This window comes from Rhodococcus koreensis (genome assembly GCF_900105905.1).
GTDB lineage: Bacteria > Actinomycetota > Actinomycetes > Mycobacteriales > Mycobacteriaceae > Rhodococcus_F > Rhodococcus_F koreensis.
Genome location: NZ_FNSV01000005.1, coordinates 8,614,930 through 8,730,272, shown reverse-complemented (window position 1 = coordinate 8,730,272; position 115,343 = coordinate 8,614,930). Strand labels below are relative to the sequence as shown.

The 115,343-nt window shown below is 66.4% G+C and carries 95 protein-coding genes, 2 pseudogenes and 1 riboswitch (2 of these 98 only partly in view); of the genes and pseudogenes, 49 read left to right on the top strand and 48 right to left on the bottom strand.

Annotated elements, in window-relative coordinates; all coding sequences use genetic code 11:
* The 13 genes from iolD to BLV94_RS44350 all read left to right on the top strand — a co-directional run.
* Positions 1–1,370, top strand: partial view of a 3D-(3,5/4)-trihydroxycyclohexane-1,2-dione acylhydrolase (decyclizing) gene (iolD, locus tag BLV94_RS44410; protein ID WP_244163798.1) — the 3' portion only. 607 nt of this gene lie to the left of the window's left edge; 1,370 of the gene's 1,977 nt are visible here — the last part of the coding sequence; the start codon falls outside the window, past its left edge; the stop codon is at positions 1,368–1,370.
* A complete protein-coding gene (locus BLV94_RS44405; protein WP_072951167.1) occupies positions 1,367–2,155 on the top strand; it encodes an HpcH/HpaI aldolase family protein in 789 nt (262 codons plus the stop codon). Before iolD ends, BLV94_RS44405 begins: the two co-directional genes overlap by 4 nt.
* A gap of 11 nt (positions 2,156–2,166) precedes the next feature.
* Positions 2,167–3,378 (top strand): Gfo/Idh/MocA family protein, encoded by a 1,212-nt coding sequence (locus tag BLV94_RS44400; protein WP_244163797.1) that lies wholly within the window; start codon positions 2,167–2,169, stop codon positions 3,376–3,378.
* A 30-nt stretch (positions 3,379–3,408) separates the two neighbouring features.
* A complete protein-coding gene (locus tag BLV94_RS44395) occupies positions 3,409–4,338 on the top strand; it encodes an NAD(P)-dependent oxidoreductase (protein ID WP_072951169.1) in 930 nt (309 codons plus the stop codon).
* Complete coding sequence (locus tag BLV94_RS44390) at positions 4,335–5,327, top strand: Gfo/Idh/MocA family protein (RefSeq protein WP_072951172.1); 993 nt, start codon at positions 4,335–4,337, stop codon at positions 5,325–5,327. Before BLV94_RS44395 ends, BLV94_RS44390 begins: the two co-directional genes overlap by 4 nt.
* A gap of 130 nt (positions 5,328–5,457) precedes the next feature.
* A complete protein-coding gene (locus BLV94_RS44385; protein ID WP_244163796.1) occupies positions 5,458–6,297 on the top strand; it encodes a sugar phosphate isomerase/epimerase family protein in 840 nt (279 codons plus the stop codon).
* A 201-nt stretch (positions 6,298–6,498) separates the two neighbouring features.
* Positions 6,499–7,278, top strand: a complete 780-nt coding sequence (locus BLV94_RS44380; RefSeq protein WP_072951176.1) for an SDR family oxidoreductase — start codon at positions 6,499–6,501, stop codon at positions 7,276–7,278.
* Positions 7,278–8,285 (top strand): Gfo/Idh/MocA family protein, encoded by a 1,008-nt coding sequence (locus BLV94_RS44375; RefSeq protein ID WP_072951178.1) that lies wholly within the window; start codon positions 7,278–7,280, stop codon positions 8,283–8,285. Before BLV94_RS44380 ends, BLV94_RS44375 begins: the two co-directional genes overlap by 1 nt.
* Positions 8,282–9,145, top strand: a complete 864-nt coding sequence (locus tag BLV94_RS44370) for a sugar phosphate isomerase/epimerase family protein (protein WP_072951181.1) — start codon at positions 8,282–8,284, stop codon at positions 9,143–9,145. The genes BLV94_RS44375 and BLV94_RS44370 overlap by 4 nt, the downstream gene beginning before the upstream one ends.
* Positions 9,142–10,122: a Gfo/Idh/MocA family protein gene (locus BLV94_RS44365; protein ID WP_072951184.1), complete on the top strand. Its 981-nt coding sequence runs from the start codon at positions 9,142–9,144 to the stop codon at positions 10,120–10,122. Before BLV94_RS44370 ends, BLV94_RS44365 begins: the two co-directional genes overlap by 4 nt.
* Positions 10,123–10,262: 140 nt before the next feature.
* Positions 10,263–11,291 (top strand): substrate-binding domain-containing protein, encoded by a 1,029-nt coding sequence (locus BLV94_RS44360; protein WP_072951186.1) that lies wholly within the window; start codon positions 10,263–10,265, stop codon positions 11,289–11,291.
* Between the two features lie 61 nt (positions 11,292–11,352).
* On the top strand, positions 11,353–12,411 hold the full coding sequence (locus BLV94_RS44355; RefSeq protein WP_072951783.1) for an ABC transporter permease: 1,059 nt from the start codon (positions 11,353–11,355) through the stop codon (positions 12,409–12,411).
* A gap of 5 nt (positions 12,412–12,416) precedes the next feature.
* Positions 12,417–13,232: an ATP-binding cassette domain-containing protein gene (locus tag BLV94_RS44350; RefSeq protein ID WP_072951781.1), complete on the top strand. Its 816-nt coding sequence runs from the start codon at positions 12,417–12,419 to the stop codon at positions 13,230–13,232.
* A gap of 87 nt (positions 13,233–13,319) precedes the next feature.
* On the opposite strand, the gene BLV94_RS44345 is transcribed toward BLV94_RS44350, so the two are convergent.
* Positions 13,320–14,354 (bottom strand): LacI family DNA-binding transcriptional regulator, encoded by a 1,035-nt coding sequence (locus BLV94_RS44345; RefSeq protein WP_072951127.1) that lies wholly within the window; start codon positions 14,352–14,354, stop codon positions 13,320–13,322.
* Between the two features lie 861 nt (positions 14,355–15,215).
* On the bottom strand, positions 15,216–16,445 hold the full coding sequence (locus BLV94_RS44335; RefSeq protein ID WP_074933937.1) for an integrase catalytic domain-containing protein: 1,230 nt from the start codon (positions 16,443–16,445) through the stop codon (positions 15,216–15,218).
* A gap of 153 nt (positions 16,446–16,598) precedes the next feature.
* Here BLV94_RS44335 and BLV94_RS44330 point away from each other — a divergent pair.
* Positions 16,599–17,964, top strand: a pseudogene (locus BLV94_RS44330) (HNH endonuclease signature motif containing protein).
* Between the two features lie 116 nt (positions 17,965–18,080).
* Here the strand turns inward: BLV94_RS44330 and BLV94_RS44325 are convergent.
* Together BLV94_RS44325 and BLV94_RS50080 are read right to left on the bottom strand one after the other, a co-directional pair.
* Positions 18,081–18,380, bottom strand: coding sequence for an MDR/zinc-dependent alcohol dehydrogenase-like family protein (locus BLV94_RS44325; protein WP_072951124.1), 300 nt, complete (start codon positions 18,378–18,380; stop codon positions 18,081–18,083).
* Between the two features lie 269 nt (positions 18,381–18,649).
* Positions 18,650–19,009 carry a dihydrofolate reductase family protein gene (locus BLV94_RS50080; protein ID WP_208613729.1) on the bottom strand — a complete coding sequence of 120 codons (360 nt, stop codon included), beginning with the start codon at positions 19,007–19,009 and terminating at the stop codon, positions 18,650–18,652.
* Positions 19,010–19,303: 294 nt separating this feature from the next.
* On the opposite strand from BLV94_RS50080, the gene BLV94_RS44315 reads away from it, so the two are divergent.
* Positions 19,304–19,588, top strand: a complete 285-nt coding sequence (locus BLV94_RS44315; protein ID WP_072951123.1) for a DUF1905 domain-containing protein — start codon at positions 19,304–19,306, stop codon at positions 19,586–19,588.
* Between the two features lie 194 nt (positions 19,589–19,782).
* On the opposite strand, the gene BLV94_RS44310 is transcribed toward BLV94_RS44315, so the two are convergent.
* On the bottom strand, positions 19,783–20,313 hold the full coding sequence (locus tag BLV94_RS44310; RefSeq protein ID WP_072951118.1) for a DUF1772 domain-containing protein: 531 nt from the start codon (positions 20,311–20,313) through the stop codon (positions 19,783–19,785).
* Positions 20,314–20,705: 392 nt separating this feature from the next.
* On the opposite strand from BLV94_RS44310, the gene BLV94_RS44305 reads away from it, so the two are divergent.
* Complete coding sequence (locus BLV94_RS44305) at positions 20,706–21,212, top strand: cupin domain-containing protein (RefSeq protein WP_072951115.1); 507 nt, start codon at positions 20,706–20,708, stop codon at positions 21,210–21,212.
* 174 nt (positions 21,213–21,386) lie between these two features.
* A complete protein-coding gene (locus BLV94_RS44300) occupies positions 21,387–22,004 on the top strand; it encodes a maleylpyruvate isomerase N-terminal domain-containing protein (protein ID WP_072951125.1) in 618 nt (205 codons plus the stop codon).
* A 4-nt stretch (positions 22,005–22,008) separates the two neighbouring features.
* Here the strand turns inward: BLV94_RS44300 and BLV94_RS44295 are convergent, their stop codons facing one another.
* A complete protein-coding gene (locus BLV94_RS44295; RefSeq protein ID WP_072951114.1) occupies positions 22,009–22,419 on the bottom strand; it encodes a hypothetical protein in 411 nt (136 codons plus the stop codon).
* A 240-nt stretch (positions 22,420–22,659) separates the two neighbouring features.
* On the opposite strand from BLV94_RS44295, the gene BLV94_RS44290 reads away from it, so the two are divergent.
* Entirely contained in the window at positions 22,660–23,067 is a 408-nt protein-coding gene (locus BLV94_RS44290) for a VOC family protein (protein ID WP_072951113.1), read from the top strand.
* A 190-nt stretch (positions 23,068–23,257) separates the two neighbouring features.
* Complete coding sequence (locus BLV94_RS44285) at positions 23,258–23,623, top strand: YtxH domain-containing protein (RefSeq protein ID WP_072951109.1); 366 nt, start codon at positions 23,258–23,260, stop codon at positions 23,621–23,623.
* 139 nt (positions 23,624–23,762) lie between these two features.
* Here BLV94_RS44285 and BLV94_RS44280 read toward each other — a convergent pair whose 3' ends face one another.
* Both BLV94_RS44280 and BLV94_RS44275 read right to left on the bottom strand, forming a co-directional pair.
* A complete protein-coding gene (locus tag BLV94_RS44280; protein WP_072951107.1) occupies positions 23,763–25,055 on the bottom strand; it encodes a wax ester/triacylglycerol synthase domain-containing protein in 1,293 nt (430 codons plus the stop codon).
* A 99-nt stretch (positions 25,056–25,154) separates the two neighbouring features.
* A complete protein-coding gene (locus BLV94_RS44275; protein ID WP_072951106.1) occupies positions 25,155–25,769 on the bottom strand; it encodes a TetR/AcrR family transcriptional regulator in 615 nt (204 codons plus the stop codon).
* Between the two features lie 247 nt (positions 25,770–26,016).
* Here BLV94_RS44275 and BLV94_RS44270 point away from each other — a divergent pair, with 247 nt between their 5' ends.
* The 3 genes from BLV94_RS44270 to BLV94_RS49770 all read left to right on the top strand — a co-directional run bounded on the left by BLV94_RS44270 (position 26,017) and on the right by BLV94_RS49770 (position 28,715).
* Positions 26,017–26,964 (top strand): metal-dependent hydrolase, encoded by a 948-nt coding sequence (locus BLV94_RS44270; RefSeq protein ID WP_072951105.1) that lies wholly within the window; start codon positions 26,017–26,019, stop codon positions 26,962–26,964.
* A complete protein-coding gene (locus tag BLV94_RS44265; protein ID WP_072951104.1) occupies positions 26,964–28,121 on the top strand; it encodes a hypothetical protein in 1,158 nt (385 codons plus the stop codon). Before BLV94_RS44270 ends, BLV94_RS44265 begins: the two co-directional genes overlap by 1 nt.
* Before the next feature lie 435 nt (positions 28,122–28,556).
* On the top strand, positions 28,557–28,715 hold the full coding sequence (locus tag BLV94_RS49770; protein WP_167372224.1) for a hypothetical protein: 159 nt from the start codon (positions 28,557–28,559) through the stop codon (positions 28,713–28,715).
* A 46-nt stretch (positions 28,716–28,761) separates the two neighbouring features.
* Here BLV94_RS49770 and BLV94_RS44260 read toward each other — a convergent pair whose 3' ends face one another.
* From BLV94_RS44260 to BLV94_RS49000, 8 genes are all read right to left on the bottom strand, one after another.
* A complete protein-coding gene (locus BLV94_RS44260; protein ID WP_072951103.1) occupies positions 28,762–29,064 on the bottom strand; it encodes an antibiotic biosynthesis monooxygenase family protein in 303 nt (100 codons plus the stop codon).
* A 79-nt stretch (positions 29,065–29,143) separates the two neighbouring features.
* The gene (locus BLV94_RS44255) at positions 29,144–36,277 is read right to left on the bottom strand and encodes an amino acid adenylation domain-containing protein (protein WP_074933935.1); all 7,134 of its coding nucleotides are present in this window, start codon (positions 36,275–36,277) and stop codon (positions 29,144–29,146) included.
* A 151-nt stretch (positions 36,278–36,428) separates the two neighbouring features.
* Complete coding sequence (locus BLV94_RS44250) at positions 36,429–37,415, bottom strand: glycine betaine ABC transporter substrate-binding protein (RefSeq protein ID WP_072941241.1); 987 nt, start codon at positions 37,413–37,415, stop codon at positions 36,429–36,431.
* Positions 37,412–38,149: an ABC transporter permease gene (locus BLV94_RS44245; protein WP_174705487.1), complete on the bottom strand. Its 738-nt coding sequence runs from the start codon at positions 38,147–38,149 to the stop codon at positions 37,412–37,414. The genes BLV94_RS44250 and BLV94_RS44245 overlap by 4 nt, the downstream gene beginning before the upstream one ends.
* Positions 38,146–39,375: an ABC transporter ATP-binding protein gene (locus BLV94_RS44240; RefSeq protein WP_072941244.1), complete on the bottom strand. Its 1,230-nt coding sequence runs from the start codon at positions 39,373–39,375 to the stop codon at positions 38,146–38,148. Before BLV94_RS44240 ends, BLV94_RS44245 begins: the two co-directional genes overlap by 4 nt.
* Positions 39,372–40,010 carry an ABC transporter permease gene (locus tag BLV94_RS44235; RefSeq protein WP_143051523.1) on the bottom strand — a complete coding sequence of 213 codons (639 nt, stop codon included), beginning with the start codon at positions 40,008–40,010 and terminating at the stop codon, positions 39,372–39,374. The genes BLV94_RS44240 and BLV94_RS44235 overlap by 4 nt, the downstream gene beginning before the upstream one ends.
* 263 nt (positions 40,011–40,273) lie before the next feature.
* Positions 40,274–41,191, bottom strand: coding sequence for a TauD/TfdA dioxygenase family protein (locus tag BLV94_RS44230; RefSeq protein ID WP_072941247.1), 918 nt, complete (start codon positions 41,189–41,191; stop codon positions 40,274–40,276).
* 86 nt (positions 41,192–41,277) lie between these two features.
* Entirely contained in the window at positions 41,278–41,478 is a 201-nt protein-coding gene (locus BLV94_RS49000) for a hypothetical protein (RefSeq protein WP_143051471.1), read from the bottom strand.
* Positions 41,479–41,895: 417 nt separating this feature from the next.
* Between BLV94_RS49000 and BLV94_RS44225 the strand changes: the two genes are divergently transcribed.
* Together BLV94_RS44225 and BLV94_RS44220 are read left to right on the top strand one after the other, a co-directional pair.
* On the top strand, positions 41,896–42,642 hold the full coding sequence (locus tag BLV94_RS44225; RefSeq protein ID WP_072941249.1) for a YcnI family copper-binding membrane protein: 747 nt from the start codon (positions 41,896–41,898) through the stop codon (positions 42,640–42,642).
* A complete protein-coding gene (locus BLV94_RS44220) occupies positions 42,629–44,302 on the top strand; it encodes a copper resistance CopC/CopD family protein (protein ID WP_143051470.1) in 1,674 nt (557 codons plus the stop codon). Before BLV94_RS44225 ends, BLV94_RS44220 begins: the two co-directional genes overlap by 14 nt.
* Positions 44,303–44,338: 36 nt before the next feature.
* Here BLV94_RS44220 and BLV94_RS44215 read toward each other — a convergent pair whose 3' ends face one another.
* The 6 genes from BLV94_RS44215 to BLV94_RS44185 all read right to left on the bottom strand — a co-directional run bounded on the left by BLV94_RS44215 (position 44,339) and on the right by BLV94_RS44185 (position 52,002).
* Positions 44,339–45,304 carry a MetQ/NlpA family ABC transporter substrate-binding protein gene (locus BLV94_RS44215; RefSeq protein WP_083395862.1) on the bottom strand — a complete coding sequence of 322 codons (966 nt, stop codon included), beginning with the start codon at positions 45,302–45,304 and terminating at the stop codon, positions 44,339–44,341.
* Positions 45,305–45,445: 141 nt separating this feature from the next.
* Positions 45,446–46,300 carry an ABC transporter permease gene (locus tag BLV94_RS44210; RefSeq protein WP_244163791.1) on the bottom strand — a complete coding sequence of 285 codons (855 nt, stop codon included), beginning with the start codon at positions 46,298–46,300 and terminating at the stop codon, positions 45,446–45,448.
* Positions 46,281–47,153: an ABC transporter ATP-binding protein gene (locus BLV94_RS44205; protein WP_072941252.1), complete on the bottom strand. Its 873-nt coding sequence runs from the start codon at positions 47,151–47,153 to the stop codon at positions 46,281–46,283. The genes BLV94_RS44210 and BLV94_RS44205 overlap by 20 nt, the downstream gene beginning before the upstream one ends.
* A 37-nt stretch (positions 47,154–47,190) precedes the next feature.
* Entirely contained in the window at positions 47,191–48,306 is a 1,116-nt protein-coding gene (locus tag BLV94_RS44200) for an ABC transporter substrate-binding protein (RefSeq protein ID WP_241031256.1), read from the bottom strand.
* A gap of 884 nt (positions 48,307–49,190) precedes the next feature.
* Positions 49,191–51,098 (bottom strand): family 2A encapsulin nanocompartment cargo protein cysteine desulfurase, encoded by a 1,908-nt coding sequence (locus BLV94_RS44190; protein ID WP_083395861.1) that lies wholly within the window; start codon positions 51,096–51,098, stop codon positions 49,191–49,193.
* Positions 51,070–52,002: a family 2A encapsulin nanocompartment shell protein gene (locus BLV94_RS44185; RefSeq protein ID WP_072941258.1), complete on the bottom strand. Its 933-nt coding sequence runs from the start codon at positions 52,000–52,002 to the stop codon at positions 51,070–51,072. Before BLV94_RS44185 ends, BLV94_RS44190 begins: the two co-directional genes overlap by 29 nt.
* A 473-nt stretch (positions 52,003–52,475) precedes the next feature.
* Between BLV94_RS44185 and BLV94_RS44180 the strand changes: the two genes are divergently transcribed.
* Genes BLV94_RS44180 through BLV94_RS44165 form a run of 4 tightly spaced genes read left to right on the top strand, consistent with a single transcriptional unit; the run spans position 52,476 to position 57,023 of the window.
* Positions 52,476–53,720: an LLM class flavin-dependent oxidoreductase gene (locus BLV94_RS44180; RefSeq protein WP_072941261.1), complete on the top strand. Its 1,245-nt coding sequence runs from the start codon at positions 52,476–52,478 to the stop codon at positions 53,718–53,720.
* A 29-nt stretch (positions 53,721–53,749) separates the two neighbouring features.
* A complete protein-coding gene (locus BLV94_RS44175) occupies positions 53,750–54,721 on the top strand; it encodes an LLM class oxidoreductase (protein WP_072941263.1) in 972 nt (323 codons plus the stop codon).
* On the top strand, positions 54,718–55,944 hold the full coding sequence (locus tag BLV94_RS44170; RefSeq protein ID WP_072941264.1) for an acyl-CoA dehydrogenase family protein: 1,227 nt from the start codon (positions 54,718–54,720) through the stop codon (positions 55,942–55,944). The genes BLV94_RS44175 and BLV94_RS44170 overlap by 4 nt, the downstream gene beginning before the upstream one ends.
* Before the next feature lie 47 nt (positions 55,945–55,991).
* Positions 55,992–57,023 carry an aldo/keto reductase gene (locus tag BLV94_RS44165; protein WP_072941267.1) on the top strand — a complete coding sequence of 344 codons (1,032 nt, stop codon included), beginning with the start codon at positions 55,992–55,994 and terminating at the stop codon, positions 57,021–57,023.
* A gap of 129 nt (positions 57,024–57,152) precedes the next feature.
* Here BLV94_RS44165 and BLV94_RS44160 read toward each other — a convergent pair whose 3' ends face one another.
* Entirely contained in the window at positions 57,153–58,217 is a 1,065-nt protein-coding gene (locus BLV94_RS44160; RefSeq protein WP_072941269.1) for an LLM class flavin-dependent oxidoreductase, read from the bottom strand.
* Positions 58,218–58,247: 30 nt separating this feature from the next.
* Complete coding sequence (locus BLV94_RS44155) at positions 58,248–59,357, bottom strand: acyl-CoA dehydrogenase family protein (RefSeq protein WP_072941271.1); 1,110 nt, start codon at positions 59,355–59,357, stop codon at positions 58,248–58,250.
* Between the two features lie 380 nt (positions 59,358–59,737).
* On the opposite strand from BLV94_RS44155, the gene BLV94_RS44150 reads away from it, so the two are divergent.
* The 3 genes and pseudogenes from BLV94_RS44150 to BLV94_RS44140 all read left to right on the top strand — a co-directional run.
* The gene (locus BLV94_RS44150) at positions 59,738–60,967 is read left to right on the top strand and encodes an LLM class flavin-dependent oxidoreductase (protein ID WP_072941273.1); all 1,230 of its coding nucleotides are present in this window, start codon (positions 59,738–59,740) and stop codon (positions 60,965–60,967) included.
* Between the two features lie 34 nt (positions 60,968–61,001).
* Positions 61,002–62,369 carry an NtaA/DmoA family FMN-dependent monooxygenase gene (locus tag BLV94_RS44145; protein ID WP_072941275.1) on the top strand — a complete coding sequence of 456 codons (1,368 nt, stop codon included), beginning with the start codon at positions 61,002–61,004 and terminating at the stop codon, positions 62,367–62,369.
* Between the two features lie 179 nt (positions 62,370–62,548).
* Positions 62,549–63,112 (top strand): annotated as a pseudogene (locus BLV94_RS44140) (sulfite exporter TauE/SafE family protein); the annotation flags it as partial.
* A 66-nt stretch (positions 63,113–63,178) separates the two neighbouring features.
* Here the strand turns inward: BLV94_RS44140 and BLV94_RS44135 are convergent.
* Positions 63,179–64,465 carry an acyl-CoA dehydrogenase family protein gene (locus tag BLV94_RS44135; RefSeq protein ID WP_072941277.1) on the bottom strand — a complete coding sequence of 429 codons (1,287 nt, stop codon included), beginning with the start codon at positions 64,463–64,465 and terminating at the stop codon, positions 63,179–63,181.
* The gene (locus tag BLV94_RS44130; RefSeq protein WP_083395858.1) at positions 64,462–65,835 is read right to left on the bottom strand and encodes an NtaA/DmoA family FMN-dependent monooxygenase; all 1,374 of its coding nucleotides are present in this window, start codon (positions 65,833–65,835) and stop codon (positions 64,462–64,464) included. Before BLV94_RS44130 ends, BLV94_RS44135 begins: the two co-directional genes overlap by 4 nt.
* A 451-nt stretch (positions 65,836–66,286) precedes the next feature.
* Here BLV94_RS44130 and BLV94_RS44125 point away from each other — a divergent pair, with 451 nt between their 5' ends.
* The 6 genes from BLV94_RS44125 to BLV94_RS44100 all read left to right on the top strand — a co-directional run bounded on the left by BLV94_RS44125 (position 66,287) and on the right by BLV94_RS44100 (position 73,977).
* Positions 66,287–67,399, top strand: a complete 1,113-nt coding sequence (locus BLV94_RS44125; RefSeq protein WP_208613728.1) for a rhodanese-like domain-containing protein — start codon at positions 66,287–66,289, stop codon at positions 67,397–67,399.
* Complete coding sequence (locus tag BLV94_RS44120) at positions 67,396–68,526, top strand: acyl-CoA dehydrogenase family protein (RefSeq protein WP_072941279.1); 1,131 nt, start codon at positions 67,396–67,398, stop codon at positions 68,524–68,526. Before BLV94_RS44125 ends, BLV94_RS44120 begins: the two co-directional genes overlap by 4 nt.
* A 111-nt stretch (positions 68,527–68,637) precedes the next feature.
* Positions 68,638–70,326 carry an ABC transporter substrate-binding protein gene (locus tag BLV94_RS44115; RefSeq protein WP_083395857.1) on the top strand — a complete coding sequence of 563 codons (1,689 nt, stop codon included), beginning with the start codon at positions 68,638–68,640 and terminating at the stop codon, positions 70,324–70,326.
* Between the two features lie 74 nt (positions 70,327–70,400).
* Complete coding sequence (locus BLV94_RS44110) at positions 70,401–71,351, top strand: ABC transporter permease (protein ID WP_072941282.1); 951 nt, start codon at positions 70,401–70,403, stop codon at positions 71,349–71,351.
* Positions 71,348–72,310: an ABC transporter permease gene (locus tag BLV94_RS44105; RefSeq protein ID WP_083395856.1), complete on the top strand. Its 963-nt coding sequence runs from the start codon at positions 71,348–71,350 to the stop codon at positions 72,308–72,310. The genes BLV94_RS44110 and BLV94_RS44105 overlap by 4 nt, the downstream gene beginning before the upstream one ends.
* Positions 72,307–73,977: an ABC transporter ATP-binding protein gene (locus BLV94_RS44100; RefSeq protein WP_072941283.1), complete on the top strand. Its 1,671-nt coding sequence runs from the start codon at positions 72,307–72,309 to the stop codon at positions 73,975–73,977. Before BLV94_RS44105 ends, BLV94_RS44100 begins: the two co-directional genes overlap by 4 nt.
* 197 nt (positions 73,978–74,174) lie before the next feature.
* On the opposite strand, the gene BLV94_RS44095 is transcribed toward BLV94_RS44100, so the two are convergent.
* Both BLV94_RS44095 and BLV94_RS44090 read right to left on the bottom strand, forming a co-directional pair.
* Complete coding sequence (locus BLV94_RS44095; RefSeq protein WP_072941286.1) at positions 74,175–75,545, bottom strand: NtaA/DmoA family FMN-dependent monooxygenase; 1,371 nt, start codon at positions 75,543–75,545, stop codon at positions 74,175–74,177.
* 23 nt (positions 75,546–75,568) lie between these two features.
* The gene (locus BLV94_RS44090) at positions 75,569–76,576 is read right to left on the bottom strand and encodes an LLM class flavin-dependent oxidoreductase (protein ID WP_425272519.1); all 1,008 of its coding nucleotides are present in this window, start codon (positions 76,574–76,576) and stop codon (positions 75,569–75,571) included.
* Positions 76,577–76,710: 134 nt separating this feature from the next.
* A riboswitch (SAM riboswitch) is annotated at positions 76,711–76,824 on the bottom strand.
* A 325-nt stretch (positions 76,825–77,149) separates the two neighbouring features.
* Between BLV94_RS44090 and BLV94_RS44085 the strand changes: the two genes are divergently transcribed.
* Complete coding sequence (locus BLV94_RS44085) at positions 77,150–77,653, top strand: GNAT family N-acetyltransferase (protein ID WP_072941290.1); 504 nt, start codon at positions 77,150–77,152, stop codon at positions 77,651–77,653.
* Between the two features lie 86 nt (positions 77,654–77,739).
* Here the strand turns inward: BLV94_RS44085 and BLV94_RS44080 are convergent, their stop codons facing one another.
* The 6 genes from BLV94_RS44080 to BLV94_RS44055 all read right to left on the bottom strand — a co-directional run bounded on the left by BLV94_RS44080 (position 77,740) and on the right by BLV94_RS44055 (position 86,357).
* Positions 77,740–79,293: a catalase gene (locus BLV94_RS44080; protein ID WP_072941293.1), complete on the bottom strand. Its 1,554-nt coding sequence runs from the start codon at positions 79,291–79,293 to the stop codon at positions 77,740–77,742.
* A gap of 138 nt (positions 79,294–79,431) precedes the next feature.
* Positions 79,432–80,763 (bottom strand): NtaA/DmoA family FMN-dependent monooxygenase, encoded by a 1,332-nt coding sequence (locus BLV94_RS44075; RefSeq protein WP_072941295.1) that lies wholly within the window; start codon positions 80,761–80,763, stop codon positions 79,432–79,434.
* Positions 80,764–80,793: 30 nt separating this feature from the next.
* Complete coding sequence (locus tag BLV94_RS44070; RefSeq protein WP_072941296.1) at positions 80,794–82,023, bottom strand: aminotransferase-like domain-containing protein; 1,230 nt, start codon at positions 82,021–82,023, stop codon at positions 80,794–80,796.
* Between the two features lie 37 nt (positions 82,024–82,060).
* On the bottom strand, positions 82,061–83,344 hold the full coding sequence (locus tag BLV94_RS44065; protein WP_208613727.1) for an NtaA/DmoA family FMN-dependent monooxygenase: 1,284 nt from the start codon (positions 83,342–83,344) through the stop codon (positions 82,061–82,063).
* 150 nt (positions 83,345–83,494) lie between these two features.
* A complete protein-coding gene (locus BLV94_RS44060) occupies positions 83,495–84,856 on the bottom strand; it encodes an MFS transporter (RefSeq protein ID WP_072941299.1) in 1,362 nt (453 codons plus the stop codon).
* An 82-nt stretch (positions 84,857–84,938) separates the two neighbouring features.
* Positions 84,939–86,357, bottom strand: coding sequence for a PLP-dependent cysteine synthase family protein (locus tag BLV94_RS44055; RefSeq protein ID WP_072941301.1), 1,419 nt, complete (start codon positions 86,355–86,357; stop codon positions 84,939–84,941).
* 194 nt (positions 86,358–86,551) lie between these two features.
* Here BLV94_RS44055 and BLV94_RS44050 point away from each other — a divergent pair, with 194 nt between their 5' ends.
* Positions 86,552–86,815: a WhiB family transcriptional regulator gene (locus tag BLV94_RS44050; protein ID WP_244163789.1), complete on the top strand. Its 264-nt coding sequence runs from the start codon at positions 86,552–86,554 to the stop codon at positions 86,813–86,815.
* Positions 86,816–87,030: 215 nt separating this feature from the next.
* Here the strand turns inward: BLV94_RS44050 and BLV94_RS44045 are convergent, their stop codons facing one another.
* The 14 genes from BLV94_RS44045 to BLV94_RS43985 form a co-directional block, all read right to left on the bottom strand.
* A complete protein-coding gene (locus BLV94_RS44045) occupies positions 87,031–88,071 on the bottom strand; it encodes an aldo/keto reductase (RefSeq protein WP_072941302.1) in 1,041 nt (346 codons plus the stop codon).
* Positions 88,071–89,120 carry an aldo/keto reductase gene (locus tag BLV94_RS44040; protein ID WP_072941304.1) on the bottom strand — a complete coding sequence of 350 codons (1,050 nt, stop codon included), beginning with the start codon at positions 89,118–89,120 and terminating at the stop codon, positions 88,071–88,073. The genes BLV94_RS44045 and BLV94_RS44040 overlap by 1 nt, the downstream gene beginning before the upstream one ends.
* Positions 89,121–89,149: 29 nt before the next feature.
* Entirely contained in the window at positions 89,150–89,386 is a 237-nt protein-coding gene (locus tag BLV94_RS51220) for a hypothetical protein (protein WP_244163788.1), read from the bottom strand.
* 60 nt (positions 89,387–89,446) lie between these two features.
* On the bottom strand, positions 89,447–90,484 hold the full coding sequence (locus BLV94_RS44035) for an NtaA/DmoA family FMN-dependent monooxygenase (protein ID WP_244163787.1): 1,038 nt from the start codon (positions 90,482–90,484) through the stop codon (positions 89,447–89,449).
* A complete protein-coding gene (locus BLV94_RS44030) occupies positions 90,484–91,827 on the bottom strand; it encodes an LLM class flavin-dependent oxidoreductase (RefSeq protein ID WP_072941305.1) in 1,344 nt (447 codons plus the stop codon). The genes BLV94_RS44035 and BLV94_RS44030 overlap by 1 nt, the downstream gene beginning before the upstream one ends.
* A complete protein-coding gene (locus tag BLV94_RS44025; protein WP_083395854.1) occupies positions 91,824–93,014 on the bottom strand; it encodes an acyl-CoA dehydrogenase family protein in 1,191 nt (396 codons plus the stop codon). The genes BLV94_RS44030 and BLV94_RS44025 overlap by 4 nt, the downstream gene beginning before the upstream one ends.
* The gene (locus BLV94_RS44020; RefSeq protein ID WP_072941307.1) at positions 93,011–94,354 is read right to left on the bottom strand and encodes an NtaA/DmoA family FMN-dependent monooxygenase; all 1,344 of its coding nucleotides are present in this window, start codon (positions 94,352–94,354) and stop codon (positions 93,011–93,013) included. Before BLV94_RS44020 ends, BLV94_RS44025 begins: the two co-directional genes overlap by 4 nt.
* A gap of 104 nt (positions 94,355–94,458) precedes the next feature.
* On the bottom strand, positions 94,459–95,364 hold the full coding sequence (locus BLV94_RS44015; protein WP_072941308.1) for a LysR family transcriptional regulator: 906 nt from the start codon (positions 95,362–95,364) through the stop codon (positions 94,459–94,461).
* A gap of 178 nt (positions 95,365–95,542) precedes the next feature.
* On the bottom strand, positions 95,543–96,778 hold the full coding sequence (locus BLV94_RS44010) for an acyl-CoA dehydrogenase family protein (protein WP_072941310.1): 1,236 nt from the start codon (positions 96,776–96,778) through the stop codon (positions 95,543–95,545).
* A gap of 176 nt (positions 96,779–96,954) precedes the next feature.
* Positions 96,955–97,359: a rhodanese-like domain-containing protein gene (locus BLV94_RS44005; RefSeq protein WP_072941313.1), complete on the bottom strand. Its 405-nt coding sequence runs from the start codon at positions 97,357–97,359 to the stop codon at positions 96,955–96,957.
* 34 nt (positions 97,360–97,393) lie between these two features.
* A complete protein-coding gene (locus BLV94_RS44000) occupies positions 97,394–99,070 on the bottom strand; it encodes a dipeptide ABC transporter ATP-binding protein (RefSeq protein ID WP_072941316.1) in 1,677 nt (558 codons plus the stop codon).
* The gene (locus tag BLV94_RS43995; RefSeq protein WP_143051469.1) at positions 99,067–99,939 is read right to left on the bottom strand and encodes an ABC transporter permease; all 873 of its coding nucleotides are present in this window, start codon (positions 99,937–99,939) and stop codon (positions 99,067–99,069) included. Before BLV94_RS43995 ends, BLV94_RS44000 begins: the two co-directional genes overlap by 4 nt.
* 12 nt (positions 99,940–99,951) lie before the next feature.
* Positions 99,952–100,914, bottom strand: a complete 963-nt coding sequence (locus tag BLV94_RS43990) for an ABC transporter permease (RefSeq protein ID WP_072941319.1) — start codon at positions 100,912–100,914, stop codon at positions 99,952–99,954.
* A 3-nt stretch (positions 100,915–100,917) separates the two neighbouring features.
* Positions 100,918–102,573 carry an ABC transporter substrate-binding protein gene (locus BLV94_RS43985; protein ID WP_244163786.1) on the bottom strand — a complete coding sequence of 552 codons (1,656 nt, stop codon included), beginning with the start codon at positions 102,571–102,573 and terminating at the stop codon, positions 100,918–100,920.
* A 470-nt stretch (positions 102,574–103,043) separates the two neighbouring features.
* Here BLV94_RS43985 and BLV94_RS43980 point away from each other — a divergent pair, with 470 nt between their 5' ends.
* From BLV94_RS43980 to BLV94_RS43935, 10 genes are all read left to right on the top strand, one after another.
* Positions 103,044–103,421 (top strand): ANTAR domain-containing protein, encoded by a 378-nt coding sequence (locus BLV94_RS43980; protein WP_072941321.1) that lies wholly within the window; start codon positions 103,044–103,046, stop codon positions 103,419–103,421.
* A 257-nt stretch (positions 103,422–103,678) separates the two neighbouring features.
* Complete coding sequence (locus tag BLV94_RS43975; RefSeq protein WP_072941324.1) at positions 103,679–106,960, top strand: protein kinase domain-containing protein; 3,282 nt, start codon at positions 103,679–103,681, stop codon at positions 106,958–106,960.
* Positions 106,961–107,081: 121 nt separating this feature from the next.
* A complete protein-coding gene (locus BLV94_RS43970) occupies positions 107,082–107,387 on the top strand; it encodes a hypothetical protein (RefSeq protein WP_072941326.1) in 306 nt (101 codons plus the stop codon).
* 73 nt (positions 107,388–107,460) lie between these two features.
* Complete coding sequence (locus BLV94_RS43965) at positions 107,461–108,096, top strand: VOC family protein (protein ID WP_244163785.1); 636 nt, start codon at positions 107,461–107,463, stop codon at positions 108,094–108,096.
* A 58-nt stretch (positions 108,097–108,154) separates the two neighbouring features.
* Positions 108,155–109,345, top strand: a complete 1,191-nt coding sequence (locus BLV94_RS43960) for an epoxide hydrolase family protein (protein WP_072941332.1) — start codon at positions 108,155–108,157, stop codon at positions 109,343–109,345.
* Between the two features lie 160 nt (positions 109,346–109,505).
* Positions 109,506–110,396 (top strand): NADP-dependent oxidoreductase, encoded by an 891-nt coding sequence (locus tag BLV94_RS43955; protein WP_072941335.1) that lies wholly within the window; start codon positions 109,506–109,508, stop codon positions 110,394–110,396.
* A 39-nt stretch (positions 110,397–110,435) separates the two neighbouring features.
* A complete protein-coding gene (locus BLV94_RS43950; protein ID WP_244163784.1) occupies positions 110,436–112,898 on the top strand; it encodes an ATP-binding protein in 2,463 nt (820 codons plus the stop codon).
* A 164-nt stretch (positions 112,899–113,062) separates the two neighbouring features.
* Positions 113,063–114,397 (top strand): flavin-containing monooxygenase, encoded by a 1,335-nt coding sequence (locus BLV94_RS43945; RefSeq protein ID WP_074933934.1) that lies wholly within the window; start codon positions 113,063–113,065, stop codon positions 114,395–114,397.
* Between the two features lie 60 nt (positions 114,398–114,457).
* Entirely contained in the window at positions 114,458–114,940 is a 483-nt protein-coding gene (locus BLV94_RS43940) for a VOC family protein (protein WP_083395852.1), read from the top strand.
* A 138-nt stretch (positions 114,941–115,078) separates the two neighbouring features.
* Positions 115,079–115,343 carry the start of a thiamine pyrophosphate-binding protein gene (locus BLV94_RS43935; RefSeq protein ID WP_072941341.1) on the top strand. Its footprint extends 1,352 nt past the window's final position, so 265 of the gene's 1,617 nt are visible here — the first part of the coding sequence; it begins with the start codon at positions 115,079–115,081; its stop codon lies beyond the right edge, outside the window.

Sequence of the window (115,343 nt, the reverse complement as noted above, 5' to 3'; positions counted from 1 at the left end):
ACATCCAGTCCCACGCGTTCGACTTCCCCGTCGAGTTCTTCGAACCGCGTGACTGGAAGATCCGCCGCCCGCTGCCCGACCCCGCGGAGGTCGACGACGTCGCCGCCCAGATTCGGGAGGCAGAGCGTCCGGTGATTATCGCCGGTGGCGGCGTGCACTATTCGGATGCCACCGCGGCACTCGAGGAACTCGCCGAGCAGGTCGGGATTCCGGTGGTCGAGTCGTTCGGCGGCAAGGGCGCGGTCAGTCGCGACGAGTGGTGGCAGGTCGGCGGCGTCGGCCTCGAGGGCAACTTCGCCTCGAACAAGCTGGTCAAGCAGGCCGACCTGGTGATCAGTGTCGGCACCCGGCTGACCGACTTCGTCACCGGCTCGCAGTCGATCTTCGAGAACGAGAACGTCCGCTTCGCATCACTGAACGTGGTCGACGCCGACACCCGCAAGCAGGGTGCCACCGGGATCCTGGCCGACGCCCGTCTCGGCCTCGCCGCGCTGACCGCCGCGCTTGCCGCACACACCACCAGCACCGCGTGGCAGGAGACGGTGCGGACGGCGAAGGCGGACTGGGCCCCGATCCGGGCCGCCGCCCTCGACCCGGACACCGCATTCGACCCCGCCGAGCACCCGGACGCGCCGGTCACCGGTGCGGTGCTCACCCAGCCGCAACTGATCGGGCTGCTGCAGGAGCATGCCCGCGGCGGCGACACCATCATCGCCGCCGCCGGCGGCCCGCCCGGCGACCTGCAGAAGGTCTGGGACGCCACCGGCGACCGGCGCGCGCATTTCGAATTCGGGTTCTCCTGCATGGGTTACGAGATCCCGGCCGCAATGGGCGTGCGCCTCGCCGAGGGCAACCACGGCCAGCGGATCGTCACCTTCATCGGCGACGGCACCTACCTGATGGCCCCGACCGAACTGGTCACCGCCGCCCAGGAGGGCCTCGACGTCACCATCGTCGTCTCCGAGAATCACGGCTACCAGGTCATCCACCGCCTGCAGATGAACCGCAACGGAAGGGAATTCGGCAACGAGTTCCGCTACCGCACCGACGGCGACATCATCGCCGACAGCGGGGACAAGGCGCGCCTCGAAGGCGACTACCTGAAGGTCGACCTGCGGAAGATCGCCGAAGGCCTCGGCGCCATCGCGATCCGCGCCACCACCACAGCCGAGGTCCGTACCGCACTGGAGCAGACCCGCGAGGTGTCCGGGCCGGTGGTCATCGTGGTTCCGACGGTGCCGCACGTGGACCTGCCCGGCGGGGACGTCTGGTGGGACGTGGCCCCCGCCGAAGTCTCGAACCAGGAATGGGTGCAGAGCCTGCGCGCCGATTACGACAACGCCGTGGGACGGCAGAGGTGGTTCGGATGAGCAACAACAGCCCTCTCGACGCCGGAACCCTGCGTCAGCGTCTGGCACAGGGTGAGACCACCGTCGGCACGTTCGTCGGCATGGCCTCCTCGACCGCGGCCGAGGTGTGTGCCGCGGCCGGTGCCGATTGGATCCTGCTCGACCTCGAACACGGTGCCGGATCGGAAGACGCGCTGCGGGATTCGATTCTCGCCGCCGGCGCCTACGGGGTTCCGACGGTGGTGCGGGTCGAATCCGGGGAACGTATCCGGATCGGGCGGGTCCTCGATCAGGGTGCCGCCGGTGTGATGGTGCCGCGCCTGGACAAGCCCGATCAGGTAGTCGACGCGATCACCCACCTGGCGTACCCGCCTCGCGGCGACCGCGGGGTCGCCACCTACAACCGCTCCTGCCGGTGGGGCATGGACCGCTCCGTCCTGCTCGCCGAGGAGCAGGCGACGCTCGGGGTGATCCAGATCGAAACTCTCGCCGCCCTCGACGCGGTCGACGAGATCGCCGCCCAGGACGGGGTCGACGTACTGTTCGTCGGCCCACTGGACCTGTCGTTCGCACTCGGGGTGCCGCTGCAGTTCGACAGCCCGGTCTTCACCGCGGCCCTCGGGCGGGTGCTCGCGGCCGCCCACCAGCACGGCAAGACCGCGGGCATCCTCGCCGCCGACGCCGCCCTGGCAGCCGGCTACGTCGAACTCGGCTTCCGATTCGTGGCCATCGGCTCCGATTCCACCCTGCTCGCCGCGGCGCTGTCCGAGGCGTTCGCTACCGCCCGCCCCGAACAAGACCAGTAAAGGAAGTCATCGTGAGCACAACCCGCACCGTCGGAGTCGGACTGATCAGCGTCGGCTGGATGGGACAACTGCACGCCCGCGCCTACCGCGACGTCCCGATCGTCTACCCCGGACTCGGGGTCACCCCGAAGCTGGTGATCGCCGCCGATACCGCCGCGAGCCGTGTCGACTTCGCCAAGAATGTCCTCGGTTTCGCCGAGGGCACCACCGACTATCGCGAGGTGCTCGCGCACCCGGACGTCGACGTCGTCTCCATCTGCGCACCGAATTTCCTGCACGCCGAGATCGGCATCGCCGCGGCGAAGGCGGGCAAGCACTTCTGGATCGAAAAGCCCGTGGGACGCAGCTACACCGAGACCGCGGCGATCGAGGCCGCGGCCACCGACGCCGGGGTAATCACCTCGATCGGGTACAACTACCGACACGCCCCCGCCGTCGAGCACGCCCGGAAGCTGATCACCGAGGGCAGCCTCGGCCGGATCACCAACGTGCGGGCCTCGTTCTTCTCCGGATACGCCAACGAACCCAACGGCGCCCTGTCCTGGCGATTCGACCGCGAACTCGCCGGCTCCGGTGTGCTGGCGGACCTGTTCAGCCACGCGAGCGACCTGTGCCAGTACGTGGTCGGGCCGATCGCCGAGATCAACGCGCTCACCAGCACCGTCTACACCGAACGCCCGAAGCTGGCGATGGGATCGGGCACCCATTTCGCGGTCATCGAGAACGGTGAGATGGGTCCGGTGGAGAACGAGGACTACGCCGCCGCGCTGGTGCGGTTCGGCTCCGAAGGCCCCGGGTCGGGTGCGGTGGGCACAATCGAGGCGTCCCGGGTGATCGTCGGACCCGAGTGCGGCTACCAGATCGAGGTCTACGGCACCGAGGGCTCGCTGAAGTGGGACTTCGAGCGGATGAACGAACTGAAGGTGTGCCTCGGCCGCACCAACGCCGAACAGGGCTACCTCACCGTCAACGCCAGCCCGAAGCACGGCGACTACTCCCGCTTCCAGCCCGGCCCGGGCAACGCCCTCGGCTTCGACGACCTCAAGACGATCGAGGCCAAGAAGTTCCTGCTCGCCGTCACCGGTGGGCCGCAGGAGAACTCGAACGTGCACGACGCCGCGTCGGCGGCGGCGATCGTCACCGCCGCCGAGACCTCCGCCGCCACCGGGCAGTGGCAGAAGCTCGACGTCGTCGCGGGCACCACTGCCTCCCGCACCGCCTGACCACCGCTTTCGACACCTGCAAGGACGCTGATGTCAACAACGATCTCCACGCAACTGTTCGTCGGCCTGGGCCCGCTCGACCGGGAGCTCGTCGACCCGTATCTGGCCGCCCATCACCAACTGGTTCTCGACCCCACCGAGGAACAACTGGCGGTCGCCGAGGCGGCGATCGTGCGGGCGGCGTTCACCGTCGACGCAGCGATGCTCGACCGGATGCCGTCGCTGAAGGTCCTCGCCCGCACGGGAGTCGGCACCGACCTCGTCGACGTCGCCGAGGCGCGGCGGCGCGGGATCCCGGTGGTCATCACCCCGGGCACCAACACCGTCTCGGTCGCCGAGGGTGTCTTCGCGCACCTGCTCTCGTTGGTCAAGCGCCTGCCGACGCTGACCGGCGTGGTGCGGCGCGGCCGCTGGGCCGAACGCGGAAACGTGACCGTCGGGGACCTCGAGGGAGCAACGTTGGGCATCGTCGGGTTCGGGCGGATCGGCCGCAAGGTTGCCCAGATCGCCGAAGCGTTCGACCTGACCGTGCGGGCCTACGATCCGTTCGCCGAGATCCCCGAGGCGTACCGGTGTGCCGATGTCGACGAGGTGCTCACCGCGAGTGACTTCGTCACCCTGCACACGCCGCTGACCGCGGAGAACCATCACCTGATCAACGAGACGAGGCTGGCAGTCATGCGGCCGGGATCGATCCTGGTCAACTGCAGCCGCGGCGCGCTGATCGACCTCGACGCTGCGCACGCGGCGTTGCAGTCCGGGCACCTCGCGGGACTCGGCCTCGACGTCTTCGATCGCGAACCGCCCGAACACCACCCGGTGTTCGACCACGCCAACACAACTCTCAGCCCGCACCTGATGGGGTTCACGGACCGGGCGATGGCCCTGACGATCCGTGCCGCGGTCGAGGGCGCCATCGCGGTTCTCGACGGCCGTGACCCGGCCGCGGTGGCGTCATGACCGTCCGGGTGGGTGTGATCGGCGTCGGGGTGATGGGCGCCGATCACGTCCGGACACTGCACGCGGTGGTCTCCGGGGCAACGGTCACCGTGATCACCGACTTCGACGCCTCCCGCGCCGCCACGATCGCGGAAGAGGTCGGCGCCCGCACCGTCGCGACCGCGGCAGAGCTGATCGCCGCCCCGGACGTCGACGCGGTGATCATCGCGTCCCACGACTCCGCCCACGCCGAGCAGGTGAGTCTGTGCCTCGATCACCGCAAGCCGGTGCTGTGCGAGAAGCCGCTGGCCCCGAGTGTCGACGAATGCGCCAGCCTGGTCACCCGGGAAGAGCACCTGGCACTGGCGAATCCGCTGATCTCCGTGGGTTTCATGCGCCGATTCCATGCGCCGTACCAGGAATTGGCAACGGCGATCCGGTCCGGATCCGTCGGCACCCCGTTGCTGATCCGAGCATCCCACCGCAACGTGACCGCATATCCGGGTGGAAATTCGACCGACACCGTCACCAACTCCGCAATTCACGAAATCGACATCACCCGTTGGCTTCTCCGGTCCGAGATCGTCGAGGTCAGCTGGCACGCACCGAAGTCCACCTCCATGGACACCTCCCGGCGCGACCCGCAGATTCTGATGCTGCGTACCGCCGACGATGTGCTGACCGTGGTCGATGTGTTCGTCAACGCACGATACGGTTACGACGTGCGCTGCGAGGTGGTCGGCGAAACCGGAGCAGTGAGCCTGGCGCCGAGTCACGCCCTGACGGTCGACGCGTCGCTGCGTTCGACGGCCACGTACCCGGAGGACTGGCGGCCGCTGTTCGCCGACAGCTACCGGCGGCAGTTGCAGGCATGGGTCGACGCCCTCACCGAGGGGACCCGCAGCCCATTGGCGTCCGCCCGCGACGGTCTGCGCGCCATCGAGGTGGCGGAAGCGCTGATCGTATCGATGAACAATGTGGGCGCCGTCACCCCGGTGAAGAATTCATGACCGTCGCTCTACGACTTCCTCGCCATCCGCGTTCTACGATCGAGACGACCACCGAAGGGTACGACGAGGCATGACCCACTCACCACGTCCGGAACTATTGGCCGCATGCTGGACTTCAGCCGGTGACGTGATGCCTGCACGAGGTTCGGACCGCAGTCCGGTCCCGATCCGGGACCGGATCGAAGCGGTCGCCCGAACCGGCTACACCGGATTCGGATTGACCCGCCCCGACCTGGTCGCCGCGCGCGAGACGATCGGCCTGGGCGCCGTCGCGAAAATGCTCGCCGACAACGGCATCACCCATGTCCAACTCGAGTGGATCACGAACTGGTGGACCACCGGGGAGGCCCGCGCAGCGTCGGACGATGTCCGCCGGGACCTGTTCGAGGCCGCCCCCGTCCTCGGAGTCGACAACATCAAGGTCGGCGCGGACGACGACGGTATCGCCGTCTCCTTCGACCTGCTCTGCGAGCAGTTCGACGCGCTCGCTACGGACGGCGCCGCCGCGGGTGTGAAGATCGCGTTCGAGAACACCCCGTTCTCGCACCACGTCAAGACCACCGAACAGGCTGCGCGGTTCGTCCAGGACGTCGGCAACCCCAACGGCGGGCTCATCCTGGACATCTGGCACGCCTTCCGGGGTGGGACGGACTACGACACGTTGACGGAGATCATTCCGTCGCGCTTCGTGTTCGGCGTCGAACTCGACGACGGTTGGACTGCCGTGCGGGGAACCGATCTCGAGGACACCTTCGACAACCGGGTTCCCTGTGGCGAGGGCCAATTCGCCGTCCCGAAGTTCATCGATGCGGTCCGCCGCGTCGGCTTCGACGGACCGTGGGGTATCGAGCACATGTCGCAGGAGTTCCGGAAACTGCCCGTCGCCGAGGCACTCTCCCGGGCACGCGACGGCGCCCTGCGGTGCTTCGAGGTCGCCGACCTGGCGGCCGCGAATGGGGACGACAGCTGATCTCATCGGCTCTCCCATCGCCATCCAGTCTGCGGCGGTGAGGTGAAAATGATGGGAATACCGTATTGATTGAGGCGTGCGTCACAGCAAGACTGGCAAGGGCACACAGACAGTGGATTGTGCAGTCGCTGCTCGGACTGGCCGTGTGCATCACCGACCCACCGGCACAGACGCCGATGGGGACAGAACGAAAGGAATCCAGTGGCCACCCTGTTGAACGGGAAAGTCGTTCTGATCAGCGGCGGGACGCAAGGTGTCGGCGCAGGCGTCGTGCGAGCCGCGGCCCGCGAAGGCGCCCGAGTGGTCTTCACCGGCCGCCGGGCCGAGGCCGGCAAGACCCTGGCCGCCGAACTCGACTCCGAGGGCGCGCAGGTCCGGTTCGTGCAAGCGGACCTCGTCGACCCGGCCGAGGCGACGAACTCGGTGACCCGGACCATCGAGGAATTCGGCCGCATCGACGCACTGTGCAACGCGGCCGGCCTGACCACCCGCGGCACCCTCGTCGACACCACGCCGGAGTTGTTCGACCAGCACATGGCCGTCAATCTGCGGGCCCCGTTCTTCACCATGCAGGCCGCCGTCGCGGACATGGTGGCGCGGAAGGCGCCGGGAACGATCGTCAACATCATCTCCATCGCGCAGCACGGCGGGCAGTCCTACCTGGCTCCGTACGTGGCGGCGAAGGCCGGGCTGGCGGGGCTGACCCGCAACGCCGCCTACGCGCACCGCTTCGACCGGATCCGGATCAACGGTCTCAACATCGGCTGGACCGAGACCGAGGGCGAGACCGCGACCCAGCAACGCTTCCACGGCGCCGACGACAACTGGGCCGCCGAGGCCGCGGCGAAGGTGCCGATGGGCAAGCTCGGGCAGGTCGACGAGATCGCCGACATGGTGGTGTTCCTGCTCTCGGATCGCAGTGGCGTCGTCACCGGCTCGGTCATCGACTGGGACCAGACCGTCATCGGAGGGCAGGACTGATGGGATCGACACTCGGCGTGATCGGCCTCGGCCGGATCGGCGCATTCCACACCGACACCCTCGCCCAATTGCCGGGGGTGGACGGCCTCGTCGTCACCGACGAGCGTCCGGACGTCACCGCAACCGTGGCCGCCAAGTTCGGGGCGCGCGCGGTCGAGGACGCAGCTGCGGTCTTCGCCTCGGGCGTGGACGGGGTCGTGATCGCGGCCGCCACCCCGGCGCATGCGCCGCTGATCCTGGCCGCCGTCGATGCCGGGATTCCGGTGTTCTGCGAGAAGCCGGTCGCGTTCACCGCCGACGAGAGCTACCAGGTCGTCGAGCGGCTGAAGACGTCGACGGTGCCGGTGCAGATCGGGTACAACCGCCGGTTCGATCCCGCGTTCGTCGCCGCCCGAAACGCCGTCGTGCGAGGGGAACTCGGCTGGCTGCACACGGTGCGCTCGACGACCCTCGACCCGGCGCCGCCGCCGGCGGAGTACGTGGCCGCCTCCGGCGGCATCTTCCGCGACTGCAGCGTCCACGACTTCGACATCGTCCGCTGGGTCGTCGGGCAGGAGGTGACCGAGGTCTACGCTGCCGGATCCAACCAGGGCGATTCCGTCTTCGCCGACTGCGGCGACGTCGACACCGCCACCACCACCCTGACGTTCGAGAACGGCACCCTCGGCGTGGTGTCGAACACCCGCTACAACCCCCGCGGCTACGACTGCCGCCTCGAGGTCCACGGCTCCCAGGACAGCGTCGTCGCCGGCTGGGACGCAAGCGCCCCGGTCCGCAATCTCGAACCCGGCGTCACGTTCCCGGACGGCCCACCGCACCGGTTCTTCATGGACCGCTTCACCGCCGCCTACCGCGCCGAACTCGGCGCGTTCCTCGAGGTAATCGCCGGCACCGCACCGTCGCCGTGCACCGCCGCCGACGCCCTCGAGGTGGCGTGGATCGCCGAGGCGGCCACGCTGTCCCTCTCCCACCACCGACCCGTCCAGATGAGTGAGGTTCGACGATGATTCGTATTGCAGGAGCACCTATTTCCTGGGGTGTCTGTGAAGTTCCCGGCTGGGGACACCAGCTCGGCGCCGAACGGGTGCTGTCGGAGATGCGCGACGCCGGTCTCGAGGCCGCGGAAATCGGACCCGAGGGCTTCCTGCCGTCCGACCCCCGGCAACTGGCCGACACTCTCGCCTCCTATGACCTGAAGGCGGTCGGCGGGTTCACGCCGGTGCTGCTGCACGACCCCGATCACGACCCGGTCCCGGACATCACCGGCACCCTCGCCGCGTTTACGGCGGCCGGTGCCGAGGTCCTGGTGCTGGCCGCAATCACCGGCACCGACGGTTACGATTCACGCCCCGACCTCGACGACGCCGGCTGGAAGACGCTGCTGGGCAACCTCGACCGGCTGCACCGCGTCGCATCGGACCAGGGCATCCGCGCCGTCCTGCATCCGCACGTCGGAACGATGGTCGAGAGGAACCTCGAGGTACAGCGGGTGCTCGACGGCTCCTCGATCCCCCTGTGCCTCGACACCGGCCACTTGCTGATCGGTGGCACCGACCCGCTCGAGCTGGCCCGGGCCGCCGCAGATCGGATCACCCACACCCACCTCAAGGACGTCGACGCCGAATTCGCCGCCCGCGTGCAGGCCGGTGAGCTCAGCTACACCGACGCCGTCGCGCAGGGCATGTACACCCCGCTCGGCACCGGCGACGTCGACATCGAAGGTGTGGTCCGGCACCTCGTGGACTCCGGCTTCGACGGCTGGTTCACCCTCGAACAGGACACCATCCTCGCCGGCGAACCCGAGGGCGAGGGCCCGGTGGCGGACGTGAAGACCAGCGCCGCGTTCCTGCGAAGCCTGTCGCTGTGACATCCCTGCGGATCGGGGTGCTCGGCGCCTCGCGGATCGCGGAATCGGCGATCGTGAGGCCGGCCCAGATCCTGGGTCACCGGCTGGTCGCGGTCGCCGCCCGCGACCGCGACCGGGCCGAGGCGTTCGCGCAGACCTACGGTGTCGAACGGGTCGTCGACTCGTACGCGGATCTGATCGCCGACCCCGAGGTCGACGTGGTCTACAACCCGCTCGCCAACGCCTTCCACGCCGAGTGGAACCTGAAGGCGATCGAAGCCGGCAAGGCGGTGCTGACCGAGAAGCCGTTCGCGCGCAACGCAGTCGAAGCCGAACTGGTGCGGCGCGCGGCGCGGGAACGGGGAGTGCCGATCATGGAAGGGTTTCACTACCTGTTCCACCCGATCATTCAGCGGATGTTCGGCCTGCTCGAGGACGGCACCCTCGGGACGCTGCAGCGGGTCGAGGTGGTCATGCGGATGCCCGAACCCAAGCCGGACGATCCGCGGTGGAGCCTCGACCTCGCCGGCGGGACGGTCATGGATCTCGGCTGCTACAGCCTGCACGTGCACCGGCAGCTCGGCCGGTTCGCCGGCGGCGAACCCACCGTCGTCGCGGCACGAGCGATCGAACGCGACCCCGGGGTCGACGAATCCTGCGACATCGACCTGGTGTTCCCCAGCGGCGCAACGGGTTCCAGCATCAACTCGATGACCTGGGACCGGTTCGAGATGACCCTGCGCTTGGTCGGGGACCGGGGCGAGGCCTTCGCCCACGATTACCCGCTGCAGTCCGGCGATGACCGCATCACCGTCATTACCGACAGCGGTGCCGTCGTCGAACGCCTCGGAACCCGCTCGACGTACACCTACCAGCTCGACACCTTCGCTCGACACCTTGCCGACGGGACCGCGTTCCCGATCGACGCCGACGACGCGGTCACCACCATGGAGCTCATCGACTCCACGTACCGCGCCGCAGGCCTGCCCCTGCGGTAGGTCACCTTCTCCCCACCGGGCCTCGAGAACCGACTTCCCGCGTCCGGTCCGGTGGGGTTCTCCACCCACACTCTCCCTGTCTCCCCTCCCTCGCTGCTTTTCCATGCCTGCATGGTTGCGGCTTCCGAAAGGCCAACCACATGGATACACACGACGGCCGACCCGTCCCGTTCACAGGCAAGCGCACACGCCGGGTGACCACCCTGGCATTGGGCATCGCCACAGCCGTGTTACTCGCAGGATGCTCGAGCACCGGCGGCAAACCCGAGGCAACGGGTAGTGGCATGGCCTCGGGCACCGCGGACACCCCCCGTGCGACCATTGCGATGATCACGCACGAGGTTCCTGGTGACACCTTCTGGGACCTCATCCGCAAGGGCGCGGAAACCGCGGCGGCCAAGGACAATATCGAACTGCGGTATTCCTCGGATCCCGAGGCACCGAACCAGGCCAACCTCGTCCAGAGCGCCATCGACAGCCGAGTCGACGGCATCGCCGTCACCCTCGCCAAGCCGGACGCGATGTCGCCGGCCGTGCGCGCCGCCACAGACGCGGACATCCCCCTCGTCGTCTTCAACGGGGGAATGGACCAGTACAAGGCCCAGGGCGTGGCCCAGTACTTCGGTCAGGACGAGAAGCTCGCCGGCATCTCGGCCGGGCAGCGCCTGACCGCCGACGGCGCCAAGAAGGCGCTGTGCATCATCCAGGAGCAAGGCCAGATCGCACTCGAGACCCGGTGCGCGGGTGTGATCGAAGGATTCAAGGGACAAACCGAGATCCTCAACGTCAACAGCAAGGACCTGCCCTCGGTCGAGGCGACGATCACCGCGAAACTGCAGCAGGATCCCTCCATCGATCACGTCGTCGCGCTCGGCGCACCGATCGCCATGACCGCCATCCAGTCCAAGGCCAACGCCGGCAGCGGCGCGACGATCGTCACCTTCGACACCAACGCCGCCCTCGTCGACGCCATCAAGGCCGGGGACGTCAAATGGGCCATCGACCAGCAGCCGTTCCTGCAGGGCTACCTCGCGGTGGACTCGCTGTGGCTGTACCTGAACAACCGCAACACCATCGGAGGTGGAATGCCGACACTGACCGGCCCCTCCTTCATCGACCAGTCCAACATCGACTCGATCGCCGAGTACGCCAAGGCCGGAACCCGCTGAGCACGGTGCCCGGCACAGCATCGCGACTGCCGGGCACCGTCGGCGTAACGGAAGGAAAGTCATGTCCACACAGCAAGATCTGGACCTTGCCAGTCACAAGGTCGTCCACGACGAACGGGTGAAGGAACAAAAACGCCTGCAACGGCTGCTGGTCCGCCCCGAGATCGGGTCCCTGTTCGGTGCGATCGCGATCTTCGTCTTCTTCATGGTCGTCGCACCCCCGTTCCGCAGCCCCGAGGCGCTGGCCACGGTGCTCTACGCCTCCTCCACGATCGGGATCATGGCCTGCGCGGTCGCGCTGCTGATGATCGGCGGGGAGTTCGACCTCTCCGCCGGCGTCGCGGTCACCACCAGCTCGCTGGCGGCGTCGATGATCGCCTACAACCTGCACCTGAACCTGTGGGCCGGCGCCGCCCTCGCCCTGGTGGTCTCGCTCGCGGTCGGGTTCTTCAACGGCTACCTGGTGATGAAGACGAAGATCCCCAGCTTCCTGATCACCCTGAGCTCGTTTCTGATGCTCACCGGCATCAACCTGGCCGTCACCAAACTCGTCACCGGGCAGGTCGCCACCCCCAGCGTCTCGGACATGGCCGGTTTCGACTCGGCGAAGAAGGTGTTCGCGTCCTCGTTCGTCGTCGGCGGGGTGTCGGTGCGGATCACCGTGCTGTGGTGGCTGCTGTTCACCGCGATCGCCACCTGGGTGCTGTTCAAGACCCGGATCGGGAACTGGATCTTCGCCGTCGGCGGCAACCAGGACTCCGCCCGCGCCATCGGCGTCCCGGTCACCAGGGTCAAGATCGGGTTGTTCATGACCGTCGGGTTCGCCGCCTGGTTCGTCGGCATGCACCTGCTGTTCTCGTTCAACACCGTCCAATCCGGGCAGGGCATCGGCAACGAGTTCCTCTACATCATCGCCGCGGTGATCGGTGGCTGCCTGCTCACCGGCGGGTACGGCACCGCGATCGGCGCCGCGATCGGCGCGTTCATCTTCGGCATGACGAACCAGGGCATCGTCTACGCCGGCTGGAACCCGGACTGGTTCAAGTTCTTCCTCGGCGCGATGCTGCTGTTCGCGGTCATCGCCAACAACGCCTTCCGCAACTACGCCGCCAAGAGGTGACCCGTATGAGTACCATCGAACAGATGCCCGTCGATACCGAACCCGGTGGTGGCGACAAGATCCCGCTGATCGAACTGAAACACGTCGGCAAGCAGTACGGCAACATCATCGCCCTGCAGGACATCAACCTGCGCGTGAAGGCCGGGGAGGTCACCGGTGTCCTCGGCGACAACGGGGCCGGCAAGTCCACCCTGATCAAGATCATGGCCGGCCTGCACCAGCAGAGCGAGGGCGAGCTGCTCGTCGACGGTGAAGCCCTCACGTTCGGCTCCCCGAAGGAGGCCCTGTCCAAGGGCATCGCCACCGTGTACCAGGACCTGGCGGTGGTATCGCTGATGCCGGTGTGGCGCAACTTCTTCCTCGGCCAGGAACTGCGGAAGGGACCGCTCAAGACCCTCGACGCGAACGGTATGCGCGCCACCACGATGTCCGAGTTGTCGAAGATGGGCATCGAGCTGCCCGACGTCGACGCCCCCATCGGCTCGCTCTCCGGCGGTCAGCGCCAGTGCGTGGCGATCGCCCGGGCGATCTTCTTCGGCGCCCGCGTCCTGATCCTCGACGAGCCCACCGCCGCCCTCGGTGTCAAGCAGTCCGGGATGGTGCTGCGCTACATCTCCGCCGCCAAGGAACAGGGCTTCGGGGTCGTGTTCATCACCCACAACCCGCACCACGCCTACATGGTCGGTGACCACTTCGTGCTCCTCAACCGCGGCCGGCAGAAACTGGACTGCACCTTCGACGAGATCAGCCTCGAAGAACTCACCCAGCAGATGGCCGGCGGCGACGAACTCGAAGCACTCACCCACGAACTCCGGCGCTAGGACACCCCGTCCCCGGTCCGCATCGACACTGCACCGCCCCGAATTGTCGGGGCGGTGCAGTCGTCCGCGGATACTCCTGAATCACCGTCAGGGCATATTGTAAGGAGTGATGATCCGGATCGGCGACATCACCGTGGTCACGCCCGACAGCCCGCCACGTCCCTGAATCAGCATGCGGCAGGCCAGGTTCGCGTCCGACCGCAGGTCGTGATCGAGGACGGTCGAGATCTTCTTGTCGCGGAGCAACTGCTTGTTGTCCCGATCGAGGTCGTGGGCGATGAAAACGCGGTAGCGGCGGCCGAGCTTCTCGAAGGCGCGCACGGTCGCCATATTGCCGCCACCGATCGAGTAGACCGCCTCGATGTCCGGGTTGCGTTCGAGTGCGTCGAGGACGAGACGCTCAACCGTCGTGTCGAGGCCCTCACTCTCGGAGATGTCGATCAGTGTGCGCTGAGAGCCGCTCCCCCCGACACCGCCCGAACGGCGCAGCGCGCCGCGGAATCCCATCTCGCGCTCCTCTTCGCCGCGAAACGCGTTGCTACTCAGGGTGACGAGGACACTGGACGCGCTGTCGCACAGCCATTGCTCGAGCAGGTAGGCGGCTGTCTCCCCCGCCGCCCGGTTCTCGATTCCGACATAGCCGACCCGACTGCTGTTCGGCACGTCGGTGGCGTAGGTGACGACGGGGATCCCCGCCTCGGTGAGCCGGTCGATAGCGTCGGAGACCTCGGTGGTGTCGGGCGCCTTGACGATGACACCTTGTGAAGGCCGTGTGACGAGCTTGTCGAGTGTCTCGACCATGGCAGGCACCGAGCCGGTCTCCCGGAAGTGAAACCGGGTCCGGACCACGGCAGGGGCGAGGGACGGCAGTTCCGCCTCCACCGCCTCGCGGAATGCCCCGGAGAATCGGGGCGGCGCCTGCATGACGACGTCGAAGAGGTACTTTCGCCCGGCCAACCGCAGCTGGGAACGCTGTTTGTCCAGGTCAGCGATCGCTTGCGCGACTTCTGCGCGGGTTCCCTCACGCACCCCCGGGCGGTTGTGAAGCACGCGGTCGACGGTCGCCTCGCTGAGGCCCGCCTGCTGGGCGATCTCCCGAACCTTGTAACGACCGTGCGCCACAACTTCTCCCTCGAGGTAAAAATGATGGACGATGCCAACTGATTGAGGCACGTACCCCAGCAAGATTAGCAGGAATACACGAAAGATGCTCCCAATGAACAACTCCCGCACCACCACACGGGGAGTCGCCGCCCGCGGGAGCGTGGTCGGACGATAGGTCGTCCGGGAGCGCCGCTTTACGAGCACTCCCGAAAGGCACACCATGCACTTCGCTTCCGAACACCGCCTCGACGACGTCCTTGAACGCGAATTCACTCTGTGTGAAATCTCCGGCATCCTGTGGACGCCGAGACCCGCATCCGCGCGGGCACCGCTGATGCTGGTCGGTCACCCCGGCGGACCGCAATGACGTATCCCCAACTGGTGGCCCGAGCCCGGCACGCCACGGCGGAGGGCTTAGCCGTGGTCACACCGCGCATCAACAGGCTCTGGACCCGTTCGACGCCCTCGGTCCAGGGAGAAGACGCTGCACGCCAATACGGACGGGCACACCGGCGCCCCCGGTTGCCCTTCGCCCGGTACCTGAAGCAGGGCAGGACGCCGCTCACGGGAGACCGACACCCTCCCGTTTTCGACGGTCGTGCGCATTCGTACTCGCAGCCGCCCCCGGGCCGACGGTATTCGTCCGGCCTCCCGGGGTTCCGAGCCGTCAATGCAACGTCCGTGGTTCCTCGTATCGGTGAGTGGCACCCGGTCGCGCAGGGACTGCCTCTTCGCTTGCTGAACGTAGACCGGGAAGCGGAGATGGAAGTGTCCAATTGTCTGGAAACTCCGTTGCGCGTCCCTGTAGCGCACGGGGTGCGCCGTGCTGAACATGCATCGGCACAGACGAATTGAGGGAATTCTCCCTGTTGCCTCATGTCAAGATGCCCGCGAAGTCTGATTCGTTGACTCATCAAGAATTGCCCGCGTGACGGCGGCCTGCCCGGTCGGTGTCGTCTTGGCGGTGGCGTGGGTGATCAGTTCGGTGGACATTGCCTGGATTTGGCGTTGGACGGCGGCGGGGTTGATGCCGGCATGGGTGTCGCCGAGGATTGCTCGATCCTCGGCGCAGACCCGCTCGTGAGCGAGGGCACGGTGATACGGGGTGGTCGCTGTGTCGTATTTCTTGATCACCTTCGCGCCATCCCGCACCTTGGATGTCAATTTCTGCTGCGGGCAGAAGTAGTTCGTCAACTGCGACTGCAATACCCAAATCGTGTTGAGCAACACCAGCTCTGCCGGTGTGTCGTACCGGAGGTAGCCGACGATGGTGCGCACCACCGCCCAGTTCTTCTGCTCGACATGAGCGCCGTCGTTGGAGTTACCCGGCCTCGACCGGGTGAAGGTGATGTGCCGCCTTTCGCACCAGTCGAGCAGGTGATGATTGATGAACTCGCTGCCGTTGTCCGAGTCGACCCCGAGCAGTGGGAACGGCAGGATCGTCGCGATCTCCTCCAACGCGGCGATCACCCATTTGCGGGCCTTATTGGGCACCGAACGGTTCTCGGTCCAGCCGGTGGCGATGTCGGTGACCGTCAGCGTGTAGCAGTGTTCACCGACCGCGTTGCCGCCCTCGTGTCCGACCAGGTCGATCTCGACGAAACCCGGCACGACATCGTCCCATTGCGCCCAGGTGCGGATCGGGATCTGCGACTTGAGCAACGTGCCGGGTTTGGTGTGCGAGCGGCCCCGCAGGACGTGCTTCTTGCGTTCGGGCACCAGCCGTCGGTCGATGGTGGCCGCAGACATGCCGACCAGCAGCAGTGCGGTGGCGTCGTCGATGTCGAGTTCACCGAACGTACGCAGAACGGGCACCAGATCGGTCAGCGCCGGCGCCAGCCGTTTCCCGGCCGGCATGCCCAGCACCGCCCAGCAGAAGATCAACGCCGCAACAACGTTCGGCCCGTACATCGGTGGGCGCGCTGCCCGGGGCTGTACCACCTTCGGGATCAAAGCTGCCCGCAACGCCTTGCGGGCATGGTCGCGATGCCAGCCGGTCGTGGCGCACAACTCGTCGAGGATCCTCGCCTTGCCCGGCTTGGCGGCGCGCTTGTAGCGGGTCGCGATCGCCGTGGTGACGGCTCTGCGTTCGGCCATGGTCAGTCCCATCCTTCGGCCCTACCCTCGACCACCACATCGACGTGGTCGACACGCCGCTACGCGGGCACTCTCACGTGAGGCAACGAAGCGGTCTACGCGGGCATTTTTGATGAGTCAACGCGTTCTCTTGACTCGAACTGGTGTTCGATCTAGTCTTGATTCATGGGGGACGGGGAGAGAACTCAGGGGGCGTTGCCGGACGGTGATCCGGCCGACGTCGACACGCTGCGGTTGACCGAGGCGCAGTTGCTCGAGACGGTGCTGGCGGTGTCCGCGGAGATCACCCGCCTCGAGGCGATTCGGGTGAGACTGATGGACGCAGTGGATTCGCGCTGCCGAGTCGACGTGCTGGGCCATCCCAACGCGAAGGCGTGGCTGGCGGCGCACACGATGCTCGAACCGGGGGCGGCGGGACGGATCGTGAACCTGGCACGGGGGCTGCGGGCGCAGCCTACGGTCGCCGGAAAGTTCTACGGCTGCAAGATCTCCGCGGATCATGCGGGGCTGATTCTGCGGTTCTGCGAACGACCGCCGAAAGGAATGCCGCTGAGCGCGCTGGGTCCTGTACTGGACGCGTTGCTGACTGCAGCGGACGGACCACAGGCCCGCACCGACCTGATCCGAGAAGGGTATCGCGAAGGTGGAGCGAATCTTCGAAAGCGACGAGCACCCCGCGAGCGAAGACCTCGACCGCAACGAACTGCACGCATCGAAAACCCTGAACGGACGGGTATCGGTCAAAGGCGATCTGGATGCGGTGACCGGCGAGATGCTGCTGACCGCGATGTCGAAGCTGGCCGCACCCCGGCCGGCCACGGACGGGGCCAGAGACGAACGCACCCCGGGACGGCGCCGGGCCGACGCGTTCACCGAACTGCTGCGCCGCTATCTCGCAGCAGGATTGAACGGCACCGAATCCGGCGAACGCCCCCACATCAGCGTGCAGGTGCGGGCGCGAGACCTCGCCGACGCCCGCGGCACCGACCGCAGCGACTCGGGCGCACAGGCTTCAGGCACCGGCCCAGCCGACCCAGCCTTTGGCGACCGGCCTACCTCTGCGGAGGACTGGGCTGCGGTGTTAGCTGAAACGGGGGTGGCGTGGGCGGCCTGGATGGGACCGCTGACGATCACCGCCGCCCGGCATCTGTCGTGTGATGCGCAGGTGAGCACGGTGATCCTCGACGATCACGGTGCACCCCTGGACGTCGGGCTGACCAGCAGGACGGCCACCAGAAAGCAGCGACGAGCGTTGGCCGTGCGCGACGGTGGATGCGCATTCCCCGGGTGCGGAGCGCCGGCATCGTGGTGCGAGGCGCACCATGCGGTCCACTGGGTCAACGGTGGCCTCACCGACATGGACAACCTCGTCCTGCTCTGTGGTTTCCACCACCGGCTCATCCACCACGACGGGTGGGAGGTGCAGATCGGCGACGACCGGCACCCGTGGTTCATTCCACCACCCGGCGTCGACCCCTTCCGGAAACCACTGCCCTCGCACAACCGGCGGGCCGGCCCGGCTGCGGCCTGACAGACTCAGCGCCGCAACACAACTCCATCCCACCACAGACGCCCCGCATCCGAGCCCCCCACTCGGATGCGGGGCACCCGCCGTGACAAAACACCGCAGCATCAGACCCCGCCGTGTCAGAACTCGATGACGGCCTTGCCGCGCACCTGCAGGTCGAACTCCGTGTACGCGGTTTCGGCGTCCTCGATCTTCCAGCGATCGGTGAACAGCGCGTCGACGTCGATGCCGTGCTGCGCGACGAAGCGCGCGCATTCGCCCATCCCGACGTTGGAGAACGTGTAGGAGCCGATGATCGAGATCTGCTTGATCACGATGTCGGGCGACACGTCGAGTTCGATGTTTCCGCCGAGGCCGACCAGGGCGAGGGCGGCGGCGAACTGGATCGCGGATTGGCCGATGGATCCGAGACCGAACACGGCAACCGTGTCCCGCCCGGTGACGTCCGCCCGCCGGAGTGCGCCGAAGGCAGTGCCTGTGCCGCAAGCGATTGCAAGGAGGGGCCGGTACTACTTGTCGGTTGACGCATACACCAGTTCGAGGATCCCGGACGGGAAGGCCGTGCTTTTCACCAAACGCAGGGTCACGGGCTTATTCAACTCTGGGAACAGCGGCGCCCCCTTGCTCGTGGCAGCGGGCTACACTCACAGCCGGTACTCGTCCACCACCCCGAGCTTGATCAGGGAGTTCACGAACTCGGTGCCGCCGGCGGCGACGAGGTCCTTGCCGGGTTCGGCCTCGAGCTTGGCGATCTCCTCGGCCGCGTCACCGCTGACGATCCGGGTCCCAGTCGTACGGCTGATTTCAAGGTACGAGAGAACATGACCTTGGGGATCTCGTTCATGGCCCCGGCGGACGGGTGATCGGAGGTCGGCCAGTAGCCGGCAATGATCTCGTAGGTGTTGCGGCCTATGAGGAAAACCCCGGCATCCCACAGCCGACTGACGAAGTATTCCTCCTGCTCGGGGTCGTCGATGCTCATCATGACGTCTCGAATTCCGTTGTCCTCGTCAGCGCTCTTGCCATCGAGCGAAACGTAAACCTCCAAGAGTGATTCCCGCCCTCCGAAGCTGGTCCAATACATCGACCAGCCAGGATGTTACTGCGGGTGGAAACGGGGACCAGAAGTTCCAGCTGTCTGCAGCCAGATGAATGAAGCTGTTCATATCATTCACCTCCTACGGCACGCTGTGAGCGTAGACGGGCAGTACTTCTCGAGCGGCTACTCGCAGTGATTGTTTCTTCGGCAGTAGCCTTGTGCGCACTATGCGCCACTGGCGGGATGGACGCTTCTGGGTTGATCGATGAACGACCATCGTATGGGCCGCGAAGGAGAAAGAGCATGGCAGATCCCCGACCCCTGGACATCACCTTCACCGGCCGGCTGAGCAAGGTCCGTCCCGGGGACACGTGGACGTGCGTGCAGCTACCCGACTCCGCACGGATATTCGGTACCCGTGGTCTGGTCAAGGTTGCCGGGACCATCGACGCGCACCCGTTCACCGGAGCGTTCATGGCACTGGGAGATGGCACCCACAAGCTGCCCGTAGCTGCTGCCATCCGCAAGGCGATCGGCAAGAACGACGGTGACGACGTCGAGGTACACCTCACCGAGCGACTGAACTGAACTGAACTCACCAACGGGAAGACGTCCGGTACGGGATCCACTTTCGGGATGGGCCTGCCCACCGTGAGCCTTTCGCCGGGGATCCTCGAGCGACAAGACGATCGCCGAACACGCACAGCGTGGGCTCCCAGCGCTACCCGAAGGCACCTTCGGTCACGGCTTCTCGCCGGAAGATGTAGTTGCTGCCCCCAGCATCACCTCGATGTGGTGGCGTTCTCACGTCGGCTGGCAGTGAGTGCGATGCAGGAGAGGACGGCCGAGGCAAGGCCCAGTCCCGTGCGTATCCAGTTCCAGCGATACCAGGAGGTCAGTTCGGCGTGCACGGCCCGGGGTGGGAAGGCGGGGTCGAGCATGGCCAGGTTCGCACCCAGGAAGTAGATCGGGAGAAGTACGAAGGTCCCGACCATGCACGTCGTCGCCAGAGCCCACGCAAGGCGGCCTGGTCGGCGATTCGTGACGGTCGAGTACGTCGTCATGCTCAGCAGCAGGACCGAGGCGACCTCGAACGGGAAGACCGTCGCTCCGGTCGCGGGCCCGGAGCTCGCGAATTCCGACAGGAATGCGGCCGGATCCATTTCCCGCCAGTGCGGAACAATCACGGTCTGTGTGAGCAGGGCGCCCCCGGCGAAGGCCGAGGTAACGGCAACCGCGGCGGTCGCGATGATGCGGCCTGCGGGCCCGGTCGCGGGTCCGCGAGGAGGCAGGGCACTCGCGGGCTGAGCCATTGAGCCACTCCGGATCTCTCACTCGTTCGGTTCCGGTCGGCGGCGTTTGCGTTGGCCACAATTCCGCACAACTCCATAGTCGCCACCTTGACGCTCTTCGTCGACAAGCAAGGGTCTGTCTGTGGCCGGTGATGGATCCGCTTTGGCGGCGGGCCATCTGCCCATCGTGCGTTGGGCGAGCGACCTCGCGCGACGGTAAAGGTCCCTCAAATCAGTCTCGGTCTTGACGCCATGGCACCGTCGGACTTCTTCGTCACTCGCGAATCGATCGTGGAGCCACGATCATCAATCGGCTATGCCCCGAGACCGTTGACAATTTCTGCGCCGTCGGCGGAAAGTTGATCAGAGAACTTGTGACCCGATTTGTCAACGTCGGTGAGTAGGCGAGAAGCGTGAGCGTAACCGATCCCCCACCGCTGGTCGTCGTGCCGCCGGGGACCGGACAGACCGGTGACCTGGGCCCGATTGGGGTCGAATTCAAACTCTGGGGCCGTGACACCGGTGGGGTGCTGTCTGTCGTCGAGCACCCGTTCCCAGTCGGTGCGCTGGTGCCGCCGCATCTACATACGCGGGAGGACGAATTCTCGATAGTTACTCAGGGTGTAATCGGGTTCCGCTCCGGCGACCGGGAGGCCGTTCTCGAATCCGGCGGATACATCACAAAACCGCGAGGCGAAATGCACGCCATGTGGAACGCCGGCGGCGCCCCGGCGCGCATGATCGAGATCATCAGTCCGGCCGGCTTCGAACATTGCTTCCTGGAAATGTCTGAACTGATCGCCGCCGGCGCGCCGGATGTCACCCAGATCGCCGAAATTGCCGAGCGTTACGGACTGCAATTCGGCGAACCCGACTGGTTGCCCGACGTAATCGCCCGATACGGCTTGACACCGACGTGAGCCCCGCCATGTGCGGTGTCGTTCACTGGTCGCGGCTGAGACCGAGCTAGAGGTACCGGCCACAGGACCGATCCGCGCGCGCCTCATGACGGCCCGATTCCCGCTGTCGACGCCGGCAGACTGGGATGGCGCCGAGTGCGGGCGGTGAACACTGGCGGCTGCAATACTGAGCTGATGGACGGTCCAGCTGCTCGAGCCTTCGACAGTGCCGCCCGACGGTTCCTCGAAGTCAGCGCGTCCGCGACAGGTCACTATGACTCCCCCGGTCTTGGTGAGTGGTCCGTGCGCGACCTGCTGGGGCACACCAGCAGGTCGCTGACGACGGTGGAGACCTACCTCGACGTCGCCGGCGACGACTCCGGCCCGGTAGACCTGGTTGATGCCGTTGCGTACTACCTGGCCATCGCCGGTGCCCTGGCTGACACCGCAGCAGTGGCACAGCGGGGACGCGCCGCCGGCGCCGCCCTCGGAGAGGACCCGATGGCTACGCTGAGCGCTCTGGTTGCCCGGGTACCCGAGCAGGTCCGGGCCACGCCGGCCACCGCCCTGGTGCGCACACCCTTCGGGACGATGACCTTGCAGGGCTACCTCCCGACCCGAACCCTCGAGCTGACAGTGCACACCTGCGACTTGGCAGCCGCCCTCGGCGTCAGCGCCGATGTCCCCCACGATGCGGTAGCCGAGACGTTCGCCGTGATCGGTGGCCTGGCCGCAGCACAGGGAACAGCACCCGCTGCGCTGCTGGCCTTGACCGGCCGCCTTCCCCTGCCAGCCGGTTACTCGGTGCTCTGACGCGTCACCGCGTTCTCGTCAGCCCGAGTCGACTGTGCCGACAGGAAGATGGCGAACCCACATCGACTCCCTTCTCCGACACCGACACCGACACCGAGTGGCCGAGCTGACTCGACGGCTGAATGTAGGTGTCGAAACCCAGGGTGAGGGTGTCCCCGCGCGGTGGATCGACGGTCATGTAAGTCCGCGAGGCATCGCTGGTTTCCGCGGACGGCTCCGGTGTCCATCCCTGCGTCTCGAATATGTCGAAGCAGTCGGATTCGACGACGATCACCACCGGCTCCGAGGAGCTGCCTGGTTTCCGGACCGTGAGGTCCCGCGGCACGTCCAGTCCTGCGCGCGCGACCTTCGGGTACGTGAGGGTGAGGGCGTACGCGCCCCCGAAGCATGGGGGCGGTGCCGCTATCGTTGGCATTGTTCCTGAACAATACTGGTGCTCAGCATCTTTCGAGGCGGCCCTCCGGCCCGAACAAGGGGGAATTCAGGCCGGAAGACCTGGCTGGCGCGCCGCCATCGCTTGCTGCGCGCGCAGCGTCCACACGGAGTACCCGCGACTGTCCGGTTCATGCCCCGGCGATCCCCCTGATTCGCGCAGCAGAATATGCGACGGTTGACCCATGAGATCTCCAGCGCCGAATGTAGAGCGGAGGACATCATGTTGCTCGATGGGGTCAACCATATTGCCTGCATATCCAAGGACGCCGCCCGCCTGGGCAGGTTCTATGCCGACGTATTCGACGCCGACGTCGGACCGACGCGGCCGCACGGCCGCGACGGAGGAGAAACGATGACCGTCATCCGGATCGGCCCGCATACCGAGTTGAACATCTTCGTGATCGACGGCAACACCGAAGCCGAGCGTCAGACACCGATGTGGGGGCGGGGTCGCATCGACCACGTCGGTCTGCAGGCGGCCTCACCGGAAGCCTTCGAGGTGATCCGGCAGCGGCTGATCGACGCGGCCGCCAGCGATGGAGCCATCAACGACTTCGGTACTGCACGGAGCGTCTTCTTCCGGGACCCCGACGGCCTCGAAGGGGAAGTGCTGATAGCCACGCCATGATGAATACCGACCACTCGGCGCTCTCGTTTGAGGCGCCGTCATGTTGATGGCGTTCACCACCGCGTCCGCGGGCCGATCCACAGTGCGGGCATGTGCGTTTGGGTTCTTCAGTTGCGGGCACGCTGTGTAGAGGGCATTCGGACGACGGTCCGACTGACCCGCTCGAGCCACACAACAGTCAGGAGATGTCATGCAGAAAGTGTTGACCTTCGCGGCGGGCGCGGCCGTGGGCTTCGTCCTGGGCACCCGATCCGGCCGGCAAACCTACGAGAAGATGAGGCATCAGTCCATCGAACTCTGGCACAACCCCACCGTGCAGGAGAAGGTGAGCGACGCGACGGAGACCGTCAAGCACAAGGCGCCGCAAGTGCAGCACAAGGTCGGTGAACTGGCGAAGAAGGCGACCCACCGGCACACCGACACGAACTCGACGACTGCGCCCACCAACGGAGCGTCGCTGGGTGACGCTGCGACCCCGCCTCCGGCGGCCCACATTCCGACCGACGCGGACACAACGGCCGGTGTTCCGCCGACGCGCGGCGAATCTGCGGGGTGAGCTTGGATCATTCGTTGCCCGCGTTGGAGGTTTTCGGGCGAGCCGTCACCGTGGGGAATCATGTAGTCGGCAGTCGCGAGCACGCCGGAGTGATGCGGAACTCGATGCCGTGGTGTCCGTGTACCCATCCAGGCACACGTCAAGGCGTCGATGCGGCGTCACGCAATTCGGCGTACGAATCTTCCATCGCCACCGCCAGCCGGGCAACATCGGGCAGCGCCTCGGGGTCGGTGCAGAGCCCGATTCCGACGATCCCGGCGCAGGAAATCGCCGAGATCCGCAGCGCGTGGTGAACGGCCGGCTCCGAGGACGAGAAGAGTCGCTCCACCCGGCGCCCGGAAACGCTCACCGGCACCGGCGGGCCCGGGACGTTCGAGATCGCGAGGCTGAACTCCCGCGCACTCCCGGCCAGTCGCTGTACAGCCTCCCCGACGCGCTTCACGCGTCCGAGAGCGTGGAAGAGATCATAGAGTTCGTCGGCGTCGTCGAGGTGCTTGCGCTTCCTGGTCTCGGCGCTGATCCGGTCGAGTCGGGTGAGCGGATCCGGCTCGGCGAGCGGCAGATCGATGTTCAGGAAGGAATCGCGGTTTCCGACCTCCGCTCCCTCATCTCGGTGGTGAAGGCTGACCGGAACCTGAGCGCGAAGGCGCGGCAGCGCCCCCGCTCCGGCGGAGAGCCAGCTCCGCAGGCCGCCGGCGACGATCCCCAGGAGCACGTCGTTGACGGTGGCACGAGTGGGACGCGAGGCCCCTATGGTTTTCAGCTCCGAGAGCGGGGCGACGGTGAACGCGAGCTCGCGGGCGGCACTGATCGGACGGTCGAAAGGCGAGCGTGAGCCGCGGTGGCCGAGCTCACGGTGCATGGCCGCCGGCATCCGCAGCACCTCGTCGACCTTCGAACGCTGCGTCGAATCGGTGCGAACACCCGGTCGCGACTCGCGCGGGCCCGGTTCGGCGTGTCGATCCCAGAGAACGTCGTCCAGGAAGCGCACCGCAGCAATCCCGTCGGCCATCGCGTGATGGATCCGGACGGCGATCGCCTCGCGCCCGTCGCCTAGGGGTCCGATCAGATCGAGCGTCCACAGTGGACGCTCGCGGTCGAGGTGCTCGGACATCAGCGTGCTGACGGCCCGCCACAGATCGGCCCGCGACGCACACGCAGCATCTTCCCGGCGCCGGATGTGGTCGCTGATGTCGAAGGCGGTCGCCGCGGTCCAGCGCGGCTCCGAACCCGAGGTGTCGATCCGCTGCGTCGCGCGCGGCTGGCTCGAAAGGCGCTCGGCCACCGCAGTTCGCAGGGCATCGAGGTCCAGCGGGCCGGAGGCGGGCTCGAGAATCACCAGCTTCAGGGTATGGCCGGATATCACCGCCGATTCAAGCCCCAGAATATGGGCATCGTCGGCGGAGAGCCGATCGGGATCCTCGCGGGTCACCTCGGCAAGTCTATTCGCGTCTGCACCTCGTCGAACCAGGAACGTCGAACCAGGAATGCAACCCCGATTGCGCCGCTCGTCCGGCACGGCCCACGGACTTCATCCAGTGGACGCCGGACTCCCCGTGACGGCGACCGCAGATCCGACCCATCGGCGCAGATACGCACGCAGTTCGTCCTGGCTACGCGGCGGGTTTCCCGGCGAGATGAAGAACGACTGCATCGTCCGCAACTGATACTCGACGAGCTCACGCAGGGCGTGCTCCCCGTAGCCGTGCCGCTCCCAGTCGACGTCGAAGCGCCGGATCATCGTCATTCCGAAGGCGAGGGCTTCCTCGGACGTGATTCCCTCGGTATGTGAATGGGAACCGGACAGCATGAGGCCGAGCTGCGGAACGCGGGGCGCTTCGTTGAGTGTGTAGATCACGGCCTCGACCACAGCCTCCGCGGGATCCTCGATGCCGGCGACGTGTTCCGTCAGGCGGTCGAGGAATCCGTCGACCGCGGCGATGGCTGCAGCTCGTAGAAGCGAGTCGGTGCTGGGAAAGTACCGGTACACCGTCTGACGGATGACACCGAGGGATTCCGCAACATCCGCGATGCTGATCGCCGTGCCGTTCCGGCTGATGAGCTCGACTGCGGCGATGACGATTCGCCGGGACGCTTCCTCGTCACTTCCGGGTGGGCTGCCACCCCACCCACGCCTGCCTGCCATTGCCCGTGCCCCTACCTCTCGCACTGCGTCGTCGGCCCGAACGGACTGCACGGGACGACGGCACTGTGCCCGACCTGGACTCAGAGGTTACCGCGAGCGCGTCCCGCTTCCGGCCACCGCAGTTCTCCCCGAATCTGTCGAAAAGTAATCATACAGAGACTAGGGTCTGTGTATGTTGTTGAGCCTTGGGTCTCCACCTGCCCACAGACTTCAGTCCACTCATGCCGCACGAGACGAGGAATTGCACATGTCCGACCTGCATCCCAGAAAGATGGATTTCGCGTTCGACGAACAGGACGTCCCGTTCCTCTGGAACCCCGACAACCCCGCCTGGTCGAGCATGTCGAACGCGATCTCCTTCCTGGCCATTGGTTTCGAGAAAATGATCGTCAAGGCGATCATGCAGGCCAAACCGTTGATGACTCCCGAGGTCGCGGAGGAGGCCGTGGCGTTCATGCGCCAGGAGGGCCACCACTCGACCGCGCACCGTCAGCACGTCAAGGCCCTGATCAGGCGGTATCCGGGACTCCAGAACACGCTCGACGCGGTGATCGGCGAGTACGACCTCCTCACCGAGGCGACGAGCCTGAACTACCGACTCGCCTACACCGCGGACCTGGAGGCGACGTTCACACCGGTGTTCAAGCTGATGCTCGACAACGACGCGACCCTCTTCCGGCCGGGCGACGACCGGGTTGCGTCCCTGTTCATCTGGCACTTCGTCGAGGAGGTCGAACACCGTAGCTCAGCGCTGGCGATCTTCAATTCCCTTGTCGGAGATGAGCTGTACCGGATGAGGATGGCGCCCTCGATCTTCACGCATGTGATGAAGGTCGTCCGAATCGCCTGCGCCGGGTTCAACCAGCACGTCCCACTGAGGGAGCGGAAGGTCGATTCGATGTCGATGTTCGCGACGCACCGCACCAAGCAGAAGCTGCTCACCGCGTTCGCGCCCTACCTGAGCAAAGGGATCATGCCGCGCGCGTTCGACGACCTCCCCCGCGGGGAACAACTCACCGCCCTGGCCGGCGTCGTCCGGAGTCAGATGCCGAAGCACAACCCGACCCACGAGAAGCTGCCCGCGCTCGCCGACGAGTGGTTCATCCGATACGACGCCGGCTACGACTGCACCCGCTGGTACACCGCCGAGTCGGGTGAACGTCGGACCGAGTCCGCGGCGGCGGTGGTCAACTGATGATCGATCTCTGCTCACCCACCTTCGACCAGCTGTCGACGGCGCTCGGCTTCTCGTGCGCCGAGGCCGGTGGACTCGTCGAGCTCCGCAATCCGTTGGCCCTGGAGAACTGGACACTGCCGGTTCTCGAGTTCACGATCGTGCTCGGGTCGGTGCTCGCACTCGTGTTTGCGATCCTGCGCTGGCGCCGCAGCGGCGATCCGACCACCCTGGCGCTCTGGTTCGGCGCCACCGCGTATCTGTTCGTCATCGAACCGCCGCTGTACTTTCCGGCGGCGTTCGGGATCGAGGAACACGTGGACACCATGTTCGCGCACAACGTGTTCACGGTGGACTTCCTGTGGGGCCGGCTACCCCTGTACATCATCGCGATCTATCCGCTGATGGCCACGCTGGCCTTCGAGCTCGTCCGGATGCTCGGCGTCTTCCGCAAATACGGCGTGCTCGTCGGCGCGGTCTGCGTGGGCTTCGTGCACCACGCGTTCTACGAGATCTTCGACCAGCTCGGACCGCAGCTGAGGTGGTGGGAATGGTCGACCACCAACCCGGTCAACCAGCCCATGTTCGATGCGGTCCCACTGCCGAGCGTCGTGGTGTTCGCGGCACTGTGGCCGATATCGCTGGCACTGTGCGTCCAATTCTTCGTGGGTCGCCACACCGACCGGGGCCGAACCTTCACCGGACTCGAACTGGTCTGGCGGACAATCGTAATCGGCCTCCTGGCGTCGGCCGGCACGTTCATCCTCCCGATCCCCGCGACCATCCTCGGGATGGAGAGCACCACGGTCCGGGGATTCCTCTACGCGGCGGAACTCGTCGTCGTCACGCTCGTCGCGATCCCGGTCCTGTTGCGACAGTGGTCGCGGCTGCGCGGGCGGACGTCTGACGTTCCCGCCTACTCGAACAACTTCGTTCGTGTCTACAGCGTGGTGTACCTCGGCGTGATGGGCCTGCTGTGGGGGACTGCGTTACCGGACTACCTCGCCGCCGTCGACGGCGTCACGAGCAACGGCGATCCCATCGGAAACATCTGGCACACGATCGCCTGCTTCGCGATCGCGATTCTGTGCGTCGCCGCCACCTTCACGGTGCCGCGGAATTCCGTGGACGGACATGGTCCTGTCTCCGGCGAAAGGACGCCACACGCTGTCCGATAGCTGTCGCGCATTCTCGTGATCGACGACCGCCTCCTGCCAGTCCCGGTCGGTGACCGGACCGCTGTGTGCGGTCGGAGCGGCCACACCCAGCCGAGTGCCGATCTGCTCCCACGACCGGCCACCGGCGAGCGCATCGATCACCGACCGGGCGAGGAGTTCTTCGTCCTGTTCGCGCGATAGACGGATCGGGGATTGCACCAGCCGGAGCTCTCGACGGTTCGGGGCCGCCTCCTCATCCATTCGGGCGACTGTACCGGGGCCGGACTTCCTGTCCATTCGCCGAACGACACGGCTTCGATACCCCGGACACATGGCCACCGGGCCGAGTGGCACACGACCGGGTATGTGGTGTACAACATAGTCGGCCACGATGTGAACCAGATCACAGACGTGACCCTGAGGCACACATATCGGTACCCGACGAAAGCAGGACGCATGGCGACAGTCTCGATCACCCCGGCAACTCCCACCGTGTCGCGGACGCCCCGCCACGGCGGCTCCATGAGCACAGCGGAGATCAAGTCGAGGATCGAGGCCATGTTCGCCGACGACCGCTCGCCCGCCCGGCGTGCGGGCACCGCAGTCTCCCCGTAGCTGTAGCGGACGCTGTGCTGCCCTCGGCCTGGTGCGCGACGTCGCCCTAGAGGGCAGACACATCGAGAGGCGTGTAGTGCTCCACGACCGGGAAGGGATCGTAGAAGTGGTGCAGCAGGTCCTTCCACTGCTGGTATCCACTCGACTGACGAAATCCTTCGGTGTGGTCTTCGAGTTCATCCCACTCGACCAGCAGCAGGTAGACATTCGGGCGCTCGTGACCGCGTGACAACTGCAGCCGGCGGAATCCGGGCATCGACGAGATGATCGACTCGGCCTGCCCGAATGCAGATTCGAACTCGGCGACCCTGTCTGGGGTCACGGACAGCAGTGCATGTTCCAAGATCACCCGCACAGTATGCGACTTCGCACGGTCCCAACGATCGCGGGGCGTCGGCACAACCGCCGACGCCCCCCTTTTCCAGCCGCTATGACACGACGACGCGCGTCGCCTTGTCGGCGATCATCACGTGGTGTGCGAGGACGGGTCCGATGCCGGCGAGGGCTTCCGGACTCGTCATCTGCTGGTGCGACACGGGAACGTTGTGCACGAGGATCTCGCCGCTGATGTGCGGCCGCCATGCGGAGACTCCCGTGGGGGCATCGAAGGAATCTGCCGCTCCGAAGTACAGCAGATCGACGCCGCGCGGTGTCGACGGGCGGTGCGCGAGCGCGAGGTCGACCGTCTGCGTGAACACCCGGTGCACGGCCTCGAGGTCGCCCGCGGTCACGGCCGCGAACGGTCCGCCAGTGCGCCGCAGCACCTCCACGGCACGATCGGCGGTCGTCGCATCATCTCCGTCATCCGGGACCACCGCGCCGAACTCCGCGAGAAGCGCTGCCATGGTGGGCTTCTCGGCCGTGCGATCGAGGCCCCCGGCCAGATGGGTGTCGAGCATCGCGAGGGTGACCACCTCGTCGCCGGCGCCCGTGAGCTGCACCCCCATCTCATGGGCGATCTGGCCGCCGACCGAATAGCCCACCAGGTGGTACGGGCCGTGCGGCTGCACCGCGCGGATCCGGGCGACATACCGGGCCGCGAGTTCCTCCAGGGAGCCGACATGCAGATCCGGGTCGGTCAGCGCCGGGGACTGCAGCCCGTACACGGGACGGTCGCCGAGGTACTGCACCAGTCCGGTGAAGCACCAGGCCAACCCGATCGCCGGATGGATGCAGAACACCGGGCTGCCGGTTCCGGTGGTACGCAGCGGCAGCAGCACGTCCAGTGACCGGTCGGCCTCATCCTCCGATCCGGGATCCTCCGGCGCCGTGACGATCATGTGTGCCAGGGATTCCGGCGTCGCATGGGTGAAGATCCACTGCACCGGCACGGCCCGCGCGGAAGACTCGGCGATCCGGGCGATCACGCTCGTCGCGGTGAGCGACGTGCCACCGAGCGTGAAGTAGTTGTCGTCGAGGCCGACACGGTCCAGTCCGAGCCCCTCGGCGAACGCGGCGGCCACCACCTCCTCGGTCGCGTTGCGCGGCGCCCGGTACTCGGCGCGCCCCGCGGTGAAGTCCGGTTCCGGCAGGGCCGCACGGTCGAGTTTCCCGTTCGCGGTCACCGGCACGGCGTCGAGCACCGTCACGGTCGCAGGGACCATGTGCGGGGCCAGGCGCGCGCGGGCGTGTGCCAGGACCGCGGACGTGTCGAGTTCCGATCCCGCGACGGGGACGACGTAGCCGGCCAATCGGTCGCCGCTGGTGTGCACGACGGCGTGGTCGATACCGGGGTATCCGAGGAGGGCTGATTCGATTTCGCCGAGTTCGACGCGGAAACCACGAATCTTCACCTGAAAATCCGAGCGACCCACATACTCGAGCACCGGCCCACCCGGACCCTCCCGCCACCGCACCACATCCCCCGTCCGATACATCCGCTGCCCCGGACCACCGAACGGATCCGCAACGAACCGCGCCGCCGTCAACCCCAACCGATTCCGATACCCCCGCGCCAACGCCGGACCCGACAAATACAACTCCCCCGCCGCCCCGAACGGCACCGGCCGCAACCGCGCATCCAACACCACTTCACCGAACCCACCAACCGGACCACCAATCGTCACCGACTCCCCCACCACCAACGGCTCGCTCGCATTCGACATGATCGTGGCCTCCGTCGGCCCGTACGCATTGAACATCTCCCGACCCGGCGCCCACCTCGATACAAGTTCCGGCGGGCACGCCTCACCGGCAACCACCAACGTACCCAACACATCCAGACCGGACGGATCCAACGACGACAACGCCGTCGGCGTCAACACCGCATGCGTCACCCCCTCACAATCCAGGATCCGCGCCAACTCCTCCCCGCCATACACCGTCGGCGGCACCACCACCAACCGGCCACCCATCCCCACCGCCCACACCAACTCGAACACCGACGCATCGAAACTCGGCGACGCACACTGCAACACCCGCGCACCGGTGACCGATCCAAAACCCGAACGCTGCGACGCCACCACATTCGCCAACCCCCGATGCGTCACCACCACCCCCTTCGGCAGACCCGTCGACCCCGACGTATAGATCACATACGCCGCCTGACCCACCCGCACCGAACCACCCCGATCCGCATCCGACACCGCCCCCGCCGACACCGACGACAACCGCTCCACCGTCTCGGCATCATCGAGCACCACCCACCGCACCGCACCCGGCAACCGATCCACCGAAGCCGACACCGTCACCCCCACAACCACACCCGAATCAGCAACCATGTGCTCGATCCGACCCACCGGATACTGCGGATCCACCGGCAAAAACGCCGCACCCGTCTTCGCCACCGCCCACACCGACACCACCGACTCCACCGACCGCGCCACCGCCACCGCCACCACCGACTCGGCACCCACCCCCACCCCGAGCAACACCCGCGCCAACCGATTCGACGCCGCATCCACCTCCCGATACGTCAACCGCCGACCCCCACACACCACCGCCACCGCATCCGGATCCACCCCCACCGCCGCCGCCAACAACCCCGGCAACGACACCTCCGGGGCCGACCCCCCACCCACCACCGGCGTCAACCGATCCAACTCGTGCGCGCCGAGAACGTCGATGTCGCCGATCGGGCGATCCGGCGATGCGGTGACCGCGTCGAGGATCCGGACGAACTGATCCGCGAAGCCGCGGACGGTGCCCGCGTCCAGGACGTCGGTGGCGAAGCCGAATGCGGCGGACATCCCTGCGGGCGCGCCGGTTTCGTCGACGTTCTCACTCAGGGTCAGGAACAGGTCGCATTTGGCGACCTCGACGCCGGCGTCGACGACCTCGACGGTCAGACCGGGCAGTTCGAGTCGGCTCTCCTCGGTGTTCTGGAATTCGAGCAGCACCTGGAACAGTGGGGCGTGCGCCGTGGACCGCACCGGGTCGACCGCCTGCACGACCCGGTCGAACGGCACCTCTGCCTGCCCGAACGCGCCGAGATCGGTGTCGCGGACGTGCGCCATCAGGTCGGTGAAGGAGCGTTCGGGTGCGACTTCGGTCCGTAGCACCACGGTGTTGACGAACATGCCGACCATCTCGTCCAGTGCCGCGTCGCCGCGGCCGGCGACGGGCGTGCCCACTGCGAGATCCGTCGCACCGCTCAGCCGACCGAGCAGGACGGCGAGAGCGGCGTGCGCGACCATGAACAGTGTCGAATCATGGCTCCGAGCAAGTTCGGACAGCTTCCTGTGCAGGTCCGCGCCGATCACGAACGGCACGGTGGCGCCGTGCGAAGACCGCTGCAGGGGTCGCCGGCGGTCGAGCGGCAGCTCGAGCAGCTCGGGCATCCCGTCGAGGGTTCGGCGCCAGTAGTCCAGCTGCGCCGAGATGAGCGAGTCCGGGTCGGTGTCGCTGCCGAGGGTGCGGCGCTGCCACAGCGCGAAGTCGGCGTACTGCACCGGCATCGGCGCCCACGCGGGCGGGCGTCCGTGTGAACGCGCGGTGTACGCGATCATCACGTCGCGGGCCAGCGGCGCCATCGATGATCCGTCCGCCGCGATATGGTGCAGAACCAGGGCCAACACGTGTTCGTCCGGACCGATTCGCAGGAGTGCGATGCGCATCGGGACCTCGCTGCGCACGTTGAATTCGGCCGACGCCAGAGACACCAGCTCGGTGCGCAGCGCCGCTTCGTCGGACACGGTGACCGGAGTGAGGTCGAGGGTCACCCGGTCCACGGGCAGCACCACCTGGTGCGGGCCGTCCGCGGAGCCGGGGTAGACGGTGCGGAGTGGTTCGTGCCGGTCGACGACGTCCCGGAAAGCGGCGCGCATGGCCTCGATGTCGAGTTCGCCGGACAGGCGCAGCGCGATCGGAATGTTGTACGCGGGCGAAGCCGTGTCGACCTGGTTGACGATCCACATCCGCTGCTGCGCCAGCGACAGCGGCAGGCGATCGGGGCGTACGCCCCCGGTGAGCGCGGCACGCGCCGCGACGCGGCGATCCGCTTCATCGGCGCGGGCCGCGAACCCCACCACCGTGGGTGCCTCGAACAGCTCGCGGACCCCCAGGCCGGTACCCAGTGCGGAGTTGACACGGGCGACGACGCGGGTCGCGCTCAGCGAATTGCCGCCCAGGTCGAAGAAGTTGTCGTCGAGCCCGGCCCGGTCGAGTCCGAGTACCTCGGCGAAGGCATCTGCCACGGTCCGCTCGGTTCCGCTGTCCGACGCACGGAAGACGGTGCGTACCACCGCGAAATCCGGTGTGGGCAAGGCCTGCCGGTCCAGCTTGCCCACCGGGGTGAGGGGCAACTCGTCGAGGATCACGATCGTCGCGGGCACCATGTGCGCGGGCACACTGCCGCGCACATGGTCGGTGACCTCGGCAACGTCGGGTTCGCCGTCACCGGACGGTAGAACGTACGACACCAGGACGGTGTCCCCGGACGGGGCGGTGCGACCGAGGGTCACCGCGAACGCAATACGGGGATGCTGCGTCAGCACCGCATCGATTTCGCCGAGTTCGACGCGGAAACCACGAATCTTCACCTGAAAATCCGAACGACCCACATACTCGAGCACCGGCCCACCCGGACCCTCCCGCCACCGCACCACATCCCCCGTCCGATACATCCGCTGCCCCGGACCACCGAACGGATCCGCAACGAACCGCGCCGCCGTCAACCCCAACCGATTCCGATACCCCCGCGCCAACGCCGGACCCGACAAATACAACTCCCCCGCCGCCCCGAACGGCACCGGCCGCAACCGCGCATCCAACACCACTTCACCGAACCCACCAACCGGACCACCAATCGTCACCGACTCCCCCACCACCAACGGCTCGCTCGCATTCGACATGATCGTGGCCTCCGTCGGCCCGTACGCATTGAACATCTCCCGACCCGGCGCCCACCTCGATACAAGTTCCGGCGGGCACGCCTCACCGGCAACCACCAACGTACCCAACACATCCAGACCGGACGGATCCAACGACGACAACGCCGTCGGCGTCAACACCGCATGCGTCACCCCCTCACAATCCAGGATCCGCGCCAACTCCTCCCCGCCATACACCGTCGGCGGCACCACCACCAACCGGCCACCCATCCCCACCGCCCACACCAACTCGAACACCGACGCATCGAAACTCGGCGACGCACACTGCAACACCCGCGCACCGGTGACCGATCCAAAACCCGAACGCTGCGACGCCACCACATTCGCCAACCCCCGATGCGTCACCACCACCCCCTTCGGCAGACCCGTCGACCCCGACGTATAGATCACATACGCCGCCTGACCCACCCGCACCGAACCACCCCGATCCGCATCCGACACCGCCCCCGCCGACACCGACGACAACCGCTCCACCGTCTCGGCATCATCGAGCACCACCCACCGCACCGCACCCGGCAACCGATCCACCGAAGCCGACACCGTCACCCCCACAACCACACCCGAATCAGCAACCATGTGCTCGATCCGACCCACCGGATACTGCGGATCCACCGGCAAAAACGCCGCACCCGTCTTCGCCACCGCCCACACCGACACCACCGACTCCACCGACCGCGCCACCGCCACCGCCACCACCGACTCGGCACCCACCCCCACCCCGAGCAACACCCGCGCCAACCGATTCGACGCCGCATCCACCTCCCGATACGTCAACCGCCGACCCCCACACACCACCGCCACCGCATCCGGATCCACCCCCACCGCCGCCGCCAACAACCCCGGCAACGACACCTCCGGGGCCGACCCCCCACCCACCACCGGCGTCAACCGATCCAACTCGTGCGCGCCGAGAACGTCGAGTGGAGTGCCGGGGTCCGCGGCGAGCAGTTCGTCGATCAACCCGACGACGGCGGCGTGATGCGACCGCAGTTCGTCGTCGCGGTAACGGTACGGGTTGGCCTCGAACTCGACGATCGTCGATGCCGGGGTGCCGCTGCGATACACGTTGACGGACAGGTCCGGGACGGGACCGGTGGTGAGGATCCGGAAGTCTCCGGTCAGCGACCCGAACGTGAGGTCCTGATCGAACAGCATCACGTTGATCATCGGTCCCGAGATCCTGCGGGCTTCGGCGGACACACCCAGGTCGCGCAGGATGTCCTCGACGTTGCCGCGCTGGTGCCGCATCGCCCCCATCAGTTCGTGCTGCACCCGGGCCACGAGGTCGCCGACCGTGTCCCCGGATCGGACCTGCACCAGCAGGGGCGCGACGTTGGCGAGCATGCCGCTGGACCGTCGCAGAACGGCGGTGGTGCGGGCAGACAGCGGAATGTCGACGAGAACGTCCTCCCGTCCCGTCCGCCGCGAGAGATGGCAGGCGAAAGCGGCGATCAGCGCGGCGGCCGCCGTCGCGCCCGGCCGGCCGCCGGTGTCCTCGAGCCGGGCGACGGTATCGGGCGACAACGCCGTGCGCACGGTCAGGCTGTGGGCGGCGGGGGGAGCCTCGACATCGGTCAGGGACGCCCCGTTCGTGCGCCTGTGGAGTCGTTCGGCCCAGTAGTCGCGGTCGGACGAGAACCGGTGGGATGCCCGGTAGTCCTCTTCGAGGCGGTGCAGGGCGTGCAGGTCCGCGGCACGGCTCGGTTCGGGGGAACGGTCTTCGACCGCCGCGGTGTACAGGGCAGCGACACGGTTGACCAGCGTCATCGCCGCATATCCGTCGAGGGCGACGTGATGGATCCGGCTGTACCACAGGTGCCGCTCGTCACCCACGCACAGCAGCGACGACTCGCACAGGTGGTCGTGTTCGAAATCCACTCGTGCCGTGTAGTTGTCGTGCATCCACTCCTCTGCCGCCGCCATCGGGTCGGATGCGCCGCGGAAGTCGACGACGCCCATGGCCGCGTCGGCAGGCGGATCGATCACCTGGTGTGGTTGCCCGTCGACGTCGATCAGACGCAGGAACACCGACTCGTATTCGTGGCCGGCCACGAGCGCGACCTCACGGAACAATTCGACGTCCAGCGGCCCACGAATGTCGACGTACTGCGCGATGCAGATCGGCACATCCGGGGCGAGTTGCTGCGCGAACCACAGCCCGTGTTGTGCCGCAGACAGCGGGAAGGGATCCGTTCGGTGCTCACGGTAGGTCGCTGGTGCGGCGTGTTCCATCAAATCACCAATCAGGGTGTTTGCGCCGCTGGGCTCACGGCGGGACGCTCGGTCCGTCTGTACAGGGGCGCCGGACAAGCCGGTGCCACTACAGTCCCTTGGAACGCCGTGCGCGAAAACACACCCTAGGTGTGTGGTGTGGGCACCCTGATCACTCCACGAGCGACTCGCTCTTCAGCCAGTCGTACGCGACATCTGCGGGATCCTCGCCGTCGATGTCGACTCGGCCGTTCAGTTCCTGCATCAAGTCGTCGGTCAGTCGCTCGGAGACCACACCCAGCAGGTCGGCGATCTCCGGATATCGATTGATGATCTCGTCCCGGACCACCGCGGTGCCGCTGTAGGGCAGGAAGAACTTGCGGTCGTCGTCGAGGACTGCGAGGTTCAGGTTCTTCACGCGACCGTCGGTGGTGTAGACCATTCCGAAGTTGCAGGGTGCGCTCTCCGCCGTGGACGTATACACCACACCGGCATCCATCCGGGTGACGTTGCTCGACGGAACACCGCCGGGCGCGTTGAGGGGGATGCCGTAGGTCTCGAGCATCGGAACGAACCCGTCCGCACGACTGAAGAACTCGTCGTCGACGCAGAATGTCCGTTCGGATTCCGGCAAACGTGCGACATCCGAGAGCGATGTGACGCCCAGCCGCTCGGCGGTCGGTGCCGATGCGGCGAAGGCGTACGTGTCGTTGAAGTTGGCCGGAGGCAGCCATTCGAGGTCGTGGTCGCGCTGCTCGACGTCGTGTACGCGCTGCCACAGTTCCCCGGGATCCGGGATCGTCTCCGTCTCACCGTGGTAGTTCACCCACCCCGTGCCGGTGTACTCCCACAGGATGTCGGCGTCACCGTTGAGTTGTGCTTGCCGTGAGGACGCGGATCCCGGCGCGCCCGTGAGGTCGGTGACCTTCGCGCCCGCCGCGGCCAGGTAGGTCGCGGTGATCTTCCCGAGAAGCACCCCCTCGGTGAAGCTCTTGGACGTCACGACGAGGGAGGAATCCGCCAGTGGGCGATCGCCGCCGGGCAGGGTCGCGTCGTGGAACGTGCCCGAAGAGCTGACCAATCCACAACCGGAGGCCACGCTCGCGGACACCGTGACCGCGATCGCGGTCGCAGCAAGTCGAAGACGCAGCCGGTTCATGCCACTCCTCGCGGGGTTGCGACGAGCTCGACCAACCGTCCGAGCCAATCGATGATCAACGCCAGTAGTCCGACCAGGATGGCCCCGGAGATGAGCAGTTTCGGCAGGAACAGTGTGACTCCCGTCGTGATGAGCGTGCCCAGGCTTGTGGCGCCGATGAATGTGCTGAGGGTTGCCGTGCCGACGAGGATCACGAGTGCGGTCCGGACGCCGTTCAGGATCACGGGAACGGCGAGCGGCAACTCCACCTGCACCAGCGTGCGCAGACCCGAGAAGCCGATGCCTCGCACGGCCTCGATGGTTCGTCGATCGACCTGGTCGATACCGACGATCGTGTTCTCCAGGATGGGCAGGATCGCGTAGACCACGAGCCCGACCACTGCGGTGCGGAATCCGGTGCCCAGCCACATGGTGAGCAGAACGATCAGACCCACGGCGGGCGCCGCTTGGCCGACGTTCGCGAAATTGACCACTACCGGCTTGACCGGTCTGGCCTTCTCGCGGGTGAGCACGATTCCCAGGGGAATGGCGATCAGGACGACGATGACCGTGGCGGTCAGGGTCAACGTGATGTGGTCGAGGATCGTCGTCCGGAGGTTGCTCCAGCCCAGTGACGCCTCCTCGGTCGGCGTCAGCGTGGTGGACCGATACCACAGGATGTACCCGGTACCGAAGACGACGATGAGAAGGGGTTCGAACCACACATCCATCGGCAAGCGACGAAGCCGGTTCACGGGGTCGTGCCCTCGGTGTGCGCGGTGTACGTGACGTGCCCGTCGCCGGCCCGCGCGTCGGACAGCTGTCCGCGGATGACCGCCATCACCGTCGCGATGGTGAGTGCCCCGGTCACCGCACCTCTGCTGTCGGTGACGAGGACGCCGCCCTGGCTCGCGGCCAGCATGGAGTCGAGCGCATCGTTGAGCGTGGACGACGGCGCCACCACCGGGAGACGTGGGTCGACGTAGTCGGACACCCGATCCTTGGTGGCCACTTCGTCGAGCGACGGCCACGCTTGGGCCCGGCCGTCGCCGTCGACGACGACGATCCACGTCACGCCCTGTGCTCGAGCACGACCGATGACCTCGTCAGACGGCTCGCCGATTCTCGCGGTCACCACCGGATCGTGCTCGACATCCTTCACCCGCGACAGAGTCAGGTGGGCAAGCGTCGCACCCGACCCGACGAACTCCTCGACGAAGGGGGTGGCCGGCTTCGCCAGAATCTCCTCGGGCGTCGCGTACTGCTCGATGTGGCCGCCCTCGGAGAGGATCAGGACCTTGTCTCCGAGTTTCGTGGCCTCCTCGAAATCGTGTGTCACGATCACGATCGTCTTCCCGAGTTCGTGCTGGATTGCGATCAGTTTGTCCTGCAAGCGAACTCGAGTGATGGGATCGACCGCTCCGAACGGCTCGTCCATCAGGAGAACCGGCGAGTCCGCGGCGAGTGCACGTGCCACCCCGACCCGCTGCTGCCCGCCCGACATGTCCTTGGGGAGCCTGTCCTCGAAGGTGGCGGCATCGAGTCCGACGAGATCGAGCAGATACTCGGTGCGTTCGGCGATGCGTTGCGCATTCCACCCCAGCACCCGCGGAATGGCGCCGATGTTCTTGGCCACGGACCAGTGTGGGAACAGGCCACCCGACTGGATGACATAGCCGATCGACTGCCTGAGCTTGTCCGGATCTTCGCCGGTGACGTCGCGGTCGCCGATGAAGATGCGTCCCTCGGTCGGTTCGATGAGGCGATTGATCATTTTCAGTGTGGTCGTCTTGCCGCACCCGGACGGACCGACGAATGCGACGATGTGACCGGCCTCGATATCGAGATCGAGTTTCTGCACGGCCGGCTTCGTCTGGCCACGATACTGCTTCACCACTCCGTCGAGCCGAATGGAGGCACCGGTGACCGTGCGCTCGCCGGCCACCGTATCGGCGGCGCTCCCGGTCTTCTCGTCGGTCATGACAATCCCTTCGCGATGGTGAGCCGCCCGAGGAGGACGAGCAGGCCGTCGAACACCAGGGCGATGACGACGATGAGCACGGTTCCGGTCAGTGCCATCTCCACGGAGTTCGTCCCTCCCAATCGGGACAGGCCGTTGAAGATCAGCGAGCCGAGTCCCGGCCCGAGGACGTACGCGACGATCGCAGCGACACCGACGACCATCTGAGTCGACACCCGAATCCCGGTGAGGATGACCGGCCAGGCCATGGGCAACGACACCGAGAACAGGATGCGTCGACGGGGGAGCCCGATCCCGCGTGCGGATTCGATGACCGAATCGGGAACCGAGCGCAGGCCGACGATCGCGTTGCCGATGACAGGCATTGCCGCGAAGAACGCCAGCATGATGAACGACGGCACGACTCCCAGCCCGAACGGCACGATCAGCAGGGCGAGCAATGCGAGGGACGGGATCGTCAACGCGACCCTGCTGGTGGTGAGTGTCAAGGCCGAGAAGAGCGGCAGGCGGTGCACCGCGATGGCGATGAGCACGGCGACGATGGTGCCGACCAGCACAGTTTGGAACGCGAGCGATGCGTGCTGATACGTCAGGAACCCGAGGAACTCTCCCCTTCCCTGCAGGTAGTTCCACATGTTCACGAGATTCCCCCTTGCGGCCACCGTGTTTCGGGGGCACATCGACTCCAGTACTCCGCCCGTGCCGGACGGCGACGATACCGCCCGGATACCGACGACGACCGAGTACCCAGTCTCGCCGATCGCAGACCGATCCGCAGGAAAGGGGATCGGCATGTCCGCCAACTGCGGCGACACCGATCGACGCAGAAATCAACCGTTTTCGACACAGTTGAAATCAGCTCGAGCCGAACACCTCGAGGTGTGATTCCGCGGCCGAATTACTGTGCCTCGAAGGGGTCACCCTCGAGTGCCTCGGACTTGCGGCCGTCCGGTCCGGCGGGCACGTCACCTTCGAGGGTGATGCGGAACAGTCGACGGTCGTCGTCGGTGACGAGGTCGTTCGGCGCGAGATGGACCGACGAACGGTTGTCCCAGAACGCGATCGACCCCGGCTCCCACTTGAACCGCACCGTGTACTCGGGGCGAGCCAGCTCTTCGTAGAACAGGCCGAGAAGGCGACGACTCTCGTGGGCCGACACACCGGCGATCTGCTGAGTGAAGCCCGGGTTGACGTAGAGGGCCTTCTCCCCCGTCTCGGGGTGCACCCGCACCACCGGGTGTTCGCTGACCAGCGGGCGCCGCTCGACACGGCGGAGGTAGTCCTCGGTGGGCGTCGAACCGGCGTCGGGCGCGAATCGGTGCACCGCACGCAGTTCGTCGGCGAGTCGCTGGATCGGCGCCGACAGACCGTCATACGCGGCGACGCCGTTGGACCACTGGGTGTCGCCGCCGTACGGGGGCAGCACCTCCGCGCGCAGAATCGACGCGAAGGGTGGGTTGACCGCAGCGGTGACGTCCGCGTGCCATCGCACCTTGTCGTAACCACCGCTGGACGCGACCCGCGATGTGAAGCGATCGCGGAAGATCGGATAGATCGTCGGATGGTTCGGGTCGGGAATCGAGTCGAAGAGTGGGTGTGCCGGTGTCGGCTTCCCGAAGTACGACGCGAAACGTAGGTGCTGGTCGTGGTCGAGGAACTGTTCTCGGAAGAACACGACCTTCCACTTCAGCAGTGCGTCGCGGATCGCCTGGATTTCGTCGCCGGTCAGCTCGCGGGTCAGATCGACGCCGCGAACCTCGGCGCCGGTGTATCCGGACTGCGGGATCACAGCGAGTCGAGTTGCGGCCTGCGTCATGTGAACTCCTTCTGTGGGGACTTTCGGCAGCGGCATCGGGCGACACCGTCCACTGCGTTCGGGGCAAAGGGCGACGGGACTGAGGTTCAGGCGGTCCGGCGGATCGTGTGGGTGGCCGCGCACATCGGGCACCACGTCGCCTCACCGACGATCCACCCGTTGGTGCGTGCGAAGGCGACCGCCTCCCGACGACCGGCGACGGCGGCGTCGAAGCGGTGCTCACACAGATCACACCGCAGCATCCATCCACGCTTCCCTGAGGACCGCACCAAAATGTGAACAGTCATGTCACCCCCGTGACTTCGTCAGACTTCGTTCTCAGCATGGCACACCCTGCCCCGCGCTGAGTTGTCCCACACAGGCGCTCCGGGCCGCCGCCCGGATTCGACTCTCGTGTTCGACTCCGGGTGTGCAGTCGAGATGTAGGCGCGACACTTCTTCGCTCCCAACGGATTCGGAGCTATCGCACGCGCCGACCAGTCGCCGAATCCGCCCTCCGCAGTCCCTGCCGTGGGCACGAACCCGAGTAACCATCACGCCGATCCGAACCCTCCGCCGCATCTGCGAGGAGCATTAGCATCGTTGGTATTCAGCGGTTTCCGGTGTCTGTTCGCGCGGACGGTCCGGCGTCTCGCCGGCAGTCCCCACCCGAAACACACCAGTCATATGCAACCAACTCGCGCGGTCAATGGAGTCGATTCAGTATGTCGAACAATGAAAATGTCAACGTCGGTCGCCGGTGGAGTGCGATTGCGCGCCGCGTCGCAGCCGTGACGGCGCTCGGAGGCGTGGCACTGCTCGGCTTCGCCGCACCTGCCGCGGCGCATGTCCACGTCGACAGCGCGGAGCAGCTGTCGAAGGGCGGATACGGCCTGGTGCGCCTCATCGTTCCCACCGAGTCGGACGACGCGTCGACAATCGGTCTGTCCCTCACGGTCCCCGAGGGCGTCGACTTGACCTCGGCTCGGACGCTGCCGATTCCGGGATGGACGGCGACGGTCGAACGTGAGCAGTCGGGCGACGGGGAACGGGTGTCACGAGTCAGATGGCAGGCGACGGATCCCGCGAACGGATTGAAGGCAGCGGAATTCGGGGTGTTCACCCTGTCGGCGGGACCGTGGCCCGAGGACGTCGACTCGGTTCCGCTACCCACTGAGCAGATCTACAGCGACGGATCGGTGGTGTCCTGGAACGAGGTTGCCGTCAACGCAGGCATCGAACCCGAACACCCGGCTCCCGTCGTCACGCTCGCCTCCGGTGGCGCGCACGGCGACGGGCACAGCGGCACACCAGATTCGGCACCGGCCGACGGTTCGTCCCATGTGGCCGCGTCCGACAGCGATTCGACAGCGTGGCTGTGGCGCACGATCGCTGTGGTCGCCCTGGTGCTCTCGCTGGGGGCGACAATCGCGGTGATCGCTCTCGTGCGTCGGGGTCATGTCCGAACCTAGCCCGCCGGTGCTCGTGCAGAACGACAACCGCCGATTCGCGGTCACGATGACGCGAGCTGTTGCGTTCTCCTGGCTACTCACGCTCTTTGCGACGGCAGCATGGTTGGCGCCACCCGCGTCGGCCCACGCCACCATCGTCTCGACCACTCCGGGCGACGGATCGCACGTCGACGTGTCGCCGGAGGTACTGGCCTTCGAGTTGAGTGAGCCGGTCACGCTGGTCGAGGGGTCGGCGCAGCTGATCGACAGCACCGGTGCCCGCCACTCGGTCGCGACCGACCGGGTCGAGGAAGGTGGCCGCCGGATCGTGTTCGTGGTCGACGGAAAGATTCCCGACGGGGCGTATCTCGCTACGGCACGGGTGATCTCCGCAGACACCCACGTGGTGTCGCTGTCGAGCAGATTCACGGTGGGCTCGGTCACCCAGTTCGGACACGCCCTCGACGCCGGTGTGACAACAACCGGAGCCGAGCAGTACCTCCGCTACCCGAGCAAGTCGGCGGTGTACCTCGGTGTCGTCCTGTCCTCGGGCCTCATGATCGCCGGCCGCTGGGTCTGGCCCACCGCCCTGGGCGACCGCCGTTTTCGCACGGTCTACCGGGTGGGAACGGCGATATTGACCGTCGGGCTGCTCGGTCGATTCATCGTGCAGGTTGCGGGGCAGTCGGGCGGGCTGGTCGACGCGTCGGCGTCGGCTGTCGCAACCGTCCTGGGTGCTCAGCTGGGTGTCGCGATCGTCGTGGCGGTGGTGCTGAACCTCGCCTGCTTCGCGTATCCGCCCGGGACTAACCGGACCGCCGACGTACTCGGGTACCTCCAGGCCGCGTCGGCGGTTGTCGCGATCACGCTCGGCGGTCACGGGGGGTCCACCGAAAGATGGCCGCTGGCGTTCATCGGCACCGCTGCGCACGTATACGCCGCCGCGCTGTGGCTCGGCGGAGTGTGCATCCTGGCTCTGGTAGTCGACGGTGCCGCGCAGCTCGAACGATGGCATCGGGTGGCCGCAGGCCATGTGGTGCTCGTGTCCGCCACAGGTCTGACCCTCGCGATCCTGCAGGTCCGTCCCATCGAGGCGCTGTTTCGCACCTCGTACGGACTGGTGCTGACCGTCAAGGTCGTACTGGTCGGGCTCGTCGTGGTCGCCGGCTACCTGACATACCGTCGGTACCGCCACGGAACGACCGACCCGGCCGGTGACCGCGGTGAGAACCCGCGGCGCTCGCGCACCGTGATCGTCGAGGCCGCTCTCGCGGTCGCGGTCCTCGCTGCGACGTCGTTGCTGTCGTCTCTCACACCCGCCAAGGACAGCTACACCACGAGTGTGCACACCGAGCTGAACTTCGGTGCGTCGGAGATCCTGGACGTCGAGATCGACTCCGTCCGCCGCGGCCCCCAGACATTGACCGTCCGGTTCCGGACCCCGGATGCTGGGTTCGCCGCGGGCGCAGCGCTGCCCGACGTGGACGTCGAACTCTCCTCGGCCGTCGCCAATGTCGCACGGATGCCGGTCGAACTCACCAGAACCGGACCCGACGGCGACGGACTCACTTGGATCAGTGACGGAGTGATCGTGCCGACCGCCGGGGAGTGGAAGGTCACGGTTCGGTTCGAGGGCACCCACGGACCCAAGCTGGCGTCCTTCGATTACGAGGCCCTCTAGAGAATCCGGCACTGTCGACAGGCCCCTGACCGTGCGTCACTCGCTCTCCGCCGCGGCCACCGGAATGTTCGCGCCCCGGAATTTCGTTTCCAGGAACTGGGCCAGTTCTGGGCTTTCCAGCGCACGTGCCAGTTCGAGCACTCGCTGGTCACCCGCCAACCTCGACGGCGCGACGAGCACATGCGCATAGGGATTCCCCGGGCCCGGTTCGATCGCGAGCGCGTCTTCCGCCGGCGTCAGACCGATGGATGCCGCGTCATCCGGATTGAGGACCACTGCGTCGTAATTTTCGTACAGCGACTGGAGGTAGTCGTCGTAGCCGAGTCCCAGGAGTGTCAGGTGCCGGAGCGAGTCCAGCACGTTCGCCTGGGTAATCGTGAGATCCACCGCCGAGGTACCCCCGAACGGGCGATCCAGCTTCACCAGCCCCGCGCTCTGCAGCAGATAGAGTCCACGCGCGAAACCGGTCGACGTCGCGGGGAGCACGACCTGCGAGCCATGGGGAAGACTCTGCCCGGTCACCTCGTCCGCCACCAAGCCCACGTTCACCCAGCTCTCGGTGTCTTTCACATCCTTCCATGTCGACGAGTACAGGCCGTATGGAACGACATTCACCTTCGACACAATGCTCAGATTGTCGTACGAATGCGTGCCGAGATCGGCTTCGAACGCGGGGATGTGCTGATAGAAGGAAAGGTCGCCGTCCCCGGCGGCCACCTTCCCGTTGGAATCTTCCGACGCGTCGACGAGTTCGATTTTCACCGAGGCCGGCAGGAGATTCTCGACCGCGTACTCCAAGATCTCGCGGTCGTCACCGGCGCCGACGTAGACGACGAGCGAGTCCCCGGAACCCCCGGCGGTCTCGTAATCGACCTGTGTGTCCGACCCGCAACCAACCAACCCTGTAACGGCCGCCAGCGTGAAGGCGACGGTCGCGAGGACGCTGCGCCGGTTGAGAACCACCGTTGCGTTGACACGGCTGTGGTGACTTGCGCGTTGCATCTGACCACTCACTCCACTCTCAGAGGTTTTCGACACGGAACGACCGGCACCCAGGAACTCGGGCGCCGGGTTCCTGGGTGCACGGAAAGCTGACGACGATCTACCGACCGTTGCGGACGTCGGTACGGACTCGCGTGTTCGTCACTTGTTCGTCAGTCCTCGCTGCCATGCGGTCAGTCGCCATTCGGCACCGGTGAGCACGCCGTTGACGAGGATTCCGATGAGACCGAGGGTCAGGATGCCGGCATACATTTGCGGGGTCTGATAACGCAACGCGGCGTTGTTGATATAGATACCCAAACCCTGCGCACCACCGACGAGTTCGGCGGCGACGAGAGCCGTGAACGCGTTCGCAGCAGCCAGACGGATCCCCGGGAAGATCGCCGGGATCGCCGCCGGAAGAACCACGCGGCTGAAAATGTACACCCGCCCGGCTCCGAGTGTCCGGGCCGCATTCAGCAGGATGCGCTCCACACCCCCGACCGCTCCGACCGCGTTGATGAAGATCGGCCAGAAGCAGGCCCACACGACAATGGCCACCTTGGACTCCTCGCCGATTCCGAGGAACACGACGAAGACCGGCAACAGCGCGAGCAGCGAAAGATTCCGGAAGAACAGCAGGAGCGGTTCAGCGAGCTTCTGGAAGATCCGGAACGATCCGACGACGATGCCGAGGGTGATGCCCGCCACGAGCGCAATGGCGAATCCGGTCAACGCACGCTCGACACTCGGCCAGATCTCGGAGCGCAACGTGCCGTCCGTAAGTCCGTCGACGAACGCCGTGGCCACATCCTGTGGCTTCGACAGATACAGTGCGCTGACGTACTCGGAATCAACGATCCACCACCAGAGCACCAAAAAGGCTGACAGCCCGATGATTCCGTAGATCAATCTGTCGTATTTCACGAGCCACGGGTTGGGCGCCTTGGGCGGAGTGAGATCCTCGTCCAGCAGTTGTTCCTCGCCGCGTGCCGGCTCAGTGATCGTCGTTGCCAATGTGCACCTCCTCCTCGAGGACGCGCGCGACGCGCGACCGGATGTGCGCGAACTCCTCCGAGTTGCGGGAGTCGCTGTCCCGGGGCCGCGGAAGCTCGATGTCGAACAGCGTCTTCACCTTGCCGGGTGCACGGGTCATGACCGCGATCCGATCCGACAGGAAGATGGCCTCGTCGATCGAGTGGGTGACGAAGAGGATCGTCTTCTTCGTGTCACCGGATTCCCAGATACGCAGCAACTCGCCCTGCAGGAACTCACGCGTCTGCGCATCCAGGGCGGCGAACGGCTCATCGAACACCAGGATGTCGGGTTCGTAAGCGAGAACGCGCGCGATCGCGACCCGCTGACGCATACCACCGGAGAGCTGGTGAGGAAGCCGGTTGGCGGCGGCTTCCAGGCCCACCGTCTTCAGCACCTTCGCTGCCCTCGCCCTGCGTTCCGCCTTGGGGACGCCGCGAATCTTGAGACCGACCTCGACGTTCTTCTGCGCCGTCAGCCAGGGGAACAAGGCGTAACCCTGGAAGACGACGCCGACGTTCTTGTTGACGCCTTCGACTCGTTTTCCGTCGACGAGAACAGCTCCGCCGTTGTGAGTCTCCAAGCCCGCGAGGATGTTCAAAAACGTCGACTTGCCGCAGCCACTCGGCCCGAGGAGGGAGAGGAACTCGCCGCTCTTGATCTGCAGGTCGAATCCGTCGAGGACTGCGGTGGCGTCCTTGGTCGACCTCGATCCCGGTTTCGGATAGATCTTGGCGACGCGCTTCGCCTCGATCTTCCAGTCCGTACCGTGGGCACGGGGCGCGATCGGCCCCGCGTCCTGCTCGAATCGTTCAGCTAGCACTTGTTGAGTCATGTCGTGTGACTTCCTGTCGGGTGCGGATGGCGCCGGATCACTTTTCGAGGCCCTCGATGTCGACGAGGTGCGTCTTGAAGATCCCGTCGTTCTGCTCGTCGGTCACGATCTCAGTGTTGTCTTCCTGGGATTCCAGAAGGTCTGCGGACTTCGCGTAGGGGTTGAAGGCGTTGGTCGCAACATCTTCGGGCTTCAGATTCTCCGAGCCCGGCAGCGGCTCACCCACCTCTTCCACGAGATCCCACCACAGCTGCAGGCTCGCCTTGTCGAGCAGAGCGTTGGGTGCGTAGTGCCAGTTGGTGGTCTGCTCCACCGGATATCCCGTGGTCTTGCCGGCGATCTCCGCGGACTCCTTCGGGTGGGCGTTGGCCCAGTTGGCCGTCTTCGCGATCACGCCCACGAACGCACGCGCCGCGTCCGGGTACTTCTGCAGCCACGCGTTGCTCGCGACATACGGTGCCTGGCCACCCAGCGGGCCCCAGTCTTCGAAAGACGTGAAGGCCTGGGTGAACTTGTCCGGCTGGCTCTGCAGCACACCGACCAGCGGCGGGTGGAAGACCCCGAGGTCGACCTCGCCTCTTTCGATCGCTGGTGCAATGAGCTCGTTCTTGAGCTCGAGGAAGTTGACCTTGTTCAGATCCACACCGTTGTTCTGCAGGTATCGCTTGATCACCAGGTCTGTGCAACTGTTGGACCCGGAAAGACCAATCGTCTTGCCCTCGATGGCCTTCAGGTTCTCCTTGGTGATGTCCGAGCCCGCCTTGGTGAAGTAGGCCATGTGAGGCATGTCGGGCAGGTCGAGCATGCTCGAGGCGATGGCCGTGAACTTGAAGCCCTTCACCTTCCCGTCGATGTCGTTGTTGAACATGCCCGTCGCGATGTCGATCGCGCCCTGATCGAGCAACTGCACCGCGGGCACAGCCGTGGCAGGCCCGACGTACTCCGGACGGACCCCGGCGTTGTCCCAATACCCCAATTCGTCAGCGATCCTGACCAGCGACAGGGCGGTGGGCGAGTTGGCGAAGCGGAACGTCACCGCCCCGTCGTCATCGCTACCACTGCCGCACCCGGCCAGCACCAGCGGCGCTGCAACCAACAGCGCCGACCAGGTGGACAACTTCTTCGTCAGGCGCATGTTGCCGAAGACGCTCATGCTCGCGCCTCCCGGTGCGTGGTTCTGCCACTCACGGCATTTCCTCTCTCTCGCGGTGGATGTGGTCGTCGGTTCCCGGTTGGCCGGTCACTCCCGAGGAATAATTCGATTTAGAAGATAAAGCTCGGGCACAGGCTTTTCCTACGGATAGATTCACCATGAGCCAAGCTCCCATGACCCGAAGCAGCATGAGACCGCGTAAAACCAAGTGGTTCAATGGATATGGACTTGCTCGACCGGGCAAGAGGTGACGGAATATGAAGAATTTATTAACGATGGAGCAATGATCTTGTAGATGGGAATTGTGAATCATCCTTTCCCAGTGCAATAAGTTGATCAGCTCATGATTCACTGCATCTGAATGTCGCCCTCATCCCTGCGGGCGTGCCCTGAGACTGTGTAGCCGAAGGCTCGGCCGGCCGCCGGTGCGGGCTGCTCCGCCCCGACTATCAAGCCACGACCACACCAAGGCAGTTAGCGGCGGGCGAACTGATCGGCGGTGCGGGGATGGGCTGGGGTTTGACCGACATCGTGTGGCTCGGCGCGGTAGACGAGGAGCGCGGGGCCGGGGAGCTCGAGACCGCGGTGTCCACTCCGCTGCCCGACTCGCACTGGCGCGCCGTTCTCAACGAGATCGCGCCCAGTTCCTCCAGGTTCGTGGCCTCGCCCCGATCGTCCGTACGGCCCAATTCGAGCAGTACGTTCGCTGACTCGGCGAGTTGCGGTATCCACATCTGGGTCAACCGCAGACCTGGACCGACTAACGCGAGTCTGCATGGCGCAGGATGACACCGGCAACCACGGTCGAAAACGCGGTCGCGACCAGCACCGCGACAAGCACCGAAGTCGTGATCCAGGCAGCGAACCTGGGGCCGGGTTGCCCGTCAGGAGCGGCGACCGGCATCGGCGGCCAGTTGGTGGAGGACGGCGACCATCCGGTCCACCTCCTCGCAGGTGTTGTAGAACGACAACGACGGCCGCACCGTGCCCTCGACACCGAATCTCCGCATGATCGGTTGCGCGCAGTGATGTCCCGCGCGCACCGCGATGCCCTTCGAGTTGAGCGCCTTACCCACCTCGAGCGGCTCGTACCCGGCGAGCACGAATGAGATCACGCTCGCCTTTTCCGCCGCGGTACCGATCAGCCGCAACCCCGGAACGTTCCTCAGTTCTGCGGTGGCGTATTCGAGCAGGACATGCTCGTAACGGTTGACGTTCTCGATCCCGATCCGCTCCACGTACTCGATGGCAGCACCCAACCCCACTCCGTCGGCGATACTTCCGGTACCGGCCTCGAACCTCCCTGGTGGCAGCTGATAGGTGGACCGCTCGAGGGTCACGTCGGTGATCATGTTCCCCCCGCCGTGCCACGGCGGGGTATCCGCCAGTACGTCGGACTTGCCGTACAACGCGCCGATCCCCGTGGGGCCGAAGATCTTGTGCCCGGAAAAGACGAAGAAATCCGGGTCCAACGACTGCATGTCGACCCTGGTGTGCGGCACCGACTGCGCGCCGTCGACCAAGACGATCGCACCCGCACGGTGCGCTTCTTCCGTGATCTGGCGCACCGGGGTGATCGTGCCCAGCGCATTCGACACCTGGGCCACGGCCACGAGCTTCGTACGGTCCGACAGCAGCCTGGTGTACTCCCCCATCATCAACTGCCCCGAGTCGTCCACCGGGATCACCCGGATCACCGCGCCCGTCTCCGACGCCAGCATCTGCCACGGGACGATATTCGCGTGATGCTCGAGATGCGCGATCACGATCTCGTCGCCCTCGCGAATGTTCTTACGTCCCCACGTCTGCGCCACCAGGTTGATCGCCTCGGTGGCGCCGCGGACGAAGACGATCTCCTCCGCCGACGAGGCACCGATGAACCGTGCCACCGTCTGCCGTGCCTGCTCGTAGGCATCGGTCGAACGCGCAGCCAATTCGTGTGCGGCGCGATGAATATTCGAATTCTCGTGTTCGTAGAAATAGCTGATCCGGTCGATCACCACCTGCGGTTTCTGCGTCGTGGCGGCGTTGTCGAACCACACCAACGGATATCCATTTACTCGTTCGCCCAGGATCGGGAAATCACGTCGAACCGCGTTGACGTCGAATCCGGGATGCGCATCCGCCACGGCGGGTCCGTGCGGCCCGGCCCGTCCGATCTGCGGCGCAGTGTCGGCCCCTGCCGTGCCTCGGTCGAGAAAGTAGAAGCTCGGTGCTCCCACGTCGGAGGACGATGGGGCGGACATCGACGCGCGCGCCCGATCGGACACCGCGGGAATCTCTTGTGCCGAGACGGGGATCGTGTACCCGCGACTCGTGTCGACACCGCCCGACCCGGGCCGATAACCGTTCGGTGGGTCGAGGAAGTAGAACGACGACGATGCAGGGGCGTCCGTGGACACACCTGGGAGTTCGGTGGTCAGTTCGGACGGTGAGACACCCTCGTCTATCCACGGCGCCGCGATCTCGGCTGGGGTGGCGCCATACGACGTTGCGGCGCTACTCGCGGATGATCCGCCCGGCGGGCCGGTCGGTGACGCCGGCGCGACGGGGACCTGGCTCTCGAAGCCCTGGGGAACGGTGACCGTATCCAGCGACGCGCCCGGCACCTGGCCCGGCTGACTCGCGCCGTCTGTCGCGGCAGCTGCCGGTGACGCGGCGGCACCCGACCCCGGTAGGCGCGAGAAATATTCGCCGGCCAGCCTGTTCAACGTCGCTTCGTCGGGCAGTTCCCATCCGCCGAAACCTGGCTGGTCGTCCGGCTCACTTCCGGTATGAGGGGGCGTAGTCATGGAACTTGTCCACCTCCGCGTCCTCGAGCAAGGCGATAGCGTCGTCGGTCAGGATCGCGAGCGAGCAGTACAGCGAGACGAGATATGACGCGATTGCGCTGCGGTCGATTCCCATGAATTTCACCGACAGGCCCATCCCCTGCTCGCCGGCCAGGCCCGGCTGGTACAGACCGACCACGCCCTGGCGGGACTCGCCGGTTCGGATCAGCAGGAACTTCGTCTTCCCGCCCTCGACCTTGACCTTGTCCGAAGGGATGATCGGGATGCCCCGCCATGTCACGAACTGGGAACCGAACATGCTCACGGTCGGCGGCGGTACACCGCGGCGCGTGCATTCCCGGCCGAACGCGGCAATCCCCTCGGGATGGGTCAGGAAGAAGGCCGGCTCCTTCCACGCCCTGGCGATCATGTTGTCCAGATCGTCCGGCGTCGGGGGCCCACCGACCGTGGAGAGTTTCTGCTTCTTCGCCGTATTCGCGATCAACCCGTAGTCCGGGCTGTTGATCAGCTCGCCCTCTTGGTGCTCTTTGATCGCCTCGATGGTGAGCCGCAGCTGCTGCGCGATCTGGTCGTGCGGGCTCGAGTAGAGGTCGGACACCCTGGTGTGCACGTCCAAAATGGTGTGCACGGCCTTGAGCCGATACTCCCGCGGTTCCTTCTCGTAATCGACGAACGTCTCCGGCAGCGGGGACTCGTCGAAGTTGTCACACTTGATATCGACCGACTCCGGATGCACCACCCGGTTCAACCGGTAGATACCGGCTTCCACCGGGATCCAGCTCAGGCAGTGCACCAACCACCGTGGGGTGATCGACTCCATCTGCGGAATGGACTTGGTCGCATTCGCCAGAGTGCGCGCGGCATCATCACCCAATGCCATCGGCTGCGGTTTTGCATTCGTCATCGGCCACTCCTGCCCGAGCGTAAGCGCCGGACAGCCGCCCGACAGGTCCCAATCCTAGGCCCTTTACCTGGGGGAATCGACCCCGCTTTCCGACGACTCGACGATCGGTGTACGAACAGAATCGTCGCGCGCAGGGCCTTGCACCGGGGGCGGCCCGCGGCCCCTTTTCGTTCGCGACCTCGCCGCTGTGAGCTTCCCTTCAGTTCAGGTCTGTACTGGTGTCAGTGGACACGAAGGGTAGGCGAGTGCCACAAGTCCGGTCCGACCACCGCTGGTAGACGTTCCGCTGCCACAGCACGTCGTTCCACAGCCACTTCTGGTCGACCGCGGAATCGAGGACCATGCGACCGGCGCGGTGCGGGCTTAAGACTCTTTCCAGTGAATCTGCACGATTCGAACCATTCCCATTCCATGGCCATTCGACGACAGTGATCCGATCGATCCACACCCGTCATCGATGAAAGGACCACCGAGTGAGCGGCCGGCTTCACATCAACGTCAATATCCTCAACGCCGGGGTGTTCGGTGGATCGTGGCGATTCCCAGCGACGGACGGCCTGGCCAGTTACACGATCGACCACTACACCTCGATCGCGAAGAAGGCGGAGGCCGCCAAGCTCGACGCAGTATTTCTTGCTGACGGACCTTCGCTCGACCCGAGTATCACGCACCGGACAGGCAACAACCTCGAGCCGACCACGGTACTGGCGCGGGTTGCTGCACAGACCGAGCGGATCGGGCTGATTGCGACGCTGTCATCGTCCTACAACGATCCTGTCGAGCTCGCCCGACGACTCGGCGACCTCGATCACCTCAGTGGTGGCCGGTTCGGCTGGAACGTCGTCACGACGGCGGGGCCGATCGCCGCGCGCAACTTCGGACGCACCGGTGAGCCGGACCACGGCCTCCGCTACCGGCGGGCATCAGAATTCGTGGAACAGGTCGTCGCCGCATGGGCCGCCAGAACCGAATTCCCCTCACCCCAGGGTCGCCCGGTCGTCGTCCAGGCGGGAGGCTCCAGCGACGGCAAGCAGCTGGCATCGCGCGTCGGCGAGGTCGTCTTCTCCGCCGAACAGGACATTCGGAAGGCGAAGGCTTTCCGCACAGAGTTACGCGACGGTGCCCGGCGTTTCGGCAGGAACCCGAACGAGATCGTGATCCTGCCTGGACTGTCGACTGTTCTCGGCAGTACCGAGGCCGAGGCGATCGAGCGGCGCGAGCTGCTCGACGACCTGCTCCCCGACGCCTACGCGCGCGGCCGGCTCGCGGGACAACTCGGCTTCTCGCTGGACGGGCTTGCCGACGACGAACCGATTCCTGCGGAGCTGCTCGCCGAACCGGACGAGGCCGGCGGGTCACAGACCTTTTACCGGGTCGTGAAGGACATCATCGACCGGGAAAACCCGACCCTGCGACAGCTACTGAAGAAGCTGTCGGGGGGTGGTGGGCACCGGATCGTGGTCGGCACCCCCGAGCAGGTCGCCGACGACATCGAGCGATGGTTCCACTACGGCGCCGCAGACGGGTTCAACGTGATCCCCGACGTATTGCCCTCCGGCTTCGACGATTTCGCCGACCACCTCATCCCCGAGCTGCAGCGGCGCGGCCTCTTCCGCACGGAGTACGACGGAACGACCCTGCGTGACCACCTCGGTCTCGACGTCCCCGACCTACCGGCCGGGGTGTGGGACCGCGGACCTCTCCAAGCCGCTCCCTGAACAGTCTCAGAATCCAGAAGAGGCAACACATGAGTACCCCGATCCTGATCGACCTCGCCGTCGGCGACGCACGCGCTGGTGCCGAGCCCGACCGCTTCGACCCCGTCTCGCCGGCCGCGGCGGTCACGGTCACCGAGGCGGCGCGGGAGGCCGGCGTCGCCGCGCTGCGCCTGTTGGACACTGCCGGTGGCCGTCGAGCGATCGACCCGAGCGTGGCCGGTGCGTATCTCGCCGGCCGGTTCGGCGACATCGGCTACCTCGTGGAGGTGCCGACGACCCACAACGCGCCGTACAACGTGGCTCGGCGCGTCCTGTCGTTCGACCGCGCCACCGCCGGCCGGGTCGGTGTGGTCCTGCGCCCCGGCGCAGGCGACGAGGTGAGTGCGGCCACCGTGCCGGACCCGGTCGCCGCCGCTCCAGTGGAGCGCTGGTCCGAATACGCCCAGATCCTCACGCGCCTGTGGGAATCCTTCCCCCGGGACGCGCTGATCGGGGACCAGGAACGCGCACTGGTCGTCGACGACGCATTGATCCGGGCGATCGACCACGAAGGCCGCTTCTACCGAGTCGCGGGGCCACTGGACGGCCCATCGTCCCTGCAGGGACGCCCGGTCGTCGTCGCCGCCGACCTGGACGTGCTCGGCTGGGCGGCAGTGGCACGGTCCGCCGACGCCGTGGTCGTCGATCGGGGGCAGTCGGCGGGCGCAGACCTCGCTCTGACTGCCGGCCTCGAGCAGGCCGGCCGAAAGCGCGAGGACGTCGCTCTCATCGGGCGCGTCGGTGTGACGCTGTCCGCCGGCGCCAGTGCACGCACACTGGCCGACGAGCTCGCCGCTTGGATCGACCGCGACAAGTTGGACGCTGTGGAGCTGGTACCCACCGGAGGGGTCGACGGCGTCCTGGCCGCGGTACGCACGCTCGTGCCGCTGCTGTCCGCCTCGACAGGACCGACGCTGCGGGCATCCCTCGGCCTGCGCGACACCGTGGAGGCGTTGTCATGACCGCTGTGTACCCGGAACACGAGTCGATCGAAGCGACATCGGTCTCCGGACTCACCGTGGCGGGTATCCGCGCTGCAGTCCGCCCTGTCCTGCGCCGTCTGGGCGATACCGCCGGGGCGCGGGAGAAGGCGCGCGACTACGCTTTCGGCGAGGTCCGTGCACTCGCCGACGCGGGGATCGTGCTGGTCGGCGTCGCCCGGGAGGACGGTGGTGCTGGTGGTTCGCTGCGTGATGTGGCCGACGTCGTCATCGAAGTGGCGCGCGCCGACTCCAGTGTGGCGCAGGCATTGCGCAGCAGTTTCCTCGTCGCCGAGCAGGTATCGAGTCGGCCCGATCTGCCGCACCGCGACGTGATTCTGACGCGGCTGCGCAACCGGGATCTGTTCGCCGGAACGAGCAATGAGCGAACCGGAGGCGCAAGCGGACAGGTGAACGCCACGGCCAGGCGTGAGGGTGGTGGCTGGGTGGTCGACGGCGAGAAGTACTACTCGACCGGTGGGCTGTACGCATCCTGGTTCTCGTCACAAGCTCTGGCCGAGGACGGCACGGTGGTTCGCTTCACGGTTCCCGTCGACCGCCCGGGGGTCGAGCGGCTCGACGACTTCGACGCCGTCGGCCAGCGGCTCACGGCCAGTGGTACGACCCGTCTGACGAACGTGCGCGTGTCCGACGACGAAGTGACCTTCCCCGATCGGGCCCAGCCGGACAACCCGTGGACCGGCAGTTTCGCGCAGTTCTATCTCGCGGCGATACAGGCCGGGGTGGCCGCGCGAGCCCTCGACGACGCGGTCGGGTACGTGCGGGAGAAGGCCCGGCCGATCAAGCACAGCTCCGCGGACACCAGCGTCGAGGATCCCTATGTGCGGCAGACAATCGGGCAGATCGCAGGCCGCGCCCAGGCGGCGCGGGCCGTCGTGCTGTTGGCAGCCGAGACACTGGAAGATGTCCGGGGACTCACCGGGCCCGCCGCACGCACCGCCGGTGCTGCTGCCGCGGTTCACGTCGCGCACGCGAGCGCGATCGCAATCGAGTCCGCGCTCGAGGCTGCGGAACTGCTCTTCGACGTGGGCGGTGGCTCCATCACCAATCGAGACCTCGGATTCGACCGGCACTGGCGCAACGCGCGCACGGCCGCCAATCACAACCCGCGGCAGTGGAAGCAGGCGATCGCGGGGGCTTACCACCTGACCGGCGAGGAACCACCCACCACCGGCCTTTTCTGACCACCGACCCACAACAACAACCGATCAGAACGGAAGAGTCGACACCGATGACCGCCAGCCCCTTCGACCTCACCTACGCCGCCGCCGAGGACCGCTACGAGAAGGTCCCCTACCGTCGCTCCGGAAACTCCGGCCTCGATCTGCCTGCCTTCTCGTTCGGCCTGTGGCAGAAGTTCGGTAGCGACTACGCCTTTGCGACCCAGCGGGAGATCATCCTCCACGCATTCGACCTGGGGATCACCCACTTCGACAACGCCGACCGCTACGGCCCACCGCACCGCGCGGCCCAGCAGAACTTCGGCAGGGTTCTCGCGAAGGACCTCGCGCCCTACCGGGACGAACTCATCCTGTCGACCAAGGCAGGCAATCCGATCGGTCCGAGCCCCTATCTCAAGGGCGGCTCGCGCAAGTCGATCCTCACCTCGCTCGACCACAGTCTGCGCGACCTCGGCACCGACTACGTCGACATCTTCTACCACCACAGCCCCGACCTCAGCACGCCGCTGGAAGAATCGGTCGGTGCACTGGTCAGCGCGGTGGAGCAGGGCAAGGCGCTCTACGTCGGCATCTCCAACTACCTCCCCGATCGCACCCACGAGGCCGCCGAACTGCTCCGCCAGGCCGGTGTCCCGCTGCTCATCCACCAGGCGCGTTACTCGATCTACGACCGGCGCCCCGAACAGAACGGCCTGCTGGACACCGCCCACCAGGACGGATTCGGGCTCATCGTGTACTCGCCGCTGGCGCAGGGCCTCCTGACCGACAAGTACCTGGAGACGATTCCCGAACACGCACGGGCGCAGAACAGTTCATTCCTGACGCCGGATGTGATCGACGAGACGTACCGGCAGCGCACCGCCGAACTCAACAAGATCGCCGAGGCCCGCGGGCAGTCACTCGCCCAGCTCGCGTTGCAGTGGGTACTGCGCAGGCCGGAGGTCACGTCGGCGCTGATCGGGGCGAGTTCGACCGAGCAACTCGACCACAACATCGCCGCCCTGAACTTCCCGGCGCTCACCGACGACGAACTGGCGCTCATAGAGGAACACGGCGTGCACGGCACGGGGCTCGAGCTCTGACCGAGCAGATTTCGGCAGACGACAACTGAAAAGCCCGCCCGGGCCGATGCTGCGACAACCGCGGCATCGGCTCGGGCGGGCGACAGTGAACGCCAGGCTCGTTCCCCCCTCTGGCTAGCGCTTCCGCGCTCACTCCCCCAGTAGCGGCAGCAGCTGAGTGCCCTGACGTTCGATCTCCCGCAGATACGGGGTGTCCGACAGCACGAAATGGGTGATGCCGAGGTCCTGATACTTGCGCAACGACTTCGCGACGTCCTCCGGGGAACCGACCAGCCAGGTGGTGCCTGCGCCGCCGCCACCGAACTTGCCGGGTGCGGTGTACAGATTGTCGTCGAGCACCTCGCCGCGAGTAGCGAGGTCGAGGAGTCGCTGCTGTCCCACGGCGGTCTGGCGGTGCGGGTTCTGGGCCGGTGCACCCTGGTTCTTCGCCATCTCCGCTACCTTCGCTTCCGCTTCGGCCCAGGCCTGCTCGGTCGTGTCCCGGACGAGGGTGGTGATCCGCAGACCGAACTCGAGCGGTGCGTGCTCTCGGCCGAGTTCCTCACTCAGCGCCCGCAGGCGCTCGATCCGTTCCCGCACCCCTTCGAGGGGTTCGCCCCAGAAGAGTTGGACATCGGCTTCGGCGGCCGCTACCCGCTCAGCGGCGTCGGAGGCCCCACCGAAGTAGAGCTTCGGGTGGAGCCGGTCTCCGCGCGCCGCGATCCGGGGCAGCACCGTGGAGTCGGTGACCTGGAAGTGCTCGCCACGGTAGGTGACGTTCTCCTCCGTCCACAGCTTCCGGACGAGCTGCAGGAACTCCTTGGTGCGGGTGTAGCGGGCGGCCTGGTCGCTCTCGCGTTCGCCGTACGCTCCCAGGTTGTCCTTCCCGGACACAATGTTGACCCGGACCCGGCCACCGAACAGGTGGTCGAGACTCGCTGCAGCGGAGGCGAAGTGAGCCGGGGTCCAATACCCGGGCCGAACCGCGACGAGTGGCTCGAACGTCGACGTCCGGGCAGCGAGGGCCGTGGCGACGGTGAGGGTGTCCGGGCGACCCCACCCGGTGCCGATCAATGCGCCCTTCCAGCCGTGTTCCTCCAGGGCCTCCGCCTGGGCCGTGAGGGTGTCGAGGCTGTTGTGGTCGACCGTGACGGGCTCGCCGCGGTGTCCCGGCGTCACCTGATTCGGGATATACCAGAGGAATTCGAGACTCATGGGATGGTGATTCCTGTTCGGTGGTGGTGATCAGCGGGCGAGTTCGGCGAGCTGGGCTCGGCGAACGTCGGTGGTTTGTCCTTGGACCAGGACGAAGAGCGCCGACCGTGCATGGAGCTGCGCCGTGTCGTCGCCACTCAGTCCCCGACCGGCCCGCGCTATGAGCAGAGCTCGGGTGATCGTGGACAACGCCTCGCCGCTGGCGACCTTGGTCGCGAGGCGTTCGCCGATCCGATGCGGACCGCCTCCCGCGGCAATGGCCTCATCGGACAGCTCGTACGCGGTGCTCCGAATCCGCGCGATGCGTGGCCGCCACGTCGCCGCCACGTCCTGGGCGAGCGGGTGTCCGGACTGCTCCAACTCTCGGAGGACTGTTTCTGCAAGCCCGAAGTGGTGACCGCGTGCGTCGCTCGCCGTGCCGATGTCATTGAACCGCGTGGTCTCCAGCGATTGGGCGGAGAGCACGTGCTCGTCGGGTACGAACAGGTCGTCGAGCTCGACCCGCGCGGTCTTGCTGCCGGCGACGGCGCCGAGTCGGAGCGGGCCGACGCTGTGCGTGCGGTCGCTCACCGGCACGAGCGCGGTGACCACGGTCTCCGTCTGCCTTTCCACCGCGGCGACAGTCAGGGCGTTGTTGAGCCCCCACCCGCTGACCCAGGAGATGGCGCCGGTGAAGATCCAGCCGCCGCTCGCCCTTTCCGCCGCGATGTAATGGTCGGGAAACCTCCGGACGTCGCTGACTCCGGCACCGAGCACGAGTTCGCCACGCAGAATTCGCTCGGCGAGCTCCGACACCGGTTCGCCCGGTTTCCTGGATTCCACGATTCGCTCGGCCATCGGCGCGTGCTGAGCCCAGACGAGCCACGTGTTGAAGCACGCGCCGGCGATGATCTCGTGCAGGCGGCGATCGGTGTTGCGGTCGATGTCGAGGCCACCGTATTCCCGCGGCGCTTGATGGTTCAGGAGCCCCAGCGCAGCGAGTTCGGCGATAACTTCTCCGGTGACTCCGTCACGGTCGGTCGACAGGGCTTCGGGGCGCAGTACTCGTTCGGCGTACTCCCGCACCCGAGCGACGAATAGGTGGCGGTCTGCGGCGGTCACGGATTCGGCCGCACTGACGGCCGTGTTCGCCGCTGTCATGTCGCCCCTTCCCTACTTCGGTCCCAGAGGGATGCCTGGCACGCGACGAGTGACGGTGGCCGGCATCCGGACATCGAGAGAATAGCCCCGGTTGTCACCGTCGCTCGGTCACCGCCTCCGTCCTCCACGACGAGAAACAGGGCCTGACGTGGGACAGTTCGATGCGATCGGACATTAATTCGTCCCGATCGGAAACATGCAGCGCAACTGCACCTTCGGCTGCAGAGGTTTCGATCGAGCTGAAGTAAAGGGGCGCTCGAACAGACGACGAACCGTAGGCTCGCACGCGACCATCCGGAGCGACCGAGAGACCCCTTGGTTCGTGGTGCGACCGAGCCGTTTCACCGTCACTGCTCTTCCCGAGACTGGAGACTTCGTCGATGACCTCGAATACCCCGTTGCATCTCGCCGCCGCCCTCGACGGTGCGGGCTGGCATCCCGCCGCGTGGCGCGAGCCGAACTCGCACCCGGACGCGTTGTTCACCGGCGCCTATTGGACCGACCTCGCTGCCGTCGCGCAGCGCGGCCTGCTGGACTTCGTCACCATCGAGGACAGTCTGGCGGCACCGGTGAATCGCCACCCACCCGACGCGGCCGACTCCGTGGACCGGGTCCGGGCGCGCATCGACGCGCACCTCGTCGCGGCGAGGATCGCCCCGCTCACGCGGCACCTCGGCCTGATCCCGACGATCACCACGACGCACACCGAGCCGTTCCACGTGTCGAAAGGCATCGCGACCCTGGACTACACCTCCCGCGGTCGCGCGGGATGGCAGGTCAAGGTGTCCGGGCACGCCGATGAGGCCGCGCACTTCGGCCGCCGCACCGTCCCGGAACTCACCGAGCAGGACTGGGCGGCCATCGCGGAGGGCACGCTGCCGCAGGTGTTGGTGGACCTGTTCGACGAGGCCGGCGACTTCGTCGAGGTCGTCCGCCGGCTGTGGGACAGCTGGGAGGACGGCGCAGAGATCCGCGACGTCGAAACCCGCCGGTTCATCGACCGTGACAAGCTGCACTACATCGACTTCGAGGGTCGCTACTTCAGCGTCCGCGGCCCCTCCATCACACCGCGACCGCCGCAGGGGCAGCCGGTGGTCACCGCACTCGCCCACCAGGCACTGCCGTACGAACTGGCGGCACGCGGTGCCGACCTCGTGTTCGTCACCCCGGCCGACGACGTCCACGCGCAGTCAGTTCTCGCCGATGTCGCCGCGGCGTCCGAACGGGTCGGGCGCACCGGTGAGCCGCTCCGGGTCTATGCCGACCTGGTGGTGTTCCTCGACAACGACCGCGAATCCGGGGCAGCCCGGCTGCATCGCCTGGACGGTCTCGCCGGGATCGAGTTCGCCTCGGACGCCGCCGTGTTCACCGGCTCCGCGGACGAGCTCGCGGACCGGCTCGCGGCATGGCAGCAGCTGGGATTCGACGGCTTCCGGTTGCGGCCGGGTGTCGCGGTCGACGATCTGGACGCCGTGTCGTCCCGGCTGGTGCCGATCCTGCAGCAACGCGGCCTGTTCCGCACCGCGTATCCGGACACCTCCCTGCGCGGGTTACTCGGCCTACCCACCGACGTTCCCAACCGGTACGCCACGGGAACCCCGGCCGCCTGAGACCCCGCGACCCTTCAGACAAGGACATGTTCCGATGAGCACACCCAAGAAGCAGGTCATCCTCGGCGCTTACCTCGGCGGCGTCAACCACCACACCGCATGGTGGGATCCCCGGGCGGGCAGCCAGATCGAGTTCGATTCGTTCGAACACACCGCACGGACCGCCGAGCGCGGCAAGTTCGACTTCTTCTTCCTCGCCGAGGGTCTCGCCCTGCGCGAGCGCGCCGGGCAGATCTTCGACCAGGACATCATCGGCCGCCCCGACACGTTCACAGTGCTCGCGTCCCTCGCCGCCGTCACCGATCACCTCGGACTGGCAGGAACCATCAACGCCACGTTCAACGAGCCGTATGAACTCGCGCGGCAATTCGCGTCGCTCGACCAGCTGTCGGGTGGTCGAGCGGCGTGGAACGTGGTGACGTCGTTCGACGCATTCACGGGTCAGAACTTCCGACGCGGTGGGTTCCTGGACCACTCGCAGCGCTACGAGCGCGCCGAGGAGACCCTCGAAGTGGTGCGGCAGCTGTGGGATTCGTGGCGCGGTGACGACGTCGTGGCCGACAAGGAAGACGGCCGCTTCCTGCGCCGTCCGGGCGCCGGAACCTTCGACTATCACGGCAGTCAATTCGACATCCGCGGCCGGTTCACAGTGCCGCGCAGCCCCCAGGGCCGACCGGTCCTGCTGCAGGCCGGCGTGTCGCCGCAGGGGCGCGATTTTGCGGCAGGCAACGCCGACGCGATCTTCTCGCCCTACGGGAAGCTGCCCGAGGCCGCTGAGTTCTACCGCGACATCAAAGCCCGTGCGGTCTCGTTCGGGCGGAACGCCGACGACATCAAGATCCTCCCCTCGGCAAGCTTCGTCCTCGGCGACACCGAGGCCGAGGCGTGGGAGAAGTACCACGAGGTCCGCAACCAGCAGGTCACCGGCCAGACCGCGCTGATCCTGCTCGAGCAGATCTGGAACCGCGATCTCTCCGCGTTCGACCCCGACGGACCCGTCCCGGGCATCGAACCGGATCCCGACGCGCCACCGATCATCCAGGGCCGCGCATTCACGTACCAGGACCGGTTCGAGACCGTCGCAAGACTGCGCGCGGTGTCCGAGGAGAACAAGCTCACCTTGCGGGAGACCGTCATCGACCGGTTCGAACGTGGCCCGATCGTCGGCACCGCCGGACAGGTCGCAGAGAAGATCGATGCGTTCGTGCAGAACGACGGCTCCGACGGATTCATCATCGGCTCCCACCTCGTGCCTTCCGGCCTCGACGAGTTCGTCGATCACGTGGTGCCGCTGCTACAGGACCGGGGCGTGCTGCGCACCGAGTACACGGGAACCACGTTGCGCGACAACCTCGGCCTGCCGGTGCCGCACGACCGGATCTCCGCAGCCACGCAGGCGTAGGAGAGTGTATGGCTGTTCGGCACAGACACTTTCGCAATCATTCCGGGGCCGGGTGGAACCCCCGAGCGACACACGCTCTCCGCGGATCCTGCAGAATCACTGGCACTTTCGTGCCAGATCCCTCAAATCGAGGAACTACAAGTAATTCGATCAGGCAAATTCCAACTCGGCTCATCGGAATGGCCTATGGCGTCACCACGACCACCCTGCTACTCGCCATCGGCACCAATCCGGCGACCGCCTCGGCCACCGTTCACCTCGCCGAAATCGGAACCACACTGATCTCAGGTCTGTCCCACTGGCGATTCGGCAACGTCGACTGGAAGGTGGTACGGAGGACCGCCCTTCCCGGAGCGATCGGCGCAATCATCGGCGCGACGGTATTGTCGAATCTGTCGACCGAAGCAGCGGCACCGGTGATGGCATTGATCCTGCTCGCCTTGGGGTTGTACATCCTCATCCGATTCACGTTCCAGGGCATCCCCCACGACCGACTCGGGAAACCGCTCCGCAAACGTTTCCTCGCCCCACTCGGACTCGTCGCGGGATTCGTGGACGCGACCGGAGGCGGCGGCTGGGGTCCCGTCGGCACCCCGGCGATTCTCGCCAGCGGCCGCCTGGAACCACGGAAAGTAATCGGATCGATCGACACGAGCGAGTTCGTCATCGCCGTTGCGGCAAGCCTCGGATTCCTGTTCAGCCTGGGGACGCAGGGTGTCAACGCAGGCTGGGTCGGGGCAGTCCCGAACCCGCACTGCCATAGTGCGCCCAACCCAACCCGCACCGTCGTGGTGGTCCGAAACCCGAGATCAGCTCGCGGGCGGCGTGCCGATCACCGACGCACCCTCGGGTGACAGGAATGCCGGCGGGGTGCCGTTGAGGACATAGTCGCCGAGCTGCTGCTCGCGGTAGATCAGGGGGTTGTGAGAGGCGAGGGTTCGCACGTTGCGCCAGTGCCGGTCGAACTGATACTTGCGGTCCAGCGCGGACGCACCGCCCACCTCGAAGATCTCCGTCGTCGTCTTCAACCCGAGCTCGAGCACGATGGACTGCGCCCGGTACGCGTCCAGCTCCGCCTTCAATTCCAGCGCCACGGCCTCCTCCTCCCCCTTCGGGGTGCGTTCCGCTTCCGGGGTGATGGTCAGCGCGTACCGGGCGTCGGCGGCGGCGTCGAGTGACGCGGCGGCATCGAGGACGGTGGCGCGGATCGCGTAGGCGGCGGCGTCGGCACGGCCCACGACTTGCTGGATCAGCGGATCCTTGGCGGCAACAGGTGCTTTCGCCTGCGGGTAGGTGCGGTGCCTGCGGCGCACGAAGTCGGCGATCTCGTCCGTCGCCCGGCGGACGATGCCGGCGATCGTAGCCAGGTGCGTCAGCTGGAAGTGCGCGAGGTGCCCGGCGGTGCCGCCCGGTGGCGGGAACAGGAAACCGAGTCCCTCCACCTCGGCGTCGGTGAAGACGGTGGTGCCGCTGGCGCTGGCCCGCTGCCCGAACCCGGCCCAGTCGTCGATCCGCTCGACGCCCGGGGCGTCGGCCCTGACGACGGCGGTGTGCCGGTCGCCGGCCTCGTCGAGCACCGCGACGGTGAGGTAGTCCCCGTAGAGGGCGCCGGTGCTGTAGTACTTGGTGCCGTTCACCACCAGGCGGCCGTCCACCTCGCGCAGCGTCGTCGCGGGCTTCTGGAACGTGCCATCCCGTTCGCTGACCGCGGTGCCGAACACAATGCCGTCACCGATGCGGCGCAGCCACTCCTGCCCACGTGGGGTGTGACGCTCGCGCCAGCGGTCCTCCACGAACCGCGAGTGCACCCGAAGGGCGTGCGGCAGATTCGATTCCGCGGCCGCGAGCTCGATGACGAGCAGGTAGAGCTGTCGCAGGCTGGCACCGTCGCCGCCGAACTCCCGCGGCACCCGCACCGCGGGGAACCCCACCTCACGGAGCCACCCGGCCTGCTCGAGGGCGAGGCGGCCACTCGTTTCCCGCTCGAGCGCCCCCTCGGCGATCCGCGCGAACACCGGACGGTACCTGGCGAGCAGTTCCTCGTCGGTGGGGCGGGCACTCGCACTCACGGGTTCGACAGCAAGATCGGTCGTCATCGGTTCTCCTGGGTGGAATGGGCGGTGCGCGGGTCGGGAAGGCCGAAGCGGCCACGGATGGTCGGCGAGTCGTACTCGGTCGGGAACACGCTCTCGGCCCGGAGGATCGGGACCACCTGCTGCACGAAGCGCTCCAGATCGTCGTGCAGCAGGGGGAAGTGGGCGTTGTAGCCGGACACGGCCCCGGCCGCCCACCAGTCGATCAGCGCGTCGGCGACCTCCTTGGGGGTCCCGATGACGAGTCGATGGCCCCCTGCGCCACCGACCAGTCGGATGATCTGCCGGGTGGTGGGTTCCTCGGTGCGCACCAGATCCTGCACCGCCCTGCTGAAGCCGACAGGGCGGGTCTGGTCCTCTTGCGGCTCGAACCATTCTGCCTTCAGCGGTCGGTCGACGTCGACGGACCGGGGAAACGCCGGGTTCAGTACGCGTTGCTGCTCGAGGAAGCGGGCGATCAGATCGTCCTCGCTGCCGGCGCCGCTGAAAACCTCGTGCCGACGCAGCGCTTCCTCTCGGGTGTCGCCGAGGTACACGTTGACGCCGGGAAAGAGCCGGATGCTGTCGGCGGGTCTGCCGTGCCTGCGGGCGGCGGCGTCGAGTGTGGCCGCGTAGTCGAGTGCCGCCTGCTTCCCCAGCAGCGCCGCGTACACGATCTCGGCGTGCTTGCCTGCGAAGTCGATACCCTGCGCGGAGGCGCCTGCCTGCGAGATCACCGGGTGTCCCTGCGGACCGACCGGGACGTTGAGGGGGCCACGCACGTCGAAGAACTCGCCGTGATGGTCGATCGTTCGCGCCGTCGTCTCGTCCCACAGCGGACCCGTGGGCTCCGGTCCCTCCGGGGTGTCCCAGGACAGCCACAGTTCCTTGACGACCCGGAGGAACTCGTCGGCCTTGCGGTAGCGGTCCTCCCGGTCGAGCAGTTCGTCCGCCAAGAAGTTCGCGGCGATGTCGGGGTTGAAGTTGGCGACGGCGTTGAAGATCACCCGTCCACCCGCGATGGAGTCGAGACTGGCGAGTCGGCGGGCGAGGTTGTACGGCGAGTTGTAGCTCGTCGACGCCGTCAGCACGAAGCCGATGTCCGGGATCGCACCCGCGATCGCCGAGAACAGCACGATCGGGTCGAACAGGTGGCTCGGCCCGTTGTCGGCGGTGCGTTGCAGCGCCGGATGATCCGAGACGAACACTGCGTCGAGGGTTCCCGATCGCGCGATCTCGGCGGACCGCCGATAGTGCTCCCAGTCCGCGAAACGGTTCCACGTGGTGCCGGGCCAGTTCCACGCCTTCCTGGACGCACCGGCACCGACGATGGACGCCGCGAGCGTCAACCTCCGCTGTGGTCGCCGTGCCGGCGTGTCGGTTCCGGTGCTCATGTCGAATGCTCCGTTCGATGGATGTTGATAGGCGCAGCATCAATGCGACTCCGCCGCAGCACTTTCAGCTGGGCGCGAGTGGGCGCCGCCCCGGGGGCCGCCGGTGGTTCGCCGCAGGGTCGGCGAGCGTGGGGCACAGCGTCCCTCCCATCTGACCGACTCACCGCCGGTCCCGTCAACGAATACGATCGCAGTGGTTGAAATACCGAACACTGATGGGACAGTGTGTTTCTCGCCGGTCCTTCGCGTTACGCGTCCAGCCGATGACAACACTGGAACCAGCGTGATTTCATTTCCGAACTCGGCGCATCGGTGCGGGTCACGGGCGGGCGCACGGTTCGGGCATCGCTCTCATGACCGTCGGCGCCCGATACCCGGGCTACGGTGTGGCCATCGGCCGCCGCGCCGCGAATCATTCCAACCGTTAACCAGCGAAGGTGGGCAACACTCCGTGAGCACTTCATCGATCGACAAGGCCTCCACCGTCGAGAAGACCATCGACGTCGACACCCTCCGGCTGTGGCTGGCCGACGATGCGGAACTCGCCGTCCTCGACATCCGACCGAGTGACGAGGTCGGCTACGCGTCGCCGCTGTTCGCCACCAACATTCCCGCAGACCGCCTCGAGGCCGAGATCGACCGGTACGTGCCCCGCGCGGTCGTACGGACCGTCCTCGTCGACGGCGGTGACGGCGTGGCGCAGCGCCTCGCCGAGCGCCTCGCCGAGGCCGGGCGCAGCGAGGTGCACGTCCTCGCCGGCGGCATCCCCGAGTGGACCCGGAACGGCACCGAGGACCTGCCGACCTTCGACGTCCCCGGCAAGGACTTCTCTCTGGGAATCCGCGACGAACGCGACACCCCCTCGGTGTCCGCCGCCGAACTCAAGACCCTCGAGGACCAGGGCGCCGACGTCGTCGTCATCGATACCCGCACCCTGCCCGAGTTCACCGCCGGCCACGTCCCCGGCGCGGTCGGCGTGCCCGGCGCGGAGTTGCTGCTGCGGTTCGCGAACGTCGTGCCCTCCCCCGATACCCACGTCGTCGTCTCCTGCGCGGGCCTGCCACGCGCGATCATCGGCGCCCAGACGCTCATCGACTCCGGTGTCCCGAACAAGGTTTCCTACCTGCACGACGGCACCCGGGCGTGGAAGGAGGAGAACCTCGAGCTGGAAACCGGCGCGACCGCCGTCTATGCACCGGTCGACCACGCCGCGCGGGAGGCAGCCGCACAGCGTGTGGAGACCATCACCGCCAACGACACGTTCCCCCGCATCGACGTCGAGACCGCGCAGGCGTGGGCGGCCGACCCGGACCGCACCACGTACCTTCTCGACGTGCGCACGCCGGAGGAGTTCGAGCAGGGGCACGTACCCGGATCGATCACGTCCGAGGGGGGACAGCTGCTCGGGGTCTCCTACCGCACCATCGCCGTGCGCGGCGCGCGCGTGGTCTTGATCGACGACCTCACCGGTGCCCGCGCCGCGGTCGTCTCACACTGGCTCCAGCGCCGCGGATTCGAGATCGCGTTGCTGCTCCACGATTTCGAGTCGGGCATCGCCCGATGACCTCCACCCTGGACGTGTCTATCGACGCGAGCAGCGCCGACCGGGTCGACGCCGCCGACGAGCTCCCACTGGTGGCGCAGGTTCGGGACTTCGCGTATAACACGCTCGCACCCCGGGCTCTGCAGACCGACCGCGAGGGCCTCACCGCCGACACCGTCGAGGAACTGCGGCGCCTCGGGCTGCTCAACCATCTGGCCCCGGCCCGGTTCGGTGGCGCCGAGTTGGACAAGGCCGCCGAACGCCGGGTCCACGAGCACCTCGCCTACGGCGACTTCAACACGTGGCTCGCCTGGGCACAGCACACGGGGTTGATCGTCCACTTCACCGATCTGGCCGACAGTGGCGAGCCGATCGGCGAACTCGGTGAGCGGGTGCTACGCGGGGAGATCCTCACCGGGACCGCGGTCAGCGACGCCCGGCACTACCCCACCCGATATGTCCGCGCCACCCCGGTCGACGGCGGATGGACGATCACCGGCACGGTGTCCTGGGTGAGCGGCTGGGGGCTCAACACCCTGCTGTCCGTCGCCGCGATCGACCCCACGACCGAGACCCAGCTGCTCGCGCTGATCCCGGCCGACGACGAGCGGTTGCGCGCCGAGCCGCTGGGTCTCGTCGCCGCCAACGGAAGCCGCACGTGGCGAGTCACTTTCGAGGGAGCCTTCGTCGCCGAGTCGAACATCGTCAAACGCACCCCGAGATCCGAATGGAATCACCGTGATCAGAACATCGTCAGCGACGTCAGGCCGCAGGTGTTCGGGGTGGCGCGCGCGATCCTCGACGAATTGGACGCCTCCGGCACCGATGCGGCCGTCGCGGTAGCGCAGGCATGGGCACCGCAGTTCGCCCGCTATCGGGCACTGGCCTACTCCCTGACCGATCGGGCGGCATCGGATCCGAAAGGCCCGCAGTATTTCGAGGACCGGCTCACGCTGAAGGTCGAGGTGCTCCGTTCGCTACACGAGATCGCCCGGGCACTGACCGTCTCACGGGCGGGATCGGGGATTCTCGACACCGATACCGCTGCGCTGCACGCCCGTTCCGCGCAGTTCCTTCAGATCCAGAGCCAGAACGAACACTCGCGGGCAGCCCAGCTCGCACACATCGCGGCAGCGGCACACCACTGAGAACCTGTGGCGTGGCACGGCACGCAGAGGAGTCGCCGCACGCGATTGCCGTTAGATTCACTGCGCTTTAATATCGTGCCCGCCAGTCACTTTGACCATATATTCCTGCCCATGGAAACAACAGTTCACGCCCCACCGCCGGTGCGCGAGCGCCGCCGACGATTCCGAGGCGTGTTCGGCGTTCTCGCACTGACCGGTGTCCTCGCTCTGACCGGATGCAGCAGCACCGTCGACGCTGCGGGCGGCACCGGAAGCGGCGATCCGCAGAGCGGCGGCACCCTGCGGATCGCGCTTCTCAGCTCCCCCGAGTCGCTCGACCCACACCTGAACACGTCCTTCGCGGCCAGCAACTACGGCAACAGTGTCTTCGACAAACTGACCTGGCAGGATCCGGAGACCGGCGAGATCGGTCCCTGGCTGGCCACCGCCTGGGAGGTCAACGACACCAACACCGAATTCACGTTCACGCTGCGTGAGGGCGTCACCTTCAGCGACGGCACCCCGTTCAACGCCGACATCGTGAAGAAGAACTTCGACCAGTACGTCTTCGGAGATCCGGCGCTCGGCATCAAGCCCAACGGCGCCACCCACCTGAAGTCCTATCAGGGCAGCGAGGTCGTCAGCGACAACGTCGTCAAGATCGTCTTCAAGTCCCCGTCGGCCAGCTTCCTCCAGTTCATCTCGTACTCCGGCAACAACCAGCCCGGCATCATCGGCCAGAAGACCCTCTCGTCGAACGCCGAGCAGCGGCTCGACCCGACGAACATCGTCGGCACCGGCCCCTTCGTCGTGACCGAGTACGCGCCCAAGGAGCGCACGGTGCTCACCAAGCGCGCCGACTACAACTGGGGCGCTCCCGGCCTCAACCACGAGGGTCCGGCCTACCTCGACAAGGTCGAGTTCGTGACGATCCCCGAAGCGAGCGTGCGCACGGGCGCACTGCAGTCCGGAGAGGTACAGGCTGCGTTCGACATCCTCCCCACCGACGAGACGGTCCTCGAGGCGCAGGGCTTCGATATCACCTCGCGGACGATCGCCGGACTCAATCTCGGCTGGAACATCAACACCAGCCTCGAGCCCACCAACGACATCAACGTCCGCCGCGCGATCGTGCGGGCCACCAACCGCGCCGGGTTCAAGGACACCGTTCTCGCTCCGTCCGAGGGGCAGGCGAAGTCCGTACTCGCCGCACACGTCCAAGGATCGACCGACTACACCGACGACGTGTTGAAGTTCGACCTCGAGGAGTCCAAGCGGCTGCTCGACGAGGCCGGCTGGAAGGTCGGGGCCGACGGCATCCGGGAGAAGGACGGAAAGAAGCTGACGCTCAAGGCGACCGGGCACTATCTGGTCCCGAACAGCCGATACACGTACGAATCGATCCAGGCGTCGCTCAAGGAGATCGGCGTCGACCTCGACTTCCAGTTCGACGCAAGCAACATCCCGACCGACCAGGTCAACAAGGAATACCACCTGATCAACACCAACCGTAGCCGCAACGATCCCGCGATCCTGAACGTCAACTTCAACCCCGACCGGGGCAACTCCGCTCGCATCCCCGCGGACTTCCCCGACCGGCAGAAGATCGCCGACACGCTCGAAGCACTCGAGTCCACGCTGGACCCGACGCAGCGGGCCGCGCTGACCGAACAGGCGCAGGAACTCGTCCTCGACGAGTACGTTCTGTACGACCCGGTGTTCGAGCCGTCACAGGTGGCCGCGTCGAAGGGCGTCCACGATATCGACCTCGACGCCACCAGCCGGCTGCACTTCCTCCGCACCTGGATCGACCAGAGCTGATCAACCCGTCCCGGGTCGGTCCCCTACGGACCGGCCCGGGACGCCGTGTAGACACACACTCGCAAAGGATTTCCATGGCACGCTACGTCCTCCTGAAACTGGGACGAAGCCTGGTGGTGGTGTGGGGCGCGTTCACCGCCTCCTTCATCCTGCTGTACACGCTGCCCGCCAGCCCGGTCGAACTGCTCTTCAACCCCGAGGAGCGCAACGACATCTCGCCCGAGGCCTACGCGCAGATCGAGCAGCAGTACGGCTTCGACCGCCCCGTATTCGTCCAGTACCTCGCCCGACTCTGGGCCGCACTGCATCTCGACTTCGGGTCTTCCGTCCAGAACGGCAAACCGGTGGTGACGGCGATCGCCGAGGCCCTCCCGAAGACCGTCGTGCTGGCCGTGGCCGCGCTGGTAATCGCGGCGCTCATCGCGCTGGCGGTCGCCTGGGTCGCCACCTACATCGAGTCCCCGTGGCTGCGGAACTTCATCGCCGGGCTGCCGCCGCTGCTGGTGTCGTTCCCGAGCTTCCTGCTGGGCCTCATCATCATCCGGGTCTTCTCGTTCCAGCTCGGCTGGTTCCCTCCGATCAGCCGCGACGGCCTGCACGGGCTCGTGCTCCCCGCCTTCGCGCTGGCGATCCCCGTCGCCGGCCCCATCGCCCAACTGCTGTTGCGCAATTTCACCACCGAATACAGCTCGCCCTATGTGCTGACGTCGTTCAGCAAGGGCCTGCGCAAGGCGACGGTGATCAACGGCGACGTCCTGCGCAACGCCAGCCTGCCCGCCCTCACCCAGGGCGGCATCATCGTCGGCGAACTGCTCGCCGGTGCCGTCATCACCGAGACGATTTTCTCCCGCAACGGGATCGGACGACTCACCGAGCAGGCGGTCCGCGCGCAAGACGTTCCCGTCGTCCAGGGCGTCGTCATGTTCGTCGCCCTCGCGTTCGTCACTGTCAACTTCATCGTCGACGTCACCTATCCCCTGATCGACCCTCGACTCAAAGCCGCCCGCGAAGGAATGTCCGTATGACGATCGACAGCGACCGCACGCTCGTGGCCGAGCCACCGGTGGCCGACCCGGTCCCGGCCGCCGTCCCGGAACTCGCCGCGACACCACCCCTCCTCCTCCCGCCACCGGTCGACTCACCGGACGCACCGCCACGCCGACGGTTCGGGGCGCTTCCCTCGCTCGTGTCCCGCCCGGGTCTCGTTCTGGCGGTGCTGGTCGTCACCCTGGCCGTCGCCTGGTGCTTCGTGCCCGGACTGTTCACCTGGAAGGACCCGTACCTCCCGGACTCCACCGCGATCCTGGTCGGCCCCAGCGCCGAACACCTTTTCGGCACCGACCGTCTGGGCCGTGACATCTACTCACGGACCGTGCACGGCGCGGTGATCACGCTCAGTGCGACACTCCTCGCCGTCGCCATCGCCTTCGTCATCGGCACCGCCCTCGGCGCGATCGCCGGATTCGTGGGCGGCGCGGTCGAACTGGTCATCATGCGTGTCGTCGACGTCCTCCTCTCGGTTCCCGGCCTGCTACTCACCATGGTCGTGGTCTCCGCCCTCGGATACGGCACCATCAACGTGGCGATCGCCGTCGGCGTCTCCGCAGTCGCCAACTTCGCCCGGGTGATGCGCGCCGAGGTGCTGCGTGTCGTCCAGGCCGACTACATCGAGGCCGCCGCAAGCATCGGCACTCCGCGACTCACCATCCTCACCCACCACGTGCTGCCGAACTCGCTCAGTTCGGTCGTCTCCCTCGTTCCGCTGCAGTTCGGTGCCTCGATCCTGGCGATTGCGGCGCTCGGCTTCCTCGGGTTCGGTGCTCCGCCACCGGAACCGGAATGGGGCCTGCTGGTCTCCGAGGGCCGTGACCTCCTCGCAGTCGCTCCCTGGATCGCTCTGCTCCCCGGTTTCGTCATCCTGGCGGTGGTCTTGTCGAGCAACCGCATCAGCCGTGAACTGCAACGTGACGGAGGCATCCGATGACACTGTTGTCTTTCGAGAACGTCGAGATCTGGTACTCCGGCCGCGGCCGGAGCGCGACCAAGGCAGTCTCCGGGATCAGCCTCGACGTGCAGGCCGGTGAACTGGTCGCCATCGTCGGCGAATCCGGTTCCGGCAAGTCCACCCTCATCCGGTCATCGATCGGCCTGTTGCCACGCACCAGCCGGGTGAGCGGTCGAATCCTGCTCGGCGGCAAAGACGTCGCCGGGTGGAGCCAGAACAAGTTTGCCCGCTTGCGGGGCAGCTATGTCGGCTTCGTCCCGCAGGATCCCGGCGTTTCGCTCAACCCTGTCAAACCGATCGGCAAGCAACTGGAGGACGCGCTGCGCAACCGACTCGGAAAGAGCCACCTCCTTCCGTTCACGACCTCGGCGCAGCGGCACAACCTGAAGTCACAGACACTGAAGTTCCTGGAACTGGCGGGCCTTCCGGATCCGTCCCGCATCTACGCGAAGTACCCGCACGAACTGTCCGGCGGCATGAAGCAACGGGTGCTCATCGCGATCGCCCTGTCCGGCGAGCCGGAGCTCCTCATCGCCGACGAACCGACCAGCGCGCTGGACGTGACGGTGCAGAAGCAGATCCTCGACCACCTCGACCGGCTCCGCACCGAACTGGGCATCGGCATCCTGCTCGTCACCCACGACCTCGGGGTCGCGCTCGAACGCGCCGACCGCGTTGTGGTGATGCGCAGCGGCGTCGTCGTCGAGGAGGGCCGCAGCGACACCCTCCTGAACCACGCAAGCGATCCGTACACGCGGCGGCTCCTCGACGCCGCTCCCGGTCTACACGTCGGAACCCTGGAGCCGCGACCGATTCGGGTCGGCACGCTCACTCCGCACTCGTCCGCTGAACGTACCTCCGCCGAGTACGCGATCGAGGTGAAGGGTGTGTCGAAAACGTTCCACGCGGCGCACAGCAGCGCGGAACCGGTGGTCGCGGCCGACGACGTCTCGTTCCGCGTCGCGACCGGAACCACGCACTCACTCGTCGGCGAGTCCGGTGCCGGCAAGTCCACGATCGCCCGGATCGTCGCGGGCCTGCGCACTCCCGACGAGGGCGAGGTCACCCTCCTCGGACAGAGCGGCGCCTGGAGCCGCCAGCAGCTGAGCAAGCGGCTGCAGTTCGTGTACCAGAACCCGTATTCCTCGCTGAATCCCCGGCTCTCGGTCGCCGACCTGATCACCGCGCCGCTGCGCGTGCACCGCAAGGACATCGACCGCAGGCAGCGGCACGCGATCGCCGCCGAACTGCTCGACGGCGTGCGGCTGGACCGCAAGTACGCCTCCCGCCGGGCCGGGGAGCTCTCCGGCGGGCAGACGCAGCGCGTCGCGATCGCTCGCGCCCTGTCCCTGAACCCCGAGATCGTCATCCTGGACGAGGCGGTGTCCGCGCTCGACGTGTCGGTACAGGCGGAGATCCTGCAACTGCTCGTGGACCTGCAGGCCGCGTACTCGCTGACCTACCTGTTCATCACGCACGACCTCGGAGTCGTGCGGCTGATCGCGGACACGGTGACGGTGATGCGTCACGGGACCGTCGTCGAATCCGGTCCGACGGCACAGATTCTCGACGCACCCAAGGACGAGTACACACGCCGGCTCGTCGACTCCGTGCCGGGCACCGAGGCGCTCCGCATCCGTGGCTGAGTTTGGTATCCAGGGATTTCACACCCACGCACAGGCGGCGCAGCCGCACTAGAACAGGCCGCTGGTCGGGGGTTCCACCCCGGTAACGAGGAATGCCCGCCATGGGCATCCGAACCCGGACGACGGGTGGCCGCGGGGTCCAGCGGTGAATTGCCCATCGCTCGCCCTGACACGCTCGGGCCACCCTCGATACCGCCTTACACGGCAGGCAAGCGCAGGTGGTCGCGCAGAGTCTCGGTCGTGTACTCGGTCCGATAGACCCCGCGTTCCTGCAATTCCGGTACGAGTCTGTCGACCAGGTCGTCGATCGAATCCTGCAGGTGGTACGGGTTGACGTTGAATCCGTCCACGACGCGATGTCGCACCCAGTACGCCCAGCGATCCGCGATCTGGCCGGCGGTCCCGGCCAGGTACCGCGAGTTCGGGGCCACTTCGAGGACGAGCTGCCGGATGGACAGCCCCTTCTCTGCCGCCAGTGCACGCCACTGGGTGATCTGATCGAGCTTGCCGGTGCGGTCCGCGATCGCCAACGTCCCGCGCGACGGATCGAGTTCTCCGTCGATCGGGTCGATGTCCGGCAACGGGCCGTCGGGGTCGTATGCCGAAAGATCCTGCCCCCAATAGTGTTCGAGGAATGCAATGGCCCGGTGCGGGTTGTAGGCGTTCTCGCGGAGCCACCGAGCCTTCTCGTCGGCGTCCTCGGGCGTGTCTCCGATGATCACGGTGACACCGGGAAGGATTCGGAGCGAATCCGTGGACCGGCCGTGGGCGGACAGTCGCGCCCGGAGGTCGCGTGCGTAGGCAACGGCCGCGTCGAACTCGTTGTTCGCCGAGAACACGACGTCGGCATGACGGGCCGCCAGGTCACGGCCGCCGACGGAATCGCCGGCCTGGAACAACACCGGCCGCCCCTGTTTGCTCGACGGAACGGTGGAGATCGCAGTGGCGTGCAGAAGGTCACTGTGCCGCGCGATGACCGCAGATCGGTCGGCGGGCAGCCAACTGTCCTGGCGGGCGTCCGTGGCGACATCAGCGAGCGACCACGCGACCCAATATTCCTTGGCCAACTCGACGAGTTCGGTGGCCCGCTCGTAGCGGTGTTCGTGCGGCAGCCATCCACCACGCCGAAAGTTCTCGCCGGTCCACGCGTTGTCGGTGGTGACGATGTTCCATCCCGCCCTTCCGTCGGACAGGACATCCAAGCTTCCCAGCCGCCGCACAAGGTCGACCGGCAGACTGTACGTGGTGTTCTGCGTGGCGACGAGTCCGATCCGGCTGGTCACCCCAGCAAGCGCCGACAGTTGAGTGATGGCGTCGGGACGGCCTGCAATGTCGGTGGCCAGTGCCGCACCGCGGTTCTCCCGCACACGCTGGCCGTCGCCGAGGAAGAACGCATCGAACAAGCCCCGTTCCAGGGTTTGAGCAACCCGCAGGAAGGTTTCCGGGGATACCTGGTCGGGGGCCTTGGCATCTTCCCACACCGTCTGCGGGCCGATTCCCGGGTAGAAAACACCGAGGTGGACCTGCGCGTCGGCATCATACGGCGCTCCGGTGTCCGGAGTGGACATGGCAAACTCCTGCCTGGTCGTGGCTAGTTGGTGGTCGATGTGAAGCGGCTGAGCGGCCGAGGTAATCCGAGCGTCTCCCGCAACGTCGAGCCCGGTTTCGGAATCCGGTGCAGTGACAACTCCTGCAATACGGGAAGGACCTCGTCAACCAGAACGGCGAGATCGGTGGTGACGACGGCGGGATGGATCCGGACACCGTCCACCTTGTCCGCCAGGGACCGCACCAGGTCGACGAAGTCCCGTGCCGAACCCGCGAATCGAAGGCGTCCTCGGTCCGGCCACGGCGAATACCCATCGAGACGGGCAAGGCGGGACTGCGCGGACTCGGTCTTCGTATCGAGAATCACCTCGACATCGGCGAGGGTCACGGCCTGCTGTCCTGCCGCCGACGTCCCGATTTCGGTCACATCCCGACCGGACAGCAGCACAATGTCGAGAAGATCCGTCACCCCCAGCTCCGCAGCTCCCACGACGACTATCTGACCCTGCGGTGAACGGGGTGTGATGAGCGGTCCGACGATGCTGAAGAACTCGCCCTCGAACCCGACGTGATGCACCTTGTCGGGATCGAGGTAGCGACCCGTCGCGGCATCGCGGATCACGGCATCGTCCTCCCACGAATCCCACAGCTGGCGGGCCAGCTCGATGACGTCTCGGACCTCGCGCTGTACGGCCTCGGGGGCACGTGGCTCGAATCCGACTGCACCATTGACGTCCGCGGAGTTGTCCGAGCCGACCACCCATGCCGCGCGACCCCGACTGCCGTGATCGAGGCTGGCCAGCTGCGTCGCGAGATGGAACGGTTCGGTGGTGAGGGCTTGCACCGTCGGCGCCACCCCGATACTGGCCGTCGTCGTCGCCACGAACGACGCACGCGTCCCAGCATCCAACCGTCCCACCGGGTACGCGCCCTCCCCCGGCACCACTCGGTCGTCGATGGTGACCAGCGCGAAACCGGCGGCCTCTGCGGTGTCCACGACCGACCTGAGGACCCGGGGAGAGAGCACATCCTCAGGCGGGCGCCCCCACACACGCCACGCGGCGGGATGACCTCCCGCGCCATCTATCTCGACTGCCAGGTGTAGCGGTTTGGGCGCTCGAACCACGACGAAAGTCCTTTCGAAGGAGTGCGGACGCGCACCGGAGACCCAGGGTCCACGGACTCCTTGCGCGCTTGCGGAATCAGTTGTCGATTCCGCCGGGTCGTCACCTGGAGCACCCCGCCGCGCGGGAGGGTTGCCGACCAGCAAGCCAGGGCTCGATGCTGGTACTCATGACCGTCGACACGAATGTATCACGGCACGTGAGACCGAAAAGCGCACCGTCACAACATGCTCAACGGTTCCTATAGCCCACGACGGGGACCGTGCGAAGCTTTACGCTCTCGGTGATTGAAATTCACCTGACGGGACACGCCATCCGCGTATGGGAGAAAGAACCGTCGGCGCAACGATGCGACATCGGGCCATTAGCCCAATCGCGCTCCAAATGGAAGAGTTTCAATCGTCGGATGACATTGAGGTTGCACTGATTTCAACCATCGACCGACGCGTCGGCACCATGGCACTGTGGTTCGTCGAATCTACGTGTATGGAGATACTGTCATGACCGAAAGCGCCACGCGCACCGAGTTCGTCGTCCGCACAGCCCAGTGGTCCGATCCCGACGCGGTGACGTTGCGGGCGGCTATGGCGGCAGAAGTCGGTCCTCGATATTCCGACCGAGTGTCGGATGCTGTTCGTGCTACCACCAATGCCGTGGATCCGGAATCGGTGCACGTCACTATCCTGGTGTACGTCAGCGACATCGAGGCTGCGGAGCCACGTGCTGTCGGCCACGCGGCCCTGCGCTGGAACGGCGACGACCTCGAGGTGAAGCGGATGTTCGTCGTCAAGGAGCACCGTGGTACCGGTGTGTCGACCGCGCTGCTGAGCGCGGTCGAGGATGCGGCACGAGAGGCGAGGCGACCGCGCTTGATTCTCCAGACCGGTGACCGGCAGCCCGACGCGGTCAGGCTGTACGAGAAGTGTGGCTACTCGAGGATTCCGATCTTCTCCCCGTATGAGGCCTTGCCCTTCTCGAACTGCTTCGAGAAGGTATTCGGGTAGGCCTGCCGAATCGAACGGCCGCCACCCACGAGCCACGGCGCATTCGTCGGCCGTCCCCGCACCCGGGGACGGCCGACGACCTGCGGTCAGACAGACGCAGTGGTGCTCGACACCGCAGCGGAGTCGAGTGCCGTCGTGTCCACCGTCTGCCCGTGCGCCGCCTCGACACCCTCACGGACCCGTCGGCCGAGACCGGCATCGACATTCGTCCAGTACTCGTACACGCGGCTCAGCACCGGCTCGCGGACGCCGTTCGACACATGGCCGACGATGTTCGAGACCAACCGGTCGCGCGCGGCGTCGTCGAGGACCTCACGCACCAGCGTCCCGGGCTGTGCCCAGTCGCTGTCCTCCGCATGCTGGATGTAACCGGCGCGGACCGCGCGGCCGTCGAACTGCCATGCGCCCTCGTCGTTGTCGGCCCGCGACGGATCGGCCGCCGGCCCGCCGTACGAGTTGGGGGCGTACACGGGGACCTCCGGGTCGTTCCACAGGATCTGCGACGCCCCGTCCTTGTACGAGTAGGAGTGCACCGGAGACTTCGGCCGATTCACCGGCAACTGCGCGTAGTTGGACCCGATCCGGTACCGGTGTGCGTCGGCGTACGAGAAGATTCGGCTCAGCAGCACCTTGTCGGGGCTCGCCCCGATTCCCGGCACCAGATTCGACGGCTCGAACGACGCCTGCTCGATCTGAGCGTGGAAGTTCTCCGGGTTACGGTTGAGGGTGAGCTTGCCGACCTCGATGAGCGGGTAGTCCTTCTGCGACCACACCTTCGTCAAGTCGAACGGATTGAACCGGTACCCCTCCGCGTCCTCTTCGGGCAGGATCTGAACCTTCACGGTCCAACTCGGGAAGGCGCCGTCCTCGATCGCGTGGAAGAGGTCGGCCCGGTGGTGGTCGGGATCGGAGCCGGCGAGCACGTCGGCCTCCGCCTGGGTGAGGAATTCGATTCCCTGGTCCGTTTTGAAGTGGAACTTCACCCACGACCGGTTGCCCTCGGCGTTCACGAACTGGTAGGTGTGAGAACCGAATCCGTCCTGGTGCCGCCACGTCTTCGGGATCCCACGATCGCCGAGCAGCCAGGTGACCTGGTGCGCCGACTCGGGACGGAGCGTCCAGTAATCCCACTGCTGGTGATTGTCGCGCAGACCCGAGTCGGGACGCCGCTTCTGGGAGCGGATGAAGTCGGGGAACTTGCTGGGATCCTTGATGAAGAAGACCGGAGTGTTGTTCCCGACGAGGTCGTGGTTTCCCTGCTCGGTGTAGAACTTCAACGCGAATCCGCGCGGGTCACGCCAGGTATCGGGGCTGCCCTGCTCACCTGCGACTGTCGAGAACCGGGCCAGCACCTCGGTCTTCTTGCCGGGCTGAAGGAAGTCGGCCTTGGTGTATCGAGAGATGTCGTGCGTGATCTCGAGTTCGCCGAACGCGCCCCCTCCCTTCGCGTGCACGACCCGCTCCGGGACGCGTTCACGATTGAACTGCGCCAGTTTCTCGACCAGGTAGTGGTCGTGGAGCAGGATCGGTCCCTGGGCGCCCGCGGTGAGGGACTCGTTGTCGCTCGCAACCGGAATGCCGGCGTTGGTAGTGGTGGGCGGAGTCTTCGTGCCGTTGCCGTTCGAATGCGGATCAGTCATCGTCGCTAACCTCCAGATGGTCGGTGATCGTTGTTTCCGTTGGGCTGTAACGGAAAATATTGAGTCGCGGGTTGATATCGCGGGTGCTGTCGGCCGACATCCGCGACACCGCCGCTGCAGCGCAGTCGCGACATGTCCTCAGGTGAGCTGGGGCGTGTTCTCCGCCAACGGCAGATCGAATCGCTCGCGCAAGGTCCGCCGGGGATAGTGATCGAGCCGGGCGCCCGCCCGCACGAGGCGCGGCACTACCTCGTCCACGAACAACCGAAGGTCGTCCGGTAGCACCGGGAGTTGCAGCGTGAACCCGTCGACGACGCCGGAGTCCCACCACTCGAGGAGGTCGGCCGCGACGTCGTCCGGCGTGCCGATCACGAGGCGGTGACCACCCTCGCTCCGGCGGGCCAGGTCCCGCAACGTGATGCGCTCCGAACGGGCGACGTCGTAGAATGCCCGGGTGAACCCGACCGGTCCACGCTGTCCGGGCACTGGTGCCAGCCGCTCGGGGTCGACGACATCATGAGCGGCGAGTCCGTCCAGTGCCGGGCTCAGTCGGCGGACGAGGGCGCCGATGAGCGACTCCTCCCCGTCGTGACCGTTGAGCCGCTCGTGCAGACTCCGCGCCTCCGCCTTCGTCTCCGCGATGACGGGAACGAGACCTGGAACGAATCGAATCGACTGCGGGTCACGGCCATGGGCCAGTGCCCGCTCACGCACGTCGCTGGTGTAGTCGCGTGCTGCTCCGATCGACAAGAGTGGCGCGTAGATCAGGTCGGCGTGCCTGCCGGCGAAATCGATGCCCTGCTCGGAACCGCCGGCCTGGGCGATGAGCGGGTAACCCTGCGGACCGAGCGGCACGTTGAGCGGACCCTGGACGTGGAAGAACTCTCCGGCATGCGCGATCCGGCGAGCGCTGTCGTCGTCCCAGAGTGCGCCGTCGGCGCGCGGAAAGCCCTCTGCACGGACGTCCCAACTGCTCCACAGTCGTTTGACGACGGTGATGAATTCGTTCGCACGCCGGTACCGCTCGTCGCGGTCGGGCAGGGAGTCGCGACCGAAATTTGCGGCGACGTCGGGATTGAAGCTGGTGACGGCGTTCCACACCACACGGCCACCACTGATGTGGTCGAGCGTGGCCAGCCGACGCGCCAGATTGTAGGGCGAGTTGTAGCCGGTCGAGGCCGTCAGCAGGAACCCGATGTCGGGGACGTTCGCTGTGAGCGCTGAGAAGAGGACCAGCGGATCGAACGAGTGAATCGGCCGAGACGTGGTGTCCCGCTGCAGAGCCGGATGATCCGAGATGAACAGTGCGTCGAGCGCGCCGGAGTGCGCGATCTCGGCGGCCTCGAGGTAGTGGCCGTAGTCGAGGAACCGATCCCAGGGACGCCCCTCCGCTCTCCACGACTTCGCGCTGTAGCCGGTGCTGTTGATTCCCGCATTCAGGATCAGGGGCCGACGTCCGGCAGTGGTCATCGCGGTTCCTTTCGACGTGAGAGATCTGGATCAGGCGAGCGGCGCGGAGTGGATCTCACGGACGGCCTTGGCGATGCGCTGCGCCCCGAGCCGGAGGTTGTCTTCACTCTGGTTCGTGAAGCCCAAGCGCAGGCTCCGTGCGTAGAGTCCGCTCGCGGCGGGATCGAAGTAGCGGCCCGAGGAGAAGTCGACGCCCAGCACGTTCGCGGCGGCGCGGACCTCCGCGAGATCGATGCCGGGGTCGGTCACCGTCGCCCAAGCGAAGATTCCGCCCTCGGCCTGCGGAATCGACACCACGTCACCCGCCTCGGTGGTGAGAACGTCGGCCAGCAGATCCGCTCGCTCCCGGTAGAGGGTGCGGGCGTTCGCGACGATGCCGTCGAACAGTCCTGGCCGACCGAGCAGATGCGCCACGGCGGACTGGGTCACCAACGATGGATGCTGATCGAGGTTCGCGCGTAACCGCAACAGTCCGGCCTGGAGCCAGGACGGGGCGACAGCCCATCCCAGTCGGAGCCCTGGTCCGAGGGTCTTGGAGAAGGTATTGATTCGCACCACACGGTCGCTGTCGAGCGGGAAGTCCGGGACGGCCGTGCCCCGGAAACGGAGTTCGCGGTAGGGATTGTCGGAGACGACGACGAATCCGTAGCGCTCGGCGAGGGCGACCAGCCGCAACCGGTCCTCGGCTGCGAGGGTCGTGCCGGTCGGATTGTGGAAGTCGGGGATCACGTAGAACAGCTTCGGGATCCGCCCCGCCTGCAGATGGCCCTCGAAGACGTCGAGGTCCAGTCGGCCGCCGGTGTTGAGCACGGGTAGGACCTGGGCACCGTAGTGGTCGAGCACCCGCAGCGCAACGGGAAAAGTAGGGCTCTCGACGGCCACCAGGTCGCCGGGGTCGAGTAGTGCGGCAAAGACCAGGCTCAGTCCGTGCAGGGCACCGTTGGTAACGACCACCCGGTCCGGATCGACGACACCGGACTCGTCGCTCTCCCGCCCCGCGATCCACTCGCGGAGGCTGGCGATGCCTGGAGCGACCGAGTATTGCAGCGCCCGAGCTCCGGTCGGGGGTGTCGCGAGGGCGACGGCGAACGCGGTCGCCAGTTCGTTCACCGGGAGCGCCTCGTCGGCGGGGACCCCTCCCACCAGGCGGATCGCGTCGGGTTGCAGCGAGTCCGGCGGCGGTCCGAACCCACCCGCTTCGAGCGGGCGAGTGATCAAGCGGGACAACGAGGACGGAGGAGAGGATGTGAGGCTCGTCATGTTCGAACTTCCTTCGTGGGCGGGAGTGTACGACGGATCACGCAGCGAGGAGGCGGTCCGGAATCGCGGGGAGGCCGAGATTCCCTCGAAGCGTGGCGGATTCGTATTCGGTGCGGAACAGTCCGCGCTTCTGCAGGATCGGGACGACATGCTCGGTGAACGCCTCGACACCGCCCGGACCCTGCCCGGGCATGACGATGAACCCGTCGGCACCGCCCTCGACGAACCACTGCTCGAGCCGGTTCGCGACCTGTTCGGGTGAGCCGACAGCACGACCGTGACCTGCGGACCGTTGCTGCAGTGTGATCAACTGCCGAACCGTCCAGCGTTCGTCCACCGCCAGTTCGCGGAACACACCGTACCGACTCTGCCTGCCTTGTACCGATGCGACCGGTGGCAGCCACGACGGCGGAATCGTGTCGTCGAGCGCGAGGCCGGACAGGTCGACGCCGGCCAGTTGACCCTCGAGCGCGGTGCGGGAGGCATCACTGTAGTGCTGCTCGAACAGGTCGTCGTCGATCCGCGTGGCCTCGTCCTCGGTGCCGCCGATCGTTGTACTGATCCCGGGTAGGACGAGGATGTTCGCCGGGTCGCGGCCCGCTGCCGCGGTCCGGGCCTTCAGGTCGCGAGAGAAGTGCTGCGCTCCGTGCAGTGTTTGCTGCGCGGTGTAGACGCCCTCCGCGAACGCGGCAGCGAACGCCTTGCCGTCGTCGGACGATCCGGCCTGGAACAGCACCGGATGGTGCTGTGCGGACGGCGGCAGCGGAAGGGGCCCTTCGACGGTGTAGAACTCGCCGCGGTGGTCGATCGGGACAGCAGACCGGTCGTCGACCCACGAGTTCCACAGCGCCTGGACAACGGACACATGTTCGAGTCCTTGCCGGTACCGTGCCTCGTGTTGGGGCAGCGGTGCGTCGCCGAAGTTGCGCTCCCCCGCAGCCGACGTCACCGCGTTCCACCCCACGCGGCCACCGGAGAGGTGGTCCAGCGACTGAAACTGTCGCGCAAGGTTGAACGGCGCGGTGAACGTCGTCGACACCGTCGGGACCAGCCCGATGTGGTCCGTCACGGCAGCGACCGCCGAGAAGAGTGTCAGCGGTTCCGGTTTCGTGCCGAGCTCGGTGTCGGAGGTCAGTCCGTCGGCAGCGAACAGGACGTCGAACTTCGCGGCTTCCGCAGTCCGGGCGAGATGGATGTAATGGTCGAGGACGCGGCCGGGATGCCGAACGTCACCGGGACGGATCTGCCCGCGGGCACCGTTACCGGGCGGGTTGGTGAGGAGGCCGAGCCGGATCTGCCGGCGTGCGGATTGTGCTGACACGATTCTGTGCTCCATTGTCGTTGTGCGGCGGGCTGAATCACGCAGAAGCTGTCCTCAGTCTCCAAGCCGCCCCGCCCACCTACAAGAGTTTGTCTCGCACCGATCCGAAGCTGCCGATGCTGCAGCGCCGACGGCGGGGCCACGGAACCGTCATTCTCGTCTCCTGCGGCCGTCCCGGACGGCACATGCCAACGACGACAACAGCATTCCGGCGCACACTGCAAGCCCCGCCGCCATCGCACGGCCGTAGTTCCCGGCGTCCGCGGACAGGACCCCGAGATACAGGCCGGGCACCGCGGCGAGGCTGACGGTCGCCGACAACCGCTGCGACAGCTGCAGGAATCCCACGGCCACGCCGCTCACACCGGCCGGCGCATGCTCGAGCGTCATCGCACGGTTGGGGGCGTCGACGAATCCGCTCGCGACCCCGGACAGAACCGCCAGCGCGGCGACCACCGCGAGCACCGACGTCCGCGGCAGCACAGTGACCGCGAGCACGTATCCGGCGACCACGAACAGTTCCGCGACGATGGCACCCACCACCGCGGCGCGACCGAACCGGGCGACCACCCGCCAGCCGACTGCCGAGGTCACCGCCATCATCACCGAACTTCCCGACATCACCAGGGCCGCGTGCAGCGGTGCGATGCCGAGTCCCTCGATCAGATAGAGGCTCATCACGGCGTTCATCGCCAGGAGGGCGCCGAACCAGAACAACGCGACCGCCGTACCCAGTGTGTAGCCACGTGCCCGCATCAATGCAGGCAACAGCACCGGCGTGCCGCCGCGACTCGCGTAGCGCCGTTCCCACCAGCGGAAACACCCCAGAGCCAGGATCGAAACCGACACCGACAGCACCGCTCGCGTCGCCCCGAAGTGCGACACCATCGGCAACAGCAGAAGCGTCGTCGCAGCCGCGATCAGCCCGAGACCGACGACATCGACTGTCGCCCCCGACCGGGAGCGGCTGTCACGACGCAGGAACAGCGCGCCGAGCGCAACGGTGACGACCGCGAACGGCACGTTCAGCACAAGCAACAGCCGCCACCCCCAATCGGGACCCCCGACCCCGAGGAGCACACCACCGACGATCGGACCGATGAAACCGGCGAGCCCCCCGGCCGTTCCGTATGCCGCGAGTGCCTTGACTCGACGAGGCCCGGAGTAGCGGTCGGAGATGATGCCGAGGACCTGGGAACTGACCACTCCCGCCCCGACGCCCTGGCCGAGGCGGGCCGCAACGACAGTCCACGGCTCCGCGGCGAGGGCACCGACCAGGCCCATGACGGCGAACAGGCTCAAACCCGCAAGGAACAGCCGCCTTCGGCCGATCAGATCCCCCATCCGCCCCGCGGGGACGAGGGCGAGACCGAAGGTCAGTGAGTAACTCGCCAGAATCCACTGCACGTCCGCCGTCCCCGCATCGAGGGACGACCGGATGGCCGGCAAGCCGATGCCCAGCACAGCGGAGTCGAGGAGTGTGGTGAAACCGGCGGCGGCGCAGACGAGCACCTCCCGACGTCCCGCCGTGTCGCGAAGCGCCGGTCCGGCATCGGTGCGTTCCGGTGCTGTGTCGAGGTCGGTCAGGATCGGCCTACCGATGCTCGCCCGCGGCGGTGCGGATGTCGTCGGCGTCTGCGAGCGCCACCACCCGCCCGGCCTCGGCCACGACCACCGGCCCCCGGTGTCCGCCGATTCGCCGCACTGCCACCGACAACTCCTCGGTGACTCCCACGACGGGCAGCGGCTGAGCGACGTGCGCGCCGACCGGGTCGTCGTCCGGAGCGTCCGACAGCGCCTCGGGACCGACGGCCCCCAGGATCTCCGCGACCACGATCGGACCGGTACCCGGGCGCGCCAGCACGACGGGTAGCGCCGGGGTGTCCGTGAGCAGGTCACCTGCCACGGCCACGGTCACGGTCGACGGCACTGTCCGGGGTGCGATTCCCCGGCCACCCAGTGCGTCACCCACGACGGGTCCGCTCGGGGCGTGGTAGAGCGGGAAGCCGAGCCGTCCGAGCCACTCGTTGTCGAAGTACTTCGACAGGTACGCCCGGCCCGAGTCCGGGACGATCACGACCACGACGTCGTCCGGGCCGAGAGTCCGCGCGACCCGCAGGGCGGCGGCGACCGCGGTGCCGGCGGAACCCCCGACGAGGAGTCCTTCCTCCCGGGCGAGGCGGTGCAGCACCGTGAGGGCCTCGACGTCCGTGATCCGCTCGAGTCGGTCGACGACGTCCGGGTGGTAGGAGTCCGGCCACTCGTCTGTCTCGGTCTGCGGGTGCAGGAAGTGGCCGACGGATTCGATGTACCAGGCCCGGCCGTCGCCCCCGCCGTACACGGAGGTTTCGGGGTCCGCGCCGACTGTCTGCACGGCACCGCCGGAGACCTCGGCCAGGAACTCCCCTGTCCCCGTGATGGTCCCACCGGTTCCGACTCCCGCCACGAAATGGGTGACCCGGCCCTGAGTCTGACGCCAGATCTCCGGTCCGGTCGTGGTGCGGTGCGCGTCCGGATTGGCCGGGTTGTCGTACTGACCGGCGAGCCAGCCGCCGGGAATCTCCGCCGCGAGCCGAATGGCGACGTTGCGGACGAATTCAGGATGATGACTGGGCCGTCCGCCGGGCGTCACATGCACCTGCGCCCCGTGCGCGCGCAGCAACCCGATCTTCTCGGCGCTGGTCTTGTCGGGCACGACGACGACCGAACGGTAACCCCGGGCGGCAGCAACCAACGTCAGACCGACCCCGGTATTGCCCGACGTGCCTTCCACGACGGTGCCCCCGGGTAGCAACTCTCCCGATTCCTCCGCCGCGCGAATCATGGCCAGGGCGGCACGGTCCTTCACACTTCCGCCGGGATTGAGGAACTCGAGCTTGGCGTACACCGTCGCGGAGATGCCTTCGGTGACCCGGTTCAACCGAACGAGGGGCGTGTTGCCGATGGCATCGGTGATCGAGTCGTAGACGCCGAGGCTCGCAGCATCGACTGTGGGTGGATCGAGGATGGTCATGCGTCTACCTTTCGAGGCCGCGCCGGTGTCACTCGATCAGCATGGCAAGGACGGTCGCCGAACAACAGGATTCGAGTCACGCCGATCGGATCTTCGCATCCTCGAGATTCGAATTCTTCTCCGGCGACAGCCGATCGGCTGTACTACGGGACGACCCGAGACCGAAGGGGGTAGTCGAAAAGATGTCGACACCGGTGACAACACTGCAGCGTCACGACACAGAGCTGTGGCAGTGGCGACTGTCGGCGCGTTGCCATGAAGAGGACGCGGAGATCTTCTTCCCGGCGGACGCCGAACGCAGGAACGCGCGCTTCGAGCGGGAAGATCTCGCCAAGGAGTTCTGCCGCGGCTGCGCGGTGGTGGAGGAATGCCTCGCGTATGCGCTCGACACCGGCCAACAGCACGGAGTCTGGGGAGCGACGACGCCGGGGGAACGGCTCGCTCGACAGGGTCGCTGAGCTACGTTGAGCGCGAAAGCCGAGTTATATTCGCAAAGAATTGATTTGGTGCGCCGCTCCCGGAAAGCAAGTACGTTCAGTATGCCGCGGTCTTGGGAGAGGCTGCGGTGACATGCGGTGTTCGAGAAGAGGGGTAAGAACACCGGACGTGGTGGATGGCCCCGTCAGCGACGTCTCCTCGAGACGCGTTGGCGGGGCCTCCGCCGGCCGTCGTGTTACGCGGCGGGGCTCCGTCGCAGCTCCGGCCGGGCCAGCGCCTCGGGAATCTTTCCGGTGTCGCGCTCGGTGAACACCGTTCCGGGCGAGACGATTTCGTCGATCCCGTCCAGCACTTCACCGGACAGTGTCACATCGACGGCATCCAGATAGCTGTCGAGGTGCTCGATGGTGCGTGGTCCGACGATCGCGGATGTCACATCGGGATGGGCCAGCACGAACGCCAAGGACAGTTGGATCAGGCTGATGCCCAGTTCTTCCGCCAGCACGGCAAGTGCGTCCGCGGCTGCGAGCTTGCGGGCGTTGGCCGGTGCGTCGATGTCGAAGCGGCCCTTGATCAGTTCGGCGCGGTACGACTCCGGCTGCGGAGCACCGATCCGGTACTTCCCACTGAGCCAGCCCGCGGCGAGCGGACCGTAGGTGATCACGCCGAGCCCGTACTTGCGGGCGATCGGCAGGGTTTCCCGTTCGATGCCGCGGATCAGCAGCGAGTACGGAACCTGCTCGCTCGACGAGCGCTGCAGGTTCCGGGAGTCCGCCACCCACTGGGTCTCGACGAGTTCCGCGGGCGAGAACACGGAGGTTCCGTAGTAGCGAATCTTGCCCGCCCGAACGAGATCGTCGAGTGCTCCGACAGTTTCGCCGATCTCGGTGTGCGACTCGGGCCGGTGGACCTGGTACAGGTCCAGGTAGTCGGTGCCGAGGCGCCGAAGACTGCCCTCCACGGCCTCGGTGATCCATCGACGCGAATTGCCGCGATGCTGTGGATTGTCGTCGACGGCGTTGTGAAACTTGCTCGCCAGGAACACGTCGTCGCGGCGGCCCTTCAACGCCTTCCCGACGATCTCCTCGGATTCCCCGCGCGAGTAGGTGTCTGCCGTGTCGACGACGTTGATGCCTGCGTCCAGCGCCCGGTGGATCACCCGGATGCCGTCCTCGCGCGTAGTCTTGCCACGGGCCCCGAAGTTCATCGTGCCCAGCGTCAACGGGCTGACCTTCACACCCGTGCGTCCGAAGACGCGGAAGTCCTGCAGTGCCATCAGTGGTCGTCCTTCGCTGTGGTGGCGCGACGGCGAGTTGCCGCGTCGGTCAGTGACGGCGGAAGGTAGCCCTCGTCCGCCGGGCTGATCGTGACTCCGGGGGCGACGATCTCGTCGATACGGTCGAGGATGTCGCTGCCCAGTCTCACGTCGACGGCACCGAGCTGACCCTCGAGGTGCTCGAGGGTCCGCGGCCCGATGATGACGGAACTGACGGCGGGATGCTGGAGGACGAAGGCCAGGGAGAGGTGGATCAGCGACAGGCCCGCGTCGTCGGCCAGCTTCTGCAGTTCCTCGGCGGCGGCCCGCTTGCGCTGGTTGGCGAGCAACTCCGGGTCGTGGCGGTGCGGCTGCCGGGTCAACCGGCTCGACTCCGCGGCATCCGTCTCGCCCGCGCGGTACCGGCCCGACAGCCAGCCCCCGGCGAGCGGGCTCCAGGTGAGGACGCCCAGCCCGTACTTCTCGGCGATCGGCAGCGTGGCGCGTTCGGCGGCCCGCGCGAGAATGGAGTACGGCGGCTGCTCGGTGACCGGACGCTGCAGGTGGCGCCTGTCGGCTGCCCACTGTGCTTCGACCAGTTGGTGCGGCTCGAACGTGGTGGTGCCGAAGTAGCGGATCTTGCCCTGCCGCACGAGGTCGTTCAACGCGCCGAGGGTCTCGTCGAAGTCGGTGTCGGGGTCGGGGCGGTGGATCTGGTAGAGGTCCAGATGATCGGTCTGCAACCGTCGGAGGCTGCCCTCGATCGCCTTGAAGATCCAGCGCCGCGAGTTGCCGCGATGGGTGGGGTCGGACCCGATCTGGCCGTGGAACTTGCTGGCGAGGACCACGTCGTCGCGGCGGCCGTGCAGCGCCTTCCCGACGATCTCCTCGTTCTCGCCCTGCGAGTACACGTCGGCGGTGTCGACGACGTTGATTCCGGCGTCCAGCGCCCGGTGGATGATCCGGGCGGCGTCCTCGTGGTCGGTGTTCGCCCAGGACCCGAAGTTCATTGCGCCGAGCGTGAGCGCGCTGACCTGCACACCGGTCCGTCCGAGGTGGCGATACGTCATGATCTGGTTTCTGCTTTCTGTCGTGGCAATCATCTGCGGGAAAACGTGTTGATCGGTTCGCGGAGACCGAGGTGGCTCCGGAGTGTGCGGCCGGTGTAGTCGGTGCGGAAGAGCCCGCGGGCCTGGAGGATCGGGACGACGTGGTCGACGAAGTCTTCCAGGTACGAGGGCAGAACGGCCGGGATGACGGTGAACCCGTCGACGGCGCCCGACCGCCACCACGTCTCGACATGGTCGGCCACCTGCTCCGGAGTACCGACCACCACGCGGTGCCCACCGAGGAACTCGGACAGGAGCTGCCGGACGGTGTGCCCGGTGTCGGCGGCTTACCGGGTCAGCGACGCGAAGAAGCCCTGCGGTCCGACCCTGTTCTCCGGCAGTGTCGACAGCTGCTCGGGGAGCGGTGCGTCCAGGTCGAGGTCCTCGTCCGGGCAGCCCAGCCACCGGGCGAGTGCCCGCACCGGGGCGCTGTCCGGGTGCAAGCGGGACTGCAAGATGTCGAACTTGCCGGACGCCTCCGCGGTGGTGCCGGCGACGACGGGGACGAGTCCGGGCAGGATTCGGATCTGGGCGGGGTCGCGACCGTCCGCGGCCGCGGCCGACCGGATCTCCCGGGCGAACTGCTGCGCCGGCCCCAGCCCGAACTGGGTGGCATAGATCGCCTCCGCATGGGCCGCCGCGAAAGCCTTGCCCTGAGCGGACGAACCCGCCTGCACCAGCACTGGTCGGCCCTGTGGGGAACGGGTGACGTTCAGGGGCCCGGCGACGGTGAAGAACTCGCCGCGATGATCCACCGCGTGCACCTTGTCGGGGTCGGCGAATCGCGCCGACGCCTGGTCGCCGATCAGTGCGTCGTCTTCCCAGCTGTCCCACAGCTTCTTCGTCAGTTCGACGTACTCGCCGGCACGCCGGTAGCGTTCGTCGCGCTCGGGGAGATGCTCGATGCCGAAGTTACGGGCGGCGTTCGGCTCGAACGTGGTGACCACGTTCCACCCGGCCCGGCCGCCGCTCACATGATCGAGCGAGAGAATTCTGCGCGCCAGGTTGTACGGCAGATTCAGTGTGGACGTGGCGGTCGGGATCAGCCCGACACGTTCGGTCGACACGGCCAGAGCGCTCGTGAGCAGAATCGGGTCCAGTGTGGCCGCGGGACCGCGGGCGATGCCCGGCTGCTGTACTGGGATGTCCGGGAACAGTAATCCGTCGAGGAGTCCGCGCTCCGCCACGGCGGCCACCCGGCGGTAATGGTCGAGACTGATGAACGACTCCGGTGCCAGCTCAGGATCCAGCCAGGCGGCCGGGTGATATCCGGCGCTTCCGACGTTGACGAGGAAGTGCAGCGAGCGACCGTCGACTCCGCCCATCACGCCACCACCCGGTCCGTCGAGGTCGGCACGGTGTGAGCCGGGATCTTCAGGCCCAGGTGCCCTCGCAGAGTTGTCGTCTCGTACTCGGTGCGGAACCGGCCGCGGCGCTGCAGGATCGGGACGACATGGTCGACGAAATCGTCGAATCCGCTGGGCAGCACGTCGGGCATCAGGTTGAACCCGTCGGCGACGCCTTTGTCCACCCAGTCCAGGATCGCGTCGGCGATCTGCTCCGGGGTGCCGGTGACGATGCGGTGCCCGGCGCCGCCGCCGAGTCGGCGCAGTAGTTGGCGAACTGTCAGATTCTCGCGCTGCGCCAGTCCGACGGCGATCTTGTAGAACGTCTGCGAGCCGCCTGCCTCGTCCGCGTCCGTCAGCAGGTGCCAGGGCAGAGGCCCGTCGAGGACGAGCGCGTCCTCGGAGACGCCGAGCTGACCCGACAGTCGGGTGAGCGCGTACTCGGGCGGCACGAGTTCGGCGAGTAGGTCGCGGCGGCGCAGCGCTTCCGCCTCGGTGCTGCCGATCACGGTCGACAGGCCCGGCAGGACCACGACGTCTTCGGCCCTGCGCCCGTAACCGACGGCGCGGGCCTTGACGTCTCGGTAGTACTCGGCAGCTTCCTGTTCCGTCTGCGCGGCCGTGAAGATCACCTCACCGACTCGGGCGGCGAGTGCCCGCCCGTTCGTCGATGCACCGGCCTGCACCACCACCGGCTCCCCTTGTGGTGAGCGCGGAACGTTCAACGGTCCGGCGACGTCGAAGTGGGGGCCGTGGTGGTCGGTGCGGTGGATCTTGTCGGGGTCGGCGAATCGCCATGCCGGTTTGTCGCCCACCAGGGCGTCGGGCTCCCAGCTGTTCCATAGTTTCCGCACCACCTCGACGAACTCGGCGGCCCGGGTATAGCGGCCAGCGTGGTCGGGTTCGTCGTCGAAGCCGAAGTTGCGCGCCGATTCCCTGCCCGCCGTGGTCACCACGTTCCAGCCCGACCGGCCACCGCTGAGCTGGTCGAGTGTGGCGAAACGCCGTGCGACGTCGTACGGGTCGTTGTAGGTCGAGGACAGTGTGCCGATCAGACCGATCGTCTCCGTCGCAGCGGCGACCGCGGCCAGCACGACGGACGGTTCGAGGCTGTTGAACGGCCGGTAGCGCAGGTCTTCCCGGATCGCCGGACCGTCGGCGAGGAAGATCGCGTCGAGCCTGGCTGCCTCCGCTTTCCGGGCGATGTCGATGTAGTGGTCGAGCCCGAAGGAGGCGAGCGGATCGGTTCCGGGAAACCTCCAGGACCCGCCGAAGACGCCTGCGTTGAGAATGTTGACGTTGAGGTGAACCTGCCTGCTCACTGCTCCTCCTCGGCCGGCGCGCCCGCTGCGATGGCGGACTTGCCGAGGTTGGCGACGACGAAGTCGCTCTGCGGGAAATGAATCCGGCCCACCATGGCGTTGCGGTGGTGCCGTTCGAGTGGGTTGCTGCGAGACAGTCCCGGGTTCCCGGTGAGGTCGAGCGCTGACTCGGTGATCCGGATCGCCGTCGTCGTCGCCACGTGCTTCGCCAACGCGGGCAGGGCGCTGTTGGTCTCCACTACCGCCGCCGCGTGCCGCAGCAGTGCACGGCTGGTCTGCAGTTGCGCTTCGATCTCCCCCACGCGGTCGTGGAAGCGCGGCACCGTGGCCAGCGGCGCGCCCAGCGCGGTGGGCACTCGGGTGTGGAGGTACCGGACCAGCCAGTCCCTCGTCGCGATCGACACCCCGTTGTAGTTGGCGGCCAGGAGCAGGGGCAGCGCCTGCCTGCCTGCACTGCGGACCTTGCCGGTGCCGTCGTTCGGGTCGCGCAGATCCACCAACCGGGAGTGCGGAATCCGGGCATTGTCGAAGATCACGGTCTGCGTGTCCGACGCGCGCAGCCCGAGGTGGTCCCACGTCTGCTTTACCCGCCAGCCCGTGGCCTGGCGGTCGAACAGGAACGTGGCCACCTTCGGCTGGGGATCCGCGGTGGTGGCTGTGACGGTGAACCAGTGCAGCCCCGAGATACCCGTTCCGTAGGCCTTCTCGCCGTCGATCCGCCAGCTGCCGTCGGGCAGGCGGGTGGCCGTGGTGGCGGGGACGCCTCCGCGGGACAGACTGCCGAGTTCGCGTTCCACCGCGAGACCGTTGATGAGGGCGCCCTCGGTGACCGCTGTGCGGAACACGGCGGCCTTCAGGTCGTCGGGCCACGGGTTGTCGGGTCGTTGGAGCGTCAAGTGGTTGGTGTAATTCCACTGCAGGATCAGTCCCACCGACGGGTCCGCCGCCCCGACGCGCTCGATCACCTCGACGGCCTCGGCAATTCCGGCGCCGCCCCCACCGAACTGCTCGGGCACCGTCAGTGACTGCGCCCCGATCCGGCGCAGCGCATCGAACGCGTCGAACGGGAACTCCCCGGTGAGGTCGTGGTATTCGGCGCGGGAGGCGATGAACTCGAGAACCTCGCGGAATCGGTTTTCGTCGAGTCCTCGCACGGTGGTGCGGGGTTCGGTCACTCCGACAGTCATGTGAAGCTTTCCTTCCTGGTGCGGCCGGCAGTCTCGGTCACCTCGAGGCCGAGATTGCCCCGCAGAGTGCGGTGGGTGTATTCGGGGCGGAAGAGTCCGCGGCTCACCAGATGCGGCACCACCTGTTCGACGAAGGCCTCGAGGCCGGTACCCACGTCCCCCGGCATGATCGTGAAGCCGTCGGTGGCACCGCTGCGGAACCATGCTTCGATCCGGTCCGCGATCTGTTCGCCGGTCCCGACGGCCAGCTGGTGACCCGCCCCTCCTGCGAACTTGTGGATCAACTGCCGTGCGGTGAGGGGTTCGCCGGCGAGCAGTGCACGTGTGCTCGCGGCGAATCCGGCCGAACGGGGCAGCGACGACTCCGTGCCCGGAAGATCGTCGGCACTGATCACCGTGTCGAGCCGGAGCCGCTCAGGATCGAGACCGAGTTGTCCCGCGAGCTGCCGCAATGCCGGCTCGAGCGGAATCGTCTCGCGCAGTTCCTCCTCGCGCCGCCGGGCCTCGGCCTCGGTGCCGCCGACGACGGTGATGAGACCGGTCGAGACTTTGACCCGGTCGGGGTCGCGCCCGTTCGCCGCCGCCCTGCCGCGGATGTCGGTCCTGAGGTTCCTCGCGACGTCGACGGTCTGTGCTGCCGAGAACACGAGATCCGCGTACTTTCCCGCCAGGGCGAGGCCGCCTTCCGACGCGCCTGCCTGCACGATCAGCGGCCTGCCCTGTGGTGAGCGCGGCAGCGGCAACGGGCCCGCGACCGACAGGATCGGACCACGATGGCCGGGAGGAGTGATCCGGTCCGGGTCGGCGAACCGCCCGCTCTCGGTGTCCCCGATGATCGCGCCGGCTTCCCACCCGTCCCAGAGCTTGGCCACGACATCGACGAATTCGTCTGCTCTGCGATATCTTTCGTCCTTGTCGGGAGGCTCCGAGAACCCGAAATTGGCGGACGCCGCTGGATGCTGGGTGGTGACCACGTTCCACCCGGCCCGACCGCCCGTGAGATGGTCGAGCGACAGGTATCGCCGGGCCAGGTTGTAGGGATCGTTGTAGGTGGACGATCCCGTCGCGATCACCCCGATGTGTTCCGTTCCGGCGGCCGCATCGGCCAGCATGACCACAGGATCGAGACCGAGGCCGGGAGCGTGGTGAATGTCCGAGGACAGCGCGGGACTGTCACCGACGAAAACGGCGTCGAGGTGTCCGCGCTCGGCGATCCGGATGAGACGACGGAAGTGCGCCGGATCCACGAAATCGCCGGGGTTGTTGCCCTCCACCCGCCAGGAGCCGCGGAAGTGCCCGGGTGTGAGAAGTGAAATATTCAGGTGCAGTTGCGAACTCATGGTCACGTGCTTCAGTATCGAGCGGGAAGGTGAGGCGAACAAGCCAGTGACGCTACGAAATTCGTTAAGAAATCCTCAAACCGGGTCGGACGACCGCAGACGGTTCACGACGCGAGCTGCAGTGGCCCCGCGACCATCCGCAATGCCCTGATGGCCGCGGCCACCGCGGGGCGCTCGATCGACGCCTGACGGTACGTGACGCCGATCTGCCGCGCGCCGTTGGCGACGGGGCACGCGACGAGGTGCCGGTGGGCCTCGGAGACCGCCATCTCGGGGACCACGGCCACCCCGAAACCGGCTTCGACCATTTCCGCCATCCCCGTGAAGCTGCCGCACCGATGCTCGATCCGGGGCGTGAATCCGGCCTGACGGCACGCGAACATCACCGACACGATGGAGGGGGCCCCGTCGGAGGCGGCGATCCAATCCACGTCGGCGACCGCGCCGAGCCCGTGCTGCCTCGCGCGCTCCCGCAACGGAGTCGGAGCCAGGAGCACCAGTGGGTCGTCGAACAGGAACTCCGAGGCGAGACCGGCGGGAAGGTCGCGTGCACGGAACGAGTAGGTGTAGGTGATCGCCAGATCGACTTCCTGCTGCCGGACGGCAGGCACCGAATTGACCGGCATCGCGTCGATGAGTCGCACCCGCAATCCGCGGTGCTCTCGACCCAGTCGCGTGGCCACCGGCAGCGCGAGCCGGGTCAGGGCGGTCTGGAACGTCGCCAGAGTGAGGACGCCGGTGACGGATTCTCCCGTCGCCGCGACGGCGCTCTCCGCTTCTTCCAGTGCGGCAACGACTCTCGATGTGTGATCGACCAGCACCCGGCCCGCGTGGGTGAGACGCAGCACGCGCCCCTCTCTGCGGGTCAGGACCGCGCCGACCTCGTCCTCGAGGATCCTCAACTGCTGGGACACCGCGGACGTGGTGATCCCGTGCAGTTCGGACACAGCCGTCATCGTCGTGTGCTCGGCGAGGTCGCGGAGCAGAATCAACCGTCGAATGTCATACACAGGTGGTCCTCGTGGGTAGATCGGCCGGTCGCGCGGGATCTCCGGTCGACCGTATTCCCATCCTGCCCACCGGCGACCGTTCAGCACAGGTTTGTGATCACGACGATTCTGTTCAGTACACCTTGTCGCGCGCACTCGATCCTCGACGCCAAGGCTCTTTCCGGGGATGGAGCGGCGATCAAGAATTCTTCGGCTCGCCGTACCGGTCGGCGAACGACTTGGGTGTGGTGCCGTTGACCAGGTAGTCGCCGATGACCGTCGGCTTGTAGACCACGGGGTTGTGTGAGGCGAGAGTGCGGGCGTTCCGCCAGTGGCGGTCCAGATTGCGTCCCTCTCGCACCGCGGAGGAACCACCCGCGTTGAAAATGAGGTTGGCGGAGTCCAGGACCGCGTCGATCACGGCGATCTGCGCCGCGGACGTGTTCACGAAGACCTCCGCGAACAGGTCGCGGGTGGGCCCCTCGGCCGCGAACCGTGCGTTGACATCTTCGAGTTCCTGCGCGATCCGCTGCAGGATGCTGTCGACGACCAGAACGTTCTTCGCGATCTTCCCGACCACGCCGAGGACCGCGTAGTCCGACGTCGCCGCATCGGACGGCGCATGCAGACTCGTCCGGGTGCGGCTGCGCACGAGTTCCACTGCGTCGTCTCGCACGTTGCGGTTGATCCCCGCCAGCGTCGCCAGGTGCACGATCTGCACGAACGAGGACTGCTGGTCGAGGAATCCCGGGCGGTGCCCGAACTCGCCGAATTCTGCGACCGGTGCCGCCTCGAACTTCGTGGTTCCACTGGCGGTGAGCCGTTGACCGATCCCGTCCCAGTCGTCGATACGGTCGACACCCGCCGCGGTGGCCGCCACGACCACGAAACGGCGCCGCGCATCGCCGTCCGTCACGGCGACCCGGATGTAGTCGGCGTAGAGGGTTCCCGTCGTGTAGTACTTCTCGCCGGATACCACTGCCTCACCGTCGTGGTCGGTGACGGTGGTCGAGATGTCGAACGTTCCCCGGCCGGTGGGCTCTGACTGTGCGTTGCCGAATGCCGCTCCCGCACCGATCTTTTCCAGCCAGTGGGCCCGAACCGGTCCGTCGTCCAGGTTGCGGAGGATTTCGACGGTGGTGAAGTGCCCCCGCAGGATCTGCGGAATGTTGGAATCGGCCTGCCCGAGCTCCGCGAGGAGTTCGAAGAGCTCGGGCAGGGTCGCCCCGTGGCCACCGAACTCGACCGGGACGCGCAGAGCACCGAACCCCGCGGCGAACAGCTCGGCCACCTCCGCGTATGGCAGCTCCCGGGCGCGTTCGCGCTGCGCCGCGCCGGCGGCGATGCGCGCGAAGATCTCCCGGAACCGCGGGAGGGAACGGTCCACGGCGGTGGAATGGTCGCTGACGCGGCCGGTCAGGGTAACAGCGGTCATGAAGGGTCTCCTCGGACGACGTGATCGAGCGCCGTCACCCGGACGGGTGACGGCCGACGGAACGGTCTACCGGCCGGGCCCGAAGGGAACGACCGGAAGCCCAGGTTCTCGTCCCATCTCATATCGAGACATGTTGCCGATCAACACAATCAGCCTTGACGCTTTGTGTAGATCCGCTAAATCCGCGTCTCGTCGCCGTGTGCCCGTGCAGGCTCGTTCGCGGGCAGGCCTGCGTCCTTCCATGCGGCGAACCCGCCGTCGATGTGCACCACGTTGCGGAAGCCCCGCTCGAGCAATCCCTCCGCCACCGGGCCGGACCCCGCAATGGATCCGCACACGACGACGATCGGCTGGTCGAGCGAGATGATCTCGGCGTGCTTCGTGGGTGAGTCGAGTCCGAACTGTTCGTCGAGTGCGTCGCGGTCGGCAACGATCGCTCCCGGGACCTCGCCGTTCTCTCCGCGCCCCTTGTCGCTGCGCACGTCCACGAGCACGGCGCCGCCGTTGACGGCCGCGGCCGCGAGCACCGGGGTGACGAGAGCGGGGGTGAGTCGGCCGGCGGTGTCGGTGTTGTCGGTCATGTGATGTCCTTTTCGGTAGGTGGTTGTCCGGATGTCAGAGCGCAGCGGCGAGAAGTTGGTTCTCGCCGGGTACGGCGTGCAGTAGGTTTCGGGTGTAGGCCTCGCGCGGCGCGCCGAAGATGTCGTCGACACGTCCCGACTCCACCACCCGCCCGCCGCGCATCACGGTGACGTCGTCGGCGATCAACCGCACCACGCCCAGGTCGTGGGTGATGAACAGGTACGTCAGCCCGAATTCGGCCTGTACGTCGACGAGGAGTTGCAGGATCTGCGATTGAACCGAGACGTCGAGGGCCGAGACCGCCTCGTCGAGAACGACGATTCTCGGGTCGGCGGCGAGTGCCCTCGCGATCGCGACGCGCTGCCGTTGCCCGCCCGACAGTTCGACGGGTTTGCGCCGGAGAAACGTGCTGTCGAGCGCCACCGCGTCGAGCAATTCGACCACCCGTGTGCGGCGTTCGGTTCGATTGTTCCGAATCTTGAACGCAGCCAGCGGTTCCGCGATGATCTGCTCGATGCTGAGCTTGGGGTCGAGTGACGAGTAGGGGTTCTGGCGTACCAGCTGGATCCTGCGTCGCACCGGCCGCAGCCGGCGGTGGGACAGGCCGTCGATCCTGTCGCCTTCGAGCAGAACCTCGCCGGCGTCCGGTCGGCTGAGCCCGACCGCGATTCGCGCGAGTGTGGACTTGCCTGCTCCCGATTCACCGACCACGGCGTGGGTGGAACCGGCGGTCACACCGACGGTCACACCGTCGACCGCGACGAACTCGGAGGCCTTCGAGCCCGACCCGACGGTGAACCGCCTGGTCACGTCGCGCAATTCCAGGACGGGGCCCGCGGCCGCGGTGTCGTCCACGGCGCGCGCCGCGAGCGCGAGCGGTGACGGCCCGAGGCGCGCGCTGCGGAACGACGGCGCCGCGGCGATCAGCGACCGGGTGTATTCCTGCCCCGGATTCTCGACCAGCTCCCGCGTCTCGCCTTGTTCGACGATCCTCCCCTGCCGCATGACGACCACGCGGTCCGCCCGGTCGAACGCCACACCGAGGTCGTGGGTGACGAGTAGGACGCCGAGCCCGAGGGTGTCGCGGAGAACCGCGAGGTGGTCGAGGATCACCTTCTGGACCGTCACGTCGAGCGCCGACGTGGGCTCGTCCGCCACCAGCAGTGCCGGATCACTCGCGAGGGCAATCGCGATGAGGACTCGCTGCTTCATCCCGCCGGAGAGTTCGTGCGGGAACTGCGAGTAGATCCGTTCGACACTGTTCAGTCCGGCGAGGCGCAGTTTTTCGAGCGCCAACTCCCGCGCCGGACCCGATTCGACCTTCCGGTGCAGCCGGATCGCCTCGAGGACCTGCACCCCGACTCTTTTCACCGGGTTGAGCGAGGTGCCGGGATCCTGTGGAACGAACCCGACGAACGGACCGCGCAGCTGTGCCAGCTGCCGGTCCTTCCACCGGGTCACGTCCCGCCCACCCAGGTGGATCGTGCCGGACTCGATGGACGCCGACGACGGCAGGAGCCGCAACGCGGCATGGACGGTGGTGCTCTTGCCCGAGCCCGATTCACCGACGACGGCGACGAACTCACCCGGGTGGACGCTCAGCCCCACACCCTCGACGGCGGTCTTCCCGGCCCCTCGAGCGGTACGGTAGCTGACCCGCAGATCGTCGATCTGCAGCAGCGGACCGTGCCCCTGTTCGACGTCGCTCATCTCTGGTCTCCTAGCGATTTGCTGATGCGGTTGGTGGCGAGCACGACTACGGCGATCAGGACGCCGGGCAGGATCGAGATCCAGGGGTAGGTGGCGAGGTAGTCGCGCCCCTCCGACACGGCGAGCCCCCACTCGGGCTCCGGCGGCGGCGCTCCGTAACCGAGGAAGCCCAGTGCCGCCACGGCAAGGATGGCCGAACCGCATTCGAGCGCAGCCAACGACAACACGGCGGTGACCGAGTTCGGCAGCACGTGCCGGACCACGACCCGACCGAAGCCTGCTCCCGATCCGTAGGCCGCCTCCACGTAGTCGCTCTGGGCGACCTTCAGCACCTCGGAGCGCATCACCCGGGCGAATGCCGCAACCGCGGAGATGCCTACCGCCAACGCCACATTGAAGGTTCCGTATCCGAGTGCCGTCACCACCGTCATGGCGAGCAGGAGCGCCGGAATCGCGAGCAGCACATCGACGAAGCGCATGACGATCGCATCGGTGCGACCGCCGACGAACCCGCTGAGCAGACCGACGACCGAACCGACTACGAACCCCACCAATACCGCGAGCAACGTCGCACTGAGCGTCGTGGACGCCCCGAAGATCACGCGGGCGAGGAGGTCCCGGCCGAGGCGGTCGGTCCCGAAGAGGTGGTCGGGACCGGGTGGGCTGAAGCTGGCGTCGACGTCACCGTCGTAGGGACTGAACGACGTGAACCAGCCCGGCGCCACCGCCCAGAGAACGACCGTGACGATCACCAGCCAGGACAGGACCAGGCCCGGTGCGGTCGACGCGAGCCGCACGAACCGCACGAACCGGTCGCCGGCGGTGTCGGCGGTGGATGAGGCCGATGAGCGGAAATCGAATGTGGTCACTGTGGTGCCTCCTTACCCGGCCGCCGGGGCGGCGCCGGCCAGGACCCGCGTGCGCAGCCGCGGGTCGAGCAGCGGATAGACGATGTCGACCACGAAATTGACGACCACGAAGACGACGGCCGCGAACACCACCACCGCCTGCACGAGCATCACGTCCTGCGTGCGGACTGCCGTCTCGGTCAGCCGGCCGAGGCCGGACCGCGAGTAGATGGTCTCGACGATCACGGCGCCGGCCAGCAAATTCCCGAGGGTGAGTCCGGCAATCGTCAGTGCGGGCAGGCTCGCGTTCTTGAGAACATCGCGCACCAGAACCCACAACCGGCTGGCGCCCTTCGCGACGGACACCGTGACGTAGGGCGCGTTCAACCCGAGTTCGATGTTCTTCAGCAGCAGCTGCGCGATGGGCGCCGACACCGGTATCGCCAGCGTGACGGCGGGCAGCACGAGCGAGGCGAAGCCGTCGTTTCCGATGGGGGGAAACCATCGCAGCTGGAACGAGAAGACCTGCAGGATCGCGAGCCCCACCAAGAACACCGGTACGGACACACCGGCCGCGGGGAGGGACGCGATGGCCTGCGACAGCCACGAACTGCGGGTGTACGCCGCCGACAGCGCAATTGCGAACGCCACGATCACCGCGAGCAGCAGTGCGGCACCCGCGAGGATCGCCGTCTGCGGCAACACCGCGAAGATCATCGACCACACGTTCTCCCCCGTGCGCACCGAATGCCCGAAGTCCCCGTGCAAGGCACCGAACAGTCGCGTGGCGTACTGCACGACCACCGGCTGATCGAGACCGTAGTGTGCGCGCGCCGCGTCCTTGTCGGCGTCACTGACCAGTTCCGCCTCGCTCGGGTCGAACATGAGGTCGACGGTGTCGTACGGAAGCACGTACAGCAGGACGAACGTGAGCGAGTACGCCGCCCACACGACGAACAGGGACTGACCCAGTTTGGCGAGGATGTACCGTCCCATTGTTCAGCCCTGCTCTATCCAGGTGTCGTAGAACACGTTTCGCGACTGTGCCTCGTAGCCCACGTTGTGGACCTTCGGGTTGGCCGCGGTCACCTGGGCCGGGTTGTACACCGGCACACTGAGGATCTCCTCGTTGAGAACGAAGTCCTGCGCCGCGGCGGCCGCGGCGGCACGCTTGGCCGGATCGAGTGTCTCGTTGACGGCGCGGAACGTGTCGATCGCCTTCTGCCGGACGGGGTTGTCCGCAGTGATGGCGGCGCCGTTCGTGAACAGCGGCGAGTAGGTCTGCTCGAGCACCGCCACGTCCGATCGGCTGGTATTGAACACCTGGACGTTCCATTTGCCCTGCAGCTTGCTCGCCGCCTGGTAATCGGGGATGGGAAGGACCTGCAACTGCAGGTCCACACCGATGTCACGCAGATCCTGCTGGATGAGTTCGAACGCGGGCTTGTTGATCACCAGGTTGTTGATGGCGAGCAGACTCAGGTTGAGCGGCTTGCCGTCGGCGTTGACGCGAATACCGTCCGGGCCTTCCTTCCAGCCGGCCTGATCCAGGATCCGCTTCGCCTCGTCCTGGTTCTCGACCAGTCGATCGCTGAAGTCCGCATATCCCGGCACGCGCTCCGAGACCACCGAGGACGACGGCCGGTAGCTGTCGGTCAGTACCGTCTTCGCCAGCGCGTCCCGGCTCCAGCCGAGTTTGACGGCCTCGCGCACGGCACGCTCGTTGGTCGGGAAGAGATCGGTCTTGAAATCGAATGCGATATCGCGGCCCGGGATCAGCTGGGGAACGATCTCGCAGCCCTCGGCGCGCAGCGGCGCCTCGTCGGTCGTGTTGACGTCCAGGATCGCGTCCACCTCACCCGAGCGCAACGCCCCCGTCCGGACCCCGGCCTCCGGGATGACGAGCACTTCCACGGCGTCGAGGTAGGCGCCACCGTTGTGCCCCCGGCTCGCCGGCGCCCAGTTGTATCCTTCCCGCTTCCGCAGGACGGTCTTCTCCTGGTACACGTGTTCGGTCACCACGAACGGCCCGGTCGCCACGATGTTCTGTGGAAGGGCGCGGTCCTCTTTCCTCAACTGCAGCGTCGTGTGCCCGAGGATCCCGGCAAAGTACATCGAGAGGCCCTGGAGGAAACCGGCACTCGGCTTGTCGAGGGTGACCTTCACGGTGCTCGGATCGATGACCTCCGTGCCGAGGTACCCGCCCCAGTACGCGGATACCGGGACGACACCGAGTTCCTTGTTGCCGAAACCGAGGAGGTCGAAGTTCTCCTTCACCGAGTCCGCTGTCAACGGCGTGCCGTCGCTGAACGTGACGTCGTTCCGCAGGTGGAACGTGAATTCCGTCAGAGTCTCGTTGACGTCCCAGGACGTCGCCAGCCAGGGCTCGAGAGCACCCGATTCGGGATTCTGATAGACGAGCTTGTCGCTGATGTTGCTCGTGATCAGCGACTCCGGGTACGAGCTACCGGAATGCGGATCGAGGTTCGCCGGCGCGTCCAGGACGGCGAACCGGAGGGTCCCGCCGGGAACCGGATCCCCTCCGACGTTCGAGGAGGCCACCGACTGGGATGCGGCGCACCCGGTGAGCACCAGTGCTGCGGCGGCCGTAGCCGCAATCAGAGCTGTTGCTCTGCCGACGAATCTTCGGGTCATCTGACGGAACTCCTCAATGCATGGACGAACGGAAGGAAGACGAGACACGCGCGTGGCGCCGAATCCACCCCGACGACGGTCGGGCGGACGGGACGATCAGGGAATCGGAGGTACGAACTCCGAATCGGGTGCCCGCAGGCGCCCGGTCACGAGATCAGCGACAACAGTGGAACGCAGCGGAGGAGAACAGGGGGCCATGGGCGCTCATCACGTTCTTCCTTCCGCGTCTCGACACTCGTCACAACTGTGACCAGCTGAGTGTGCACAGTGCCGGAATGACGAACAACCAACCTGAACTACGAGGTTCTTTAAGATTCGCTCAAGGGAACGATCGGCCGACGATCGGCGGTCGCAGTGCGCCCGGTCGAGCTGATCTGCTTCCCCATCCTCGGTGAACGGGGACGGAAATGCGTCCGTATCCGTTTACGACTCCGAGACCCGGGGAACGTCGTAGGCGAAGGTGATGCCAGATGTTGAATTCCGAGATCTCGAACCCCGTGCGGTCCGCCCGAAGCTTCCTCGACCGGCGCCGGGGGCCGTCGGACCGTGAACTCGTGACCACTGCGAAGGCGGTCCTGATCACCAGACGCGGCTACAGCGATGCCCAGGCTTTCGACGAACTACTCGACGTGGCGCGCAGGCACCACCTCTCCGTGCAGGGCGCTGCCCGGTGCCTGATCGATCTCACCAGCAACACCGGTCACCTCACGAGTCGCAGGCCGGTCGCATTCCCCGAGTGGGAAGGACTCCGCGGACCGTCCTCCGGACACCACCGTCGTCCGTCGCAGCGGATGGACAGTTTGCAGGGACGCCACCACCCCCACCTCGCGACACAGGTTCGACCGTGATGACACCTGATGTGTAGGCGAATGTGTCAAGTGGGCATGATAGGGCGCCACCGGGGAGTTACCCCGACAGCGCCATGCACTTCGTCAAGCGGAGGTGGGCGGGCGGAGTGAGCGCTGGGTCGACGCAGCTATTGAAACAGGCGTGACCATTCGCAACGCCACCGTCATTGCAGCGATATCCTTAGATACATCCGCGAGAGGCCAGCAGTGATGCATTTCTTCGACAACGACTCGAACCGGAAGAATCGATGTAGTCGATGACTGACATCGATCCTTTCGCGACGCAACGTGGCGCGACGGGTTCGATCACGGCGGAGCTGGCAGCCGCCGGATTCGAGGACGCACAAGAGATCGGCCGCGGCGGTTTCGGCGTCGTCTACCGGTGCACCCAGGCGGCGCTCGACCGCACCGTGGCAATCAAGGTCCTCACCGCAGACCTCGACGAGGAGAACCGGGAACGGTTCCTGCGTGAGCAGCGCGCGGCGGGCAGGCTGACCGGACACCCCAATGTCGTCAATGTCCTCCATGTGGGCGTCACCGACACCGGTCGGCCGTACATCGTCATGCCGTACCACGCCCATGACTCACTCGACACCCGGATCCGGCGCGACGGACCGCTCCCGCTCGACGAAGCGCTGCGGCTCGGGGTGAAGATGGCCGGTGCCCTCGAGACTGCCCACCGCCTCGGGATCCTTCATCGCGACGTCAAACCCGGGAACATCCTGGTCACCGACTACGGCGAGCCGGCGCTGTCAGATTTCGGCATCGCCCGTATCGCCGGCGGGTTCGAAACCACCGCCGGCGTCGTGACGGGTTCGCCGGCGTTCACCGCCCCCGAGGTGGTGACAGGCGAACCCCCGAGTGCTGCTGCCGATGTCTACGGCCTCGGTGCCACGTTGTTCGCAGTGATGACCGGTCACGCTGCCTTCGAACGCCGCAGTGGGGAGCAGGTGGTGGCCCAGTTCCTGAGGATCACCGCCGAGCCCGTTCCGGACCCACGGAAGCACGGCATTCCCGAGGACGTCAGCACGATCATCGAACGTGCGATGTCCGGCACCCCGGCGAGCCGCCCCTCCGCCACGGAACTCGGTCAGCAACTCCGCGCATCCCAACGTCTCCATAATTTTCCCGTCGACGAGATGGCACTGCACACCGAACCGGGAGACAGCCATCGGGAGGAGAACGTGGCGGCGGCGGCCGACCAACTCGTTCCCACCGCGCACGAATTCTTTCGTGAAGTGACAAGTTTCGTCGGACGCCGAAATGAAGTGGCCGCGGTCAAGGCGCGGCTCGCGGATTCTCGGATAGTGACACTCACCGGATTCGGAGGGGTAGGTAAGACCCGGCTGGCGTGCCGCGTCGCCTCGGAAGTGCGCAGAACCTACGCCGACGGCATCTGGTTCGTGGATCTCGCCGCGATCTCCCTTCCAGAACTTGTCGTCAGCGCAATTGCCGAGGGGCTCGATATCCGAGACGGAGTGACTGCGGATGGTACTCACTACCTCTTCGAATTCCTCGGTGGAAGGCATGCGCTCATCGTCCTGGACAACTGTGAGCACTTGATCGAGGCGTGCGGCACGGTCGCCGCCGAGATCGTTCGGCGGTCGGACCGCGTGCAGATCCTGGCAACCAGTCGGGAACCGCTCGGTGTGCTGGGTGAGGCGGTGTTCGAGGTTCCTCCCCTCTCGGTTCTGGATGAGGCTCAGCTCGCCGAGGGACGAGAAGGAAAGAGCTTTCATTCCGAGGCGGTCGATCTTTTCGAGCAACGCGCCGCATCCGTCGTCCCCGGATACACCCTCGACGACGAGAGCCGCCTGGGGGTTGCCCGTCTGTGCCGGCGGCTGGACGGCATCCCTCTGGCTATCGAACTCGCAGCTGTCCGGATCAGGTCCCTTCCCCTCGACCGCGTCCTGTCGCGGGAGGGCGCACTGTTCGATCTGTTGACTCGGGGAAACCGTGGCGGTCCGGTGCGGCATCAAACGCTGCGTGGCGCCATCGATTGGAGCTTCGATCTGTGCTCACCGGAGGAGCAAGTCCTGTGGGCGCGGCTGTCTGTATTCGCGGGCAGTTTCGATTTCGATGCAGTCGAGAGCGTGTGCACCGATCCGGACATCGTTCCGGATGCTCTTGAATTGATCTCCACTCTTGTCGAAAAATCGGTCGTTTCCACCGTTCAGTCCGGATCCACTGTCCGATACAAATTGCTGGAAAGCATCAAGGACTACGCGGTCGAGAGACTTGCCGAGCAAGGTGACGAGGACAAGTGGCACAGGAATCATCGAGACTATTTCCTGCGTTTGTCCGAACGCAGCGAGGCTCAGTCACTGGCATCGGGCCAGCTGGAATGGAACCGTCGCCTCCGGCACGAGCGGGCGAATCTACGGTCGGCGCTGGAGTACTGCCTGTCCACCCCCGGGGAGGCCCGAACCGGTCTCCGGATGGCGGGTTCGCTGTGGTTCTTCTGGAACGCGAGCGGCCTGCTGCGAGACGGGCGGTACTGGTTGACCCGAGCCTTGGAGGCCGACCAGGATCCGAGCCGCGAGAGGGCGAAAGCGCTCTGGGTGATCGGTTGGTACGCAATGATTCAGGGCGACATCGCGACCTCCAAGCGCTACTTGCTGGAATGCAGCGACGTCGCGGAATCGATCGGTGATCGAACCGCCCAGGCGTTTGCGCTTCAGTTCCGAGGCGCGGCGGAGGAGATCGACGGAAATCTCGAAGAAGCGTTGGAGCTTCTCACTGCCGGCACGTCACATCACGCCGAGTCAGGGGAAGTCAACTCCCTGACACTGTTGGGCGGCGCCCAATTAGCTTTCGTGCACTGCCTGTCCGGCAACCTGGAACAATCCCTTGCCTGGGCGGAGGAAACAATCGCCAGGGGTAAATCGCTGCCGGAGCGGTTCTCGACGTCGTGGGCGCTGTGGGCCCGCGGACTTGCCCTGTGGACCCAGCGCAAGTACCCGCAAGCTTCGGATTCGTTGAAGGAAGCGATCGAACTGAAGCAGTCACTGAGCGACTGGCTGGGTGTGAGTGCATGCACCGAGATTCTTGCGTGGATCGCGATCGAGGAAGGCAATCCCTCTCGATCCGCACGTCTGCTGGGTATCGGGCGCACTCTGTGTGGCGAGATGGGCAGCTCTCCACTCTTCGGAAACGAAGAGTTGATCCGCACACGAACTCGCTACGAGAACCGCACCCGTCAACTGCTGGGTGACTCTGCATTCGAGCGAGAATCCCAGGCCGGTGAACGCCTCGAACACCTCGCGTCGATCGAATTCGCGTTGCAAAAGCGCACGTCCAAGCCGGCGGCGCCGGCCACTCCTTCAGCGCAGGTGAAGCTCACACCTCGCGAGAAGGAAGTGGGAAGGCTCGTCGCGGAGGGACTCACGAACAAGGAGATCGCGGAGCGACTGGTCATCTCGCCTCGTACCGCAGAAGGACACGTGGACCGCATCCTCACGAAGACCGGGCATCGATCCCGCGCGCAGCTTGCCGCCTGGATCGCCCGCGAGGAGAGCATCGATTCCAGAAAGCCGTAGTGCCGTTCCGAACAGACCGGTCCGCCTTCTCTTCCTCGGAGTACCTGCGTAGGAAATGCAGGTAGTGAAGCACGTAGATCACCGCCGTCACACGCGTCGCGCAATTGCGAGTCTTATCGGCATGAACAGCACGCACCTCCACCAGAACAACTCACACACCAGCATCTCCTCCTGGAAGCGGTTCTCCACCGCCGCAGTCGCCACCGCCGCACTCGGCGTCATCCCCGCCGGCACCGCAGCCGCCACCACAGCTGCCGCCACCCCCGTCGCCGCCGTCGTCGCACCTGGCACTCCCCGCGACCACGACAACACCATGCAGCAGCAGAGCCGGCACGACCGGCAACGCGACCAAAGGCAGGACCGCCGCACCGAAACCACCATCGGCGACCAAATCCTTGCCGGCTGGCACAGCAGCACCCCGGTGTAAGGCGTTTGCACCGTCGATCGCCCCGACCTCACCTCACCACCCACCAGAGAAATCCCCAGAAGGAGTAATGAGCATGACCGAAACCCGCACCACCGAGGCGACCACCACCACGACGGTCGCGACCGTCGACATGAAACTCGAGGTCCTCGTCCTCCCCGTCTCCGACATGGATCGCGCCACCGACTTCTACACGAAACTCAGCTGGCGACGAGACTTCACACCGCCCGACTCCGGCGTCGTCCAGTTCACCCCGCCCGGCGCCGCCACCTCGATCCATTTCGGCACTGGCCTGACCGCCGCCGCACCCGGCTCCGCCACAGCCTTCCTCATCGTCTCCGACATCGTCGCCGCCCACCAGCAGCTGGTCGCCGCCGGAACCGATGTCAGCGACATCTTCCACTACACCGCGAACGGCCCGGTCCCCGGACCGGACCCCGACCATTCCAGCTACAACTCGTACGCCAGCTTCGACGATCCCGACGGCAACACCTGGAAGTTGCAGGAAGTCACCACCCGGCTGCCCGGCCGCATCGACTCCGCAGCAACAACATTCAGTTCCCACCGCGAACTGGTGACGGCGCTTTTCCGCGCGGCCATCGCCCACGGTGAACACGAGAAGCGCAACGGCGGACAGTACGACGAGAACTGGCCCGACTGGTACGCCGCCTACATGGTCGCCGAACAGGCCGGGACAGAGCTGCCCGTCTGAGGCTCCGACCCGCCCAAAGACCATTCTCGACCACCAATCAACACAGCAAGGACCCCACATGCCTGTCACATCCGAAGTCGCGATCCGGCCGTTCACGTTCGAGTTCCCTGAGTCCGAACTCGAGGCGCTGCGCCAGCGCATCGCGGCCACACGGTGGCCCGACAAGGAGACCGTCGCAGATCAGTCGCAGGGCGTGCCGCTCGCGACGAGCCAGGCACTCGCGCAGTACTGGGCGTCGGATTATGACTGGCGCAAGGTCGAGGCGAAGCTGAACGCTCTGCCGCAGTTCATCACAGAGATCGATGGGCTCGACATTCACTTCATTCACATTCGCTCGAAGCACGAGGACGCGTTGCCGCTCATCGTCACGCACGGGTGGCCCGGGTCGATCATCGAGCAGCTGAAGATCATCGAACCGCTGACCGATCCCACCGCTCATGGTGGTGACGCATCGGACGCTTTCCATCTGGTGATTCCGTCGGGGCCCGGCTACGGGTTCTCGGGCAAGCCGACCACCACCGGCTGGGGCCTCGACCGCATCGCACGTGCCTGGATCGAGCTGATGAAGCGCCTCGGATACACGCGGTACGCGGCGCAAGGCGGCGACTGGGGCGCGATCGTCACGGAACTGATGGCTCTACAGGCGCCGCCGGAACTGGTCGGCATTCACACCAACATGGCTTCTGTGGTTCCACCCGAGATCGATCAGGCGCTCCGCACCGGCAACCCACTGCCGTCCGATCTCTCCGACGACGAAAAGGCCGCCTCCGACCAGCTGGCCTTCTTCTACCAGCACATCGGCTACGCCGTGGAGATGGGGACGCGCCCACAGACACTGACCGGATTGACGGATTCGCCCGTCGGACTGGCAACGTTCATGCTCGACCACGACGCGAAGAGTTTGGAGCTGATCTCCCGGGCCTTTGCCGGACAGCCCGAAGGCCTGACGCGAGACGACGTCCTCGACAACATCACGCTGTTCTGGCTGACGAACACCGCGGTGTCCGCAGCTCGGCTCTATTGGGAACTCACGTCCCCGGCGTTCCTCGCCACCAGGGGCGTCTCCATCCCGGTTGCCGTGAGCGTCTTTCCCGACGAGCTCTATCAGGCACCGCACAGTTGGACGGAGAAGGCGTATCCCAACCTCGTCCACTACAACAAGCTCGACAAGGGCGGGCACTTCGCGGCCTGGGAACAGCCACAGCTCCTGGCAGAAGAGATTCGCGTGGGCCTGCGGTCGCTTCGATAGCCGACCGTCGTCGGACGTGTGCACCGGCCCACGTCCTGCCGCGGGCGACCGGGTGGCTCACCGCGAGCCACCCGGTCGCCCCGGCTGCGCGGCCACGCCGTGCGTTCTCACCGCAACCGCCCCAGATCGTCTCGTTTCACACACGAAAAAGGTATGAACCATGTTCGCTGTTCAGTTCGATTCTCCTGGATACATCGATGTGCTCCAGGTGCGAAATATTCCGGTCCCCAGTCCGGGTGAGGGTGAAGTACTCATCGCCCTCGAAGCATCGGCGATCAATCCCGCCGACGTGAAAATTCGTAGCGGGATGATCACACCTCAGGGAAGTGCGCCGTTCACGCTCGGATACGACCTGGTGGGCACCGTAAAACAGACGGGACCGAATGCCGGCCGGTTTCTGCCCGGTGATCGGGTCATTGGTGCCTCGACGTCGGCCGTCACCGGAAACGGGACATGGTCGGAGTTCGTCTGCCTCCCGGAGACGTCCCTTGCCCGTGCCCCCGAAAACGTCGACTCGGCCATCCTTGCCCAGTTACCTCTACCCGGCTTGACCGCGATGCAGGCCGTCGATGCTCTGCAGTTGACTCCGGGAGCCGACGTGCTCGTCGCCGGAGCCGCCGGCGCGGTCGGACGTATCGCCCTGCAGCTTCTCCACCTCCGCGGATACCGCGCGCACGCGTTGGTTCGGCGGGCCGAGCAGGCGGAATCGTTGCCGACCGGTGTAGCCGAGGAAGTACATATCGGCTCACTGCCGGTCTCCCGCGTCGACGCAGTGATCGACACCGCAGGAATTGACCTGTCCGCCGCGTTACGGCCCGGGGGGCACTACGTCACCGTTGTCCCGGGAAGCCCGCCCCACAGCGTGTCGCCGGAGAGCGCGACGCTGGTGATCACCCGCGAGTCCGGCGCGATGTTGCACGCACTCGCCGAACTCCTCGCCGCCGGTGAGCTCGACCTCCCCGGCTCGACAACGTTCACGTTCTCAGAGATCGAGGCTGCTCACCACGAGTACGACCGCCAGCTGGGACGCCGCATCACGCTCGTCGTCTGACCGGCACGGTAGCGGCCCACCGAGATCAGCGAAGAATCCATGAACGACGAATCCAATCGAGCCGGGCCCGCGGGCCGCCCGACCGAACTCACCCCGATGCCCGTGCCGCCGCCCGACGCGAAGGCACGATCGGGCGGTGGTTCGGGCAATTCGATGCCGGTCCGGGGCCGAGGCCGGACCGGAAACCTGCCGGTGGACCTGACCGGTTTCGTCGGCCGTCGCCACGAGGTGGGCGAGACGAAGAAGATGCTGTCCGCGTCCCGGCTGGTGACATTGACCGGGATCGGGGGCGTCGGGAAGACCCGGCTCGCGCTGCGAGTCGCCACCGACTCGCAGCGAGCGTTCACCGACGGGGTATGGCTGATCGAGCTCAGTGAGCTCTCCGATCCGGAGTTGGTGACCGGTGTCGTATCGGATGTCCTCGGACTGAGGAATCACACGGTGGACGCACCGTTGGTCCTGCTGACCGACCACCTCGCCGACAAGGATGTGTTGCTGGTGCTCGACAACTGTGAGCACCTGGTCGAGTCGGTGGCGGCACTGGCGGCCACCGTGTTGCGGACCTGCCCAGGGGTGCGCATCCTGGCGACGAGCCGGGAGCCGCTGAGGGTCAGGGGGGAGGCGGTGACCCGGGTTCCGCCGATGCAGACCCCCAACCCAGACCATGCGCCGTCGCTTCGCGGGTTGCCCGGCTACGAGTCGGTCGCGTTGTTTCTGCAACGAGCCGTCGCCGCCGTTCCCACGTTCGAACTCACGGAGGACAATCAGGTGGCGGTGGCGCAGATCTGCGCTCGCCTGGACGGATTGCCATTGCCGATCGAATTGGCCGCAGCTCGGCTGCGAGTCATGTCCGTGCACCAGATCCTCGACCGCTTGACCGATCGATACCGCCTGCTCACCGGCGGCAGCCGTGCCGCACCCGACCGGCAGAAGACGTTGCGGTGGTCCATCGACTGGAGCTACGAGCTGTGCACCCCGCAAGAGCAGCGTCTGTGGGCGCGGTTGACGGTGTTCGCCTGCAGCTTCGAACTCGACGCCGCCGAAGCCATCTGCGGCGACGATGATCGGGGCGGGGATCTCCTCGACGTCGTGTCGGCACTGGTCGACAAATCGATTTTGATCAGGGAAGAGGCCGGCGACGTGGTCCGGTACCGGATGCTGGATATCTTGAAAGAGTACGCCCAGGAAAAACTGCAGCCCACGGACGAATACCCCAACCTGCGCAGACGCTTTCAGGACTGGTACCAGGAGCTGATCACGCGTGCCGCGGCCGACATCATCAGTCCTCGTCAGCTGCATTGGCTCGATCTCCTCGATAGGGAACAGCCGAATCTTCGTGCTGCCCTGCATTTTGCGCTCTCCGAACCAGACGAGGCCGATGCCGGACTGCGCATGGCGGTCGGGTTGTCTCCGTTCTGGCTCTCCCGCGGATACGTCCGGGAGGGCCGGCTCTGGCTCGACCGGGTCCTCGCCGCCCACGTCGGCGAATCCGGTGCGGATCCGGCCACAGCCCTGTACCTGGTCAGCCTCTTCGCGGGAGTGCAGGGAGACGTGACTGAAGGTGTTGGTCTGCTGGCCCGCGCCGATTCCCTCGAGGATCGACCGGGCGCCACCTGGATGCGTGCGCTGCGGGGATTCGTCCGAGGATTCCTCGCTCTCTACAACCGCGACTCCGTCTCCGCCGTAATGTATTTCGATGAGGCGATCGGTGCCTCGCAAGAAACCGAGGGTGCCGACTTCTTACACGTAGTGAGCCTGTTGGGCAAAGGGCTCTCCTACGTGTCGCTCGGCGACGCGTCCAAGGCGCGCGTCTGCCACGCGGAGATGCTTGCCCTCGCCGGGACACTCGGCGACTTCGTGTACTGCGGGCGGTCCGCGATGATGGGGGCCTGGGCGTGGTGGTGCGATGGTGATCGCACCCGGGCGCGAGCGGTCATCGAGGAGGGAATCCGACTGTCGACTCGTGCCGACGACTCGTTCGGCATCGGCTGCAGCCTGGAAGCGCTCGCATGGATCGAGACCGACCACGATCCCGGCTGCGCCGCAGTCCTTCTCGGAGCCGCCGCCGCAATCTGGCGGGACGTCGGCGGAACCATGGCCAACTATCTCACCGGTCTGAGTTACCACAGCGACTGCGAACAGCAGGCACGCCGTGTGCTCGGTGACCGACAGTTCGAGGAGAAGTACCAGCACGGCAGCGCGTTCAGCGTCGACGACGCGGTCGAATACGCCTTCGATATACAGCCCGTGCCTGCGACGAGGACGCCCGAAGTCGGCACCCTGAGCCGACGTGAACGACAAGTCGCCGAGCTCGTCGCCGAGGGACTGACCAACAGGGCGATCGCCGCAAAGCTGGTCATCTCGCAGCGGACCGCACAGGGGCACGTCGAACGGATCCTCTCCAAACTCGGCTACACCTCGCGAACGCAGATCGCCACGTGGCTCGTGGAACAGCGACACCAGCAGAACCCCGGCCCCGAGATGCGAACTCACCACTCATGACCATGCCGGCGTTGCATACCGCCGCCACTGATCGCACCGACCAGCCACCCGGGCGACCGTGACCGATCGCCCACACCGTGCGTCCCCCTCTCTTGTCAGGTGAGTGGACGAGCGATACCATCACGATTACCAAAACTGGAAACACATTTCGAAAGTAGGAAATCTTGAAGGTCCAGCGAATTGCCGTGATCGGCGCAGGGCCCGCCGGGCTGAGTGCAGCCAAACACCTCATCGGACGGGGCTTCGACGTCACCGTCTACGAGAAGGGGTCCGAGGTCGGTGGGCTGTGGGTATACGACAACGACAACGGGATCGGCGCGGCATATCAGTCGCTGCGGATCAACTCCGAAGCGAAGGACACCGGTTACCGCGACTTTCCGATACCCGCGGAGGCATCCCTGTTCCCCACTCACTATGAGATGCGGGCTTACTTCGACGCCTACGCCGACCACTTCGGTTTGCGTCAGCACATCGTTGTCAACACCACGGTCGACAGCGTCGAGCCGGTAGCAGAAGCACCCGCCTGCCCGCGCTGGAAGCTGAAGCTGAACGATGGCACGGAACCCGAATTCGACCGTGTGGTGGTAGCGAACGGACACCAGTCGATCCCGAGCCACCCCCCGTTCGCAGCCGACTTCACGGGTGAATACCTGCATTCACGGGACTACCGGGCGCCGGATCGCTTCGCCGGAAAGAAGGTCCTCGTGATCGGGACCGGAAACAGCGGCCTGGACATCGCTGCGGATGTCTGCATTGTGACGGACCGAACGGTGCTGGCTGCCCGCTCTCCCGTTCTGATCATGCCTCGAATGATGTTCGGTGCTCCGTTGTCACGCTTTCTGGCGAAGGTGGAGCGCCCCTGGCTACCTTGGCCGCTGGCGCGCCGGGTCCGAGAACTGGTCACGCTGGTCGCGCACGGGCGGATGGAGCAATGGGGCTTCACGACACCGAAAACACGGTCGCACCCGGCCAGTCACCCGACCGTGATGTCCCATATCGCGTGGAACCGAATCGCGGTCCGTCCCGGAACACACAGCGCCGAAGGCACTACCGTTCGATTCGACGACGGAACGGAAGAGGATTTCGACGCCGTGATCGCCGCGACCGGCTACCAGTTCGACATCCCGTTCCTCAGTAGCGAGGTGTCGCCGATCAACGGTGGACGCATCGACCTGTACCGAAGGGCCGTGTCTCCAAAATGGCCTGGCCTCTATTTCGTTGGACTGTTCGACGTCAGCGGCGGCGCCAATATCCGGATGATCGACATCCAGAGCCGTTGGCTCGCCGCGGTCATCTCCGGAGACGTCGACCTTCCCGACGAGGCCGCGATGCGATCGGCGATCGCTGAAGAACACGAGCAGATGGCTCGGCTGTACCCGTCGGGGCGTCGGTACGGACTCGAGTTGGACCCACGTGAGTACGGTCTCGCCGTTCGTGAAGACCTCGCGAAGGCGAAGGAGAAGGTCGCTGCATCGGCTCCGAACCCGCAACCTGTCTGATCGGTTGTGCCTCAACCGATACGAATTCCGCCCGGTGTCACCGAGAAACGAAGGATCGAGATGAGCCACCCCGTCGTAACCGTCAATCACGTGAGCGTGCCAGCTCGTGCACTGGGTGAGTCGGTGCGCTTCTACACAGACTTTCTGCGTCTCGAGCAGGTCCCGTCCCCCACCTTCGCAGTTCCGACCGCGTGGTTCTCGGTCGGTGACAGGACCCTTCATGTATACGAATACGGGCCGACGACGGACGTAAGTCATATTCATCACTTTGCGTTGGAGACAAGCGATTTCATGGGTCTGTACGACCACGCGACGAACCTGGGGATCAAAGAGAAAGGATTTCTCAGCACCATATATGAGCTTCCGGATGGCGGGGTCCAGATGTATGTGCGAGATCCGGCGGACAACCTCATCGAATTGGTTTGTCGTGACCGGTCGACAGTGGACCGTGGCCGTATTCCCGAATACAAAGTGCTTGCCGACACCATCTCGCAAGAACCGGCGTCAGAAGGCGCGCGGATGTTCAATTACCACTTGCAATGAACAACTCGCCGTAGCCGACGGTCCGTCGTCCAATCCGATCGTGTCGAGAGTCGCGTCTCACGCAGGCGGCACCGTGGGAATCCGCCGACTGATCGGCAAAACGTGGTCTCGAGACGTTCTGAACGAAAGGGTCAACCGATGCAGGTCCACAAAGCTCTCGCCCAAGGGCTGATCGACCATGGGGTCACGACGTTGTTCGGCCTGATGGGCGACGGCAACCTCTACCTGGCGAACTACTACTCCTCGATCCCTGGAGCCACATACATCGCATCGGCGCACGAGGCCGGCGCCGTGTTGATGGCCAACGGCTACGCCAGCGTTTCAGGAGAGGTCGGCGTGGCGACCGTCACCCACGGTCCAGGATTGGCCAACGCACTTCCGCCTGTGATCGACAGCGTGCGGA

What these genes read in the sequence shown, in the direction of transcription:
- BLV94_RS44135 (WP_072941277.1), bottom strand. Translation starts at nt 64,465, where the DNA reads ATGACGACCGATCTTGCTGTCGAACCCGTGAGTGCGAGTGCCCGCCCC.
- BLV94_RS44290 (WP_072951113.1), top strand. Translation starts at nt 22,660, where the DNA reads ATGTTGCTCGATGGGGTCAACCATATTGCCTGCATATCCAAGGACGCC.
- BLV94_RS44240 (WP_072941244.1), bottom strand. Translation starts at nt 39,375, where the DNA reads ATGACCGACGAGAAGACCGGGAGCGCCGCCGATACGGTGGCCGGCGAG.
- BLV94_RS44205 (WP_072941252.1), bottom strand. Translation starts at nt 47,153, where the DNA reads ATGACTCAACAAGTGCTAGCTGAACGATTCGAGCAGGACGCGGGGCCG.
- BLV94_RS43985 (WP_244163786.1), bottom strand. Translation starts at nt 102,573, where the DNA reads ATGACCCGAAGATTCGTCGGCAGAGCAACAGCTCTGATTGCGGCTACG.
- BLV94_RS44055 (WP_072941301.1), bottom strand. Translation starts at nt 86,357, where the DNA reads ATGACCATCCTCGATCCACCCACAGTCGATGCTGCGAGCCTCGGCGTC.
- BLV94_RS44265 (WP_072951104.1), top strand. Translation starts at nt 26,964, where the DNA reads ATGATCGATCTCTGCTCACCCACCTTCGACCAGCTGTCGACGGCGCTC.
- BLV94_RS44150 (WP_072941273.1), top strand. Translation starts at nt 59,738, where the DNA reads ATGACCTCGAATACCCCGTTGCATCTCGCCGCCGCCCTCGACGGTGCG.
- BLV94_RS43940 (WP_083395852.1), top strand. Translation starts at nt 114,458, where the DNA reads ATGAGCCACCCCGTCGTAACCGTCAATCACGTGAGCGTGCCAGCTCGT.
- BLV94_RS43965 (WP_244163785.1), top strand. Translation starts at nt 107,461, where the DNA reads ATGACCGAAACCCGCACCACCGAGGCGACCACCACCACGACGGTCGCG.
- BLV94_RS44275 (WP_072951106.1), bottom strand. Translation starts at nt 25,769, where the DNA reads ATGGCAGGCAGGCGTGGGTGGGGTGGCAGCCCACCCGGAAGTGACGAG.
- BLV94_RS44130 (WP_083395858.1), bottom strand. Translation starts at nt 65,835, where the DNA reads ATGAGCACCGGAACCGACACGCCGGCACGGCGACCACAGCGGAGGTTG.
- BLV94_RS44075 (WP_072941295.1), bottom strand. Translation starts at nt 80,763, where the DNA reads ATGACCACTGCCGGACGTCGGCCCCTGATCCTGAATGCGGGAATCAAC.
- BLV94_RS44185 (WP_072941258.1), bottom strand. Translation starts at nt 52,002, where the DNA reads ATGACGAATGCAAAACCGCAGCCGATGGCATTGGGTGATGATGCCGCG.
- BLV94_RS49770 (WP_167372224.1), top strand. Translation starts at nt 28,557, where the DNA reads ATGGCGACAGTCTCGATCACCCCGGCAACTCCCACCGTGTCGCGGACG.
- BLV94_RS43975 (WP_072941324.1), top strand. Translation starts at nt 103,679, where the DNA reads ATGACTGACATCGATCCTTTCGCGACGCAACGTGGCGCGACGGGTTCG.
- BLV94_RS44070 (WP_072941296.1), bottom strand. Translation starts at nt 82,023, where the DNA reads ATGACGAGCCTCACATCCTCTCCTCCGTCCTCGTTGTCCCGCTTGATC.
- BLV94_RS44310 (WP_072951118.1), bottom strand. Translation starts at nt 20,313, where the DNA reads ATGGCTCAGCCCGCGAGTGCCCTGCCTCCTCGCGGACCCGCGACCGGG.
- BLV94_RS44010 (WP_072941310.1), bottom strand. Translation starts at nt 96,778, where the DNA reads ATGACCGCTGTTACCCTGACCGGCCGCGTCAGCGACCATTCCACCGCC.
- BLV94_RS43970 (WP_072941326.1), top strand. Translation starts at nt 107,082, where the DNA reads ATGAACAGCACGCACCTCCACCAGAACAACTCACACACCAGCATCTCC.
- BLV94_RS44395 (WP_072951169.1), top strand. Translation starts at nt 3,409, where the DNA reads ATGTCAACAACGATCTCCACGCAACTGTTCGTCGGCCTGGGCCCGCTC.
- BLV94_RS44390 (WP_072951172.1), top strand. Translation starts at nt 4,335, where the DNA reads ATGACCGTCCGGGTGGGTGTGATCGGCGTCGGGGTGATGGGCGCCGAT.
- BLV94_RS44335 (WP_074933937.1), bottom strand. Translation starts at nt 16,445, where the DNA reads ATGGGACTGACCATGGCCGAACGCAGAGCCGTCACCACGGCGATCGCG.
- BLV94_RS44370 (WP_072951181.1), top strand. Translation starts at nt 8,282, where the DNA reads ATGATTCGTATTGCAGGAGCACCTATTTCCTGGGGTGTCTGTGAAGTT.
- BLV94_RS44405 (WP_072951167.1), top strand. Translation starts at nt 1,367, where the DNA reads ATGAGCAACAACAGCCCTCTCGACGCCGGAACCCTGCGTCAGCGTCTG.
- BLV94_RS43980 (WP_072941321.1), top strand. Translation starts at nt 103,044, where the DNA reads ATGTTGAATTCCGAGATCTCGAACCCCGTGCGGTCCGCCCGAAGCTTC.
- BLV94_RS44355 (WP_072951783.1), top strand. Translation starts at nt 11,353, where the DNA reads ATGTCCACACAGCAAGATCTGGACCTTGCCAGTCACAAGGTCGTCCAC.
- BLV94_RS44295 (WP_072951114.1), bottom strand. Translation starts at nt 22,419, where the DNA reads ATGCCAACGATAGCGGCACCGCCCCCATGCTTCGGGGGCGCGTACGCC.
- BLV94_RS44155 (WP_072941271.1), bottom strand. Translation starts at nt 59,357, where the DNA reads ATGACAGCGGCGAACACGGCCGTCAGTGCGGCCGAATCCGTGACCGCC.
- BLV94_RS44270 (WP_072951105.1), top strand. Translation starts at nt 26,017, where the DNA reads ATGTCCGACCTGCATCCCAGAAAGATGGATTTCGCGTTCGACGAACAG.
- BLV94_RS44230 (WP_072941247.1), bottom strand. Translation starts at nt 41,191, where the DNA reads ATGACGCAGGCCGCAACTCGACTCGCTGTGATCCCGCAGTCCGGATAC.
- BLV94_RS44255 (WP_074933935.1), bottom strand. Translation starts at nt 36,277, where the DNA reads ATGGAACACGCCGCACCAGCGACCTACCGTGAGCACCGAACGGATCCC.
- BLV94_RS44085 (WP_072941290.1), top strand. Translation starts at nt 77,150, where the DNA reads ATGACCGAAAGCGCCACGCGCACCGAGTTCGTCGTCCGCACAGCCCAG.
- BLV94_RS44100 (WP_072941283.1), top strand. Translation starts at nt 72,307, where the DNA reads ATGACACTGTTGTCTTTCGAGAACGTCGAGATCTGGTACTCCGGCCGC.
- BLV94_RS43960 (WP_072941332.1), top strand. Translation starts at nt 108,155, where the DNA reads ATGCCTGTCACATCCGAAGTCGCGATCCGGCCGTTCACGTTCGAGTTC.
- BLV94_RS49000 (WP_143051471.1), bottom strand. Translation starts at nt 41,478, where the DNA reads ATGACTGTTCACATTTTGGTGCGGTCCTCAGGGAAGCGTGGATGGATG.
- BLV94_RS44175 (WP_072941263.1), top strand. Translation starts at nt 53,750, where the DNA reads ATGAGTACCCCGATCCTGATCGACCTCGCCGTCGGCGACGCACGCGCT.
- BLV94_RS44005 (WP_072941313.1), bottom strand. Translation starts at nt 97,359, where the DNA reads ATGACCGACAACACCGACACCGCCGGCCGACTCACCCCCGCTCTCGTC.
- BLV94_RS44040 (WP_072941304.1), bottom strand. Translation starts at nt 89,120, where the DNA reads ATGACGTATCGCCACCTCGGACGGACCGGTGTGCAGGTCAGCGCGCTC.
- BLV94_RS44080 (WP_072941293.1), bottom strand. Translation starts at nt 79,293, where the DNA reads ATGACTGATCCGCATTCGAACGGCAACGGCACGAAGACTCCGCCCACC.
- BLV94_RS44350 (WP_072951781.1), top strand. Translation starts at nt 12,417, where the DNA reads ATGAGTACCATCGAACAGATGCCCGTCGATACCGAACCCGGTGGTGGC.
- BLV94_RS44170 (WP_072941264.1), top strand. Translation starts at nt 54,718, where the DNA reads ATGACCGCTGTGTACCCGGAACACGAGTCGATCGAAGCGACATCGGTC.
- BLV94_RS43950 (WP_244163784.1), top strand. Translation starts at nt 110,436, where the DNA reads ATGAACGACGAATCCAATCGAGCCGGGCCCGCGGGCCGCCCGACCGAA.
- BLV94_RS44025 (WP_083395854.1), bottom strand. Translation starts at nt 93,014, where the DNA reads ATGACTGTCGGAGTGACCGAACCCCGCACCACCGTGCGAGGACTCGAC.
- BLV94_RS44300 (WP_072951125.1), top strand. Translation starts at nt 21,387, where the DNA reads ATGGACGGTCCAGCTGCTCGAGCCTTCGACAGTGCCGCCCGACGGTTC.
- BLV94_RS44235 (WP_143051523.1), bottom strand. Translation starts at nt 40,010, where the DNA reads ATGTGGAACTACCTGCAGGGAAGGGGAGAGTTCCTCGGGTTCCTGACG.
- BLV94_RS44315 (WP_072951123.1), top strand. Translation starts at nt 19,304, where the DNA reads ATGGCAGATCCCCGACCCCTGGACATCACCTTCACCGGCCGGCTGAGC.
- BLV94_RS43990 (WP_072941319.1), bottom strand. Translation starts at nt 100,914, where the DNA reads ATGGGACGGTACATCCTCGCCAAACTGGGTCAGTCCCTGTTCGTCGTG.
- BLV94_RS44110 (WP_072941282.1), top strand. Translation starts at nt 70,401, where the DNA reads ATGGCACGCTACGTCCTCCTGAAACTGGGACGAAGCCTGGTGGTGGTG.
- BLV94_RS43955 (WP_072941335.1), top strand. Translation starts at nt 109,506, where the DNA reads ATGTTCGCTGTTCAGTTCGATTCTCCTGGATACATCGATGTGCTCCAG.
- BLV94_RS44225 (WP_072941249.1), top strand. Translation starts at nt 41,896, where the DNA reads ATGTCGAACAATGAAAATGTCAACGTCGGTCGCCGGTGGAGTGCGATT.
- BLV94_RS44200 (WP_241031256.1), bottom strand. Translation starts at nt 48,306, where the DNA reads ATGAGCGTCTTCGGCAACATGCGCCTGACGAAGAAGTTGTCCACCTGG.
- BLV94_RS44105 (WP_083395856.1), top strand. Translation starts at nt 71,348, where the DNA reads ATGACGATCGACAGCGACCGCACGCTCGTGGCCGAGCCACCGGTGGCC.
- BLV94_RS44045 (WP_072941302.1), bottom strand. Translation starts at nt 88,071, where the DNA reads ATGGCACTGCAGGACTTCCGCGTCTTCGGACGCACGGGTGTGAAGGTC.
- BLV94_RS44165 (WP_072941267.1), top strand. Translation starts at nt 55,992, where the DNA reads ATGACCGCCAGCCCCTTCGACCTCACCTACGCCGCCGCCGAGGACCGC.
- BLV94_RS44385 (WP_244163796.1), top strand. Translation starts at nt 5,458, where the DNA reads ATGCCTGCACGAGGTTCGGACCGCAGTCCGGTCCCGATCCGGGACCGG.
- BLV94_RS44115 (WP_083395857.1), top strand. Translation starts at nt 68,638, where the DNA reads ATGGAAACAACAGTTCACGCCCCACCGCCGGTGCGCGAGCGCCGCCGA.
- BLV94_RS44375 (WP_072951178.1), top strand. Translation starts at nt 7,278, where the DNA reads ATGGGATCGACACTCGGCGTGATCGGCCTCGGCCGGATCGGCGCATTC.
- BLV94_RS44000 (WP_072941316.1), bottom strand. Translation starts at nt 99,070, where the DNA reads ATGAGCGACGTCGAACAGGGGCACGGTCCGCTGCTGCAGATCGACGAT.
- BLV94_RS44160 (WP_072941269.1), bottom strand. Translation starts at nt 58,217, where the DNA reads ATGAGTCTCGAATTCCTCTGGTATATCCCGAATCAGGTGACGCCGGGA.
- BLV94_RS44120 (WP_072941279.1), top strand. Translation starts at nt 67,396, where the DNA reads ATGACCTCCACCCTGGACGTGTCTATCGACGCGAGCAGCGCCGACCGG.
- BLV94_RS44095 (WP_072941286.1), bottom strand. Translation starts at nt 75,545, where the DNA reads ATGTCCACTCCGGACACCGGAGCGCCGTATGATGCCGACGCGCAGGTC.
- BLV94_RS44360 (WP_072951186.1), top strand. Translation starts at nt 10,263, where the DNA reads ATGGATACACACGACGGCCGACCCGTCCCGTTCACAGGCAAGCGCACA.
- BLV94_RS44190 (WP_083395861.1), bottom strand. Translation starts at nt 51,098, where the DNA reads ATGACTACGCCCCCTCATACCGGAAGTGAGCCGGACGACCAGCCAGGT.
- BLV94_RS44220 (WP_143051470.1), top strand. Translation starts at nt 42,629, where the DNA reads ATGTCCGAACCTAGCCCGCCGGTGCTCGTGCAGAACGACAACCGCCGA.
- BLV94_RS44145 (WP_072941275.1), top strand. Translation starts at nt 61,002, where the DNA reads ATGAGCACACCCAAGAAGCAGGTCATCCTCGGCGCTTACCTCGGCGGC.
- BLV94_RS44215 (WP_083395862.1), bottom strand. Translation starts at nt 45,304, where the DNA reads ATGCAACGCGCAAGTCACCACAGCCGTGTCAACGCAACGGTGGTTCTC.
- BLV94_RS44285 (WP_072951109.1), top strand. Translation starts at nt 23,258, where the DNA reads ATGCAGAAAGTGTTGACCTTCGCGGCGGGCGCGGCCGTGGGCTTCGTC.
- BLV94_RS44020 (WP_072941307.1), bottom strand. Translation starts at nt 94,354, where the DNA reads ATGAGTTCGCAACTGCACCTGAATATTTCACTTCTCACACCCGGGCAC.
- BLV94_RS44250 (WP_072941241.1), bottom strand. Translation starts at nt 37,415, where the DNA reads ATGAACCGGCTGCGTCTTCGACTTGCTGCGACCGCGATCGCGGTCACG.
- BLV94_RS44035 (WP_244163787.1), bottom strand. Translation starts at nt 90,484, where the DNA reads ATGGGCGGAGTCGACGGTCGCTCGCTGCACTTCCTCGTCAACGTCGGA.